General features: G+C 64.5%; 101 protein-coding genes and 3 pseudogenes (2 of these 104 cut by a window edge). 58 read left to right on the forward strand and 46 right to left on the reverse strand.

The annotated features are described in order from the left end of the window. From QTI04_RS15370 to QTI04_RS15380, 3 genes are all read right to left on the reverse strand, one after another. Positions 1–659: the 5' portion of a DUF72 domain-containing protein gene (locus tag QTI04_RS15370; RefSeq protein ID WP_286616360.1), read on the reverse strand. It extends 145 nt beyond the left edge of the window; only the first 659 of its 804 coding nucleotides appear in the window; the start codon lies at positions 657–659; its stop codon lies beyond the left edge, outside the window. 847 nt (positions 660–1,506) lie between these two features. After that, positions 1,507–1,713 (reverse strand): hypothetical protein, encoded by a 207-nt coding sequence (locus tag QTI04_RS15375; protein ID WP_286616361.1) that lies wholly within the window; start codon positions 1,711–1,713, stop codon positions 1,507–1,509. An 872-nt stretch (positions 1,714–2,585) separates the two neighbouring features. Continuing rightward, positions 2,586–3,821 carry an AI-2E family transporter gene (locus tag QTI04_RS15380; protein WP_286616362.1) on the reverse strand — a complete coding sequence of 412 codons (1,236 nt, stop codon included), beginning with the start codon at positions 3,819–3,821 and terminating at the stop codon, positions 2,586–2,588. A 329-nt stretch (positions 3,822–4,150) separates the two neighbouring features. On the opposite strand from QTI04_RS15380, the gene QTI04_RS15385 reads away from it, so the two are divergent. Further along, entirely contained in the window at positions 4,151–5,128 is a 978-nt protein-coding gene (locus QTI04_RS15385) for a hypothetical protein (RefSeq protein ID WP_286616363.1), read from the forward strand. Positions 5,129–7,042: 1,914 nt separating this feature from the next. Continuing rightward, complete coding sequence (locus QTI04_RS15390; RefSeq protein ID WP_286616364.1) at positions 7,043–7,786, forward strand: class I SAM-dependent methyltransferase; 744 nt, start codon at positions 7,043–7,045, stop codon at positions 7,784–7,786. A gap of 224 nt (positions 7,787–8,010) precedes the next feature. On the opposite strand, the gene QTI04_RS15395 is transcribed toward QTI04_RS15390, so the two are convergent. Beyond that, positions 8,011–9,720: a uracil-xanthine permease family protein gene (locus QTI04_RS15395; protein WP_286616365.1), complete on the reverse strand. Its 1,710-nt coding sequence runs from the start codon at positions 9,718–9,720 to the stop codon at positions 8,011–8,013. 203 nt (positions 9,721–9,923) lie between these two features. Next, the gene (locus QTI04_RS15400; protein WP_286616366.1) at positions 9,924–10,385 is read right to left on the reverse strand and encodes a carboxymuconolactone decarboxylase family protein; all 462 of its coding nucleotides are present in this window, start codon (positions 10,383–10,385) and stop codon (positions 9,924–9,926) included. Between the two features lie 304 nt (positions 10,386–10,689). Between QTI04_RS15400 and QTI04_RS15405 the strand changes: the two genes are divergently transcribed. Beyond that, a complete protein-coding gene (locus tag QTI04_RS15405) occupies positions 10,690–10,851 on the forward strand; it encodes a hypothetical protein (protein WP_286616367.1) in 162 nt (53 codons plus the stop codon). A 223-nt stretch (positions 10,852–11,074) separates the two neighbouring features. Here the strand turns inward: QTI04_RS15405 and QTI04_RS15410 are convergent, their stop codons facing one another. From QTI04_RS15410 to QTI04_RS15420, 3 genes are read right to left on the reverse strand one after another with little or no spacing between them, the layout of a single operon-like run. Continuing rightward, positions 11,075–11,677 (reverse strand): SCO family protein, encoded by a 603-nt coding sequence (locus QTI04_RS15410; RefSeq protein WP_286616368.1) that lies wholly within the window; start codon positions 11,675–11,677, stop codon positions 11,075–11,077. After that, positions 11,674–12,108 (reverse strand): hypothetical protein, encoded by a 435-nt coding sequence (locus QTI04_RS15415; protein WP_286605780.1) that lies wholly within the window; start codon positions 12,106–12,108, stop codon positions 11,674–11,676. Before QTI04_RS15415 ends, QTI04_RS15410 begins: the two co-directional genes overlap by 4 nt. A gap of 32 nt (positions 12,109–12,140) precedes the next feature. Beyond that, positions 12,141–14,123 (reverse strand): galactose oxidase-like domain-containing protein, encoded by a 1,983-nt coding sequence (locus QTI04_RS15420; RefSeq protein ID WP_286616369.1) that lies wholly within the window; start codon positions 14,121–14,123, stop codon positions 12,141–12,143. A 464-nt stretch (positions 14,124–14,587) separates the two neighbouring features. On the opposite strand from QTI04_RS15420, the gene QTI04_RS15425 reads away from it, so the two are divergent. From QTI04_RS15425 to QTI04_RS15440, 4 genes are all read left to right on the forward strand, one after another. Beyond that, a complete protein-coding gene (locus tag QTI04_RS15425) occupies positions 14,588–14,746 on the forward strand; it encodes a hypothetical protein (RefSeq protein ID WP_286616370.1) in 159 nt (52 codons plus the stop codon). A 108-nt stretch (positions 14,747–14,854) separates the two neighbouring features. After that, on the forward strand, positions 14,855–15,607 hold the full coding sequence (locus QTI04_RS15430; protein WP_286616371.1) for an SGNH/GDSL hydrolase family protein: 753 nt from the start codon (positions 14,855–14,857) through the stop codon (positions 15,605–15,607). A gap of 286 nt (positions 15,608–15,893) precedes the next feature. Next, positions 15,894–16,640, forward strand: coding sequence for a hypothetical protein (locus tag QTI04_RS15435; RefSeq protein ID WP_286616372.1), 747 nt, complete (start codon positions 15,894–15,896; stop codon positions 16,638–16,640). Positions 16,641–16,717: 77 nt separating this feature from the next. Continuing rightward, positions 16,718–16,963, forward strand: a complete 246-nt coding sequence (locus QTI04_RS15440) for a hypothetical protein (protein ID WP_286616373.1) — start codon at positions 16,718–16,720, stop codon at positions 16,961–16,963. A gap of 585 nt (positions 16,964–17,548) precedes the next feature. Here the strand turns inward: QTI04_RS15440 and QTI04_RS15445 are convergent. Together QTI04_RS15445 and QTI04_RS15450 are read right to left on the reverse strand one after the other, a co-directional pair. After that, positions 17,549–18,550: a DUF5666 domain-containing protein gene (locus QTI04_RS15445; RefSeq protein WP_286616374.1), complete on the reverse strand. Its 1,002-nt coding sequence runs from the start codon at positions 18,548–18,550 to the stop codon at positions 17,549–17,551. A 1,067-nt stretch (positions 18,551–19,617) separates the two neighbouring features. Further along, positions 19,618–22,044, reverse strand: a complete 2,427-nt coding sequence (locus tag QTI04_RS15450; protein WP_286616612.1) for a catalase — start codon at positions 22,042–22,044, stop codon at positions 19,618–19,620. A gap of 292 nt (positions 22,045–22,336) precedes the next feature. On the opposite strand from QTI04_RS15450, the gene QTI04_RS15455 reads away from it, so the two are divergent. Next, entirely contained in the window at positions 22,337–22,501 is a 165-nt protein-coding gene (locus tag QTI04_RS15455; protein WP_286616375.1) for a hypothetical protein, read from the forward strand. 526 nt (positions 22,502–23,027) lie between these two features. On the opposite strand, the gene QTI04_RS15460 is transcribed toward QTI04_RS15455, so the two are convergent. After that, a complete protein-coding gene (locus tag QTI04_RS15460) occupies positions 23,028–24,002 on the reverse strand; it encodes a PA2169 family four-helix-bundle protein (RefSeq protein WP_286616376.1) in 975 nt (324 codons plus the stop codon). A gap of 564 nt (positions 24,003–24,566) precedes the next feature. Between QTI04_RS15460 and QTI04_RS15465 the strand changes: the two genes are divergently transcribed. Both QTI04_RS15465 and QTI04_RS15470 read left to right on the forward strand, forming a co-directional pair. Next, the gene (locus QTI04_RS15465) at positions 24,567–24,776 is read left to right on the forward strand and encodes a hypothetical protein (RefSeq protein WP_286616377.1); all 210 of its coding nucleotides are present in this window, start codon (positions 24,567–24,569) and stop codon (positions 24,774–24,776) included. A 205-nt stretch (positions 24,777–24,981) separates the two neighbouring features. Then, positions 24,982–25,092: pseudogene (locus QTI04_RS15470) on the forward strand (S-(hydroxymethyl)glutathione dehydrogenase); the annotation flags it as partial. A gap of 261 nt (positions 25,093–25,353) precedes the next feature. On the opposite strand, the gene QTI04_RS15475 reads toward QTI04_RS15470, so the two are convergent. After that, positions 25,354–25,776 (reverse strand): hypothetical protein, encoded by a 423-nt coding sequence (locus tag QTI04_RS15475; RefSeq protein WP_286616378.1) that lies wholly within the window; start codon positions 25,774–25,776, stop codon positions 25,354–25,356. A gap of 669 nt (positions 25,777–26,445) precedes the next feature. Between QTI04_RS15475 and QTI04_RS15480 the strand changes: the two genes are divergently transcribed. After that, positions 26,446–26,796 (forward strand): hypothetical protein, encoded by a 351-nt coding sequence (locus QTI04_RS15480; RefSeq protein WP_286616379.1) that lies wholly within the window; start codon positions 26,446–26,448, stop codon positions 26,794–26,796. A 313-nt stretch (positions 26,797–27,109) separates the two neighbouring features. Here QTI04_RS15480 and QTI04_RS15485 read toward each other — a convergent pair whose 3' ends face one another. From QTI04_RS15485 to QTI04_RS15495, 3 genes are all read right to left on the reverse strand, one after another. After that, positions 27,110–27,382: a DUF1488 family protein gene (locus QTI04_RS15485; protein WP_286605741.1), complete on the reverse strand. Its 273-nt coding sequence runs from the start codon at positions 27,380–27,382 to the stop codon at positions 27,110–27,112. Beyond that, positions 27,372–27,623 carry a hypothetical protein gene (locus tag QTI04_RS15490; RefSeq protein WP_286616380.1) on the reverse strand — a complete coding sequence of 84 codons (252 nt, stop codon included), beginning with the start codon at positions 27,621–27,623 and terminating at the stop codon, positions 27,372–27,374. The genes QTI04_RS15485 and QTI04_RS15490 overlap by 11 nt, the downstream gene beginning before the upstream one ends. 89 nt (positions 27,624–27,712) lie before the next feature. Further along, on the reverse strand, positions 27,713–28,402 hold the full coding sequence (locus tag QTI04_RS15495; RefSeq protein WP_286616381.1) for a Crp/Fnr family transcriptional regulator: 690 nt from the start codon (positions 28,400–28,402) through the stop codon (positions 27,713–27,715). 132 nt (positions 28,403–28,534) lie between these two features. Here QTI04_RS15495 and QTI04_RS15500 point away from each other — a divergent pair, with 132 nt between their 5' ends. Beyond that, positions 28,535–28,855, forward strand: a complete 321-nt coding sequence (locus tag QTI04_RS15500; protein WP_286605737.1) for a hypothetical protein — start codon at positions 28,535–28,537, stop codon at positions 28,853–28,855. 15 nt (positions 28,856–28,870) lie between these two features. Here the strand turns inward: QTI04_RS15500 and QTI04_RS15505 are convergent, their stop codons facing one another. After that, complete coding sequence (locus QTI04_RS15505) at positions 28,871–29,587, reverse strand: Crp/Fnr family transcriptional regulator (protein WP_286605736.1); 717 nt, start codon at positions 29,585–29,587, stop codon at positions 28,871–28,873. 321 nt (positions 29,588–29,908) lie between these two features. Next, positions 29,909–30,112, reverse strand: coding sequence for a hypothetical protein (locus QTI04_RS15510; protein WP_286616382.1), 204 nt, complete (start codon positions 30,110–30,112; stop codon positions 29,909–29,911). A 346-nt stretch (positions 30,113–30,458) separates the two neighbouring features. Here QTI04_RS15510 and QTI04_RS15515 point away from each other — a divergent pair. Beyond that, positions 30,459–30,602, forward strand: a pseudogene (locus tag QTI04_RS15515) (alcohol dehydrogenase); the annotation flags it as partial. A gap of 612 nt (positions 30,603–31,214) precedes the next feature. On the opposite strand, the gene QTI04_RS15520 reads toward QTI04_RS15515, so the two are convergent. Further along, a complete protein-coding gene (locus QTI04_RS15520; RefSeq protein ID WP_286616383.1) occupies positions 31,215–31,346 on the reverse strand; it encodes a hypothetical protein in 132 nt (43 codons plus the stop codon). Between the two features lie 198 nt (positions 31,347–31,544). Beyond that, positions 31,545–32,498, reverse strand: coding sequence for an alpha/beta fold hydrolase (locus QTI04_RS15525; protein ID WP_286616384.1), 954 nt, complete (start codon positions 32,496–32,498; stop codon positions 31,545–31,547). A gap of 560 nt (positions 32,499–33,058) precedes the next feature. Here QTI04_RS15525 and QTI04_RS15530 point away from each other — a divergent pair. Continuing rightward, entirely contained in the window at positions 33,059–33,457 is a 399-nt protein-coding gene (locus QTI04_RS15530; protein WP_286616385.1) for a VOC family protein, read from the forward strand. A 280-nt stretch (positions 33,458–33,737) separates the two neighbouring features. Here QTI04_RS15530 and QTI04_RS15535 read toward each other — a convergent pair whose 3' ends face one another. Together QTI04_RS15535 and QTI04_RS15540 are read right to left on the reverse strand one after the other, a co-directional pair. Next, entirely contained in the window at positions 33,738–34,109 is a 372-nt protein-coding gene (locus QTI04_RS15535; RefSeq protein ID WP_286616386.1) for a type II toxin-antitoxin system VapC family toxin, read from the reverse strand. Next, positions 34,096–34,305, reverse strand: a complete 210-nt coding sequence (locus QTI04_RS15540) for a type II toxin-antitoxin system VapB family antitoxin (RefSeq protein ID WP_286605729.1) — start codon at positions 34,303–34,305, stop codon at positions 34,096–34,098. Before QTI04_RS15540 ends, QTI04_RS15535 begins: the two co-directional genes overlap by 14 nt. Before the next feature lie 241 nt (positions 34,306–34,546). Here QTI04_RS15540 and QTI04_RS15545 point away from each other — a divergent pair, with 241 nt between their 5' ends. Then, on the forward strand, positions 34,547–34,684 hold the full coding sequence (locus QTI04_RS15545) for a hypothetical protein (RefSeq protein ID WP_286616387.1): 138 nt from the start codon (positions 34,547–34,549) through the stop codon (positions 34,682–34,684). Between the two features lie 1,073 nt (positions 34,685–35,757). On the opposite strand, the gene QTI04_RS15550 is transcribed toward QTI04_RS15545, so the two are convergent. Next, the gene (locus QTI04_RS15550) at positions 35,758–35,991 is read right to left on the reverse strand and encodes a DUF3606 domain-containing protein (RefSeq protein ID WP_286616388.1); all 234 of its coding nucleotides are present in this window, start codon (positions 35,989–35,991) and stop codon (positions 35,758–35,760) included. 337 nt (positions 35,992–36,328) lie between these two features. Between QTI04_RS15550 and QTI04_RS15555 the strand changes: the two genes are divergently transcribed. The 5 genes from QTI04_RS15555 (at position 36,329) to QTI04_RS15575 (ending at position 43,226) form a co-directional block, all read left to right on the forward strand. Beyond that, complete coding sequence (locus tag QTI04_RS15555) at positions 36,329–36,637, forward strand: hypothetical protein (protein WP_286616389.1); 309 nt, start codon at positions 36,329–36,331, stop codon at positions 36,635–36,637. A gap of 1,161 nt (positions 36,638–37,798) precedes the next feature. Beyond that, a complete protein-coding gene (gene phaP / locus QTI04_RS15560; RefSeq protein ID WP_286616390.1) occupies positions 37,799–38,383 on the forward strand; it encodes a TIGR01841 family phasin in 585 nt (194 codons plus the stop codon). Between the two features lie 66 nt (positions 38,384–38,449). Beyond that, complete coding sequence (locus QTI04_RS15565; RefSeq protein ID WP_286616391.1) at positions 38,450–40,135, forward strand: acetolactate synthase large subunit; 1,686 nt, start codon at positions 38,450–38,452, stop codon at positions 40,133–40,135. Continuing rightward, positions 40,132–41,259 carry a zinc-dependent alcohol dehydrogenase family protein gene (locus QTI04_RS15570; RefSeq protein WP_286616392.1) on the forward strand — a complete coding sequence of 376 codons (1,128 nt, stop codon included), beginning with the start codon at positions 40,132–40,134 and terminating at the stop codon, positions 41,257–41,259. The genes QTI04_RS15565 and QTI04_RS15570 overlap by 4 nt, the downstream gene beginning before the upstream one ends. 8 nt (positions 41,260–41,267) lie before the next feature. Continuing rightward, a complete protein-coding gene (locus tag QTI04_RS15575; RefSeq protein WP_286616393.1) occupies positions 41,268–43,226 on the forward strand; it encodes an acyl CoA:acetate/3-ketoacid CoA transferase in 1,959 nt (652 codons plus the stop codon). A gap of 196 nt (positions 43,227–43,422) precedes the next feature. Here QTI04_RS15575 and QTI04_RS15580 read toward each other — a convergent pair whose 3' ends face one another. The 6 genes from QTI04_RS15580 to paoA all read right to left on the reverse strand — a co-directional run bounded on the left by QTI04_RS15580 (position 43,423) and on the right by paoA (position 49,674). Continuing rightward, a complete protein-coding gene (locus QTI04_RS15580; RefSeq protein WP_286616395.1) occupies positions 43,423–44,256 on the reverse strand; it encodes a formylglycine-generating enzyme family protein in 834 nt (277 codons plus the stop codon). Further along, positions 44,253–44,723: a cupin domain-containing protein gene (locus tag QTI04_RS15585; protein ID WP_286616396.1), complete on the reverse strand. Its 471-nt coding sequence runs from the start codon at positions 44,721–44,723 to the stop codon at positions 44,253–44,255. The genes QTI04_RS15580 and QTI04_RS15585 overlap by 4 nt, the downstream gene beginning before the upstream one ends. Before the next feature lie 20 nt (positions 44,724–44,743). Further along, a complete protein-coding gene (locus tag QTI04_RS15590) occupies positions 44,744–45,802 on the reverse strand; it encodes an NAD(P)-dependent alcohol dehydrogenase (protein ID WP_286616398.1) in 1,059 nt (352 codons plus the stop codon). 78 nt (positions 45,803–45,880) lie between these two features. Continuing rightward, a complete protein-coding gene (paoC, locus tag QTI04_RS15595; protein WP_286616400.1) occupies positions 45,881–48,079 on the reverse strand; it encodes an aldehyde oxidoreductase molybdenum-binding subunit PaoC in 2,199 nt (732 codons plus the stop codon). Between the two features lie 3 nt (positions 48,080–48,082). Next, positions 48,083–49,033, reverse strand: coding sequence for a xanthine dehydrogenase family protein subunit M (locus QTI04_RS15600; protein ID WP_286616401.1), 951 nt, complete (start codon positions 49,031–49,033; stop codon positions 48,083–48,085). Then, positions 49,030–49,674 (reverse strand): aldehyde dehydrogenase iron-sulfur subunit PaoA, encoded by a 645-nt coding sequence (gene paoA, locus QTI04_RS15605; RefSeq protein ID WP_286616402.1) that lies wholly within the window; start codon positions 49,672–49,674, stop codon positions 49,030–49,032. The genes QTI04_RS15600 and paoA overlap by 4 nt, the downstream gene beginning before the upstream one ends. A gap of 195 nt (positions 49,675–49,869) precedes the next feature. On the opposite strand from paoA, the gene QTI04_RS15610 reads away from it, so the two are divergent. Beyond that, the gene (locus QTI04_RS15610; protein ID WP_286616403.1) at positions 49,870–50,829 is read left to right on the forward strand and encodes a LysR family transcriptional regulator; all 960 of its coding nucleotides are present in this window, start codon (positions 49,870–49,872) and stop codon (positions 50,827–50,829) included. A 124-nt stretch (positions 50,830–50,953) separates the two neighbouring features. Here QTI04_RS15610 and QTI04_RS15615 read toward each other — a convergent pair whose 3' ends face one another. Continuing rightward, complete coding sequence (locus tag QTI04_RS15615) at positions 50,954–51,886, reverse strand: LysR family transcriptional regulator (protein WP_286616405.1); 933 nt, start codon at positions 51,884–51,886, stop codon at positions 50,954–50,956. Between the two features lie 102 nt (positions 51,887–51,988). Here QTI04_RS15615 and QTI04_RS15620 point away from each other — a divergent pair, with 102 nt between their 5' ends. The 6 genes from QTI04_RS15620 (at position 51,989) to QTI04_RS15645 (ending at position 56,509) form a co-directional block, all read left to right on the forward strand. Continuing rightward, the gene (locus QTI04_RS15620; protein ID WP_286616406.1) at positions 51,989–52,981 is read left to right on the forward strand and encodes an aldo/keto reductase; all 993 of its coding nucleotides are present in this window, start codon (positions 51,989–51,991) and stop codon (positions 52,979–52,981) included. A 10-nt stretch (positions 52,982–52,991) separates the two neighbouring features. Beyond that, a complete protein-coding gene (locus QTI04_RS15625; RefSeq protein WP_286616407.1) occupies positions 52,992–53,573 on the forward strand; it encodes an NAD(P)H-binding protein in 582 nt (193 codons plus the stop codon). Between the two features lie 28 nt (positions 53,574–53,601). After that, a complete protein-coding gene (locus QTI04_RS15630) occupies positions 53,602–54,585 on the forward strand; it encodes an aldo/keto reductase (RefSeq protein WP_286616408.1) in 984 nt (327 codons plus the stop codon). 61 nt (positions 54,586–54,646) lie between these two features. Beyond that, a complete protein-coding gene (locus QTI04_RS15635) occupies positions 54,647–55,483 on the forward strand; it encodes an SDR family oxidoreductase (protein ID WP_286616410.1) in 837 nt (278 codons plus the stop codon). A gap of 11 nt (positions 55,484–55,494) precedes the next feature. Then, on the forward strand, positions 55,495–55,899 hold the full coding sequence (locus QTI04_RS15640; protein WP_286616411.1) for a cupin domain-containing protein: 405 nt from the start codon (positions 55,495–55,497) through the stop codon (positions 55,897–55,899). Between the two features lie 19 nt (positions 55,900–55,918). Continuing rightward, the gene (locus QTI04_RS15645; protein WP_286616412.1) at positions 55,919–56,509 is read left to right on the forward strand and encodes a flavodoxin; all 591 of its coding nucleotides are present in this window, start codon (positions 55,919–55,921) and stop codon (positions 56,507–56,509) included. A gap of 277 nt (positions 56,510–56,786) precedes the next feature. Here QTI04_RS15645 and QTI04_RS15650 read toward each other — a convergent pair whose 3' ends face one another. From QTI04_RS15650 to QTI04_RS15670, 5 genes are all read right to left on the reverse strand, one after another. After that, positions 56,787–57,899: a potassium channel family protein gene (locus tag QTI04_RS15650; protein WP_286616413.1), complete on the reverse strand. Its 1,113-nt coding sequence runs from the start codon at positions 57,897–57,899 to the stop codon at positions 56,787–56,789. 1,962 nt (positions 57,900–59,861) lie between these two features. Further along, the gene (locus tag QTI04_RS15655; protein WP_286616414.1) at positions 59,862–61,178 is read right to left on the reverse strand and encodes a pitrilysin family protein; all 1,317 of its coding nucleotides are present in this window, start codon (positions 61,176–61,178) and stop codon (positions 59,862–59,864) included. Between the two features lie 3 nt (positions 61,179–61,181). Next, a complete protein-coding gene (locus QTI04_RS15660) occupies positions 61,182–61,439 on the reverse strand; it encodes a helix-turn-helix transcriptional regulator (protein ID WP_286616415.1) in 258 nt (85 codons plus the stop codon). Positions 61,440–61,567: 128 nt separating this feature from the next. Continuing rightward, positions 61,568–61,897, reverse strand: a complete 330-nt coding sequence (locus QTI04_RS15665) for a hypothetical protein (protein WP_286616416.1) — start codon at positions 61,895–61,897, stop codon at positions 61,568–61,570. A 592-nt stretch (positions 61,898–62,489) separates the two neighbouring features. After that, the gene (locus QTI04_RS15670; RefSeq protein ID WP_286616417.1) at positions 62,490–65,672 is read right to left on the reverse strand and encodes an error-prone DNA polymerase; all 3,183 of its coding nucleotides are present in this window, start codon (positions 65,670–65,672) and stop codon (positions 62,490–62,492) included. A 70-nt stretch (positions 65,673–65,742) separates the two neighbouring features. Here QTI04_RS15670 and QTI04_RS15675 point away from each other — a divergent pair, with 70 nt between their 5' ends. From QTI04_RS15675 to QTI04_RS15690, 4 genes are all read left to right on the forward strand, one after another. Then, a complete protein-coding gene (locus tag QTI04_RS15675) occupies positions 65,743–65,949 on the forward strand; it encodes a hypothetical protein (RefSeq protein WP_286616418.1) in 207 nt (68 codons plus the stop codon). A gap of 60 nt (positions 65,950–66,009) precedes the next feature. Next, complete coding sequence (locus QTI04_RS15680; RefSeq protein WP_286616419.1) at positions 66,010–66,705, forward strand: SOS response-associated peptidase; 696 nt, start codon at positions 66,010–66,012, stop codon at positions 66,703–66,705. A 430-nt stretch (positions 66,706–67,135) separates the two neighbouring features. After that, a complete protein-coding gene (locus QTI04_RS15685; protein WP_286616420.1) occupies positions 67,136–67,444 on the forward strand; it encodes a hypothetical protein in 309 nt (102 codons plus the stop codon). Between the two features lie 12 nt (positions 67,445–67,456). Further along, complete coding sequence (locus tag QTI04_RS15690) at positions 67,457–68,017, forward strand: YSC84-related protein (RefSeq protein ID WP_286616421.1); 561 nt, start codon at positions 67,457–67,459, stop codon at positions 68,015–68,017. A gap of 1,020 nt (positions 68,018–69,037) precedes the next feature. On the opposite strand, the gene QTI04_RS15695 is transcribed toward QTI04_RS15690, so the two are convergent. Then, a complete protein-coding gene (locus tag QTI04_RS15695; RefSeq protein WP_286616422.1) occupies positions 69,038–70,252 on the reverse strand; it encodes an alkane 1-monooxygenase in 1,215 nt (404 codons plus the stop codon). An 828-nt stretch (positions 70,253–71,080) separates the two neighbouring features. Here QTI04_RS15695 and QTI04_RS15700 point away from each other — a divergent pair. The 4 genes from QTI04_RS15700 to QTI04_RS15715 are packed head-to-tail and all read left to right on the forward strand — an operon-like array spanning position 71,081 to position 77,894. Continuing rightward, positions 71,081–72,916, forward strand: a complete 1,836-nt coding sequence (locus tag QTI04_RS15700; protein ID WP_286616423.1) for a DUF1302 domain-containing protein — start codon at positions 71,081–71,083, stop codon at positions 72,914–72,916. 33 nt (positions 72,917–72,949) lie between these two features. After that, positions 72,950–74,326 (forward strand): DUF1329 domain-containing protein, encoded by a 1,377-nt coding sequence (locus QTI04_RS15705; protein ID WP_286616424.1) that lies wholly within the window; start codon positions 72,950–72,952, stop codon positions 74,324–74,326. Positions 74,327–74,337: 11 nt separating this feature from the next. Beyond that, positions 74,338–75,408, forward strand: a complete 1,071-nt coding sequence (locus QTI04_RS15710; RefSeq protein ID WP_286616425.1) for a YCF48-related protein — start codon at positions 74,338–74,340, stop codon at positions 75,406–75,408. Further along, positions 75,408–77,894 carry an RND family transporter gene (locus QTI04_RS15715; protein WP_286616426.1) on the forward strand — a complete coding sequence of 829 codons (2,487 nt, stop codon included), beginning with the start codon at positions 75,408–75,410 and terminating at the stop codon, positions 77,892–77,894. The genes QTI04_RS15710 and QTI04_RS15715 overlap by 1 nt, the downstream gene beginning before the upstream one ends. On the opposite strand, the gene QTI04_RS15720 is transcribed toward QTI04_RS15715, so the two are convergent. After that, positions 77,850–78,893: an AraC family transcriptional regulator gene (locus QTI04_RS15720; protein WP_286573221.1), complete on the reverse strand. Its 1,044-nt coding sequence runs from the start codon at positions 78,891–78,893 to the stop codon at positions 77,850–77,852. The genes QTI04_RS15715 and QTI04_RS15720 overlap by 45 nt on opposite strands. A 158-nt stretch (positions 78,894–79,051) precedes the next feature. Here QTI04_RS15720 and QTI04_RS15725 point away from each other — a divergent pair, with 158 nt between their 5' ends. The 11 genes from QTI04_RS15725 (at position 79,052) to QTI04_RS15775 (ending at position 92,726) form a co-directional block, all read left to right on the forward strand. Continuing rightward, positions 79,052–81,415 (forward strand): arylsulfatase, encoded by a 2,364-nt coding sequence (locus QTI04_RS15725; protein ID WP_286616427.1) that lies wholly within the window; start codon positions 79,052–79,054, stop codon positions 81,413–81,415. Continuing rightward, a complete protein-coding gene (locus QTI04_RS15730) occupies positions 81,412–83,136 on the forward strand; it encodes a GMC family oxidoreductase (protein WP_286616428.1) in 1,725 nt (574 codons plus the stop codon). The genes QTI04_RS15725 and QTI04_RS15730 overlap by 4 nt, the downstream gene beginning before the upstream one ends. After that, the gene (locus QTI04_RS15735; protein WP_286616429.1) at positions 83,133–83,399 is read left to right on the forward strand and encodes a hypothetical protein; all 267 of its coding nucleotides are present in this window, start codon (positions 83,133–83,135) and stop codon (positions 83,397–83,399) included. Before QTI04_RS15730 ends, QTI04_RS15735 begins: the two co-directional genes overlap by 4 nt. A 45-nt stretch (positions 83,400–83,444) precedes the next feature. Next, entirely contained in the window at positions 83,445–84,911 is a 1,467-nt protein-coding gene (locus QTI04_RS15740) for a coniferyl aldehyde dehydrogenase (RefSeq protein ID WP_286616431.1), read from the forward strand. Then, the gene (locus QTI04_RS15745; RefSeq protein ID WP_286616432.1) at positions 84,908–86,278 is read left to right on the forward strand and encodes an MFS transporter; all 1,371 of its coding nucleotides are present in this window, start codon (positions 84,908–84,910) and stop codon (positions 86,276–86,278) included. The genes QTI04_RS15740 and QTI04_RS15745 overlap by 4 nt, the downstream gene beginning before the upstream one ends. A gap of 103 nt (positions 86,279–86,381) precedes the next feature. Beyond that, on the forward strand, positions 86,382–87,167 hold the full coding sequence (locus QTI04_RS15750; protein WP_286573229.1) for an enoyl-CoA hydratase/isomerase family protein: 786 nt from the start codon (positions 86,382–86,384) through the stop codon (positions 87,165–87,167). Between the two features lie 28 nt (positions 87,168–87,195). Next, positions 87,196–88,437, forward strand: coding sequence for a thiolase family protein (locus QTI04_RS15755; protein WP_286616433.1), 1,242 nt, complete (start codon positions 87,196–87,198; stop codon positions 88,435–88,437). A gap of 27 nt (positions 88,438–88,464) precedes the next feature. Then, positions 88,465–89,622: an acyl-CoA dehydrogenase family protein gene (locus QTI04_RS15760; RefSeq protein WP_286616434.1), complete on the forward strand. Its 1,158-nt coding sequence runs from the start codon at positions 88,465–88,467 to the stop codon at positions 89,620–89,622. Positions 89,623–89,640: 18 nt separating this feature from the next. Further along, complete coding sequence (locus QTI04_RS15765; RefSeq protein WP_286616435.1) at positions 89,641–90,417, forward strand: SDR family NAD(P)-dependent oxidoreductase; 777 nt, start codon at positions 89,641–89,643, stop codon at positions 90,415–90,417. Positions 90,418–90,474: 57 nt separating this feature from the next. Further along, entirely contained in the window at positions 90,475–92,028 is a 1,554-nt protein-coding gene (locus QTI04_RS15770) for a class I adenylate-forming enzyme family protein (RefSeq protein WP_286616436.1), read from the forward strand. A gap of 44 nt (positions 92,029–92,072) precedes the next feature. Next, the gene (locus QTI04_RS15775) at positions 92,073–92,726 is read left to right on the forward strand and encodes a nitroreductase (protein WP_286573238.1); all 654 of its coding nucleotides are present in this window, start codon (positions 92,073–92,075) and stop codon (positions 92,724–92,726) included. Between the two features lie 11 nt (positions 92,727–92,737). Here the strand turns inward: QTI04_RS15775 and QTI04_RS15780 are convergent, their stop codons facing one another. Beyond that, a complete protein-coding gene (locus tag QTI04_RS15780) occupies positions 92,738–93,289 on the reverse strand; it encodes an OmpA family protein (protein ID WP_286616437.1) in 552 nt (183 codons plus the stop codon). A 322-nt stretch (positions 93,290–93,611) separates the two neighbouring features. On the opposite strand from QTI04_RS15780, the gene QTI04_RS15785 reads away from it, so the two are divergent. The 11 genes from QTI04_RS15785 to QTI04_RS15835 all read left to right on the forward strand — a co-directional run bounded on the left by QTI04_RS15785 (position 93,612) and on the right by QTI04_RS15835 (position 103,590). Continuing rightward, positions 93,612–95,438 carry an ATP-binding protein gene (locus QTI04_RS15785; RefSeq protein WP_286616438.1) on the forward strand — a complete coding sequence of 609 codons (1,827 nt, stop codon included), beginning with the start codon at positions 93,612–93,614 and terminating at the stop codon, positions 95,436–95,438. Further along, complete coding sequence (locus tag QTI04_RS15790) at positions 95,435–96,085, forward strand: response regulator transcription factor (protein WP_286616439.1); 651 nt, start codon at positions 95,435–95,437, stop codon at positions 96,083–96,085. Before QTI04_RS15785 ends, QTI04_RS15790 begins: the two co-directional genes overlap by 4 nt. A 255-nt stretch (positions 96,086–96,340) precedes the next feature. Further along, positions 96,341–97,135 carry a DUF3313 domain-containing protein gene (locus QTI04_RS15795; protein ID WP_286616440.1) on the forward strand — a complete coding sequence of 265 codons (795 nt, stop codon included), beginning with the start codon at positions 96,341–96,343 and terminating at the stop codon, positions 97,133–97,135. Next, positions 97,132–97,881 (forward strand): hypothetical protein, encoded by a 750-nt coding sequence (locus tag QTI04_RS15800; protein ID WP_286616441.1) that lies wholly within the window; start codon positions 97,132–97,134, stop codon positions 97,879–97,881. Before QTI04_RS15795 ends, QTI04_RS15800 begins: the two co-directional genes overlap by 4 nt. An 8-nt stretch (positions 97,882–97,889) precedes the next feature. Beyond that, complete coding sequence (locus tag QTI04_RS15805; RefSeq protein ID WP_286616442.1) at positions 97,890–98,282, forward strand: hypothetical protein; 393 nt, start codon at positions 97,890–97,892, stop codon at positions 98,280–98,282. A 232-nt stretch (positions 98,283–98,514) separates the two neighbouring features. After that, positions 98,515–98,901, forward strand: coding sequence for a response regulator transcription factor (locus QTI04_RS15810; protein WP_286616443.1), 387 nt, complete (start codon positions 98,515–98,517; stop codon positions 98,899–98,901). A 64-nt stretch (positions 98,902–98,965) separates the two neighbouring features. Further along, positions 98,966–101,437, forward strand: a complete 2,472-nt coding sequence (locus tag QTI04_RS15815) for an arylsulfatase (protein ID WP_286616444.1) — start codon at positions 98,966–98,968, stop codon at positions 101,435–101,437. Further along, positions 101,437–101,877, forward strand: coding sequence for a hypothetical protein (locus QTI04_RS15820; RefSeq protein WP_286616446.1), 441 nt, complete (start codon positions 101,437–101,439; stop codon positions 101,875–101,877). The genes QTI04_RS15815 and QTI04_RS15820 overlap by 1 nt, the downstream gene beginning before the upstream one ends. 63 nt (positions 101,878–101,940) lie before the next feature. Next, complete coding sequence (locus tag QTI04_RS15825) at positions 101,941–102,747, forward strand: DUF2092 domain-containing protein (RefSeq protein WP_286616447.1); 807 nt, start codon at positions 101,941–101,943, stop codon at positions 102,745–102,747. 20 nt (positions 102,748–102,767) lie between these two features. Further along, positions 102,768–103,226 (forward strand): hypothetical protein, encoded by a 459-nt coding sequence (locus QTI04_RS15830; protein WP_286616448.1) that lies wholly within the window; start codon positions 102,768–102,770, stop codon positions 103,224–103,226. Positions 103,227–103,359: 133 nt separating this feature from the next. After that, positions 103,360–103,590, forward strand: coding sequence for a hypothetical protein (locus QTI04_RS15835; protein ID WP_286616449.1), 231 nt, complete (start codon positions 103,360–103,362; stop codon positions 103,588–103,590). A gap of 3 nt (positions 103,591–103,593) precedes the next feature. Here QTI04_RS15835 and QTI04_RS15840 read toward each other — a convergent pair whose 3' ends face one another. The 6 genes from QTI04_RS15840 to QTI04_RS15865 all read right to left on the reverse strand — a co-directional run bounded on the left by QTI04_RS15840 (position 103,594) and on the right by QTI04_RS15865 (position 110,602). Then, complete coding sequence (locus QTI04_RS15840; protein ID WP_286616450.1) at positions 103,594–104,151, reverse strand: hypothetical protein; 558 nt, start codon at positions 104,149–104,151, stop codon at positions 103,594–103,596. 19 nt (positions 104,152–104,170) lie between these two features. Beyond that, positions 104,171–105,712: an arylsulfatase gene (locus QTI04_RS15845; protein ID WP_286616451.1), complete on the reverse strand. Its 1,542-nt coding sequence runs from the start codon at positions 105,710–105,712 to the stop codon at positions 104,171–104,173. A gap of 535 nt (positions 105,713–106,247) precedes the next feature. Continuing rightward, entirely contained in the window at positions 106,248–106,649 is a 402-nt protein-coding gene (locus QTI04_RS15850; RefSeq protein WP_286616452.1) for a hypothetical protein, read from the reverse strand. A gap of 12 nt (positions 106,650–106,661) precedes the next feature. Further along, positions 106,662–107,609 carry a DMT family transporter gene (locus QTI04_RS15855; protein ID WP_286616453.1) on the reverse strand — a complete coding sequence of 316 codons (948 nt, stop codon included), beginning with the start codon at positions 107,607–107,609 and terminating at the stop codon, positions 106,662–106,664. Between the two features lie 365 nt (positions 107,610–107,974). After that, the gene (locus QTI04_RS15860) at positions 107,975–109,804 is read right to left on the reverse strand and encodes a sensor histidine kinase (protein WP_286616454.1); all 1,830 of its coding nucleotides are present in this window, start codon (positions 109,802–109,804) and stop codon (positions 107,975–107,977) included. A gap of 111 nt (positions 109,805–109,915) precedes the next feature. Next, a complete protein-coding gene (locus QTI04_RS15865) occupies positions 109,916–110,602 on the reverse strand; it encodes a response regulator transcription factor (protein WP_286616455.1) in 687 nt (228 codons plus the stop codon). A gap of 609 nt (positions 110,603–111,211) precedes the next feature. Between QTI04_RS15865 and QTI04_RS15870 the strand changes: the two genes are divergently transcribed. After that, complete coding sequence (locus tag QTI04_RS15870; protein ID WP_286616456.1) at positions 111,212–111,679, forward strand: amidohydrolase family protein; 468 nt, start codon at positions 111,212–111,214, stop codon at positions 111,677–111,679. A 36-nt stretch (positions 111,680–111,715) separates the two neighbouring features. On the opposite strand, the gene QTI04_RS15875 is transcribed toward QTI04_RS15870, so the two are convergent. From QTI04_RS15875 to QTI04_RS15885, 3 genes and pseudogenes are all read right to left on the reverse strand, one after another. Then, positions 111,716–112,285: a MarR family winged helix-turn-helix transcriptional regulator gene (locus tag QTI04_RS15875; RefSeq protein ID WP_286616457.1), complete on the reverse strand. Its 570-nt coding sequence runs from the start codon at positions 112,283–112,285 to the stop codon at positions 111,716–111,718. A 103-nt stretch (positions 112,286–112,388) separates the two neighbouring features. After that, positions 112,389–113,143 (reverse strand): annotated as a pseudogene (locus QTI04_RS15880) (alcohol dehydrogenase catalytic domain-containing protein). A gap of 25 nt (positions 113,144–113,168) precedes the next feature. Continuing rightward, positions 113,169–113,549, reverse strand: the end of a protein-coding gene (locus QTI04_RS15885) for an aromatic ring-hydroxylating dioxygenase subunit alpha (RefSeq protein WP_286616458.1). The gene runs 717 nt beyond the window's last position; 381 of the gene's 1,098 nt are visible here — the last part of the coding sequence; its start codon lies off the right edge, out of view; the stop codon is at positions 113,169–113,171.

Genomic DNA, 113,549 nt, shown 5'->3' on the forward strand with positions numbered 1-113,549 from the left:
GGCGCGAGCAAGCTGAGTAGGCTGTCCTCGTAACGTGACCAGTACATGCGCGGCGACCCGTGCAGCCGCAGGTAGACGGTCTGCGGCCATCCACCCGGTGCCGTTCCCGCCTCATGTCGCACCGGGTCCGCCAGCACGCGGCCGAAGCGCCAGCTCGCGAGCAGCGCATCGACTTCCGGCGTGAACCAGCTGACATGACGCGGCTCAATTGCCACCGGTCCTGCGTAGCGCCGGCGCAGCGCTGCGCCGAAGCGGCCCGCCACACGCGAGTCGAAGGCCAAGCTGGGTGGGAGCTGAACCAGCAGGCAGCGCAGTCGCTCGCCGAGGCCCTGGACCTGATCCCAGAACACATCGAATGCCGGCATTGCGCGAACCAGGCGCAGCTCGTGTGTGATGGCCTGCGGGAGTTTGACGCTGAAGGCAAAGTCGGGTGGCGTGCTCCCTGCCCAGCGCTCGTAGGTCTGCCAGCGATGCGACCGGTAGAACGAACTGTTGATCTCTACGGCATGGAAGCGGCTGGCATATCGGGCAAGGTGCGAGGGCCCCGCGTCGAACGCGGACGCGAAGGCGGGCGGCATGTTCCATCCCGCGCAACCAAGATGGAGCCGGCGACCACGCGACGCAGCAGGGCCGGCGCCGCGCGTTGCGTGAGCGCTCATGGATCCATCTCGTGGATTGTTCATCTAACCTTTCGTCGACCGACGGCCGCCGATCGACTGTGGCGTGCGCGGCCGACGCCTGCGCGAAGCGCCAGCCTCGACTTCGGGTCGCCTATGTCCTACGCCTTCGCGTCCTTCGACATTTGCATGCATGTCTACCGCGCCGTCGCTCGCCTCCCTGGCGTAGGCATGACGTCGCGCGCCCAAAACCGGCAGAGGAGGAAGAGAGGAAAGGCAGAGAAAAGGAGGGCTTGCGGAAATGTCGAACATGCAGCGCACGTGATCGCTAAGCGATCGACCTACAACTCTTCGAACGTGTTGTCGCGCTGCGTTTCGCTCGACCATTCATCGATGAAGTTGCAGGCCCTCGAATCGAGGGCCCAGCCAATGCAGGCCGGATCCATGCCTTCGCTCGGGATCGCGATGCATAGCCTGCACGTGCCTCGGTAATGCAGATCGGCATGCGCCGGACTCCTGCTCGAGCCAGTGGCTTCGACATGAACGGACCAGCCGCGGTATTCGAAGTCCGCGCCTCTGTCGGAGTGTGTCGTTTCGGGTGCCTCCTTGCGTGCAGGATGCTTCGTTCGGCTTCTCGGCCCGGCCACGCCTTCCCGTCCCCACGCCGGCACAGTGATGGACGCGTTGCGAGGCGATTCTGTGGACCACAGTGAATTCTTCGGGGGATGCGTCTGCGGAACCGCCCGTTGCGGTCTCACACACTACGTTGCCTTGAAAAGAGGGGGGCCCGTTGCACGCGTTGGATGGGTGCCCGGACGAACGTGATTCCCACGGATGAGGAAACCGCCAAGGTTCTTCTTGAAATGAGCCTTGTTGTTGACGCTGACCGCTAGTCTCTGGTGAGGAGGCTCGCGCGTATCTGGTCGCCCGCCGTCTCATCTTCGCTGCCGTAGCCATCGCCGAGCACCGCGCATTCAGCGACCACGCTTTCAGCGAAAATCTGAACAGCGGCCGGAATTGCGTCGCCGGCTTTGAGAAGGCCAGACATCACAGCCAGATCGGCGAAAACCTCGATGCGGTCGCGATTGGTTTCCATTGGGAAATCCTACGCCTGGCACGGCCGGTGTCGCCACCGCGTGTGTAAGTCTTGTTTCACTCGCGGGGAGCTTGAGAACGGAAGCCGAGCGAGGAAGACGACGAATGTGAACGTAATACTTAGGTGCACCTCTCGGTTGAGGGTGTACGAGAGAATTCGCGGTCAACCTCGCAGCTCAGCTTGCGCGCGCCGTCCTTGATCCTCGATGTGTACGTGGTCCATGCCTACCTCGATCCGCCGAATCGCGATCTGTGTCGATGAGATCAAGGACCACGGGTACCGCTGGAACTCCCAGTGGACTGAGATCCAAGCGGCCGAGGAGGCGAAGGCGACTTACCGGGGAAGCTAAGGCGGGCGATCGGTTGAACCTTGCAAGTCATGGGCGGCGATTTGGACAAGTGGCCCTGCGAAGTCGCAGAAGCGGAGCCGCTAGGCTGTCGACAGCCGCTTTGGCTTTGGTGACCTGCCACCTAGAAGGCTTTTGCTCCTTGCAACTCGCGCTCGCGCGCCGCGCGAACTCAGATCCACGAAACACGTACCCGCTGGCCTCACCGGGCTTTGCGGTGCCTGTGCGGACAGACTCGAAGCGTTTCTCCAGCTCTGCGGACCTTGTCGACCACGAGGTCCGCGCTGGCATGCGATGCGTGTGGCCTCTATTGGATAGTTGGTGAGTTCGCCCATGTCTGTGAATGCGCGTGACGGGATGCCGCACAACACGCGAATGGCAAGCTCCATGTTCAATGCTCCAAGCGCAGCAGTGGGAGGACGCATGGGCCTGAGGTTGCGGTCCGATTGGTGGGAGTCGCGCTAAAGAAATCCGGATGGCGTTCAAGGTCTGCTCGCAGTTGTGCCTGTCGTCCCCGACACGCGGATCACCCAGCCGGAACTGGATCGACGCGGTGGAGCTTGAAGGGTTGCGACACCAATGGCATGTCAGCGGTCAAAGGTGCCTGCACCATCGCCGGCGTGCAGGGTTCTGAAGGCACTGTGAGCGCCACACCCGCCCCCCCGTCGACCCGATCGGCGTTGGACCGTCGGTCCACCACGGCCGCCTCCGTGTCTGCTTGCCTCATGTCGGCGAACAGCGACCAAGCTGTCATGAACAACGCCGCAATGACCGGGCCGAGAACGAAACCATTGATACCGAAGATTGCCATGCCCCCGATGGTGGACATCAGGACGATGTAGTCGGGCATCTGCGTTTCCTTGCCGACCAGAAGGGGGCGCAACAAGTTGTCGATCAAGCCGATCACCACAACACAGAACGCGATGAGACCAACGCCCTTGAGCACGGAACCGATGGCGAGCAGGTACAGCGCCACAGGCAGCCAGATCAGGGCTGCGCCAATGGCGGGCAACAGCGACAGGAACGCCATGAGGACTCCCCAGACGAGCGCGCCCTGCACTCCGAGGAACCAGAAGGCCAGGCCGCCAAGTCCCCCCTGCACGACCGCCACGGCGACGTTTCCCTTGATGGTGGCGCGCGTCACGGTCGTGAACTTGTTCAGCAAGTAGTGCGTGTGGGGCTTGGCGAGAGGAAAGGCATCGCGCACTGTCTTCGACAACTCCGTGCCGTCGCGCAGCATGAAGAAGAGCAGATAGAGCATCACCCCAAAGCTCACGACAAACTCGAACGTGTTCTGCCCGACGCTGAGCGCTCGGGCTGCGAGCAACTGACTGCCTTGGGCCGCCAGGCCTTCGATCCGCTGCTGGATGCCCGTCATGTTGCCGAGGCCGAAGCGGTTCATCAGATTCGTCAGCCAGCGTGGGAAGGCGGCGACGATCTGCTCGAAATAGGCGGCGAAGTTCAACTGTCCCGACTGGATCTTGTCGCTCAACACCATGATGTCCTGCACCAGGGAAGCGCCGACAGCGGCGAGGGGCAACACGACAACCACCGTACACAGCAGAAGCGTCACCAACGCCGCGAGCGACCTGCGTCGGCCCATGGCTTTGCTCAGCCTCCTGTACAACGGACTGAAAAGGATGGCCAAGGCGATCGCCCACATCACCGCGCCGAAGAACGGTTGCAGGATCCATAGGAATCCGATGGTCACTCCTGCAAGCAGGATGAAGAAGACGGTGCGCTGCACACTGGCGGTGTTCATCGAAGGAATCCAGTCGATAAGGGAGGCGGGCAGGCGACGACATGCTCGGCGACTTGCCCATCGCACGAAGATGCACCTGTGCCTACGTATCCGCTGTGGGACAGTGCGCCGACACTGGGATGGCGGTTGCAGCGGTGCCCGATTCGTTCTTCGGTACGAGGTTGGTCGGCCAGAACGGCTGAGATGCGACCGATCCCTCAGCGCGACTATCCGCTACCGTGGAGTTCGCACGAGGCCGTAGGCATGTGGACTACTTGAAAGCGCGTGACGGGACGACCATTGCCGCTGCGGAGGAGAACGACATTCCGTGCTCCACAACGAGGACTGCAATGGCGGACTACAGAGACAATTCAACACTAACGCCGCGAGATCCTCGGATCGCCGCGGCGCAATCTGAAAACCTCGCAGCAGGAAGCGCAGTGTCATGGGGAGCGATCTTCGCTGGCGCAGTGGGCGCCGCTTCGCTTTCTCTGATTCTTCTACTCCTCGGAACGGGCTTAGGTCTTTCTTCGATCAGCCCCTGGGCGAGCGAGGGCGCGACCGCGGCCACGATCGGGGTCGCAACCATTCTTTGGCTCACGTTCACGCAAATCGCCGCGTCCGGCATGGGCGGCTATTTGGCCGGCCGGCTTCGAACCAAATGGGCGGGCGTCCAGACGGATGAAGTGTATTTCCGCGACACTGCCCACGGCTTCCTGGCATGGGGTGCCGCAACGATCATCACAGCGGCCCTGTTGACGTCAGCGATCGGGTCAATCCTAGGCGCGGGTGCACAAGCTGGGGCCTCGGCTGTTACCGGGGCCGCTACGGCAGCCACCGCCGCTGGAGCGGCGAGTGCTGCGGGATCTGGCGCCGCTAGTGGCGCCGGTGGCGGGCCGATCAACTACTTCATCGACTCCCTCTTTCGAAAAGAATCAGGAAGCGCTGCGACGGCCGGCGCCGCCCCAGCAGTTGGCAGCGTGAATTCGCCTGAGCGCGGCACGGGAGCCGCTTCCTCTGAAGTGACCCGCATTTTCATGAACAGCATCCGCAGCGGCGCGTTGCCGCCTGCAGATTCCACGTATGTAGCGCAGTTGGTCTCTCAACAAACGGGGCTTAGCCCACAGGATGCGGAGAAGCGGGTTTCCGAGATCTACGCCAAGGCGCAAGCCGCCTTGAACGAAGCAGCAGCCAAAGCGAAGGCGGCGGCAGATAGCGCGCGAAAGGCCTCCGCCTATGGTTCCCTGTGGCTCTTTATCTCGTTGTTGATTGGCGCGTTTGTGGCGAGCTATGCCGCGACCTACGGCGGCCATCGTCGCGATCTCTAACTTGACGAAAAGGAATTCACATGCGCTCGCTCCTGCTTCTTTTTCTCGGCGTGCCGATTCCGATCATCATCTTGATTGCCCTTTTCTTCCGGTAGCTCTCTCATCCCGTAGATCCGCGGGGTGGGCTCCCGGGCGCATAGGGCTCAGCAGGCTTCCGCGTCCGAAGCTCGCGGAGCCTGCCTGCAGCAGAATCTCACACGAGAGAGCCCACCTGCCCGCCCGGCGATCGCCGCCTCGACGCTTCAATTTCATTTCGCCAAGGAGGGTCGATGTCCAGGATCGTGTTTGCTTACGGCGATGAGGAGTTCCTGTGTGGCGCGATCGAGGAACGGCCAGGGCTATTCCGTGCGCAACTTGAAAGGTTGCGTCCGTGGCCGGAGCCGGAGACTCTTATGCTTGCGCAGGGCTCTCAGGGGTTCCAATCTGAATGGGCGGCCCTCCGATGGGCGGAGCAGATGGCGGTGCGCTGGGTTCAACAACAACGCACCCAACGGGCCGGTGTTGGACTTCGCTCGTCGCGAGGATCAATACGCGATTAGTGGTCCATTCCCAGAGGCTGACCCTGTCCGCGGCGATTCGCCCCAAGCCGATGCACGTCGAGCACAGCACTCACCGTGGCGACAACATCGCGTCGAACCCATCCCTTCGCTGCAGCAGCCACAGCCTGAAACGCAGGCCGTCGAAGTGGCGCCGATGCCTGTGCCAGTGCCAGCCGAGCCGCAGGTCGCGGCGTCAGAAGAGCCGGCCTCCCAGGAACGACAGCCTGCCGATTGCACCTCAATCCGCAGAGCCGCCGACGCAAGCGCTGGCGGCCTCGGAGCGGAGGCACCAGCTCCTCACGGCGCGACAGGACCATGACGAGGAAAGCCGCCGCCACCCACACCGTCACAGGCGGCCGCAAGACAGCGGTCGCCGATCCGTTAGCGACCGATATCCAGCGACCGATCCGAATGGAATCATCGCGAATCGCCAGCCCAGCACCGGCGGCGCGGCCGATCGTGGCGGTTCCAAGTGGCACCGCACTTAGAGCAGGCGGCACGACACGTTGCGATCCATACAACCGCTTTGGCGAAGCGCTGTGCGTGAACGCTCCCGCGCCGGGTGCGCAGGCGGCGAATTCTTCTTCTAGTGCCTCGGTCTCCGGCGCAGCCTCGAGCCAGGCTTCGAGTGGAACTGCGGCATCCGAGGGTACGAGCCCGTCCGGTGCCCTCGCTGTCGCGAACAGTACGGCAGACCCGGGCGGCAGCTCGCCAAGCGCTGGCAATGGACCGGGTGGCGGATCCGCGGGGATGCCGCAGGCGGGGCTGCAGGCGCAGGCGCTGCCGGTACAGGCGCTGGTAGCGCAAGCGGTGCTACTGGGAGCGGAGCCAGTGGAGGTGCGGGCGGCGGTGCCGGTGGCCCCGGTGGCGGCCCCGGTGGTGGCGGCGGTGGCAACGGGCGTTGATCTGTGAGCGCCAAGGTCTCGAAGTGTTTTTTCGGCAGCGAAGGGAGTCAGTCCATGTTCGAACTGTTCCGGAAGAAAAAAAAGTGAACCATCCCTTGCCGGAAATCGACCATCCGGCCATGGGCCGCCTGACTGGCGCGTCAGGGGTTCTACTGGGAAGGATCGTCGAATCCGAGCATGGCGTCATCGTCGTTTCGATCAACCCTGACGGCCAGCCCTTCGAAAGCCTCACTCTCCCTTGCCCCGTCGCCCTTGACGCCCGCTATGCAGCCGAATGGTCCCTGCGACTTGACGCAAGTATCTCGCGCGCACCTTCTGGGTCGTCCTGATCGACTCGCCCCTGCGCACTGCCCCCGGGAGTTGTCTTACACCCAGCCGCGCCGAGTTGCCCACGCCCCTGGCGAGCGAATCCGGCCCACTGGCTGATTCAGCAATCCTCCCCGCGTCGGTAGCGACAGAAGGAAAATTTCATGGCACTCATCACGGCCGCCATCAAGCGGGTACTGCCGGACCCAGTGGTCAAGGCGATCCGTACCTATCGAGGTCGATCCAAACTCAAGGAGTTCACTGGCCTGACCAACCAGGAAGTCTTCACCAAGATCTACGAAGAGGGGGCCTGGGGGGCAGCGCATGATCCCGGACAGACATTCTTCTCCGGCAGTGGGTCGCGTGCCGATGCCGTCGTGAAGACCTATGTCGACGCAGTGGGACGGTTCCTTCGCTCCCTGGAGCGCAAGCCCGACGTCGTGGATCTTGGCTGCGGCGACTTCCATGTGGGGTCGCGCCTGCGCTCCCTGTGCTCGGGCTATGTGGCCTGCGACATCGTGGAACCCTTGGTTGCCTTCAATGCCAAGAGCTTCGAAGCGATCGGCGTGGACTTCCGGACTCTGGATTTCACGAAGGATGAACTACCTTCGGGCGAGGTCGTATTCGTCCGCCAGGTCTTCCAGCACCTGTCGAATGACGACATCGCGTCGGCCCTGCCGGGAATCCAGAGCCGATATCGCTACCTGGTTCTGACCGAGCATGTGCCCCATGCTCCGTTCACCCACAACCTAGACAAGGCCTCCGGACCGGACAATCGCCTGGACATCCACAGCGGCATCGTCCTGACAAGTCCACCCTTCAACCTCGCACCTGTAAAAAGCACGATCCTGTGTGAGGTAGAAGAATGGGGAGGGATCATCAGAACGGTCCTCTATCGGCTCCACTAGGGCCAATTGATAGGTGGAAGTTGACACGGAGCCGACGCATGGGCCGAGCACTTTCGCCATCAAAAAGCGCGTGCGGGCTCGAGTCGTCCGCAGGGACACGGACCCACCGTTGCACTCAGTTGCCGGCAGCCGCAGCACGTCGTGGCTTCATCAGCATGGGGGAGCCCGTTTCATTCGATCACCTCCTGACAGCGTGGCCAGCTGGCAGCGGCGCGCAAGCGCTGCTAGTGATCGAAGTGGAACGCGACCGACGCCCGCGGCCCCGAACGCCGCGAGGTCACGCGATCGGCAAAGCTGCGCAGCAGGAAGCCGGCCAGGCGCCGCTCGCCATCGTCCGAATCGATGAGCTCATCAACTGTCGGCCGCTGCTGCGGCAGCTCGAGGTCGAGGCCGTCGTACGACACCTGCAGGTCGAGGTTGAACTCGTCGAACGCGGCTTGGATAGCGAGCGGACCGGTGGCGACGCCACTCGACACCAGCGTTTCGATCGACTGCACCAAATTGAATTTGGCGCGGACGATGACGTCGCTGCGCGCGCCCCAGGCGGCTCCGTGCAGATCGAGGAATTGCTCGAGCGCCGCTGGGTCGACCGCGCCCGGTGTCACCGTCATCGAGACGCTGCGTCGCAGGCCAATGCGAAACAGCAGGTTCAGCCCGAGTCCCACCAGCGTGCCCAACACCAGCGAATTGCCAAACGAAGGCTGCAGCGCCGCCGGCAGAACCATCACCAGCCCGGGGAAGATCTCCACCGCCAGGCCAAACACGATGGCGAGGCCGATCACCAGTGTCTTGCGGGCGTCAAGCAGGCGCGAGGTCATGATCAGCAAGCCGTTGATGATGATGAAGGTGGACGAGAACACCAGCGCCGCACCGAGCACCGGCCGCGGGATGAGATTGAACAGCAGCCCCAGCTTCGGAACGAAGGCGAACAGCAGCAGGATCAACGCGACCGACCAGCCGATGCGCCGGCTGACGACGCCGGTAGCGGTCGCAAGGCCGACCGCGCCGGTGGACGAGTTGATGCCCGGCGCCCCCAACGCCCCGGCCGCCACCGAGCCAAGTCCATCGGCCAGTACGCCGCGGCTGATGGAACGCATGTCGGCGCGCACCCAGCCGGGCTGGCTGGCCTTCTGCGCGGTCGTGACATTGCCGATCACCTTCAGCACCGCGGCCACCGAGGCGATCAGGAAGGGGAGCACTAGCGTGGTGTCGAAGGACCAGCCAACCGGCCCCCAGGCCGGAACGGCCAGCACGGGCGCCGCCGCCACCCGCGCAATGTCGTGGGCGTCGAGCCGGCCGAGCGCCCCGCCGAGCAGGCAGCCGGTGCCCAAGCCGATCAGCACGCTGAACACGCGCAGCCAGCCGCGGCCCCAGACGTTGAGGGCGACCATCAGAGCAAGCGTGCCGAGGCCCAGCAACAGGTCGATCTGCGCCGGCTGCATGTTGGCCTGCGAGCCACCCAGCGCGGTGCGCAGGCCAACCACGCCGACCGAGATCCCGGCCAGCAACACCACCAGGCCGGTTATTTCTGGCGTGAACAGTGGACGCAGGCGCGGCAACAGGCGCGCCAGGGCCATCTCGAAGAGGCCCGCAAGGATCGTCATGCCGAACACCGCGGACAGCTCCCCGCTGCGCGCGGCGATCAGCGAGGGAACGATGTAGACCACGCTTGGCGAAGGCTGGCACAGATAGCCGGAGCCGATCGGCCCGACGGTGATCACCTGCAGCACGGTGCCGACGGCCATCGCGATCAGCGTCGCGCTGACCATGGCCGCCGCCACCTCGGCGGTGCTGCCTGCCGCCTGCGCGATCAGCACAGGGTAGACCAGGAAGATCGACATCAACCCGACATGCTGCAGGCCGCTGAGGACGTTGACCCCGAGCGGCGGCGTCTCGTCGACCCCATAGATCAACCCCACGGGCTTGTGCGCCATCGGCTTGCGTTCCTTTTGGTTGAGGCGCGTGCGGGCGAGGAAACCGCCGTGCGATCGCTTGGCCGCGCGGATCATAGCCCGGCGGGAAGCAGAAGCGGTCTGAATCGAACGGGGTGAAAGAACGCGTTCGCGTTGGAGCGCGAATAGCGAAGCGAGAGTCTCTTTGCGAAGGTGACCCTGTCCAACCGCACAGGCCGCGCGGATCAGTCGACGGTGTAGGGCGTTTCGGGCACCTGCGTGTGGAAGCTGGCATTGAGCATGTTCCACGATCGGATCGCGCAGACGGCGAACGAGAGGTCCGCGATCTGCGCATCGCTGAGGTGCCGCTTCACGGCGTCGAAGTCAGCATCGCTGGGCGTACGCTCCGGAACCGCGTTGACGGCCTCCGCCCAGTTGAGCGCCGCGCGCTCGGCTTCGCTGAAGAAGCGCTGCGCCTCGCGCCAGGCGGCGACAGCGTTGACATGTCGAGGGTCCATGCCCTGCTTGAGCAGGGTGGCCCAGTGCATGTCGATGCAGAAAGCGCAGCCGTTAATCTGACTGATGCGCAAGTTCACCAATTCCCGCAGCCGCTTGTCCAGCGTACTGCCAGCGGCGTGGGAAAACTGGGCGCCGGCGCGCGCGGCCGTGGGGGCGAGGGCGTGATAGTCGAGTCGGGGTGCGGACATCGTGAGCTCCTAGTCGTTTGAGGTTTGGGGGAACACCTCTTAGACGGCCGGGCACATCGCTTTGTGACAGGCGGCGGTGCGGTACGCGCAAATGTTGGTCAGATTGTCCGGTTTGCGGACCAGTTATATGGACACGATGCGCGTGCCATGCGTCACGACGGCCTGCGGCGATTCGAGCTGCGTTGCGCAAGAATTGCCGATAGGTCGATCGCTTCGTAGGCCACCTTGCTGTAGGAAGCGCGAAGTTCGGGCAGCAGCGTGGTCACAGCAAGCTGATGCGAAAGGTGATGTGGACCGCGGGAAGGTGAGCATCGGTGAGCGCGACGGTACATGGGCATCGACATACGACATCAGGGCGGCACAGCTCGAAGTCACTGTCGAATGGCAGCGGCGCGACCCGACGGAGATGGGCTTCGGCGGGGCGAAGATCATCTGGTGCGTATTCCTGATGTGGCCGATCCAGTGAAGGCCCCGTGGCCAGCGCTGAGTTGTATCGAGTTCGGCCTTGGACCTTGTCTGCGCCATTCAGATCAATGTTGTGCCTTGCCGGCGCGCGGATTTCGGATCTCCTGCTGCAAGGTGCTTTGAATGCAACTCGCTCCATGCGAGGGACTTCCTCGACCTGGGTGAGGTTGCTGCGCGATCCGCCGCTGGCGGCTTCCGGCGCCTCAACCGCGGCTTTGCGCCGGCTATGCAGCGCGCCGAAGCGCGGACATGACCTCCGCCGTCGGCGGCAGCTCTGTGGTGCGCCAGACCAGCCTGGCCTCGCGGTCGAACACGTGGACCTGACCGGTATGGCGGTCGCCAGCGGCCGCTGCGCCCTTGAACAGGGAGAGCATGCCCTCGAGCGCCTCGTGGGTGGGTGCGGCCGCGCTCCAAGCGGGACCTGCGCCGAAGCGTCGCAACCAAGCGCTGAGCGCAGCCGGGTCGTCCGCCAGCGGATCGATGCTGAGCGACAGCAGGCGAAGCCTCGTACCGTGCTCGGCCTCCATGACAGCCTGCAGCGCAGCGAACAACGCGCCCTGAATCGGGCAGACGGTGCTGCAGCCGGTGAACATCAACTGGACGGCGGTGACGGCTCCGCGCAACTGCGCCGCCAGCGTGCGCGGCGCGCCGTCGTGGCGTCGCAACGGCAACGGCGGGGCCGCCACGGCCGGTACCACCGGACCCACGCCGACCGCGGCGCGGCCCGTCGCGGGCATCCCCAACAAGGCCAACGCGCCGACCGTCAGCAAGCGCCGCCGACCCAGCAGCGCCGGCCAATGCCGGGCCTGAACCGGGCGCGCGTTCACCTGCGGACCTCCTGCGTCAGGTAGTCCCACAGGGCCGCGCACTGGTCATCGTCGACCTCAAAGCGCGGCATCGCGCGCGGCAGCACGACATGGGCCGGATCGACGCCGGTGCGCAAGGTGCGGCAGAAGGTAGCCGGTTCGTAGGCCACGGGCGGACCACCCCGGCGCGGCCGGGCTTCGCGCAGTTCGCGCCGGTCGAGTGGAGGTGCGAAAGAGGAGCCTGGTGAATCGCGCGCGTCTGGGCCGGCATGGCACTGGCTGCAACGCGTGGCCGCGGCAGGCAAGGGCGCCCTGTGGCCTGACAGCGTGCCGGCGAGCGGCTCGGTACCGTTGAACAGGCGCGCACCGCGCGAGACTGAGGGCGGCTCGGCCGGCTCTTGCCATCCGAGCCCGGCGCGCCCCGCCAGTGCCATTGCGAACGCCAGCGTCATTGGTAGTCCCGGCTTCGGAGCGTGGCGGGTCATCACTGGATGTTGAGTGTGCGCGCCGCACTTGGCACGCCTTTGGCGTCCATTGCGAACAGCATGTAGTTGCCCGGCAGCACGACCCCGCGATCGACCGGAATGCTCACCTGGTAGGTGCCCCCCGCGCCGCTGAAGGAGAGCGGAATGCGACGTTGATCGGTGTTCACTGAATGGGTGACAGAACTCATGCGCACGAGCGCGAGGTGTTCTACGGCCACGTCGGTCTGCACGGTGATCTGGCTGCCCCACGTGGCGGTGCCCGGTGCGGCCACGATGACCGGGCGTGGAGCGGGCGAACCGTCTGGCGCCAGCAGATAAGGCGGCGTGTAGATCTCTGCATCCGGGTGGTCGCCGCTGCACGCGCAGAGGCCGCCGCCGCCCGACAGCACACGGCCGTCCATCAGCAACAAGGCCACGCTGTGATAGTTGCGCGCCCTTTGCATCGGCGGCAGGGTGACGAAGCTCTCGGTCGCCGGGCTCCAGAGCTCAGCTGCGAGCACGCTGTACGCATCGGAAAAAATCAGGGGCTGCGTCTGGCCACCGATCACGACGACCTCGCCGTTGGGCAGCACCACGCTGTTGACGAAGGTGCGCCCGTATGCCATCGGCGCCACCTTTCGCACAGCGGGCGCATTCGGCGGGCCGGAAAGGATGTCGATGATGTAGGCCGAGTTGAAGGCGACGCCGCTGTCGTGGTTGGGCGCGCCGCCGAGCTTGAGGATCTTGCCTATGTCGTACATCACGGCGCTGGCGGTCATGGCGTAGGGGTCGTCGCCGCGCGGGCCGGCCTGCAGGATGGCTCCGTTGCCGCGCGTGTCGATCCAGTGCATCGCGGCGGCGGGCCCCGCATGAAACACCCAGCCGTCGGCCACGCCGAACAGCCACATGTGGTTGTCGCCGCGGTACACCCCGGCCGCATCGGGGCCGTTCAGCGGGGGGGCAGAGGCATTGGCCGCGCTCGGCATTTCCGACGGCACACCGGCCAGTGTGCGCCAGGTCCGGGAGGTGGCGGACCATAGCTCGCCGGACTTGCCGCCTTGTCCGCCGTCGAACGAACCGCCGACCGTAAACACGGAGCCATCGGACAAGATCGTGCTGGCGTTGTAGGCGCGCGCAATCCCGAGCTGGGCGCCAACCGTCCAGCGTCCCAGCGCCGGGCTGTACAGCGATGTTCTCGTCGCGTTACTGCCACCACTGACCAGGACGCTGCCGTCGGCCAGCATGCTGAGCCCGGGACAGAACATCTGGTGAGCGGTGGCCGTGACCGAGAGGCCGCCGGTCGCCTGCGTCGTCGGATCGAACACAGAGGTAAAGGTCCATGCGTGCCAGCTGCTCTTGGAGAAATCGTAAGGCGAACGCCCTGCCCACATCAGCAGCCTGCCGTCCGGCAGATGGGCAGCCGAGGCGGGCACCAGCGGCAAGGGAATGATGTCGGACCAAGGCTTGCTTGCGGCTGTCGACTGCGCCGCGGTATAGCCAGGCGCCGTGAAGTCGTACACATTGGCAGGCAGCCATTCTCCGTCGACGCGGGACCTGAGCCGCACCACGATTGTTGCGCCGTCGGCCGGCAGGCCGCCCACACTCAACGACGTAGTGGTCGTCACGATGTCCTGAAGGGGTGGGGCCCCAGGGGGCGACTCGATCGTGACGCCGTATTCACTGGCGCCCCGATCGGACCAGACAAAGGTCACCGTGCGGCCGGACAGCTTGCTGCCCGGCGTTGGACTGATCAGAGCCGCGCCCGGTTCCGTGGATGCGTCCGGCTTGGCTGCAGAAGCCGTTGCCCCTCGTACCTTGCCTGCAGGAGTGGCAATGCCCTCCTTGGCTGTAGGAGCTACAGCGCTGCCCTCCTTGCCTGGAGGGGCGGCAGCGCTGCCCAGCGCGCCGCTGCCGTCGCCGCTGCCACCGCCGCACGCAACCAGGAGTGCGAGCGACACGGAGCCGAGCCCACAAAAGGCTTGCATGGATGGAACGTTTCTCATCGCTCATCCTTTCAGTGGTCTTGCCGGTGAGAAGCATAGACCTCGGACGTGCGCGTGCCCACTTCCTGTTTGGTGGAATGTCAAAAGACACATTCGCCGAGCCACGCGCTCTCGGGGGCGATCTCGGTATGGCCAGCAGCGCCGGGCCGAGATTCTGCGCCCGTCGGCGGCGCCCGGGAGCAAAGCGCCACAAAAGTACGAAAACCGAGATCACCCCGTTCTGCGCAAGCGCGCCTAGATGGCTGCCGCCAGGGCGCTCAAAGAGGCTGAGCGCCTCGAATGCGAACTTCGCGAGAGACTGGGACCCACGTCCTCGCCGCCGGGTCTCTGCAGTACCGAAGCGAGCGGCATCGACATCGGCAGCCATAGAGCACCGACGACGTCCGCGCGATCCACGCGGCGATGGCCGCTATGCCGTCTTGCTGTGGCGCCGCCAGCCCCTCACCGGGCAGCAACAGCTCCATTTGGCGAAGTCGCTCGGGCGGCTGGACCTCGGGCTCAAGAAAGTCTTCAAGAGACCGGAGCGTCTCGAGGATGAACGACTGATCGATATCTCCAACGTCGACGCCCTCGGCAACGTGGCGCGGCGTGATTCCCGGCTCGTCGGCCCTGTAGCGGGATGACCATTTCGACGGTGCCGTTGACTTGGAACCCTCGCCATTCCGACCAAACGATGTCAATGTTCTGCGGGCCACGCAGGGAGCGGTCTTACCGAGTTGAGGAGATGAACCATGATGCCTGTTCTTGTTGCCGTGCTACTGGCAGGATTCCTTGCCGGTTGTGGAGGGGGGGGCGATGGGGGTTCGGGGAGCACCGTACTCGCCACCATCGGCAAGTCCGTCGCAGTGCCTGATGCCAGTCCCGCGAAGGGGCAAGAGGATGCGACCCTCAACAAGCCTGCCGAAGATTCATCACTCTGCACGGTCGAGATCTATGGCGACTCGATCATGGCCTTCAACGGGACCGCGACAACTCCCGTGATGATGCTGCAGCTCGTCAGACCCAACCTGCTGGTGGTCGCCGATCATTCGGTCCTGGGCATGAGTCTTGGCGACCTAGCGGCGCCCTTTCCTTACTTCACCCGCAGCGCGCACTTCGTGATCATCGAGAACGGTGTCATCGATGCGTGGGCAGGGAGAAACATCAACACAGTGATTTCTGAGTACTACGCCATCATCCAGAAGGTGCGGGATGAGGGCCGCGTGCCGGTGCTGACGGGCTTTTCGCGCCAGGCCAGGGGTGGGCCACTTCACAGCGTGTCACTCCAGCTCCGGGACTTTTATGACGCAGTCATTCAAGCGATTGCCACGAACAACGGCGTACCCTTTGCCGACTGGGGATCGGTGCCGTTCTATGGCGCATGGGACCTTATCGACTTCGTGCATCCCAACAAGAACTACAGTGACAGGCTCGTTGGACGACTCGCGATGACACTCGACCCGCTCACCACGAACTGCACGAACATTCTGGCTCCTGCGGGCTGATGGGGCGCCGGTGGCTGACCCGATTCCCTGGGCGTGAACGCAGCCTACCTCCATCGGCTGTTACGTTGCCGCAGATTCGAACGCGCACTTATGAAGTAGGAAGACTCCGACATACATGCCCAACCCTTGATGTAAGTTAAAGGTCAATACACAGTCAAGGCGCAATCCTATGTCTACCGTCTGTGAACGGTGTGGGCAAAGCAACCGTGCAACCGCGATGTTCTGTATCGGGTGCACTGGGAAGCTGCCCGGCTTCGCCCCATCGGGCCCTTCCGCGCTTGAGACGATGAAGGCGTTGTCGACTCAATCGCGCGGTGCTGAGTCCATTGGCGGGGCATTTTCAAGCCACGCCCCCGACCCCTTGCTGCCGTCCGAGACGAAGGCGTTTTGGCTGCAACTCGGAGCGCTCGGCGTGGTCATGGCGATCGGCTTCGTGGGCTGGTTCCAGCACGTCGTGGAAAAGCCCTCCGCCCCCGCGCGGGGCACGCTGGTGCAGACGCCCGAAGCCCCCGCGCCATCCAAAGAGGTTGCATCGTCAATTCCGCCTCCGCCTCCGGTCGTTCCACGACGCGCATCGCCGCCTCCCGTTTCGGCGTATGTCCCCACGCCGGAGCCCAGGGGTGCCGTCGCTTCGCTGCCCGGTGCTCCGGTCCCTGACGTCCGCGAGCAGGTCGTCAAACCCCCTGCAGCGGACACCGTCGTTTCGCCGCGAGAGTTGAGCCGCGATCCCGAGATTCAGGCCGTGGAGAGCTTCTATCGCGCGCTGTCCGCGGCGGACGGAATGACGGCGGCAGCGTTCGTCATCCCGGAAAAGCGTGGTCTCGGCCCATTCAACGCAGCCAATATCTCAAGGTTCTATGGGTCGTTTGATCGGCCGCTCCTCATTCGGTCGATCCGCTCGATCAATGCCAGCCTGGTCGAGGCGAAATACAGCTATCGAGTTTCCAGGACAACGTGCGAAGGAACCGCGATCGTCGAAACCGAGCGGGTCGGCCAGGAAACGCTGATACGGCGCATTCACGCCAACTGCTAATAGCAGCGCGGACGATTGCCCGATGTCGCACAGCTCACCCGTCGATCTGCACGCGTAACCTGAGAAGGAGCAACGAGATGTCCGAACAGTACCGTCGCTTAGCCGTCTTTGTTGACAACCCCGGCGAGGGAAATTTCGTTTGGGTCGTGCTCGAGAGCACTGGCGATCCGGCAGTCTGGCTCGATCTGGAAACGGGCTATGACTCCTGTCCCACTTGGATCGAGGCCTTTGAAGCAGGCAACGCGGCATTACTTGCCTACGTCGACGACGAAAACATAGGACCGGTTGTCGAAGCGCTAGCAGAAGGCGAAGATGGTGACTAGCGGGGACTCGTCCCACCGTGGGGCGGCCAGACAGCACATGAGGCGGTCTCCGCCTGAAGTTGCGACCGGTCGGGCAACCTCGTTGAATCTCTGCTGCGACTGCATTCAGGCAACTTGATCGGCTGCTGCCACATTCCGAAGCTATGGCCACGGCTGTAGAAAGGATGGGGGCGTAGAAACCATAGATTGCCAGAAACTCCTTGCACCCACAGGCACATATTTCGGCGCTGCGCATGAAATGGCAAGGCACCGCGAGGTTCGAGGTGAACTCGTCGATCAGCCGAGTGGGGGGCAAAGCTAACTGTGTCGCGGGTAGGCAGACGTCATAGGCTGAGTCCATCTCTCTTTCGGTCGCGGCCGAGCGATTCGGTCGAGCTGCGCACCTCGTGAGGCCCCACGAACGCGAAGCGCTTGCGGTCCTGGCACCGATCTTCATTGGGTGTCGGACGGAAGGGTCTCTAAGTTGCACGCGGCCCAAGGCGAGCCAGCGTCCAGGGTATTCGATCCATTGGTGTCACGATCTTATGCAGAAACTTTGCGCCAACTCCTGACAGCCGACGGCGCGGACCGACCTGCTCAGACCCCTCAGTCGAAGACGACGCGCGACGCCATCAGGACATTGTTGACGATTCGATTCCCTGTGATCGTGACCTTCGTACCGTTGCTCAGGTTCGCTTCGGTCCCATTGGTGAACTCTGCCTGAGTTGCGTCCACGGCCTGTCCCTTCACCTTGAAGTCCGAAGACGACTTGAATGCGCCAATGGAACCGATCACCTGGAACGCGTCGCTGTTGCCGCCGCTCCCCGGTGCCTTCTTGACCTTGATCTTGGTGACCAGCAGGATTCCGTTGGAAACGGTCCCCGCAACGTCAACCTCCACACCATTGCCAAGCGAGGACAACGGTCCACCCGAGACCTTGGCCGAAGAAGCATCCACCGGAATGCCGAGGACACGGAAGAAGTTTGCCCCCGCATAGTCCGTCACCACCCCGCCGAGTTGCCGTCGCGCGCCGTTGGTGAGCGACAACGGGTACCAAACCTCAACCGACTTGGCTTTTAGCAGCCCAGACGAAGGCTGCGCGTCGGCGCGAACTCGCACATTGACACCCGAGGTCAGAGCGCCCGCTTCGGTTGTCGCTGCCCTGGTGTCGATGGTCAGTCCCCCGATCGTGAATCTCCCGGGCGCCACGTTTTGCACCGTGCCGGAAAGGATTGGCGTTTCGAGGGAGTGTTGCTCCACGCGTGTCGCACGCAGCACACCCAGCCCTGCTGGCAGACCCCAGACCTTCACAGCGACACCCGGCGCCAGCGCGGACGGCGCGGAGATGTTGCCCCACACCGTGCTGGTGTCCGTGATGACGTTGGTACCGAGGATCACAAAGCTGCCGCCCGCCAGATCCCGGGAGGTGATGACGCCACGCAGATCCACCGCGGATTCCACCTGAGTCGCCACGCCCTCGGTGAAGTCCGGATTCGTCGGCCCGTTCACCTTGGCCGTCATCCCCAGCTGCAAGGACGGCGCATCTCTCAGTTTCAAGATCGCCGTGCTGGTGTCATAGCGCACACCGTTGATGATGATGCTGCCCACACCCCCCACACCGCCAACGCCCGCGTCGGCGCTGTCGCCTGCCGATGCCGTGGCCCCGGTGCCGCCTGAACCAACGCCAGAATTGTCGCCTCCGGACGCAGTGGCCCCAGTGCCGCCAGACCCCACACCGGAACTGTCGCCGGCTGAAGCCGTGCTGGTTGCTGTAGGCCCGCCGCTCGAGCCGGCCGCTCCGTCGCCCGCGCCGCCGCCCGCATCGACGCCCTTGAAGCCGAACTCGATCGGCGAGCTCGTGTCCGGGCTTTGCGCAACGAGGGGACCGGGGCCGCTTGCTCCGACGAACGCTGCACCACCGATTCCTCCGCCCCCGCCCCCGCCGCCGCAGGAAAGGAGCAAGCCCAGGGACAGGGCGAGAAGACCGCCAGGCAAAACTTTCTTCATCACTTCATTGTCAGCGTCAATCTTGCTAGCTGACGTCCGAACGTGTCCCCTCTGTCTTCGATGTGTACAAATCCCCACTCCATACGCTCGGTTGCGTCTGTTGCAGACGGACTGATTGCGCTACTCATTTGATGGATATTCGCGCGCAAGGTACCTCGGGGCGCGCGGGCAAGCTGCTGCTTCTTCGCAGACTTGGAGGGCCAGGTCCTACGACGATGGACCGTTCGAGAGCGGGTCCCAATCCGCAGGAATGTTCAAGTGATCCCGCATGCGACGTCGCGTTCGGGCTTCGGCATGCCCGTGCCTCGCCTTGTTATCCGGTGTCGCCGAAGGCCACCTGCTCATCACCAGCAGCAGTGCTCCGCCGACGTTGATGTGCGCTTGCATCCCGAAGCACCACGGAAGAGCTCGGGCAAGCTGCGCGAAGCCGGCGGTGGAGGCACTATCGGAAGCTCGCATCGCACGCCTGGAGGGCGACGGCAAGTTGAGCGTTTTCAAGGTCGATTCGCCGAGCGCCAGCCGACCTCGCCGCGAGAGGACGCGCCCCCTCTTGCATCACCCGCATCCGATCCATGGCGCGACCGGTCACTAGTTCATGCATAGAGGGTTAAGCTAAAAAAGAGGCCGCAAGCCATGCTTGCGGCCAAAGTTCCGTTCGCTCACTAAGGTCAAGCTACTGGCGGATCATTCTCGCGTCCGAAATGCCGGTGCTTGCCCATGGCCCCAATGAAATCGGCGATGGCCTCGTCTGCAGCAGACGCGTCGGCAAGGATCAGTCCAGGGTCCGCAGAACCATCGGGCATGGTCATCGGAATCTGAGCTTCGGCGAGCAGTGCTTGCGATGAACCGAGGGCCAGGATGGTCTTGCAGTGCCAGTATTGAACGCGCAGAAACTCGAGCGTGTGCGCGTCGGCGTCCAGGCTCGCCACTGCATCTTCTCCGTCCGGAAGCACCAGGGCGTCGAATAGGAAGCCCGGCGAGTTCTCCATGGTTGCGTCGGCGGCGAACTTCTCGCCGCCGATGCCCACGTAGGTTCCGAGCCGCGGCGCGACGAGTCGCGGCACTGCACCTGCCGCCACCAGAGACGAAACGAGTTTGCCAAGCGACTTGCCTTCAACGCCGTTGGCGACAAGCACCGCGATCTTGCGCGTGCGGATGCCGCCATCACCTGGCCGCGCCAACAACGACAAGGCCGGTGAGTTCTCGACCTCGGGTGTCGCGGGGTTCTCGAGCGCCTTGGGCAGAGGTGCCGGCAGGTCCATCCCCAGGTCTTGCGCGAGGCGCGCCGCTAGATCGGGCGAAGCGTTCAGCAGGCTCGCGACGACGCGCTCGCGGATCGCCGGCACGGTGACCTTCGACAACTCGAAGCGGAACGCGTTGCCGATGTGAGCTTTTTCCACTTCCGACTGGCTCTCGAAAAACAGCCGCGCCTGGGTGTAGTGATCCGCGAACTTCTCGGGCTTGATGCGGACCTTGTCCGCGCTCTCTTTTGCATCGATGCGCCGTGCCACGCTGGTGAAGCCCTGGGCCGCTCCGGCTTGGAAGGGGCATCCGCCAGCGAGCGAGTTGGGCTCGTAGGCCACCCGCCCACGGTTGATCGCCTGACGATGCATGCCGTCGCGCTGATTGTTGTGCACTTGAGCAATCGGCGCATTGATCGGAAGCTCGTGAAAGTTCGGCCCGCCCAGGCGGCTGATTTGCGTGTCAACGTAGGAATGGATCCGGCCTGCCAGCAGCGGATCGTTCGTGAAGTCCAGGCCCGGCACGATGTGGGCGGTGCAGAAGGCCACCTGCTCGGTTTCGGCGAAGAAATTGTCGGGGTTCCGATTTAGGACCATACGCCCAACGATCTGGACCGGAACCAGTTCCTCGGGGATGATCTTGGTCGCGTCCAGGATGTCGAAGCTGAACTGTTCGGCCTGCTCTTCGGTGAAGATCTGCAAGCCCAGTTCCCACTCCGGATACTCGCCGGCCTCGATCGCCTCCCACAGGTCCCGCCTATGGAAGTCTGGATCGGCACCGGAGATCTTCACGGCTTCTTCCCAGACCTGCGAGTGCGTACCAAGCTTCGGCTGCCAGTGAAACTTGACGAGCACCGATTCTCCCGCGTCATTGACGAGCCGGAAGGTGTGGACGCCGAACCCCTGCATCATCCGATAGCTGCGTGGAATCGCGCGGTCCGACATCAGCCACATCAACATGTGCGTGGACTCCGGCATCAGCGAGACGAAGTCCCAGAACGTATCGTGTGCGCTGGCGGCCTGCGGCATTTGGTGGTGCGGCTCCGGCTTCACCGCATGCACCAGGTCGGGAAACTTGATCGCATCCTGGATGAAAAAGACCGGCATGTTGTTGCCGACCAGATCCCAGTTGCCCTCATCGGTGTAGAACTTCACCGCGAATCCCCGCACATCACGGGCAGTGTCCTTGGAGCCGCGCTCGCCCGCGACGGTCGAGAAGCGTACAAAGACTGGCGTGATTTTGCCGGCCGCCTTGAATGGGGCAGCCTTGGTGTATTGGGTCAGGGGTTCATAGCACTCGAAGAAGCCGTGCGCAGCCGACCCACGCGCATGGACGATGCGCTCGGGAATGCGCTCATGGTCGAAGTGGGTGATCTTCTCGCGCAGGATGAAGTCTTCGAGCAACGCCGGACCGCGCGCGCCTGCCTTGAGCGAGTTCTGGTTGTCGCCGATGGCTACGCCTTGGTTGGTGGTCAGCACCTGCCCGCTGGAGTCCACGCGGACGCGATCAAGCGTGTCGATCGTGGCATTGACACCTTCAAGTGCCACGGTGCCGGTCTTGCCGGAGAAGTTCTGTTCGGAGAGCGTGCTCCCAGTGGGCAACCTCGAAGGAGGACTCACGTTGGCGCCGACCGGCGGTGTCGGCGCGTTCGCCTCTCCGTATTCCATGGGCTTGTTCGCGTTGGCAAGCATGCCGCGAGCAAGCTCCTGGGTGTCGATCGCCTTTTGGGCGGGCGGGTCACCTTTGCCCGCGGCGGGCGGGGCGGGTGAGGCGGGACCGCTGTCGGTGTTTCGTGCCGCGGCGCGTGCCGCATCGAGTTCGGCTGGTGGGGTGGAGGGTTTTTTGGTGGCCATGGCGGTCTCGTTCAAAGGGAGCGCGAGCGTAGGCGTCACTCACCCCGACCTATGTAGGAAATCGTCTCGCTTCAAGTGGTCCTTATTCGACTCCGACGGCTTCGATATCGCTGGGTCGACCGCTACGGCTCGGCCTTCCGGGCGCTGGCCTTCCTGTTTGCGCGTCTGTGCCCTGGCTGCCTGATATTCGCCGGCGGCCGGCGGCCGGCGACCGTGCCCGGCGATGTGACGGCTTCGTCTTACAGGGAAGTCGGAATGTGTCAGCCACGCTGTTTAGACACAAGGAGACCCGATGACCCAGCCCAAGAACCCCGAACCCACCGAAGAAGAAGCCGAGGCCCTGATCGAGAAGGCTCGAACCGAAGCGCAGCTGCGCGTGGCCGATGTCCATGTCGAAGAGGGCACGGTGAAGTCCGAGAAGGCGCAGAACTCTCCGCATTCGGACGACCACGACTAACGCGTTCACGGGTCGGCAAGGAGCATTCGCCGGCCAGGCCACAACGCTCCAGATCCGGCGAAACCGGAAATGAGCGGTAGCGCTCGGCGGCTGACGCCGTTCTCTCTAACGCATCGCCGACCTCGAAGGCACGACCACCACAAGACCTTGGCCGCCGCCCAATCACCTGGATCGGCCATGTCGGCCGGTCCGTAGAGAGCATGTGCCTGCTTCGAGCGTGAGTTCGAACAGCTGATCGGGCTCAGCCGAGGCAGCTAGTCGACTTCCACCTGCAGCGTCTGGCTCGGGGGTCACCAGCCCCCGCGCCAACTATCTGCCTTGGTCCAGAACCGCAGCGCCTTGTCGCTCGGCACCGTCAGACTGCTCGGCGGAATCAGGCTTAAGGGCTATCCGCTGTTCGACCAGTCTCCCACGCGGAAATCTGCGATCGGCCCCATGCCTTCAGACAGACTCGACGCCGAAGTCAACGGAGCGGAAGACTCATCGACGCGCGCCCTTAGCGACTCGGTCATTTATCAATGCACGATCAGCGTCGTTCGCGTGCCGCATTGCGAAGCTCGCGAATCTGATCGTGATTCTTCTGAGCTCCTTCAGCCTGCTTTCGGATCACTTCGCGGACATCGACCGGCAGATTCTTCTTGAGAGCCTTGCGATAGCGCCCAAGACCGGTGTCCTCACCGCGCTCGCAGGACTCCAAAATGGACAGCTCGTCGTCGGCGCCGACGCTACCCTTCACATGAACCCAACCACGATGCATTGCGCCGGCGGCCGTGCCGCCTGACGCTGGTTCGCCGCCGTAGCTGCGGATTAGTTCGATCAGTTGGATGCCGGCCTGGCGGCACCCATCGGCGCGACTCGCAAAGAGCTGCTTCGCGTTTGCGTTTGCGACCTCCTCGGCGCAGGCACGGAAGCCGTATTCGCCGTCGCGAGCGTTTTCAAGCAAATCATTCAGGATGTCGACGAGATCGTCATTGGAGAGGTCTTCCTGCGGAGACTCGCGCTCGGCGAACTCTCCGGCGTAGTAGGTTTCGCTGGCCCGGTCCCATGCGGCGCGGGTGGCCGGGCGAGCCTGCGACCAGTCGAGGCGCGAGGCCCCCCGACGGCTTTCCCATTCAGTGGCTAGCGCGGGTTCAACCGATTCGAAATCGGCCCCGCGCCGATCCCGGCCTGTCCAACCCAGTTCGTAAGCCGGACCGTAGTCGTCGTAGGGGCGTCCAGCATCGACATACGTTTCCTTGGCGTAGTTCTCGCGCCAGTAGGCATCCTCCATGGTGGGATTGACGCCTTCGGCCGCGGCCTTGCCGCCGAGGCCGCCTGCCACCGCGCCCGCGACGAGCCCGACCACTGAGCCCACGGGACCCCCAAGGGAGCCTGCCGCCGCGCCGGCCAATGCGCCTGCAGCGGCGCCAAGGCCAGTGCCGACAGGGTGCGCCCCAGGGGCGCCGGTGATGGGGTCGCGGTTCGGTTCGCCGTTGCCAAGTTTGCCGTCATCTGTTGCCATACGCGTCTCCTGAATTCACGTAAAAAGGGGTTTGTTCGCCTTCCTCTCATCAGAGGGCTCCTCACTTTGACGACGGCAGTGAGCCCACGTGTCGTCGCAATGTTCTCGCCTCCGTAGGTCGGAATCCCGCAAGGAGGATGCGAAGCGAGCATGCACGGCGCATTTGCCGCGCCGGTCCGTCGAGGGGGAATCATGCGTAACAAATGCGGCGTGCGCGTCCTCGGGCGTTGAGCCCTCGATGAACAGACCCCACACATCACGGGCCGTTCGAAACGAAGCCCAACTGTGATCTCCATCACGGCCATGCGATGACGCAGTACGGGCGTACGCGCGTCCCTCGGACAATGATGCTGGGTCCGCTGTCCCCCATGACCAGCTCGGGGGCCGGACGCTCGGGTGCAAGCGCTTTGGCGCCAGCTCTACGTGCCTCTCGTCCGGATAGATCCGGCCATGCCGATATTTGTCCTACGAGCCAAGCTGGTGCAAGACTACCGGTACGCGCTGCATGAGTGCCTACTTTGACCAGCGGAGCGCCAGTGCTCCGATGACTTAAGAGGCATTCATATGGCAAATCAATCAGGTCAAAGCAATCCCAACCAGACAGGCAATCAGCCCGCCAATCCTGGCCAGCAGCAGCAGCAGGATCCGGGAAAGCAACAACCGGGGCAAGGCAGTCCAAGTAATCCGGGGCAACAACAGCAAGACCCGGGTAAGCAGCAGACCGGGCAACAACCTGGTCAAGGCACGCAACAGCAACCTGGCCAGAAGCGTTGAGGACGTTTCTGCCCGGCTCGTCCCGGGCGATCGCTCGTTGGTAGATCAAAGTACCTACCTGGCTCGTGCCCCCGCTGCTGGGGGCCGCGACAGTCCAACCAGAACGACTTCAGCGTCCGGGCTTGCTTTCGCCTCGCTGAGCGGCGCGGTCATTTTGCTGACTATCATCAACCTGGCGCGCCGCGGTCGCGTCCGCTGAGGGAGCGGCAACACGCTTTTGACGCGCCAGGCGCTGGAATGCACATACAAGGGCTGGGGCTGAAGCATCATCATCGGCGTGGCTGAGGCGGGCGCCCAGCTCGTGACCGGCCGCAAGTGAGAAGGCGTGGCCTTGGCGCGCACGCGGGCGCGCCGACGTCGAAACATTGTCGACTGGTGCTTCTGAAAACGTCGTCGTTGCGCGTCCCCGGAGCAATGGGAATGGTACCAAGATCAGTTTGGAGATGGGCGGTGCAGATCTTGAAGACCTGCTTATCACCATCCCCTTCACTTTTGAATGAGACTGATTGAAGGCGGCAGGAACACGTTGTGAAGCGAAGGAATGCTTGGGTCCCCTCGATCGTTGTTGCATCAGCGTTCAGACGCCACCACGTCCTGGTCCAGACTTCGTAACTACGTCGTCGCGGAACTTCGGGTTGTTTTGCATGGTGCGGTAAGAGAGCGCCCAGGCGCATGCCAGGACCAGCGGAAACACGAAGAAGGCTCTTGCCAGGTAGTGAGCGAAGGATCCCAGAATCCCTTGTTCGACGCTGTCATAGTCCCAAGCGGCGAGGGTGAATGCGAGACAAGCGGTGATGAACAATGCGACCGCTATTGCGTATGCCAGGGACCTCCAGATCAGCGCGAGCACCTTTTGGCCCTTCGTCGCTGAGGCAGCATGGAGAACATCACTCTTGTCTCTGCGCTCCAGAGTCTTGGGGCGTCCCTCCAGATCCTTCTCGACCTTTGCCCTCTCGAGAAGCCGCGTACGCTCCTCAATTTCTTGGATCGCATCTGACATCGAATTCTCCTTGACGACGGCCGTCTAACGAGCGTGGGAAACCTCGGAGGGCCTCGGAGGCGAGCCCGCGGATCTTCAGGATTGCTCCAGCGCGCCACGAGCGTTTACAGCAGGGGAGCGGCGTTTGGCGTACTCCCAACAAGCGCAGGCCTTATCGCAGATGCTGCCACGCCGGATGGCGTCGCGCGCATCACCGTGGCTGCCCCGAATAGGTATTCGCCCCCGCCGATGCGAAACCGGACGAATGGGCATGGCCGTTCCTTTCCCTTGCCCAATCGCGGCGCCAACAGAACTGAGCACTTTGCGCGTGCACTGACCGGAGAAATATGCGCCGCCTTGGTGGTGCCGGTCTGTGCGTTACCGTACATCGGGACGAACGGCTCCCTGGGAGGTGTCGAAGAGTTCGTTCGCGGTCTCCATCGCGCAGAGGAAGTCGCACCCGTTGGTCGCTGGCCACGAGGGTTGGCACCTCCGAAAGGATGGCTCGCAGGTCTTCATGCGTGGCATCGAGGATGCTGCGCATTGCCGCTCGCGACGGATGCGCCGACGACGATGGCGACAAGCTGTTGACGATGTTGCTGCGCCAGCATCGCGGCGAGCGTGTGTGGTCGGTGGTGCATGAGCCCACGGCCGAGGACGAAGACGCACGCCCACCGCGAGCTCGCTCGGGTGACGAAGGAGCGAACCTCACACACGAACCGCATCGGCTCGCTGCTGGTGCTGCACAACCTGCGCCCGCACGTCATCATTGGCGGACGCGACTGGGCGCGCTGGTGGGGCAATTGCGAGCAGGTTCCGCCTGTGTTGCGCGCCGAGATCGAGCGCGAGAGCGTACGGCTTGCTTCAAAAATGTCGCGAAATGGCGGTCAGCGCTTACTGGCGACTGAAAGGAACTCGCCACGAACGACAGCAACGCAGCGAAACAAATTTCACTGGATGATTCCGTCTGCGCATCAGCACCGCCTTCGAAATCGCAATGCCGAGCGCAGTTTCAAGGCTTTGGGTTGTCACATCGAGTGATGTAGATGCACGGAAATGCTGATCAATAGGTCGTGGTGGGCACGCCCGTGCATGCGTGAACACACCGCACTTCACAGCGCCCCGGGATGAACCAACGCAGCTTTGCCAGCGCCGAGGACGCGATGAAGCGCTGCCGAATGCCCGCGTCGTCCATTGCCTGCCCCACTGGGTTAGAGAGCAGCATCGCAGACCTCAACAGGCAGCGGCGCCATACGTGCGTACGACGACCGCTCATCTTGGTCCCGCTGGTTCGCAAAGCGCCATCGCAGCCCGCGCTGCGCCGCTGTAGGCGCCGGGACCTTGCCCCGCGGGCCTATTCGATGCCCTTGCCGACCGCCGGGTGCAGATCGTAGTCGCGCAGCATCACGGGCTCGACGGAGCCGCCCGCAACGCGTCGGCGCACGGCCGCATCGATCTCCTGTGCGTGAAGCTGGTAGGTCTCCAGCGGCTGGTCGTCAATGGCGGTCGACCGATAGCAGTAGTGCAGCGTTTCCTTGCCGATGCTGGCCCCGACCAGCGTGCCATCGACAGGAACCCAGAAATGGACGGCACCCGAGCCCTCATGAAAGAAGGGATCATTCGACATGATCGGTCCTGGAATTGTTTTCGCGGTCATCGATCCAGAGCGAGGCCTTGGTTTCAATGGCGTGGATGGCATCGACGCCGTTGACGAATTGCCTGCACGAGATGATGTGGCACCGGCATGCCTCTTCGAAGTACAGCATCGCCCCGGCCGCCACGGTGCCGTCGAAGGAAACGCCGGTGAGGTGGCTGCGTATCTCCCAACCGTGATAGGAGAGGCGCGTGGAATCGCAGTCGTAGTCCATGGTGTCTTGCTCGAACAGGGGCTGAGCCCAATGTTCCCTTGTACAGCGCCCACCGCCGCTTGTCGGTTCGGCAGCGCACAGACGGTGGGTCAAAGCAATCCCGCATAGCTTTTCTCGTCCGCGGCATAGCAGGCGCAGGCCGTCGCTTCGAGCCCTGGACGATCGAGCACCTTGAGGGTGCCGCGGTTGTACTCGATCAACCCGCTGCGCTGCAGGCCACCGGCGGCCAGCGTGATGCCCACGCGGCGCACGCCCAGCATGTAGGCCAGAAACTCATGCGTGACGTGGAAGCTGTCGGCATGCGCGCGGTCCTGGCTCATCAGGAGCCAGCGTGCGAGGCGTGGTCCGATCTGGTGAAACCGCAGGCACGCCGCCGATGCGGCCAACTGCGACATCGAAACCTGGATGTACCGGTCCAGCACCCGCTGCAGTGGCGCGTTGCGTGCCAGTTCGCGCTGGAAGTCGGCGGTGGTGATGCGCCAGGCCGCGCCAGCGCCTTGCACCAGCGCGCGCAGCGGTGCGATCTCCACGCCGAGTGCGAGGTTGGACCCCAGCATCCCCTCCCGACCCACCATGCCGACTTCCAGCCCAGGATGGTCGCCAATCCGTGCAATCAGCGAAATGAAGCCGTCGACGGGAAAGTAGGCATGCCGGGTGGCAACCCCCGGCTCGTGGATCACTTCGGCCAGTACCAGTTGGACCGGTTCGCAGATGTCCAACAGGCGCCGGCGGTCGTTGCGTGGGAGCAATTCGATGAGGTGGTTCTCGATGGCGGCCAAGCATGCTCCGTGTGAGGCGGGAGGACCCACTCTGCGCGCTATTGGCCGGTGCGACTGTCTGCCACCGCACAGACGGCAGTCCGAGGGCGCCCTACAAGTGAGCTTTGATCCTCACCCGCCGGAAAGGTCTCCATGCAAAACCTCACTCAGCCCTTCGTCAAGCTTTCCACCGCGAATGCGGAACTCATCACGCGCTTTGCGCAGTCCCAGGAAATGGTCGACCTGGTCAACACCAGCGCTCAAAAGTACATGGAGCTGGCACAGAAGACCTTCGGAGGGGAAGCCGCCTCCGGGGCCCAGGCCGACCTGATCCGCAGTCTCACTGACAACTATTCGACCTTCGCGCGAGAGCACGCCGAGAGCCTCATGGGGATGGCTGCCGAAGCACAGGCCCGCATGTCCCAGCAGGTCGCGGATGTCACGAAGATGGTGAACCCGGCAGGTTCCAGCTGAGCTTCGGCGCAGGGCCTAGATTGCCAGCCTGGCCGGAAGGAGCCTGTCGTATTCCTTCTTGACCACCGCATAGCACTCGCAGGAGCGCTGCTCCAGCCCTTGTCGGTCCAGCACCGAGATATGACCTCGCGCATAACTGATCAGCCCGGCCCTTTGCAGCTTGAGCGCACCTTCGGTCACGCCTTCGCGGCGCACGCCGAGCATGTTGCCGATCAGTTCCTGCGTCATCACGAGTTCATTGCCCTGTAGCCGGTCCAGGCTCAGCAGCAGCCAGCGGCACAGTTGCTGATCCAGCGAGTGGTGCCGGTTGCAAACCGCGGTTTGCGCCATCTGCGTGATCAGCGCCTGGGTGTATCGCAGCAGGAGATGCAGGACCGGGGCTCGATTGAATTCCTCCTTGATCACCTCTGCCTTGAGCCGGAAGCCATGGCCTGCGCTTTGCACCACGGCACGGCTGGGCGTGGACTCTCCACCCATGAACAGCGAGATGCCCACGATGCCTTCGTTGCCGACCACGGCAATCTCTGCGGAAGCGCCGTTCTCCATGACGTACAGCAGGGAGACGATGGAGGTTGTCGGAAAGTAAACGTGGCTCAGCGTGGTGCCCGACTCATAGAGCACGTGGCCCAGCGGCATCTCGACCGCTTCCAGTTGCGGTAGCCAGCGCTGCCATTCGGCATCGGGCAGGGCCCCAAGCAGGTGGTTCTTTCTTGGTTCGGGCCGAATGGCCATCGCTTCCTCCGGAATGCTGGCTTCGGGATGACCTTGGAGCGCTCGTGAGCACAGCCATGGGTAGTATAGGCACCTGAGCGATTCGATGTTCGCTATCGCACAAGGGCTGCAGGCACTGCGTGCGGCGGCGCACAGACACGCATCCTGAATCGCCTCACGATGCAAGGACGGTCATCCGGCGCTGGTAGAGGTTGCTTCGGCGCTCTCCCGTCATGGGAGGTTCCTCGATGCCGGTGACTGTCCCGGATTCTGGCGGGCCTCACGAGAGCCAGTGAAAGACCGAACTCCGAGCAGAGTGATCTGCACGCCCCAATAGCCACTCTACGGCCCGTCGAGCGTCTTGATCGCCGCGATGGCTTCGTGCCTTGCCTCGATCAGCGCCGATTCCTCCGACCGCGCGCCGGTTTGGACGTTCTCGACCGGCAACCTGTCATCGATCTGGAACGACCATGCCCAACGGGATTCCGCCTGCCAGGCCTTGATTTCGACCTGATGCCCGTGGTGCTCAAAGCTCGTATCGCTCATGTCGTGCCTCCGACAATTGGGGTGAGAGCCCGTCATTGTTGCGGCGTTCGTCAGCGACTGCCAGTCGCCGGCTCCCGACGCGCATAGAACTTCGCAACGCTGTCGAGTTCCTCCGCGCGCAGCCGCGCCCGTAGTGATCGCGCGGCTCGACGCTGGCGATCACCGGCGACCCGAGCAAGCAGCTGCCCGCCTGCATCACCTGCCACGGCGCGGGACTCACCGGGATGGCCAGGTATTCCGGGACTGCCCGGCCTGCTCGTGTGCGGTGGCGTACAGACCCATTGCGCGCGATTCTCTACAAGGGGTTTCGTCGCTATAGCGCAGACGGATCCCCCGACCCATTGGGATGAAAGCCCCCATGCAAGTCGTGTACAACGGCCCTGGCAAGAAGAATCTGGAGGACCGCCCCAAGCCGCCCCTTCAGATGAGCACCGACGCGGTGATCCGCATCACGCGCGCGACGGTCTGCGGCACGGATCTGCACATCCTATTTGAGGCACTGGGCCGCACCATCGCCAGCGTCGGTGTGCATGGCAGCAAGGTCCATCTGAAGAGGCTGTGGTTCACTCGTCCGCTGCCCAGCAGCACCCTTTTGCGAGACCGTGAGCCCCAGCGCCCTTGGCGGCCTGCAAGTTGACGACCATATAGCTTGGCCACTTGATCGAACGCAATATTGCCCAACTTCGTGCCTTTGAAATTCGACAACGGCGGCCCCATCAGATTCAAGACGCTATATGGCGAAGAAAATCCAACTCAACAATGACCAGTGGAACAGGCTGCAGAGGCTGGCAAACGAGAATGGCAAAAGCGCTCCGAATGACCCGACTGTGGTATCGCACCGGCTCAGGTCTAACGGCTTGGTGGCATCCGATCAAAAAGGCCGCGAATACCTGACAGATCAAGGGGCGCGTCGGTTGAGTCAGGGTCGATAGAGAAGGCAGCGCACTCGCTCGGCTCATCCACAGGCCTGCCGGTTGCCATCGACTGCCGTATGTCCGCAATGCGAACGGGAGCGGTGTTTCCGTCGGCGTCCATGCTTCCCCGGTTCGCACCGAAGCAACATTTGGCGGGTGTGTCGTGTCCCGCGACGACGCCGTCACTTCTAGATGCACTCCGTCGGGATGCCGGGAACGGTCACCGGCGACGGATCGCGCGCCGCCCGCTTGAAGATCGACGGCGATAGGAAGACCGCCAGTTCCTCCATCTCTTCGTTCAGACATCGAATCTCGTGCATGTGGGTCTCTCCATCAAGCCGATCGATGAGCCCCGATGCCCGCGGCGCGACGCCGAGTGGCCTTTCGCCGAACTGCTGCTTGTACCACCGAGAGAAAGCGCTGAGCGCCGAGAAGTCCAGCGAACTTCTGGCTCGCAATGGGCGTCAACAACGACGATGGCACCGGTCAGGGCATTCCCGGCTCTGTTCCGCCGACCGTCAGGACGCGTGCGCGCTCATAAACTTGATGACGCGCTGCTGAGCGGCATCGGAGTCGGCGTTCGTGTACAGCGCCAGGTGGGTCCCTTCTTCGAGCTTGAGCAATTCGGCGCCCGGGATCGTCTCTGCCGCGAAATAGCTCTGCTCAGGCGGGAGGTCCGAGTCGACGGTGCCCTGGACGATCAGCGTGGGCACCGTGATCCGCTCGAGTTCGAGTGACTCGATCCGTCCGAACTGCTCCAAGTCGTTGTTGTAGCCGCTTCGCCGGTCCTTGCCCTGCTCGGCGGTCGGGCCGAGGTCGAGAATGAACTGGCGCTTGGTGTCATCGGCGAAGACCGCGGCGACCTGCTCCGCCAACTGCTCCCTGGTCAAATCTCCTTCGCTGCTCAGGGCGCCGGCGATGTACTGCTTGGGCTGATGTGCCGCGAGCACCCGCATGAGCCAGCGTCCGGCCGAAGTTGTGAGCATCAACCGGGTGACGGCAGTCAGGTTCGTGTCGTGGTACGCCTGGCTGACCGCGGCGAAGGCGACCAGCGACATGACCTTGTCGGGATGCTTGACGGCCAGTCGGTACCCGGCAGGCCCACCACCGGACCACGTGTAGACCGCCGCCCTCTCGATGCCGAGTTCATCCAGCAGCGCCGCGACAAGGTCGGCCTGCTGGTCGATAGTGAGCCGATCGCCAAGCGGGGTGCGGAGGTAGCCGGGCCGCGAGGCCAGGATCGCCCTGAACTGCTTCTTCGGCAAGAAGCGGGCCATTAGCTCGGCTGCGTCGATGCCGCCCGGGCTGCCATGAATCACGAGCACCGGAATGCCGTCACCGACGACGGCGTACTCGATCGGGCCGAGCGGCGTCTGGGCAACGCCGGTGGTCGATTTGGTGGTCTGCCTCCTGGTCGTCTTCTCGCGCGTCTCTGCGCAACATTGCTCATTGATCGTGCCGGGGCCTGCCATGGACGCCCCAAAAAGATTCTGTGACAAAGAAGGATGCCCGGAAGGTCCGGTTGTGGCCGGAACGGCGCGATGATCGCTGCCCTGGACCATCCATCAGATAGCACATTCCGTGAGGCTTGAAGCCGAACTCATCTGGTAGCAGACCGGATGAATCAATGCGGGGGTCGGTTTGTCGTGTCGCCTGACTGCGGGCGTACCGATCGGAGTGGAAGAGCACTCCGCCCAGATGCTGCGGCGCGCAAGCGCAGGCGGCTTAGATCAACAACCTGAGACAACAAACCTTTAGGAGTGGATGCCGCAAAGAGTGCGTGAGTCGAGTCTATGAAGTGATGGTGAAGCGGTCGGACCGCGGGTCGGGTAAAGCTGAATGGTTGCCTGGGCAAGCCTCGTGCGAAGCCCGCAAACGGAGATGAGCACCGACCCCGCGCATGACCATCAAGGCCAGCGGCGGCTTCGGTGCGATCTGCACAAACAGGCCGGATATAGGACCGCAGTCATTACCGCCGAGTCAGAGCTTCATGAACTCGCTTGCCACACGAGAGGCGTCCATATAGGCAACCATGAAGATTGCTAGCCTGGATCACATCGTTCTCTGTGTTGCGCGCGTGGACCGGACGATTGAGTTCTACCAGCGCCTGCTCGGGATGGAGGCGCGGGAAGAACGGCCCGGCAAATGGTCACTTCATTTCGGATCGAACAAGATCAGCTTGCAAGAAGCTGGCTCAGTCCCCGACATTGCGCGCTCAACGGTACCAGGCAGCGGAAACTTTTGCGTATTGACGCGCGACCCTGTCGTGCAATTTTCGGAGGAACTCCGATCGCTGGGGATCGAGATTGTCGCCGGCCCCGGCGAGCGCGAGGGAGCCACAGGCAAGCTTCTATCCGTCTACTTCCGAGACCCGGATGGCAACCTAGTCGAGGTCAGCAATCCATTGCCGGACTCTGCAGCGGAAACTTGAAGAGATATTTCGGAACTCCCCTTCACGGCAAAAGTCGCGCGGCCGATGTCGGTGTGGCGAGTGTCAAGTTCTGAGTGCTTGGCCGCCCCTCGTCCATCCTGCTCGAATGGCTCAGATCAGTCTAAAGTTCGCCGTGCCGACGGGTCGGTTGACTAGGACCTGCTCGCAAGCGCCAGGTGCATGGCAACGTTCAAAGCGCCGGTCTTGGTCGGACAGCGAACCTCTTCAATTTGAAAGCGAAAACACAATCGACCCCGATTCGGCCGCGTCGTTCGCGGCCTCAATGCGCAGCGAACGCCGCCAGATCCAACTTGAGCGCCGCTTGGAGCAGGCGCCGGTCGCGCGTCCAGAGCCTCGTCCCGACGGCGAGGCGGGTCGCAGCAAGCAGGTGAAGATCCACATAGCCGATCCCGATGCCGAACAGCCGCTCGTTGTTGAGAAAGGCCATCACCTCGACATGTCGAGCCAGAGGTACCTCGGGAAGGGCCTGCATCGCGCCGACAGTCTCATCTCGCCGATTCAGACTGCCCAGCGCGATCTCCGCGACGATATATGGGTGCATGAGGACTTCACCTTCTTCGAGGAGCGCTTGGAGTCCTGAGTCGCCTCGGGCAAGGTGGTCAATCCACACCGACGTGTCAACCAGGATCATCGGCGATCTCTCCCTGCCGTCGCGGCGCTGCTTTGAGGTTCGGTGCGCTGCCCCCCAAGCGTGCCAGCCGTAGCGCGGCTTCCCTCTGGACGAGGGTTCTGAGCGCTTCTTGGATCAGTGCGGAGTTTTCTCGGATGCCCGTAAAGGTTCGGGCTTGTGAAAGCAGCTCATCGTCAAGGGTCACAGTGGTGCGCATCGTACCCTCTCTTGCATCATAAAGTGCATCGTATGATGCCACATTTGATGATACTTGTGGTCTGGCGGCACGGATATGAGCATTCCGCGTTCAAGTTGGGTTTGCTGGACGCATGCAGCAGATCAGATCGCGCTGACGGAGTATCAACTCGCGGTGCACGGGGCAGAATTTGAAGAAGGCGTGTCAAGCCCTGCGATCACCATCGCAGCGGGGGCACTGGGCAGTGAAGGCTCTCGCAGCTATGCCGAGCAACACGCGCGAATTGGTGAAGTCGAAGATTCACGCGCTGGCCGCTTACCCGAGCAAGCGAGACGCGTCGACTGGCACGCTGAAGAAGTTGGCCTCGGCGCTGGGCGTTCCTCTGGATGCCTCGACCTGAGGCTACGGGCCGAAACTTGGGCTTCAGCCACTCCAGCTCCTCCGAGGTGTAGGGCCGCGCGCTGATGTCGTCCAGGCGTTGTCGCGGTCCTCGGGGCTCATGCGCGCCAGCTCCTCGATCTGTCGGCGGCGGCTTGTCCCATCCGATCGCGAGGTACTGCTCGATCTCCTCGGCGTCGGGTTTCCCGTCAAGCAACACGAGGGTCGCGAGCGCCTGCTGCACGCTGTCGATCTTCGTGGCGGCGCAGGTTGAGGAGCCGGTTCGCGTCCTGCGAGCTCGTGTTGAGCTTTCGGGCGAGATCCGCCGGACGCAGGTGCTGCCGCAGCATCTCGTTGAGCGCAGCACTTTGGCCGGCAGGCTGGCGGGCAGCTTGACAACATCGCGGTCGCGGGCCACCTTTCCAGGCGCCGGGACCATGCGCATGTCCTCGAAGTAGAAGTCCATCGCGGTGACGAGCGCATCCCGTGCCATCGCGAGCGCCTCCGCGTGCGCGCCCACGTAGTTGCCTTTTGCGCCACTGGCATGCGCACACTTGAAAAAGCCATCTCGCGACCCGACCGCAGCGAACGCGGTTGCTCCGCGGCTGCTGAAAGGGTACGACTCTTCCTACGTGAATCGCGGGCGGCGCCGACAGCCCCCGGAAAGAAAGGGCGTAGCGTGCAACTCTAGGTCGCTCGAATAGGAGACCGGCATGAGCAAAGCCAGAGCACGTCGGAACACAGAAGCCCCCGTCGCGACAGCGCCGGTTCGGGATTCAACATGAACGCCGCCACCCGAAAGTCGACGCGTCGGGGCGTGACCTCTCCGGGATCCCCGGATCGGCTGGACGATCCGCAACATAAGCCGGCCACGAACCCGGACGGTTCGACACCGGCCGAGTTGCCGACGCAGAAACCGTCGCGACCTCCGTCTCCACCGAAGCCCTCGCCTTAGCACGCGCGCAGCGCGCCGCGGCTTGCCTGCCCGATGTGCGTTTGCACCAAGGCCGGCGGCTTATCGCCCGCGGCCGATCACGGTCCAATTACCAGTTCAACTTGACGACTTTTGGGGCCGACCTGCGAGCAGGCCCTTTGTCAACGAATCGTGCCGCTCGCCTTTTCGACCTGCTCTTCATTGGTGGTGCTGCGTGACCCCTTCAGGTGCAGTTCGACGTCGGTGGGACGATCGCCCACGGACGCGATGGCCTCTGTCAGCTGAGCTTCAGTCACATCGAGTTTCCGCGTCCATTCTGCGATCGACCCTTCCGATTGCAAATCGATGCGCTCGGGGTCGGAAGAGTTTGGGGCGCGGCTGGGGTCGTTTGGCATAGGGGGCTCCGGGTGGGGAAGGGCGAGGGGGATGGGACGCAAGCTAGCGCGATCGAGGTCGATGTTGTGTAGGTTCACGCAGACATCGAAGGTCGGCCATCCCGAGGAGCCGCAAGCAACTCGCCGTCCTGCGATGACCATCGCAGCAGGGCACTGGACTAGAGAGAACTATTGAACGGAACGCGCTTGCCTTTGCGACCCTGAGGAGGGCACGCAAGAGTGCCAGCGTCAGAACGGAGGTAGGCGCAAGCCCACATTGAGCGGGGATAACGGCGCGCAGTCGTTGCACTCCGAAAGGCGCCGAGTGGTGATCTCATATTCGATTCAAGGAGACATCATGACGATAGTGACATCAACGATGCTCGCTGCCTGCTTGGCGTTCGGATCTGTTTCTGTGTTCGCGCAGACCGCAGCCCCGCCAACAAGCGGCGGTTCGACCGGACCCACCGCGCCGAACCCCCAAGACCCGTCAGTCAGTTCCAAGGATGCCAAGCCTATGGGAGATCACCCGGCCGTGGGCAAGGACGAGAAGCAAAAGGGCACGGCCGCAATGACACCCGACCCCACGGGCAAAGATTCAATGGCAAAGGACAACAAGCCCAAGCATCCAGCAGCAGACGGCAAGAAAACGCCAGACCCCAAATAATGGAGCGACGCAGTCAGCCGTTTCGCCCGAAGAAGTGACGGCCTAGTGACCGCGCGACCGAACCGCCCGCATGCAGAATCCGGCAGCTCGATACGTCCTGGCGCAAGCAACAGGCCCGATCTTTTCGGCGCGAAAATGGTCGAGTCCGCGACGAAACGGCTCACTGTCTCTTGCGAATTGGGTTCTCTGCAGCGGACGCTCGTTGCCGATCGCTTGTGGGCCGACCTGAGTCACAAGGCGGTTCGCTGCGAACGACAGCCTCGGCGCTGCTCAACTGCCTTTGAGCGGAGCAGGGCGGGAGGAGCTGACGAAAAGAAGTCACCTGTCTGGTCAAGGTCGTCGGCGACCAATGCATGTGCTTGTGCGGCCGTTTCACCAATCTGGTCTGCAGCAGCGCACATCATGGCAGGCGCGCGATAACGCGCTGCTTCCCGGCCCAACGCGTGCAGCACAGATCGAGCGGACTGTCTTGGAAAGACTGGTGACTGCCAGTCATGCACATAGCGCGAATGTAGGCACGGGCGATTCGGACGATCGTCGTTGCCCTCGAGGAACTGCTCGTCCCATGGATCCTGCAGCCCACGGGCAGCGCCCGATGCGCGACGTGATCGAGCGGGAGTTTCGCGACCACCACGCGCAATTGCCCAAGGGGCTGGTGGAAACCGGCTCCATCCTGCCGTAGATCAACCTGATCCGGCAGTCGCACCTGGTGGTGGTCATCCGGGAGCGGTGGCGCGACGCGATGCCGAGCATGGCGTGGTGCGCATCGTCGCCTACAGGTGAAGCAGACGCTGAAGACCTATGGCAGCCTGGTTCCGAAGGACCGGCCTTTGAGCAAGCCCGCCGAGCACTTTCTCGCGCTGTTGCACGCGAATCGCAAGACTGTGCGCTAGCTCCTTCCGCTCGAAACTCTGCGCATGGCCCTTCGCGCGGTGTTTCTCGACGGAACCCGGACAACGACTTCCACTCGCATCTTGTCAAGGGCTGTTGCGACCTCTGTGGCGGCCGACGCAACCAGGAAAGACCCAGCAGCAAGGCTACGACCGGAGGATTGCGCATTGGGGCGATGCCGGTCTTTGAGGGCGTTCCTCTAATGCGGCGCTTGGACCTGTATTTCGCTTGTGTCGTCTAGCGCCCGCCCCCACACTTGCTAATGCTGCAGTGCAACAAGCACCGCGGCTTGATTCCAAACCTCACAGAAAGCCCATCATGACTCCACACGCCACCAGCACCAACGCTTCCGTTGGCACGATCTTAGGTCTGGCCGGCAAGGCTGTCGAAGGGGCGGAAACGCTCGCCGCGCTCAATCTGCAGACACTCAAGACCTTGATGGCCGAAAGCCAGGAGAACAGCCGAATCGCCAGTACCACGAGAGATCCGGCAGAACTGATCAAGCTCCAGGCTGCCGCCCTGCAAGCCGCGCCGCTGAAGGCGTTGGCATATGGCCGCCAGGTGCAGGAGGTCTTCGCTTCTTTCGGCGCCGCGCGCCGGGTCGCCTACAAAGACGGCATTGCCGGTGCGCAAGCCAAGTTCCTCGAGGCCGTCAGCACTTTCTTCAACAACGCCCCCGGCTCCGAGAGGATCGTGGCGCTGGCGCAATCTGCTGTGGACGCTTCGAACAAGGCCTACGAAGGCATGAACACGGCGTCGAAGCAGCTGTCGGATACCTTGGCCGCCAACACCACCAAAGTCGGCGAGACCGTCGCGCAAGGCTCATCCAACGCATCGGCAAAGATTGAAGTCTGATCTGGCGAAGCTGGCATTGCCCATGACTTGCGCTCCAAGGACCTGTCCTCGGATTCGGAGATCGCAATGAAAGCATCCGACCTGTTCGTCAAGGCGCTGGAGAACGAGGGCGTCAAGCGCATCTTCGCCGTGCCCGGCGAAGAAAATCTTGATCTCGTCGAATCCTTGCGACGATCCAGCATCGAACTCGTGCTCACGCGGCATGAGCAATCTGCCGCCTTCATGGCGGCGACCCACGGCCGCCTGACCGGACAGCCTGGTGTGTGCATGGCCACACTCGGGCCGGGTGCGCTCAATCTGGTCACGGGCGCGGCCTATGCACACCTCGGCGCCATGCCGATGGTGCTGATCACCGGTCAGAAGGCCATCATGACGGCGCGACAGGCGCGCTTCCAGATCGTCGACATCGTCGCGACGATGAAGCCGCTGACAAAGGCTTCGCGGCAGATCGTCAGTGCCGCCAGCATCCCAACCGTCGTACGCGACGCGTTCAGGGTCGCCGCTGAAGAGCGGCCCGGGCCGGTGCACCTCGAATTGCCGGAAGACGTCGCCGCCGAACAAGTCGCCGACGAGGTGGATGTCCTGCCCGTTCACCCGATCGATCTGCCGGTGGCGCATGAAGCGGCGATCGCACGGGCCGCCGAGTTGCTGATCCAGGCGGAGCGACCGCTCGTCATGTTCGGCGCTGCGAGCAATCGCCCTCGGCTGCAAGGCCAACTGGCCGATTTCGTGCGCCGCGTCGGTATTCCTTTCTTCAACACGCAGATGGGCAAGGGAACGGTGGCCGGCGGCGGGATCGCCGAAGGCAGGACCGGGTTCTGGATGGGCACGGCCGCGCTCACGGAACGCGACTACGTGCACGAAGCGATCGACCGGGCCGACCTGATTCTCGCCATCGGCCACGACACCATCGAGAAGCCGCCGTTCATCATGGGTCCCGACGGCCCGCTGGTGATCCACGTCGGCTACATGCCGGCCACCGTGGAGCAGGTGTACTTCCCACATGCCGAGGTGGTGGGCGACGTGGGTCCGAGCCTGACGCTGTTGGCCGATCGCGTCGAGGGCCGCCTCCCCAACGCCGGGGCTTTGCTGCCGCAGCGGGAGGGCATTCTCGCGCGCACCATGAGCCGTTCCACCGAGTCGCGTTTTCCGCTGACGCCGCAACGCATCGTCCACGACGTGCGCCAGGTCATGCCCGACGACGGCATCGTCGCGCTCGACAACGGCATGTACAAGATCTGGTTCGCGCGCTGCTACCCCACGCGAACCGCCAACGCATTGCTCCTCGACAACGCGCTCGCGACGATGGGCGCCGGCCTGCCGTCGGCCATGATGGCCGCGCTGCTCTACCCGCGACGCCGGGTGTTGGCAGTGTGCGGTGACGGCGGCTTCATGATGAATTCGCAGGAGCTCGAGACGGCCATTCGCCTCAAGCTCGATCTCGTGGTGTTGATCATCGAGGACAACGCCTACGGAATGATCCGCTGGAAGCAGTCGGTCGACCAGTTCACCGACTGGGGCATGACCTTCGGGAATCCCGATTTCGTGAAGTACGCCGACGCGTACGGTGCGAAGGGGCGCCGGGTCGAAACCGCGGAAGGACTGGCGCCGGCGATCGAAGCGGCCTTCGCCGAAGGCGGCGTGCAGATCATCGCAGTGCCGATCGACTATTCGGAAAACACCCGGGTGCTCGTCGACGAATTGCGCAACCGCGTCGCGGCCACAGTCGCCCAACCCGGAGCATTCACATGAAGATCAAGGCCGCGGTACTTCGGCAGATGGGCGTCGCGCCGCCCTATGCATCGTCCAGGCCGCTCTCGATCGAGACGGTCGACCTGGCGCCGCCCGGGCCGGGTGAGGTGCTGATCAAGGTGAGCGCCGCGGGCCTGTGCCATTCGGACCTTTCGGTCATCAATGGCGACCGACCGCGGCCGATGCCGATGGCGCTGGGCCACGAAGCCGCCGGCATCGTTGAAAGCCTGGGCGACGGCGTCACCGATCTGAAAGCAGGCGACCACGTGGTCGTGGTGTTCGTGCCCAGTTGCGGTCATTGCGCGCCCTGCGCCGAAGGGCGGCCGGCCTTGTGCGAGCCCGGTGCGGCTGCCAATGGCGCTGGCACGCTGCTGTCCGGCGCACGGCGCATCTCGCAGGTTGGACAGACCCTCCATCATCATCTCGGCTGCTCGGTATTTGCCGAGTACGCTACTGTCTCCCGTCATTCGCTCGTGAAGATCGACGACGCGGTTCCCCTGGACGAGGCCGCGCTGTTCGGCTGCGCCGTTCTGACGGGTGTGGGCGCGATCGTCAACACTGCAAAGGTGCCGTTGGGCGCTTCCGTCGCGGTGGTCGGCCTGGGCGGCGTCGGGCTCGCCGCGTTGATAGGTGCGCAGGCCGCCGGCGCGCGGCAGATCATCGCCATCGACCTGTCGGACGACAAGCTGGTGCAGGCACGCGGACTGGGCGCCACGCACACGGTGAATGCCGGGCAACCTGACGCGCTCGAACAGATCCGGGAATTCAGCGCGGGCGGCGTTGAGTACGCTTTCGAATTCGCCGGTTCGATCCCGGCGCTCGATCTGGCTTATCGGATCACGCGTCGCGGCGGCATCACCGTGACCGCTGGCCTGCCTCCATCGATCGCGACCTTGCCGCTGGCCGCTGTCAATCTCGTGGCGGAAGAGCGCACGCTCAAGGGCAGCTACATCGGAACCTGCGTTCCTTCGCGCGACGTCCCTCGCTACATAGCGCTCTACCGGCAGGGGCGCCTGCCGGTGGACAAGCTCCTCACCGGCCGGCTCGCGCTCGAAGAAATTAACCATGGTTTCGACCTCCTGCACGAAGGAAAGGCCACACGGCAAGTCGTCGTCTTCGACTGAAGGACCTCATGAACCGAAACAAGGTCGTCACCGCCGATGAAGCCATCGCGCTCATCCGCGATGGCGACAGCGTGAGCTGCTCCGGCTTCGTCGGCATCGGAACGCCGGAGGAACTGATCGTCGCGCTGGAGAGGCGTTTCGTGACAACGCAGAGCCCGCGTGACCTGACGCTGGTCTTCGCAGCCGCGCCGGGCGACGGCAAGTTGCGCGGCGTAAACCGGCTGGCCTACGAGGGCCTCATCAAGCGCGCCATCGGTGGCCACTGGGCACTGGTGCCGCGACTCGCCCAACTGGCTACCGACAACCTGATCGAGGCCTACAACCTGCCGCTGGGCACCATTTCGCACCTGTACCGCGATGCCGCTGCGCACCGCGCCGGCACCCTCAGCAAGGTCGGACTTGGCACCTTCGTGGATCCTCGCCAGAGCGGTGGGCGCGTCAACCAGCGGACGCAGGAGGAGCTCGTGCGGGTGATGGAAATCGACGGCGAGGAATGGCTCTTCTACAAAGCCTTTGCGGTCAACGTGGCGTTGATCCGCGGCACGACCGCAGACTCGGCCGGCAACATCACGATGGAGCACGAGGCGCTGTTGCTTGACGCGCAGGCGGCCGCCATGGCGGCGCGCAATGCCAACGGGCTGGTCATCGCGCAAGTCGAACGCATCGCTGCCGCAGGAACGCTCGACCCGCGCAGCGTGGTGGTGCCGGGTGTGCTGGTCGACTGCGTCGTGGTGGCGTCGCCGGAGCTTCATCATCAGACCTACGGCACCGCCTACAACGCTGCCTTCTCCGGCGAGTTGCGTGTACCGGCCAACAGGATCGCTGTCGCGGCGCTGGACGAACGCAAGCTCATTGCGCGCCGCTGTGCCTTCGAACTGCCGCTGGGAGGCGTCATCAACCTGGGCATCGGCATGCCGGAGGTTCTGGGCGCCGTGGCGGCCGAGGAACGCGTGCTCGACCACCTGACGCTGACAGCGGAGCCCGGAGTCATCGGAGGAATGCCCAAAGGCGGTCTGGACTTCGGCGCCGCAGTCAACACGCAGGCCCTGCTGCACCAGAACCAACAGTTCGACTTCTACGACGGCGGCGGCCTCGATCTGGCCTGCCTCGGCATGGCCCAGATCGATCGCGCGGGCAATGTCAATGTGAGCCGCTTCGGGACGCGGTTGGCCGGCGCCGGTGGCTTCATCAACATCAGTCAGAACGCGCGTCGGGTGGTCTTCGCGGGCACCTTCACGGCGGGCGGCCTCGAAGTCTGCATCGACGACGATGGAAAGCTGCGCATCGTGACCGAAGGTCGTGCGCCAAAGTTTGTCGCAGCCGTTGAACAGATCACTTTCAGCGGGCCTCAAGCCATGAGCAAGCGGCAGTCGGTGCACTACGTGACCGAGCGCTGCGTCTTCACGCTGCAGCCGGGCGGACTGCGGTTGACCGAGGTGGCACCGGGCATCGACATCGAACGGGACATCCTGGCGCACATGGATTTCCGGCCGTTGATCGAGAAAGTCAAATGCATGGATGCGCGGCTGTACCGCGCAGGCCCGATGGGGCTGTCGGCCGCGCTCCTGGACCTCCAGTTGACCGAGCGCCTGAGCTATGACGGCGAGCGGAACATCCTGTTCGTCAACTTCCAGGGGTACTCCATTCATGACATGGATGATGTCGACAGCGTGCGCCGGGTGTTCGCCGCCCAGTACCAGCAAGCCGGTCGGAAGGTGGCACTGGTTGCCAACTACGATGGATTCCGGATCGAGGAATCCGTGAGCGACTCGTACTTCGCGATGGTCGAGGAATTGCATGCGCAGTACTACAGCACCGCGACACGCTACACGACCAGTGCCTTCATGCGAATGAAGCTCGGCTCGTCGCTGTCCTCGCGCCAGGGGGCCGCACATCTGTTTGAAACGCAGGCCGAAGCGATTGAGTTTCTGCGTAGGCGACCGCTCATTTCGCCAGCCCAGCGCTGACACACCCGTTTGTGGCCTGATCTGGCTCATCACAGCCGCTGGGGTTGCGGCTATCGCGTTGATAGGTTGCGGCGGAGTGGCGCGGAAAACGCTCCTGCCAGCGCCACGGCCAAACCGGCCAGCGAACCTGCAACTGTCTTCTTCATGATGCTTTTCCCGTGCATCGGCGCCTGCCGAAAGATGTGGATCGATGGTCCTACTCGGAATCGAGTGCTAGTCGGATACCAATGCTGATGCCGCGGTAGTCCGGCGCATAGTCGCGCCGCGAAGCCGACCGCCACCCATCACCAGTGCTGTGCCAACTGCCGCCGCGCACAACCCGCTTGCTGCCGGTGGCGGAGCCTTTCGGGTCGGCGGCAGGACTGCTTGCGTAGTAGCTCGGGTCGTACGCATCCTGGACCCATTCCCACACGTTGCCGTGGATGTCGTGCAGTCCCCAGGCGTTGGCTGGTTTCTGTCCGACCGGATGCGTGCCACCGGTGGCAAAGCTTTCGCCGTGCCAGGCGTAGCGACCGAGTTGCGTTGCGTCATCGCCGAAAGAGTAGGTGGTGCCCGTTCCTGCGCGGGCGGCATATTCCCATTCCGCCTCGGTGGGCAGGCGATAGCGTTCGTGGCCCTCCTTCTGGTTCAGCCGCCGGATGAACGCCTGCGCATCGTCCCAGGACACGGTTGCCGGATGGGTCGGCCGGGTGATTCGTGCCGCCATGCCAGGCAGGTCGTAGTAAGGATTCGAGCGCGACTGGGCAAAGGAGCTTCCGCCCATCACCGCTTCCCATTGCGCCTGTGTCAATTCCATCGCGGCCAGGTAGAAGGGCCTGCTGATCGTCACGCGATGGCGGGGCTTTTCGTTGTCGCGTGCTTCGCCGTCTTCCGGGGTGGAGCCCATCATGAAAGTGCCTGCGGGGATTCGCGCGAAGGGAATGCCGATGGAATTGATGTACGCCGGACCCGCGGCGCTGGCTGTCGACACGACCAGCGCGATGGCGAAGGTGGCCAGCGAAGATGTCGTCATCGTTTTCGCGTTGCTCATGGCGCGACTTGGTATTGCGAGTCGCTGACCTTTTCCATCCAGTCCACGGCCTTGCCGTCTGACAGTTCGGTGATGGCGATGTGCGTCATGGCGGTGGTGGGCGCCGCGCCGTGCCAGTGCTTCTGCCCCGGTGGAATCCATACGACGTCGCCCGGCCGGATCTCTTGCACCGCGTCGCCCCAGCGCTGCACGCGGCCTGCGCCGGCGGTGACAACCAATGTCTGCCCGACTGGGTGCGTGTGCCACGCGGTGCGCGCACCGGGCTCGAAGGTCACGTAAGAACCCGTGGCGCGCGTCGGGCCGTTGGGCTTCGGGAACAGCGGGTCGACGCGAACACTGCCTGTAAAGAAGTCGGCCGGTCCCTTGGCTGACGGCTGTGTGCCGGCGCGCGCAATCTGCAGGCCGTCCTGCGCGAAGGCCGATGCGGCCATGGAAAGGGAGATCGCAGTCATTGCCATGGATTTCATGGGGAGTGTCCTTTCAGACGTCATGCCGCCGGCATCGAAGCCGTGTCGATGACAAAGCGGTACTTCACGTCGCTCTTGAGCATCCGTTCGAAGGACGCGTTGATGTCTTGCATGCGGATCACCTCGACATCGGAGGTGATGCCGTGCACGGCGCAGAAGTCCAGCATCTCCTGTGTCTCGGCGATGCCGCCGATGACCGAGCCCGCCACCGTCTTGCGGCCCATGACCAGGGGGGCGCTGTTGAGCATTGGGTCCAGCGGCCCGAGATAGCCGACCAGTACCAGCGTGCCGCTGATGGCCAGCGTGGCAACGTACGGGTTTACGTCGTGAACATAGGGCACGGTATCGATGATGAGGTCGAACTCGCCGTTGACGGCGGCCATCTGTGCCGCGTCGGTGGACAGCACCATGCGGTCGGCTCCCAGCCGGCGTGCATCGTCCCCCTTGCCCGCGGAGCGGGTGAACAGCGTGACATCGGCGCCCATCGCCTTGGACAGCTTGAGCGCCATGTGGCCGAGTCCGCCCAAGCCGACCACCGCGACCTTGCTGCTCTGCCCGACCTTCCAATGGCGCAGCGGCGACCACGTCGTGATGCCGGCGCACAGCAGCGGCGCAGCACCGGACAGTTCCAGGCCGTCGGGCACTTTCACCACGAACTTGTCCGAGACGACGATTCGCTCCGAATAGCCACCGAAGGTCGGCATGCGGTCATGGGGGTCGGTGCCGTTGTAAGTCGGCGTGAAGCCGTTCTCGCAATACTGCTCGAGCCCGCGTGCGCAAGTTCTGCAGTGCTGGCAGGAGTCGACCAGACAGCCAACGCCGACTGCATCGCCGGCCTTGAAGCCGGTCACACCGGCGCCGACTTCGCGCACGCGCCCGACGATCTCGTGGCCCGGCACCATCGGATACCTGGAACCGTCCCAGTCGTTGCGGGCGTTGTGAATGTCAGAGTGGCAGACCCCGCAGTAGAGGATGTCGATCACTACGTCGGTGGCGCGTGCATCGCGCCGCACGAAGTTGAAGAGGCCGAGCGGCGATGTCGGTGAGTGCGTCGCATAGCCGCGAACATTCATGACCATGGGGTCTTTCCTTTTTAGAGACAGCGGGACGCGCGCCGGCGTCCTGGAGCCGGTCTCGCATATTGGTAGACGAGACAATCAGATAGCCTGTGAAGGCATCTTCGATAGCAGCTTGTCCAGCGTGACCGGGTAGTCGCGCACCCGAATGCCGATGGCGTTGTAGACGGCATTGGCTACGGCCGCACCCACGCCGCAGATGCCGAGTTCGCCCACACCTTTGGCCTTCATCGGCGAGGAGATGGGGTCTGTCTCGTCCAGGAAGATCACCTCCTGGTGCGGGATGTCGGCATGAACCGGCACCTCGTAGCTGGCCAGGTCGTGGTTGACGAAAAAGCCCAGACGCTTGTCGATGGCGAGTTCTTCCATCAATGCCGCACCGACGCCCATCGTCATGGCGCCGATGACCTGACTGCGCGCCGACTTGGGGTTGAGAATGCGACCTGACGCGCACACGGCCAGCATGCGCCGCACCCGCACCTCGGCGGTGTAGGCGTCGACGGCCACCTCGATAAAGTGTGCGCCGAAAGTGGACTGCTGGTATTGCTTGTTCAACTCGGCGAACTCGATGGTGTCCTCGACCACGATCGGGTTGTCACCTGCTACCCCTGCGAGGGGCACACTGCGATCACCGGCGCGCACCATCCCGTCTGAAAAGTTCGCGATCGTCGCATCGAGGCCCGCGCGCTGCGCCACGGCCTCGCGCAGCTTCATGCAGGCGGCGTACACGCCGGCGGTGGAACAGTTGCCACCCCATTGCCCGCCAGAGCCTGAGGAAACCGGGAAGGACGAATCGCCGAGGAGCACCGTCACGCGCTCGAGCGGCATGCCCATCATCTCCGCGGCGGTCTGGGCGATGATGGTGTAGCTGCCCGTTCCGATGTCGGTCATGTCGGTTTCCACCGTCACCATCCCACGGTTGTCGAGCCGCACGCGCGCGCCCGACTTCGTGACCTGGTTATTTCTGAAAGCCGCCGCCATGCCGGTGCCGATCCACCAGCGGCCTTCACGCCGTTGCGCGGGCCGGACGCTGCGCTGTGCCCAGCCGAAGTGTTCGGCGCCTGTGCGCATGCACTCGATCAGGCGGCGCTGCGAGAACTTGCGTTCCGGCTTCGCGGGGTCCACCTGCGTGTCGTTGAGCACGCGCAGGTCGATCGGGTCCATGTTCAACTTCTCGGCCAATTCATCGATGGCGATCTCCAGCGCCATCAGGCCCGGGGCCTCGCCGGGTGCGCGCATCGCGTTGCCTTCAGGCAGGTCGAGCGTGGCCAGGCGGGTTCCTGTCAGACGGTTCTCGCCCGCATAGAGCCACAAGGTCTGCTGCACCGCATTCTCGGGCTTGCCGCCGCTCAGGTTGCCCGACCAGCTTTCGTGTCCGATGGCGGTGAGCTTGCCTTGCTTTGTCGCGCCCAGGCGGATGCGCTGGATGGTCGCGGGCCGGTGCGTGCTGTTGTTGGCCATCAGCGGCCGTTGCATCGCCACCTTCACCGGACGCCGCGCGACGCGCGCGCCGAGCGCCGCCAGCAATGCATCGGCACGCAGGAAGAGCTTGGCGCCGAAGCCGCCGCCGATGTAGGGTGAGATCACATGGACCTTGTCCCTGCCGATGCCCAGCGTCGTCGCCAGCTCGGTCGCGTTCCAGTTGATCATCTGGTTCGACGTCCACACCGTGACCTTGTCTCCGTTCCAGGCCGCTGTCGTGGCAAACGGCTCCATCATGGCGTGGGAATGGTCGGGCGTGGTGTAGGTTGCGTCGAGTTGCACCTCGGCCTTGGCAAAGGCTCCGGCAAAGTCGCCGATGGTGCTGTTGCGGTCGGTGGTCTTGTGCTCGGTCGATGCCCGGGCGTCGGCCAGGTCGAAGGTTCCGTCTGCTCGGGCGTATTCCACCTGGATCAACTGAGCCGCGGCGCGCGCCTGCTCGAAGGTCTCGGCCACCACGAGCGCAATGGCCTGGTGGTAATGCTCGACGATCGGGCCGCCAAGCAGCTTCGCGGTGTTGTAGTTGCCCTTGCCCAGCTTGCCGGCGTTCTCCGCCGTGACGATGGCGATCACACCCGGCGCGGCCTTGGCGCGGGCGTGGTCGATGGAGGTGATGCGGCCCTTCGCCACTGAGGCACCGACGATGTAGCCGTAAGCTGTATTGGGCGCGACGTCATGCCGCTCGTAGGCATAGCGGGCGGTGCCGGTGGTCTTGAGCGGTCCGTCGATGCGGTCTGTCGCTTTGCCGACGACCTTGAGTTGGTCGATGGGGTTGGTGGTCGCAGGTGTGTTGAATCTCATCGCTCAGCTCCTCGCTTCGGTCAACACAGCGTCGAGCGTGCGCTCGACGAGGGTCAATTTGAATTCGTTCTGTCCGGTGGGCTTGGCGCCGGCGAGCAGGGCGGCTGCCACGGCGGCAGCGCCACGCGGCATTTGCGCTTCGGCCGATTCGAGTCGCCATGGTTTCGGCGCGACGCCGCCCAGCGCCACGCGGCCAGTGCCATCGCGCTGCACGATGGCCGCGACGGACACCAACGCGAACGCATAGGAGGCTCGGTCGCGCACCTTCTGGTAGACGTGCTTGCCGCCGACCGGTGGCGGCAGCGTGACCGAGGTGATCAGCTCGCCGGGCAGCAAGGCGTTCTCCGCATGAGGGGTGCTTCCGGGCAGCTTATGGAAGTCCGCGATCGGAATGGTGCGGCGCACGCCACCGGGCCGAACGGTCTCGACGGTCGCGTCGAGCGCGCGCATCGCCACTGCCATGTCGCTCGGATGTGTGGCGATGCAGGCCTCGCTGGCGCCCACCACCGCCAGTTGACGGCTCACGCCGGCGATGGCCGAACAACCGCTGCCCGGCTTGCGCTTGTTGCACGCCTGGGCGGTGTCGTAGAAGTAGGGGCAGCGCGTGCGTTGCAGCAGGTTGCCGGCCGTGGTCGCCTTGTTGCGCAACTGCGCCGACGCGCCGGCGAGCAGCGCGCGCGAGAGCAGGCCGTAGTCGCGCCGCACGCGGGTGTCCGCGGCCAGGTCGGTGTTGCGCACCAGTGCGCCGATCCGCAGGCCGCCTTGCGGCGTCGCCTCGACTTTGTCGAAACCAAGGCCATTGACGTCGATGAGGTGTTGCGGCGTCTCGATCTCCAGTTTCATCAGGTCGAGCAGGTTGGTGCCGCCCGCGATGAAGCGCGCGTTGGGTGCGCGTGCAGCGGCCGCCACGGCCTGCGCGGGCGAGGTAGCGCGCTCGTAGGTAAAGGCTTTCATGCTTTCACTCCCGCCACTTCGCCGATCGCCTCGGCGATGTTGCTGTAGGCGCCACAGCGGCAGATGTTGCCGCTCATGCGCTCGCGGAACTCGACGGTGCTCAATTGCGGCGCCGCATTGAGGTCGGCCGTGACGTGGCTCGGCACGCCTTGCGCCATCTCGGCGAGCATGCCCACGGCCGAGCAGATCTGGCCCGGCGTGCAGTAGCCACACTGGAAGCCGTCATGCTTCACGAAGGCGGCCTGCATAGGGTGAAGATTGCCGGGCTGGCCCAGGCCTTCGATGGTCGTGACCTTGGCGCCGTGGTGCATGACGGCGAGGGTCAGGCAGGAGTTGATGCGCCGGCCTTCGACCATCACCGTGCAGGCGCCGCATTGTCCGTGGTCGCAGCCCTTCTTGGTGCCGGTAAGGTGTAGGTGCTCGCGCAAGGTGTCGAGCAGGGTCGTGCGGGTGTCGAGCATCAGGCGGTGCGTGCTCCCATTGACCGTCAGGGTCACGGGCATGGGCGCGGGCTCGCCGGCTGTGGGGGCCGGTGCGGCTTCGGCGGGCAGCGCGCCCGCCATCGCCGGCACCGATGCGCTCGCAGCGCCAGCCTTCAGCAGGCCACGGCGCGAAATGGTGAACTCATCGGGGTGGGTCATGTCGTGTTCCTTCATCCAGTTGCGTGGTGAGCAACCGCTCGGATTGCACCGCAGGCCACGGTAGCTCCGCCGGCGGACCGGCATAGCAGCCGACCTCGAAATGGACTGTAGGTGGGCGCCCGCGCGCCGACTAGACCGTACGACCTTGAAGGACCGACAAGCTGCTGTTGATAATGGGCTCGGAAAGAATCATCTATGCCCATCAACGAGCTACGGTCAATTGCGACTTTCGCCAAGGCTGCTGAGCTTGGCAGCCTGCGTCAGGCGGCGGCCGCGCAGGGCATGACGCCGCAGGCGGCTAGCCAGGCCTTGGCCCAGCTGGAGCGACATTTGGGCGTACGGCTGTTCCACCGCACGACACGCAGCTTGTCGCTCACGGACGAGGGCCGACAGTTCCTGGAAGGTGCGCAGCCCGCGCTGGTCGCTATGCAGAGGGCTCTTCTCATGGCGCGGCAGTCGAAGGATGAGATCGCGGGACCGCTGCGCATCGTCGGGCCTCATTCGGTGTTCGCGCCGGTGCTGTGGCCCGTGCTCGACGAGTTCTGCCGCTTGCACCCGGAAGTCCAACCCGACGTGCAATTGGATGATCGCATCGGCAACTGGGTCGAGGACCGTGTTGATGTGGGCTTTCGCGTCGGTCCTTCGCCGGCTGAGGGTGTGATCGCGCGCAAGCTGTTTCCGCTTCAACTCATCATTTGCGCCGCACCGTCGTACCTTGCCGCTCATGGTGCGCCAGACAGCCTGCACGCCCTCGCGGCTCACCGCTGCAGCGTGTTTCGTCATCCAAGCACCGGCAAGATCCTTCCCTGGTTCCTCAAGGTGCAGGATGGCATCGTGCAGCACGAAGTCATTCCTGCGCTGTGCGTCAACGATGAAATCCTAGAGACAGAAGCAGTTCTGGCCGGCCACGTGCTTGGGCTGCTCACAGGCGTCACGGCCGCCCCGCACATCCGCGCAGGGCGCCTGGTGCCCGTACTCACCGAACATGTGGCCGATCAGTCCAGTGCCTTCGTGTACTACGGCAGCCGCACCGATCAACCGAGGCGCGTCAGGGCTTTCATCGACCTGGCAGTCCAGCGCCTGACCAACAACCCTGCGTATGTCCTCACCGCGAAGGAGTTGCGTAGCGCACAAGCGAAGGGGCGCAGGGCTTAGGAGTCTGAACGGCAAACGGCTTGTAGCCGCGGATTCGGGTGTGCGGTCGACCGGTTGGCCGTTTGACCGTCGTGCGTATGCAGAGTTGCCGATGGTCAATTGCTTCGCGTTCAGTCGCACTCGATCACGCTTTGCGCGATGGAGTCCTGGCGAAAGCGCGTGGCTCCGGCGCCGGGGTACTCTCGCGGAGCGCCGCGATGACAAGGTTGAGTGCAGGTGACGCGCGGCGGCTGGCGTAGTAAAGATGATACCCAGGATAGGTGATCCTCCAGTCATCCAGACAGGTCTCAAGTTGTCCGGCGTCGATGAATGGCCGCACGAGATCCTCGGGAAGCCAGGCCAGCCCGTGGCCCGCCAGCGCAGCCGAGACCAGCAGGTCGTTGTTGTTGAACACGAGGCGCCCGCTGACATGGCTGACGACCGTGCGGTTGCCCTGTGAAAACTCCCAGTTCAACAGCCCTCCGTGGGTCGGAAGGCGCATCGTGATGCAGTCGTGTGTGTCTAGCTCAGGCGGCGTTGCGGGCCGTCCGTGCTCCGAAAAGTAGTGCGGCGCTCCGACAACGGCCAGTCGAAGATCGGGCGAGATCCGTACCGCGATCATGTCCCTGGCAACGTCTCCCCCGAGCCGCACACCGATGTCGAAGCGCTCCGCGACGATGTCGGTAAAGCGGTTGTCGGCACTGACCTCGATCTTGATGTCAGGGTATTGCGTCAGCCATGGCAGCAGCCGCGGCCAGACCAGCGTTTTGACCGCGTGTTCTGTCGCCGTGATGCGGACGAGACCCGCCGGCTTGCCGCGCAGTTCGCCAAGAACGGCGAGTTCAGCCTCGATATCGGCCAGCCGCGGCGCGACTGTCTGATAGAGGCGCTCGCCGGCCTCGGTGGGCGAGACGCTGCGCGTCGTCCTGTTGAGCAGCTTTAAGTCGAGTCGGCTTTCCAGGTTGCGGATCGTCTGGCTAAGGGAAGACTGGGTGATCCCGAGCTGCGCCGCCGCGCGGGTAAAGCTCCCTGCCCGCACCACCGCGGCAAAAGCCCCAAGATCGTTTAGGCGTCCCATTCATCGTTTCCTCTACTAAGTGAATGTCCGTTTAGCAGTCTAGTCAATTAATGGGCTCGCGCCTAAATTCAGTCCATCGCAACGAAAGCCATGGAGAACCTTATGAAGACACGACAGCTCGGAACCAACGGACCTGTTGTTTCCGCCCTCGGCCTCGGCTGTATGGGGCTCAGTTTTGGTCTCGGCCCGGCCGCCGATCGCCAGGAAGGTATTACGATGATCCGTGAGGCGGCGGCCCGCGGTGTCACGCTGTTCGACACGGCAGAGGGCTACGGCCCCTTCACCAATGAATTGCTCGTCGGCGAAGCCCTGGAGCCGATCCGCGATCAGGTGACGATTGCGAGCAAATTCGGGTTCAAGCTCGACGAGAACGGCGCGATCGTTGGCCTCGACAGTCGGCCTACGCATATCCGCGACGTGGTCGAGGCGTCGCTCAAGCGCCTTCGCACCGATCGCATTGATCTGCTGTACCAGCACCGGGTCGATCCGGCCGTGCCGATCGAAGACGTAGCAGGAACCGTCAAGGACCTGATCGCCGAAGGCAAGGTCAAGCATTTTGGGCTGTCGGAGGCTGGCGCCGCGACGGTCCGCCGCGCGCACGCCATCCAGCCGGTGGCCGCTATCCAGAACCATTACTCACTCTGGATGCGCGAGCCCGAAGCGGCTCTCCTTGATCTTTGCGATGAGCTTGGGATTGGCTTCGTCGCATGGGGTCCTCTGGGCCAGGGCTTCCTGACCGGGCAGATCACGCCGGACACGAAGTTCGATGACGCGAATGATCTGCGCGCCACGTTTCCGCGCTTCACGCCGGAAGCGTTGAAGGCCAACTTTGCCGTCGTGGATTTTTTACGCGACCTCGGCGTACGCAAAGGCTGCACGCCGGCCCAGATTGCGCTCGCATGGCTTCTGGCGCAACGTCCGTACCTCGTTCCGATACCGGGCGCCACCAAACCGGCGCATCTGGATGACAACCTGGCAGCAGCAGACCTCGTCCTGACGCCGGCTGACCTCGAAGAGATCGACACGGCCTTTGCCACGATCGATGTCAAAGGCGAACCGCTTTCCGAGGGTCTCAGCGCAATGGAAGACAAGTGAGAAACGGAAGATGACAAACATACTGATCGTCGGGGCTAACGGGCAGCTTGCCCGTCATACGACGGCCCGCTTTCTGGCCGAAACCGATGCACGCCTGACGCTGTTTTTGCGCCGCGCTGCGCGGCTGCCCAACCCGCACCCGGACCGCGTCACCATCATCGAAGGCGATGCCACCGACCAGATAGCGCTCATCGCTGCCATGGAGGGCCAGGACGTTGTCTACGCCAATCTGGCGGGTGAGATGGAACACCAGGCGCGCGCCATTGTTGATGCAATGCACGCAGCTGGACTGAAACGCCTGATCTTCATCAGCTCGATGGGAATTTATGGCGAGGTGCCGGGGGAGCGCTACCGCAGCATTCTTGATCCTTATCGCGACTCTGCGGCCGTGATCGAAGCCTCAGACTTGGACTACACGATCCTGCGGCCCGGCTGGTTCACGCGCGCTCCGTCCATCGACTTCACTGTCACTCAGAAGGGTGAGCCGTTCAAAGGTCATGACGTGTCCATGAACAGGCTGGCCTATCTCATCACCAAGCTTTGCCTGTCACCGTCGCTGCATGTGCGCTGCAGCCTTGGCGTCGGCAACTAGTCCGAAGCACCAACAGAAGAAATTCCTCATGCAACAGCGTCAACTCGGCAAAGGCGGTCTCTCCGTTTCCATTCTCGGTCTTGGCTGCATGGGCCTCAGCTACGGCTACGGCCCGGCCACCGACACATCCGAGGCCGTCAAGCTGATCCGCGCAGCCTTTGATCGCGGCGTCTCGTTCTTTGATAGCGCAGAAGCTTACGGCCCTTTCATCAACGAAAGCGTCGTTGGTGAAGCGCTCGAACCCATGCGTGACCAGGTCGTGATCGCTACGAAATTCGGCTTTAAAGAGGGCGACACGCACAAGGGCCTCGACTCACGCCCCGAGCGCATCCGGCAGGTCGCAGAAGAAGCATTGAAGCGCCTGCGCACCGACCGCATCGATCTCTTCTACCAGCACCGCACCGACCCCAATGTGCCGATCGAGGATGTCGCGGGAACGGTCAAGCAGTTGATTCAGGAAGGCAAGGTCAAGCATTTCGGTCTCTCCGAAGCCGGACCCGACAGCATCCGCTGTGCGCATGCGGTCCAGCCGGTCACGGCCCTTCAAAGCGAATATTCGCTGTGGTGGCGTGAGCCGGAGAAAGAAATCCTTCCGCTGCTGGAAGAGCTCGGTATCGGCTTTGTGCCATTCAGCCCGCTGGGCAAGGGTTTCCTTACCGGCGCTATTGATGAGAACACAGCCTTCGGCGCCACGGATTTCCGCAACAGCGTTCCGCGCTTTGCGCCCGAGGCACGTCAGGCCAATCGCGCGCTCGTCGACAGTCTCACCCGCATTGCGTCGCGCAAGGGCGTGACGCCCGCTCAGCTGGCGCTGGCGTGGCTGCTGGCCCAGAAGCCCTGGATCGTGCCGATCCCCGGCACGACCAAGCTTCCTCGCCTGGAAGAGAACCTTGGCGCGGCAGACGTCTCACTCAGCGCGGCAGATCTCGCAGACATCGAGGCGGCGGTCAGGCAAACGCCGGTACAGGGCGAGCGCTATTCCGCCGATCGCCAGAAGCTCGTTGGCCGCTGAATGAACGATCCGGCACGGATTGCCCACGCCGGTCATCACACGACCAAGAAAAGGAAGAGCCATGAAAGAAGTTGTTGTACTGATCGGCGCCGGATCTATCGGCCAGGCGGTTGCGCGGCGTGTGAGCGCCGCCCGCAAAATCCTGCTTGCTGACCTCAAGCAGGAAAACGCGAACCGAGCGGCCGAGGTGTTACTCGATGCCGGCTTCGAGGTCGTAACCGGCACGGTCGATGTCTCCAAGCGCGAGTCCGTTCATCATCTCGCTGAGCAGGCCGCCGCGCTCGGGTCCGTTACCCGCGTCATCCACGCAGCCGGCGTCTCGCCGTCGCAGGCATCGCCGGACACCATCCTGCATGTCGACCTCTATGGCACAGCGCTTGTGCTTGAGGAATTTGGAAACCTGATTGCAGCCGGAGGGTCAGGCGTTGTCATTGCATCGCAGTCCGGACACCGTCTCGGCGCCCTCAGTGAAGAGCAAAACCGGGCTCTGGCACTGACACCTGCTGACGATCTTCTGAACCTGGCCTTCTTGCAGGCCGGTGAGGTCAAGGACTCTTTGCATGCGTATCAGCTTTCGAAGCGCGGCAACGCGCTGAGAGTCATGGCCGAAGCGGTGCGCTGGGGCAAGCGCGGCGCGCGTATCAACACGATCAGCCCGGGCATCATCTTCACGCCGCTTGCGCGTGATGAGCTGACAGGGCCGCGCGGTGAAGGTTATCGCCGGATGCTCGAACTCAGCCCTGCAGGCCGCGGCGGCACGCCGGATGAAGTCGGTGCCATTGCTGCGCTTTTGATGGGGCCGGAAGGCACCTTCTTTACCGGCAGCGACATCTTGATGGATGGCGGTGTGACCGCCTCCTACTTCTACGGCGATCTTGCTCCCGCACCAATGTCATAAGGAGAACTTCCATGCTGCTCAAACGCGCCGGTTCGCAGGCTTCGCAAAAAGGTCCCGAAGAATATTTCACCGGGACCGTTCGTATCGATCCGCTCCATAGCGCCGGCGAACCCGCGCGCGTGTCGTGCGCCAACGTGACGTTCGAGCCGGGCGCCCGCTCGGCGTGGCACACCCATCCGCTCGGCCAGATCCTCGTCGTGACGGCCGGCTGCGGCTGGACCCAATGTGAGGGCGAGCCCATCGTGGAGATCAGGGCGGGAGACGTGATCTGGTGCCCGCCTGGCCACAAGCATTGGCATGGCGCCACACCCACCGCCGCCATGACGCACATGGCGATCCAGGAATCGCTCGATGGCAAGGCCGTGAACTGGCTTGAAAAGGTGACTGACGAGGAATACCGTGCCGGTCCGACCTGAGAAAAGGAGCATCGCAGCAATGGCCGATGTCCCTGACCGGACGCGACGCGAAGTGCTGACTGCCGTGGCCGGCATTTCACTGGGGAGCACGATGCCCGCTTCTGCTTTGGCGCGGGGCATTGCGCGACCGGATGGGCCTTTCCTGGTCGCATATTTCTCTCGGTCGGGAAACACGCGCGTTGTCGCCGGCTTGATCCAGCGCGCCTTCGGCGCGGACATCTTCGAAATCCTTCCGGCAAACCCCTACCCGGACGAATACCTGGCAACCGTTGAACAGGCACGTCAGGAACGCGACAGGAACATCGAGCCTCCCCTGAAAACGAAGGTGCCCGAAATTGCCCACTTTGCAACGGTCTTTCTCGGGATGCCCATCTGGGGCGAGACGGCGCCACCGATCATTCGCAGCTTTCTGTCATCGCACGACTTGTCTGGCAAAACGCTCATCCCGTTCATCACGCATGGCGGCTACGGCCTTGGCAGCAGCGAGCGCGTCATCGCTCGCTATGCATCCCGCGCCCAGCTACGACCTGGGTTCACGATGCAGGCCGACCAGGAACGCCAAACCATGGACCGCGTCCATGCCTGGCTAGGCAGCCGGCCGGCTCAATAGTTCGTCATCAGGCAGGCCCGACCCCCGGGCAGGAAGCGTGGGGCATGGCTGGCGGCGCTTAAAAAGTTCTGAGATGGGTTTCATGGGCACTCCATGGAAGTGATGGGGGTCACTTGCAAGAGCCGCGCCGTTCGATGGGCGAGCTCAGCAAACGAGCCGTTGCCGCGCTTGATTTCCAGAGGATCTCGGTGTTCATGCGCGAAGGGTCCTCGAAGGCACTTGATTCCAGAGGATCGCTACCTCAGCGTAAAACGGGATCGAATGTCGAAGCCGCTTCTCAATCCGGGTGATGGTCCGTGAGCTGTCGGACGACCGCGTCGCGACCGAAGCGCTCGCCAGCCGCTTCTTCTGGATTGATCCACTCTGGCAGCTGCAGTAACAAATACGCGGCCAGACCCTCTAATCGTGGCTCATAGGTCCGTCGCAAACGTCGGATGGCCTCCAGGGCGGGCTCGTCGTCGCGCCAGTCCGGCAATATCCGGCGAATGGTGGGGGTGACAAGGCGCAGCGCCTCCGGATCCAAGAGGCGGGTCGACACTTGCCGGGCCGGCGCCACCCGCAGAGACTCACTCGCTTCATCGAGAACGCGTCTGAGCGCGCAGAAAGTGGCGGTGGCCTGAAGGCGTCGCACGTCGTCGGCGCCAGCAATCAACAGCGTGCACACGTCTAGCACCACCGCCAGCGAACCTAGCCATGAATGGCCCTCGTGCTGCGACCGGTAAAACGCCAACATCGGGTAGACGGCCTGACTCTCGACAAGGTCGCTGGCCCAAATCTCCCAGTCCCTCAGCCAGCGTTCGAGTGCCGCCGAAGTGCCATGCATATGCCAACCGAGCAGAGCCGCAGCGGTTGGCGGCGTACCCGCGCGCGCGGAAAACTCGATCAACTGAAGATCTCGGCGCGTGAAGTGCTGATAGAGCACTGGCAGATATCCGATGGTCAGCGCGATGAAACCGAATCCGGTGCCCGCCTCCACTATCACCAGCAGGCGCGCGAGCGAATGGTGTGGCACGTTGTCGCCGTAGCCGAGCGTGAAGAATGCATCCCCACTGACAATGATCTGATCGACCAGCCCAACGGAGCCGGAGTCCGGGACGAGACCTTGCAGCCCCCATTGCATCAATCCAAAGCCGACGATGAGGCTGGCCGCCCACAGGGCGAAGAGCATGACCATCGACAGCGGTCCGAAGACCCCGATGAAGTCCTCGCGCCGTCTGCCGCTGGGCCAAAGATCGGCGCACCAGACCCAAGCCGCCCAAGTGCACTTGAAGAAGTAACGGTTGAGACGCAGCCGGCGGCGTACGGGGCGCGGTAGCAGAACCACTTCGAAGGCATCGATCAAGGTCGCCAGCGCCAGGACGACGCCGACAAGTATGGCGATCAGGGTCATCAAGGGTCGTCCCAGGAAGAAAGATTCATCATGCCTTGTTCGGATTCAGCCTAGCCAGCCTTTCGGCGAGTTCATCGATGAAAGGCGGTCCGCTCGAGCCGTTGTTCGATGACCGGCGTCCGATTTTTCGTGGCGGTCCCCGCTGCGCTCCTCGGGCGTATGCGGTTGACCCCTGTCTTGCTCATCCAGGAGGCAATTTAGCGCGCGTTTTGCATCGATCACCGTCGGACGACGCGGCATGGAGCGCCACCGGGCACAGACCGGCTTGTGGGCCCACGCACCGGGCGGCATGGGGTAAGGGCATGGGGCAGATCCTGCTGTCGATGCCGGTCAGCGTTCCGCGCGCGCTTCTCGAACCTGAACAGGAAAGGTCAATGCCATGACTTCTGGACCCCATAGCACCGTGGTGCATTGCGTTCGCAAAGGGCGTGCGCAGTGAATCACGATCCGGCGGGAAGAACGACGCAATATCGCTCGCTGGGTTCCGCGCAGGCGTTGTCGCCGCCGCCGACGGATTTGCGCGCCATCGTGATTACGGGCGCGGGCGAAAGGCGTTCTGCGCAGGCGCGGACCTTAGCCGTGGAACCGGGATATTCTCATACGCCTCGACGCTGGCCTGGTTCGCCCGATGCGCATCGTTCCCCAATCAGGTTCCACCGAAACGAGTGCGGCCTTCGCGTAGCGCCTCGCTCGGGCGATTACCGCATGCTGGGCTCGCAGGCAGCGGACCGATTTGCAAAGAACGTACTTCTACCCCAGTGAACGAAGCAAGTCAGAAATACAGGCCAACGACCTCGCAGACCTCACCATCGCCAACGACCGGAAGGGCAAGTAACGAGCGCAGCCCGGCGGCTTGTGCTTCGTCTGCGGTGAGCGCCGCATGAACGGCGCCTCCACTGGCGGCCTGTGCCGCACCGCTTCGCCAGGCCAGTCCGATCGGACCCAGCGCGTCGATCGGCCAGGCCTGCGAGCCGCCGCACGGTAGCGGACCATTGATCTCGCAACGACCGACGGCACGCTGCAGTTGGAGGCCCTCTGCGTCTGGACGCCAGATTTCGGTTCGAAGGGATTGGCATGCTTCTCGCCTTCTGATCCGCAAACCTCAAGCTGGCGCAGCGCGGCCGCCGTCGAAGCATGGCTCTCGAAGCTGGGCGATCTCACGCTCCGACTGCTCCTGTTGACGCTGGAGCTGCGAGGTGAGGTCGGTGGCTCACTGTTCAGCGCCGGCGGGCTCGCTCGCGTAGGGTGGCCGGTTCGACCTGAGCCTCTTGATGCTGTCGCGACCACGCGGCGGCCGCGTCGCGGTGCACCTCAATCAAATCAATGAGTTGCGAGATGCTCTGGCGTTTGGCGGGACGTTGGTTTTCGTGCATTTTGTGGCGATGCCGAAATCGTGAGCCCGGTGGCCGCCTCCGACGCCGTCACTGCCACGATGAAACGGCGGGCTATTCGCGCGCGGCCTGTCGAGCAGCCGGTCCTTGCCTGATCAGCGCCTTCGCGTACCGCTGCACTGCGAAGTGAACGTGCCGCGGAAATTGATGTACTCGAAATGCACCGGTCCAAGCCGACGCAGCCATTCGTCCTCAACGTCCATGCCTTCCTTTCGCCAACGGTCGACCGAGGCAACTCCAGAGTGCTACGACACCATGCTCTAAACGTCGCATATGCCGCCAACAGCAGTCGTTGGTCCGTACGCCGCAGTTGGGCATGGGGACGGGAAACGGAGCGCGCGCAATGCGTTGTCCCTGTCGTCATGCTCTGCCGACAGCCGACGGCGCCCGCGGAGCGGGCCGAGCCCGCTTCCATTCAATCGGCCTTGATGCCGCGTTGGCCCGTCTACACGGCGACTGGTGATGCCTACGCCGAGATCGGAGCCACGCCAGTTGCGAAGTCCGGACTGGCGACCGCGTTCGGACAATAGTGAGGCATGGGTGGGGCGGGCTCGCTTCCCACCCGACGGAGTCAGGCAGCCAGGCGCGCTGCCAGCTGCCGCGCGGTTCGCGCGCTGGCGCCCTTGCCGGTAATCGCCAGCGCCGGGGGGCTGGCCAGCATCCGCTCGAAGACCGCCCGCACTTCTTCCGCCCCGATGTCGTCGATCATCGCAATCGCTTCGGCCATCGGCGTCACGGTCCCGCTGGCGAAGAGCTCTTCGACGGCCTGCTCCATCGTTGCGTAGGTCCGCTCCTCTGCGCGCACGCGGGACACGGTCAGCTGGTTCTTCGCCCGCTCCAGGTGCACCGGATCGATGGCGGTGGCCTGCGCACGCAACAGGCCTCCCATCGCCGTCACCAGCGCGTCTAATTTGTCCGGGGTAGTGACCGCATGCACCACGAAGTTGGCCCAGACGTCTCCGCTGTCGATTGTGGAATGCGCCGTGTAGGCCAGGCCGAGCTGCTCCCGGACTGTGTCAACCAGGGGCGCCGACATCCCGCCTCCAAACAGGTTGGCCGCCAGCGCAGCCGCAAGGCGCCAGCGCTGGTGCGACATCTCCTGTTGCAGCGCGGGCGCCAGCGGATAGGCAATGTTCAGGAACACCTGCGACACCTGCGTAAAGCGCCGGGCCATGGCATGACCGATGTACTTCGCGGGCGCCCGCTGTCGCGTCACGGGTAGGTCGGCCGACGGGGGCATCGCTGCAAAGAGTTCCCCGGCGAGCGCCACCCAGGCTTCGACGTCGAGGTTCCCGGCCCCAGCGACGACGGTCTTTTCCGCGACGTAGTAGGACTGCACGTGCCGGACCAGGTCGTGCCGGGTAAAGCCTTCAATGTTGCCGACGGTGCCGATCACGGGCATGCCCATCGGGTCGTCGCCCCAGATCGCGCGGTCGAGCAATTCGCTGGAGTAGTCCTGTGGGTCCTCCTCGTACTCGATGGCCTCCTGGCGAATCACTTCCAGCTCGCGCTGCAGTTCACTGTCGGGAAATGTGCTGTTCAAGACGATGTCGGCTGTCATGCGCAGCAACTGCTCAGCGTGCCGGCCCAGGCCGGTCATGAAGTAGCCGGTGGTGTCCTTGCCAGTGAACGCGTTGACATCCGCTCCGAGCCGCTCCGCGTCCAGGTTGATGGCCTGAACCGAGCGGGTGGTGGTCCCCTTGAACGCCATGTGCTCCAGGACATGGCCGATGCCGTTGGTGACCGGCGTCTCGTCCCGGGAGCCGACACGCAGGAACACGCCCACACTGGCGCTCTGCGAATGGGGAATGTGAATGGCGAGCAGCCTCACCCCGTTTGGTAGCGTGTGGAGGACCGTGGAGGTGCGCTCCGCCTGCAGTCGGACCATGGCTCAGCGGCCTTCCGGCTGCTGCAGCCTGACGCCGATGCCATAGAGCGCGAGCAGGCCCAGCACGTGCCCCATGGCCATACCGGCCCCCCCCGCTTCAATGCGGCCGATGGTTTGGACATGCACGCCAATGCGCGCGGCCGCGGCGGTTTGGCCCTCGCCGGCCGCCGATCGGGCCAACCTTGCAGCTGCCCCAAAATCTCGGATTGCCTGCATGGCGTCGCCGCCGATGTCTGCCGAGATGCGCTTTCCTTGAGTCATGGGTGCATTGTCGCTGCGCGCGCGACCTGATCGATTCCGTGTTTCGGTAGCCCGTCGCCGCCGGGGGCCGAAAGCGGAAGTTCGCCGTTCGAGTTGCGCCAGGGAACTCTGGCGCGGGGCACACAGACTCACACGCCGAGCATGTGCGGCAAGGGCACCAGCTCACTAGCCATAAGACCCTGCAGATAGCGGCGGGCATGTGCCTTGCCCACAGCGTGCACGATGAATGACATCTGCGCATGGAGACTGGTATCGTTCGGGCGGGCGGACTTGCTGCACACATCGGCAGTCGGCACTCCGAGGCCCGCGGCACCGGTCGCGTCAAAGTCCGACCTGCGCGCCAAGCCGGCGGCGACGTCAAAGATCGCCCGACGCGCGTCATGCATACTCATGGATAGCTTGAGGAGCTGGATCAAGCTCGCGATCACGGCCTCTTCGCTGCAGGCGTTGTCGAGCACTTGTGCAGCAACAAGAAGACAGCCGCGGTCCACCCGAGTCTGGCCACAACATTGTTTGCGCGATAGCCGGGGAGTTCCGGTGTCCCAAGCCAGGCGTCCGTGAGCAACGGATCGGGCGGGACGTGGGGCAACGTCGATTCGTTGGTCATGTGCTTTCTCCTGCGGCTCAGTCTTTGCCTACCTTGTCTGCGAGTCGGACAAAGCCTACGTGGTGGACCTCATGTACCGCGGGCTCTGCAGGACAGGGCGCGCCCACTCGCGCCTCGGTACCCGCGGGACGGCGCCCATTCAAAGGAAGTTAGGTCGCCTGCCACACAGCCGGCGTCGAAGGCGTCGCCCCAGCTTGTACACGGCTCATCCGCTGCGGCCAGCGCTTCCCAGACACTCGCGTCCTCTTTCGACTCGAGGAGCAGCCAGTAGAAATGCCCTGGGTCGGGCTCGTCGACCGTAATCGCGATCTTGCGCAGGTAGGTGGTCATCGAGTCGGGGGGACTGTTCGGAAAGGATATACCCGCTCCGAAGGACAAACTTGCGTGAAACTGGACGGGCGCATGGAGATCTCCTCCGGGTCGGTCCGACGCCGACGAGCCGGCTACCTGAAATCCCGGCTCGATACACGAATCTCGCCCAGCAGAGGCGTGTGGTTCCAGAGGTTCGTCGCGACGAGCGAGTTCACCCCCTTCGCGCTCTGCCAGGTCCCCTGCACAGTAAGCAGGCGCGACTGGCGCAGCACCGACCGCTGGGCTTCCGCGAGCTTCGGCCAGACGATGATGTTCACCGTCCCGGTCTCGTCCTCGAGCGTCGCGAAGATCACCCCCTTGGATGTGCTCGGCTGCTGGCGGTGCGTGACGATGCCGCTGGCCGTGACCTGGTCGCGATCGTGGGCCTGCGTGCGCAGATCCTCTGCCGTGCGGACGCCCAGGTCGGCGAGGCGGTGCCGGATCAGCGCAAGCGGATGCCGCCGCAGGCTCAGGCCCATCGACGAATAGTCGTCGGCAACCTCTGAGCCTTCGGAGGGCTCTCCGAATGCAAACGGCTCCTCGGTCGTGCGCGCCTTGCGCAGCATCTCGGTCGGCCGGGTGTCAACGCCCGCGGCTTCCCAGACGGCACCCGGTCGCCGCCCCGACAAGGTCAGCAGCGCGTCGGCGCCCGACAGGCACCGGAGGTCGTGCGCATCGAGCGCCGCGCGCTTGACCAGGTCCTCGACGCTCGCGAAGGGTCCGTCCTGGCGTACCGCCACGATTCTTTCTGCGGCCTGCTCGCGCATCCCGACGATGCGCGACATCCCGAGGCGCACCGCACGCAGCGGCGTCGCGTAGCTCGCATCCCAGCGGGGCAGAGCGCTGGCTTGCGTCACCTCCTCGAGCGTGCTGGCCCAGTCGCTGACCGTGACGTCCACCGGCCGCACGACCACGCCATGGTCCCGTGCGTCGCGCACGAGCTGCGCGGGTGCGTAGAAGCCCATCGGCTGGCTGTTGAGCAGGGCCGCGAGGAAGGCATCGGGATGGTGCCGCTTGAGGTAGCAGGACACGTAGACCAGCAGCGCAAAGCTCGCGGCGTGGCTCTCGGGAAAGCCATAGGAGCTGAAGCCCTCGACCTGCTTCGCAATCTGGCCCGCGAATTCGGCCGTGTAGCCCTTTTGCAGCATGCGCTCCACGAGGCGGCGCTGATGCACCGCGAGTCCGCCGCGCTTGCGCCAGGCGCCCATCGCGCGGCGCAGCTGGTCGGCCTCGCCGGCCGTGAAGTCCGCCGCGAGCATCGCGATCTGCATCACCTGCTCCTGGAAGATCGGCACGCCGAGGGTGCGCTCGGTCGCCTTCTTGATCTCGTCGCTCGGGTAGGTCACGGCTTCCTCGCCCGCGCGGCGCCTCAGGTACGGATGCACCATGCCGCCCTGGATTGGCCCGGGCCGCACGATCGCCACCTGGATCACGAGGTCGTAGAAGCAGCGCGGGCGCATGCGCGGCAGCATCGTCATCTGCGCGCGGCTCTCGATCTGGAACACCCCGACCGTGTCCGCCTTGCAGATCATGTCGTAGGTCGCCGGATCCTCGGCCGGCACTTCCTGCATGCCGAAGGGCACACTCAGCTTCATCGCCACCAGGTCGAGCGCGCGGTGGATGGCCGTGAGCATGCCGAGCGCGAGCACGTCGACCTTGATCAGCCCCAGCGCATCGAGGTCGTTCTTGTCCCACTGGACGACGCTGCGGTTCTCCATCGATGCGTTCTCGACCGGCACGAGGCGGCTGAGCTTGTCGCGTGCGATCACGAAGCCGCCCGGATGCTGGCTCAGGTGCCGCGGGAAGTCGCGGATTTCATTGGCCAGGTGCAGCCACTGCTTCACCCGGCGGTCGGTGGGGTCGAGCTCGTTCTCGAGCAGGCAGGCGTCGCTGACCCACTGCTCGTCGGTGCCGTAGGCGGTCTTCGCGAGCCGGTCGACGACCTCCAGCGCAAAGCCGAACGCCTTGCCGACATCGCGGATCGCGGACTTGCTGCGGTACGCGATCACGACACCCGTCAGCGCCGCACGGTCGCGCCCGTACTTGCGATAGATGTACTGAATCACTTCCTCGCGGCGCTGGTGTTCGAAGTCGATGTCGATGTCCGGTGGCTCCTTGCGCTCGACGCTGATGAAGCGCTCGAACAGCACGTTCATGCGCTCCGGGTCGACCTCGGTCACGTAGAGGCAATAGCAGATCGCCGAGTTGGCCGCGGAGCCCCGGCCCTGGCACAGAATGCCGCGATCGCGCGCCCAGCGTACGATGTCCTCCACCGTCAGGAAGTACGCCTCGTAGTCGAGCTGGCGGATGACTGCCAATTCATGCTCGATCTGGCCGCGCACCTTGTCGGGAAGCTTCGAGGGAAAGCGCTTCTGCGCGCCGGCGTAGGCGAGCTTGCGCAGGTAGGAGGGCGGCGTCTCGCCCGGCGGCACGAGCTCCTCGGGGTATTCATAGCGCAGTTCCTCGAGGCTGAAGGTGCACCGGCGCGCGACCTCGACGGTTTCGCGCATCCACGCGTCCGGGAAGGCCTGTCGCAGGTACGCGCGCCCGCGCAGGTAGGCCTCGCCGTTGGGCTGGAGCTCATAGCCGCACTGGCTCACCGGCCGGCCCACTCGCACGGCCGTGACCACGTCCTGCAGGGGCTTGCGCAGCCGTGTGTGCATCACGGGGCTCGCCGTCGCGACGATGCGCAACTGCGTGAGCTCGGCCACCTGCTCGATGATCCAGCAGCGCAACTCGTCATCGAGTCCCATCGGTCTTGGCTCGAGCAGCCAAGCGCGACCGTCGAACCAGGTCTTGAGCCACATCGCCTTGGCGAACAAGGTCTCGACCGTCTCGTCGGGATCGGGCAACAGCAGCGCGATGCAGCCCGGCAGGCCCGCGAGGTGCGGCGCCTTGGCGGTCTTGCCCTCGAAATCGGCGACCTGCGCAAGGTACTGCCCCTTCCCGGCGCGGCGGCGCGCCAAGGTGATCGCCTCGCTGAGGTTGCCGTAGCCCCGCCGGTCCTGCGCGAGGAACACAACCCGCGCGTGCGGATGGCCGCCCGCGGTGGTGAGCAGGATCTCGCTGCCGACGATGAAGTGGATGCCGCACTCGCGGGCCGCGAGGTGCGCGCGCACAACGCCCGAGACCGAACATTCGTCGGTGAGCGCCATCGCGGTGTAGAGCTTGGAGGCGGCGCGCTCGACGAGTTCCTCGGGCTCGGAGGCGCCGACCAGGAAGCTGCAGTTGGAGCGGCAATAGAGTTCTGCGTAGGGTGGTGGGGCGGGTGGCATACTGTACAAAGATACAGTATTTAACGGCGCACTCTGTGCAAAATGACTGGATGCATATACAGTCTCATAGATGGATCCCGTCACCACCGACATCTGGATCGCCGCTTGCGCACATGAGCTGCACCGGCGCTGGCGCACGGTCGATCCTGATCAGCTCGACGAGGTCGCGGCCGACCTCTGGAACGACGAGCGCCTGCGCGCGATGTCGCCCGTGCGGGCCGCGGCCGTTTGGCTCGCGCCGGTGGCGCACGACCCCGGTCCCCGCACAATGCGCTGATGTGCAGTCACTATCAGGCCGAGAAGCCGCAGGCAGATCGAGAAACACTTCGGCATCCGGTTGCCGCCCGAGTGGGAGCCGCCGCCCGGGGGCCTGCACATCTACCCGACGCAGATGGCGCCGTTCATCCGCAGGCCGCCCGAGCGCGAGTCGGGCGATGACGTGGTGCCCGCGTTCGAACTCGTCGAGGGGCACTTTGGGCTGCTGCCGGGCTTCGCCAAGGAGGTCCGGTACGGCGTCAACACGTACAACGCGCGCACCGAGACCGTCCGCGAGCTCGCGAGCTTCAAGAACGCCTGCGCCAAGCCGCGGCATTGCATCGTGCTGTGCGAGGCGATCTACGAGCCGGACTGGCGCAGCGGCCAGTTAGTGCCGACACGGTTCACGGCGGCCAACGACGAGACACTCGGCGTGGCCGGTCACTGGTCGCCGTGGAGGAATCCGGCAACTGCCGAGTGGGAGCTGAGTTTCGCGATGCTCACGATCAACGCCGACACGCATCCTCTCTTCAGGCTCATGCACCGGCCCGATCCGAAGCGCCCGCCGGAGATGCAGGACAAGCGCATGGTCGTGATCTTGCCGCAGGCGCAGTACGGCGAGTGGCTCGACGCGCCGCCCGAGCGCTCGATGGAGTTCATGCGGCAGTTCCCGGCTGAGCGGCTGGCCATGGTGGCCGAGCCTTTGGCGCCGAAGGAGCCCAAGGCGAAACCGGCTCGGGCCATGAAAGCGCCGCCGGAAGAGCCTTCGCTTTTCTGATTGTTGCGTTGCCTCGGACGCCTTGGCCACAGCGTCGCTCCTGATGCCCGATACGCCCGACCACATCTGCTCAACGACTGGTTGCTGTCATTCACGCGCAAAGATTGAACGGCAACGAAGGGCCCCAGAGCCTACGGTCAGGGCCCAGCAAGGCCAGATAGGCGACACGACAACCTGGCCCCAGCCTCGGCTGGGGCCGTTTTGTCGTTTCTGGGGGGCGTCGCGCCCGTTAACGGATCTCGCACTTCCACTTCTGCAAGACCCAGGCGAATTCGACCTCCTCCAGGCCGACGATGGTCAGCTCGTTCCCGGCGATGGCCTTGATCTTCGGGTCGTAGCGGGCCGCCGTTATGACAAAGCATTGATAGTCAAACTATCACGTACTAAAGTTCTATGGAGGGCGCGGGGGAGTGACCTGGAGGTACTTGCGATGGCTAACACTTCAGTGCATCGGTTCCAGTACGAGGGATGGGACGTGAAGGTGGAGCTGGACCGTTCGACTCTCGACGGTGTCATCTCCGGGCACGCGGACTTGACTTGGAAGAAGGATGATCGCGCGTGCCGCATAGCTCTGGCCGGCAAGCATAAAGACGGAGCGAGCGCGATCTCTTCATTGAGCACAAAGGCGCGGGCGTACATCGATGAGTGGCACTCCAAAACGTGCATCGGCGAATCCACTTTCGTCGACCTCGCGGGGCCTGGGCGCGTTAGCCAAAAGGCGGATCTGCATGACACGTGAAAGGAGAACGCAATGAAACGTCGCAAGCTACTCATCATCGGTGCATCGCTGGCATCGTTGCTGGCCGGCGGTGCTTACGCGCAGGACAAGGCCGCCAAGCAAGCCGAGGTCAGGGCAAAGACCAAGCAGGCGCTCGAGGACTTCTACAAGGCCGATCCCGACATCAAGAACGCGGTTAGCAAGGCGCCCGGTTACGCCGTGTTCACGACCTACGGATTGAGCTTCGGCCTTGGCGCAGCGGGCGGGAAGGGCATAGCGCACGATAGCAAGTCCAAAAAGGACACTTACATGGAGATCGCTCAGGCGAGCGCAGGGCTGCAGATCGGGGCCTCCGACACGCGCTATCTCTTCGTGTTCAAGGATGCCAAGTCGATGGCCGACTTCATCGACAACGGCTGGGATGCCTCGGCTGGCGCTGCCGCGGGCGCAGGCACCGGCAAGGGCGATGCCAATGTCAAGGCGGGCGCTGTCGCCTTCACGGGCGGCACCGCTTACGTGCTGACCAAGGCCGGTCTACAGGCGGGGGTGTCCCTTGGAGGCTCGAAGGTCTGGAAAGACAAGGACCTGAACTAGAGTTCAGTCGTGAATCGCGCCGTGCGCTCGACCGCGCCGAAGGCCTGGGTGCGAGAAGGGCGACGTCGACCAGTGGCTGGCCGGCACGGTGGAGGAGGCCATGCAGCTGCTGCGCGTGGCGCCGGCCGAGGTCTTCGACGCTGGCCCGACCTGAGTCAGCGCTTCCCCTTCATGGCGGTGAGCACAGCTTCGTGCTGGGCCCGTGAACGAGCCGTCCATTCGCACGTAGCCCTGCTGGAAATCGACGCGATTGCGCGCGCCAAAGGGATCTGCCGGAGGTGCTTTCGCGGCGGCCGGTACATCGTCGATCTCGGGAAGCACATCCGCACCTTGGTCTGCCTTTGCCGAATGGCCCGGCCCCGACGAGTATGTGCTCGAAGAATCCCTCGTGAGCAGCAAGCCGCGCCGGAAGAACCGGAAGCGGTCGCCGGCGGCCAAGTCGCTGAATTTCATACCGCAATGCTACGGGCTTAGCCCCCTCTGTCCCTCCGGCGCCCGATCGCGCGATCGAGCGCGGCGACGTGGATCTCTGGCTGGCCGGCACGAAAGAGGAGGCCAAGCAACTGCCTACCGCGAGAGCCGTTTCGTTCTTCGAGCAATTTCGGCAGCCACGTTATCCGACTGCTCAAGTGCCTTTGAGCGGAGGAGGGCGCGAGCAGCTGACGAAGCGAATCCAGCTGGCTGGCCAAGGTCAGCTCGGCGACCAAAGCATATGCTTGATGCGGCCGTTTCACGAATCTGTCTGCAGCGGCGCAAAAAAGGGCAGACGGGCGATAACGCGCTGCTTATCGAAGTCCCGCTTGGCCGCTGCGCAATTGCTGCTGCCGGTCAGCAAAGTGCCGCAATGGGATTGCGAGTTTGCTGTGGCTCCCATCCTCGCATTCGAAGCTTGGGGGAGCGCGGCTCGGCTGTTCCGACATCTCGTGCAGTTGCCGTCTTCGCAAGCGTCCTGTTGCGGCCGACGCCTACCCAGGGAGCCCAAGGGGTGGTCGAAGTCGACTCATCCGCCGACTCCACGACTCAAGCCTGCAAACTCCCGCTCGCTTCCCCACCCCTGGCGTACCTGGCAACAAGCCTCGCGCGGCGTTCAGGATCCTGGTCGATGTTGACGCGCTCCAGGTTGCCATTCACATGTGGCAGTGCCAGCAAGCGCGGGTCCATGACGCGGAACCATAGCGCGGGAACATACGAGAGCGGGAACATGCCGAAGTAGCCGCTCGGCAGTTGCGGAAGATCCTCGAAGTGCCGCAGAGACTGGTAGCGGCGCAACGGGTACGCATGGTGGTCCGAGTGCCGCTGCAGGTGGAACAACGCAAGGTTGGTGACCAGGTGGTTGGTGTTCCACGAGTGGTGCGGTTGCGGCGTTTCATACTTGCCATTCGGCAGTCGATCGCGCAGCAGGCCATAGTGCTCGACATAGTTCGCCGATGTGAGCTGCCACCACGCCACCATGTTGTGCACGATCAGGAAGGGCACCATCACCCATCCGAATGCGATGATCAACGAGACCTGCAACACGGCTGTCACGGCATAGCTCTGGAGCATGGTGTTGTGCACGCTCCAGACCGACCTCCGCTGCTGGGCGAGGCGCTCGGCTTCCAATGACCATGCGCGGCGGATGCCACCCGGCAGCTCCCGACACGCGAAGCGATAGATGCTCTCACCCATGCGCGCACTCGCGTGGTCCTCGGGCGTCGATACCGAGCGATGGTGCCCGCGCCCGTGCTCGACGGTGAAGTGCCCGTAGGCGGGGACCGCCAGCACGAGGCGCGCCAGCCATTGTTCGACCGCGGTGTTCTTGTGTCCCAGTTCGTGCCCGGTGTTGATGCCCAACCCCGAATCGGTACCGGCCACGTAAGCGAGCGTCAGCACCGCCCACCACGACAGGTCGTGCGTTCCCACCCACCAGGCGCAACCGACGAGCGCGACGAAGTGAAGCGGTACTGTGAGCCACGTGAGCCAGCGGTAGTAGCGCTCCTGCTCGAGCTGCGGCACGGCAGCCTCCGGTGGATTGTTCTGGTCCTCCCCGATCAGCAAGTCCAGCAGCGGCATCAGGCCGTAGCTGATCAGCAACGGCAGACCCAGGGCGATCTCGTGGCCGGTGGCGGCGTGCAATGCGATGCCGGTGAACGGCAACAGCGGGTAGACCACGGACAGCAGCCACCACCAGCGCTTCCTGTCGCGGTACTCGACGCGCTGGTCGTCGGGACCGACGGAAAGATATAGTTTTGTCATGCCGAGGCACCTCGGAGGAACCTCGATATTCTCGCCCAAGCGTCCCGCATGGCAATCCTTCGCCTTGGCGAGACCTTCAGCTCGCCGAAGCCTCGTCCACTGGCATCACCGGCACCCGGGCCCCGGCTCGCCCACTCGCGATCGACCAGGCGAGGATGCCCATGCGGCCCGTTGCCAGTAGCGGCACACAACGTTGGCAATGGTGTGGGTTTTTTGGTGGTAGGCCGCCAAACGAGGGACCGCCTGGATCACCCCGGGTGCGCGATAAGGCGCGCTTACCGATCCCAATGCTTCGGCCGATTTGCCAATGGCCTAGGCCGGGGTGTATGGCGCGAACGGGAGGGTGCCCGCGCACGGCAGACCGGGGCGAATGGCTCTTTCAGATTGATTGCCGCCGTTCACGTTCGAAGCCCGGATGGCAGGGGAGGGCCCGATCCCGTCCTTCGATCTAGTGCGTTGTACTTCCGCTTCCGCCTGAAGCGGCCTTTGAGCGCGATCTGTGCGGAACTCCCTGCAGATTCTCGTCGCGCGTATGCGCACTTCCGAAGCGAAACAGGAACGCTAGTCGACGAGGCGGCCGTTCCAACTCCGTGTTGTGCTTTCCGGCTCGTGCGTCGGCGGGACCAGCGATTTGATTTCAAAGACCGGCGACTTGACCGAACGCTCAACAGAATGAGCCATCAGGTTTCCGAAGGGTCAACTCGTGCTGCGTCTGCACATGGCGGGGCCTCTGGCGGCCTGATTGCAAAAAAGATCCGGGCCGCTCCCGATCCCCTTGGAGCGGGGCGAATCCCGATGTCGAAAAAAACCTTCTGAAGAGACATTCCTTTGCTCAATCCTCCTTCGATCAGTTCCGTCGCCACGTTCCGTCGCACCGCTGTCGCCATTGCTGCCTTTGCCTTGTTCGCCATCGTCCCGGCTTCCCACGCCATGGAGATCGACACCGGCAACCCCGACGTCGTCCTGCGCTGGGACAACACGCTGCGCTACAACCTCGGCCAGCGCACGCAAAGCCAGGACAAGGCGATCCTGGGCAACCCGAACTTCGATGACGGCGACCGCAACTTCGACAACCACTCGCTGATCGCGAACCGTCTGGACCTGCTCAGCGAGATGGACCTGGTGGTCGACAAGAAGTACGGCTTCCGCGTGAGCGGCACGGCCTGGGCCGACCCGGCCTACAACAACCTCGACAACCGCAACAACGCCACTGCCAACACCTTGTCCTTCGGCGTGCCGACGGCCGGCATCCTGTCGCCCTACACCAGCCGCTACGCGAAGGGCCCCTCGGGCGAGCTGCTCGATGCCTTCGTCTTCGGCAACACCGACATCGGCGACACCAACGTGGGTCTGCGCCTTGGCAAGCACACGGTGTACTGGGGCGAGAGCCTGCTGGGTGGCGGTGCCGTCAACGGCATCTCCTACGGCCAGTATTCGCTGGACCTGTGGAAGGCGCTCGCCACGCCCGGCATCGAGGCAAAGGAACTCTACCGGCCGCGCAACTCCGCCACCTTGCAGGTGCAGCCCACGGCCGAACTGTCGCTGTCCGCGCAGACCTTCTTCGACTGGGAGAGCGCGCGCTACCCGGAGTCGGGCAGCTACCTGACGGTGAACGATGCCCTGCTGCACGGCGGCGAATCGCTCATCGCCGGACCCGGCCAGCGCCTGCTGCAAGCCACCAATTCCGAGCCCAACAAGACCGGCGACTTCGGTCTGGCGGCACGCTGGAGTCCGGAGTGGCTGGACGGCACGGCCGGCCTCTATGGCCGCCGCACCGCAGACATCCAGCCGCAGTTGGCCCTGCTGCCCGCAGTGGCCGCCGGTGTGCCCGCCGCCGCCTGCTCGCGCGCCGGACTGCGCCCGGTCGGGCCCAGCACCTGCTACATCAATCCGGGCGCGGCCACGCTGCCGATGATCCAGGCCGGCTACGTCGGCCAGTACCAGGCCTTCTACGGGCGCGACATCGACATCTACGGCGTGAGCCTCGCGAAGAACGTCGCGGGCCTGAGCCTCGGGGCCGAACTGAGCTACCGCCGCAACATGCCGCTGCAGAGCGTGCCGGTGCAGGTGCTGCCCGCGCCGCTGGTCAATCCGGCCACGGGGGCGATCTCGCTGGCACAACTCAGCCAGCTCGGCGGCGACACGCCCGGCGCACGCGGCGACACGATGCACGGCGTGTTCAACCTGCTGGGCACCGTCGCCAAGACGCCGCTGTTCGACAGCGCGACCTGGAACGCCGAACTGGTGTGGAGCCACTGGCTCAGCGTCTCGCAGAACCCCGGCGCCTTCAAGGGCAGCGACGCCTACCGCGCCAACCCGGCCAACGTCGATGCGGTCAGCAAGGACTACTTCGGTTTGGGACTGAACTTCACGCCGACCTGGTACCAGGTGTACCCGGGCGTGGACCTGTCGATGCCGCTGAGCTGGTCGGGTGGGATCTCGGGCAACTCGGCCGTGCTGACCGGCGGCAACAAGAACGCCGGCTCCTACGGCATCGGCATCGCCGCCGACGTCCAGTCCAAATACAACTTCGCGCTGCGCTACGTGGGCTTCTACGGCGACTACAGCACGACGCCGGCCGGGGCCATGAACGTCCCGAACGGCACCTACGCCAGCCTGGCGGACCGCGGCCATGTGCTGCTCACCTTCAAGACGACCTTCTGAGTCGTCCCCATCCCAACCTCACGGAGACATCCCATGAAGACAACCCGCCCCAAGACCGGCCCCCTGTGGGCCGGCGCGCTGCTCGCGCTCGCCGCCCATTCCGCCCTCGCCGCAGTTGCGGCCGATGAAGCCAAGAAGCTCGGCACCACCCTCACGCAGACCGGCGCAGAACGCGCAGGCAACGCCGACAAGAGCATCCCCGAGTACACCGGCGGCCTCACCACGCCTCCGGCGGGCTACGAGAAGGGCTCGGGCATCCGCCCCGACCCCTACGCGGCCGACAAGCCGCTCTACGCCATCACCGCGCAGAACATGGCGCAGTACGAAGGCAAGCTGACCGCCGGCACCAAGGAGCTGCTGAAGAAGTACCCGACCATGCGCGTGGACGTCTACCCCTCGCACCGCTCGATGGCGTTCCCGAAGTACGTGCTGGACAACACGGTGAAGAACGCCACCGCCGTGAAGACCACCGACGACGGCCTGGGCCTCGAAGGCACTTTCGCGGGCATCCCGTTCCCGATCCCCAAGACCGGCAACGAGGTGATGTGGAACCACCTGCTGCGCTACACGGGCCAGAGCTACTACACGCAGTACGACTCCATCAACGTCGACTCGTCGGGCAAGGCGGTGCTGGCCACCACGGGCCAGATCTACATGGACTACCCGTACTACGACCCGAAGCGCAGCGGCGCATCGGCGGACAACGACATCTACTTCCGCACCAAGATCGCCTACACGGCGCCGGCACGCCGTGCCGGCGAAGCACTGCTCGCGCAGGACTACATCAACCCGATGAAGAACGGCCGTCGCGCCTGGCAGTACCTGCCCGGCCAGCGCCGCGTGAAGCTCGCACCGGACATCGCCTATGACACCCCGAACCCCGGCGCAGCGGGTGCATCGACCTATGACGACGCCTGGGTCTTCAACGGCGCGATGGACCGCTACGACTTCAAGCTCGTGGGCAAGCAGGAGATGCTGATCCCCTACAACACCTTCAAGCTGGTGTACGCGAAGGACCCGTACGCGGTGACGACGCCCAACCACCTGAACCCGGACTACGTGCGCTGGGAAGCCCACCGCGTGTGGGTGGTGGAGGCGACGCTGAAGGCCGACAAGCGCCACATCTACGCCAAGCGCACCTTCTACGTGGACGAGGACAGCTGGATCGCCGTGGCGTCGGACCAGTACGACGCGCGCGAACAGCTCTATCGCGCGGGCTTCGTCTACACGAACCCTTCGTATGAAGTGCCGGCGCCGGCGAGCATGGGGCAGTCGTTCCATGACTTCACCACCGGCGGCTACAACATGACGGGCCTGATGGGCGCGTACAGCGTGGGATTGAAGTACACCGATCCGATGTCGGCCACCGCCTGGTCGGCCGATGCGTTGGCCGGCTCCGGCGTGCGTTGACCGGAGTCGACGTGCAACGCAGAAGCATGCTGCTGGCGGCGCTCGGCTCGCTGGCGGCTTCCGGCACGGCGACGGCGGCCAGCGAAGTGCTGGACCGTCCGGCGGGCATGAGCCCGTTGGCCGCCCAGCGGCTCATCACGGGCATCGCGCGGGCCGGCGAGCGCCTGGTCGCCGGCGGCCAGCGCGGCCACATCGTGCATTCCGAAGACGGCGGTCGCGTGTGGGTGCAAGCCCTGGTGCCCGTGAGCTCGGACCTCACGGCCGTGAGCTTCGTCGATGCGAAGGTGGGCTATGCGACCGGCCACGACGGCGTCGTGCTCGGCACGCGCGATGGCGGCCACGGCTGGACACGGCTGATCGAGGGGCGCCAAGTCAACACGCTCGTCCTCGAACACATGCAGCGCCGCGCCGCCGCCTCGGATGCGAGCGAACAGGACAGGAAGCTGCTGGCCGAGGCCCAGCGCAACGCCGAGGCGGGCCCCGACAAGCCCTTCCTCGACCTGTGCTTCACCAGCGCCAACGAAGGCTTCGTGGTGGGTGCCTACGGCCTGATCCTGTGCACCGCCGATGGCGGCAGGACCTGGGAGCCTTGGTTCGATCGCGCCGACAACCCGGGCTTGCTCAACCTCTATGCGATCCGCGTCCATCGCGGCTCGATCTACATCGCGGGCGAAGGAGGGCTATTGCTCAAGCTCGACCGCGACATGCAGCGATTCCGGGAACTGACCTCGCCCTACAAGGGCAGCTACTTCGGGCTGGCAGCGACCAAGGCGGGCGTGCTGGCTTTCGGGATGCGGGGCAACGCCTTCATCAGCACCGACGAAGGTGCCGCCTGGAAAGCGGTCCACACCGGTCTGGACGCCAGCATCGTCGGCGGCGCCGTCGCAACCAATGGCACCGTGGCGCTGGTCGACCAGAGCGGCGGCATCGCCCTCAGCATCGACGGCGGGCTCAGCTTCACACGGTCGTCCTTGCGCTCGCAAGTGCCGCTGGCCGCAGTCGCCTTCGCCAGCACTTCGTCTCTCGTGCTCGGCGGCCCGCGCGGCCTGCGCACGATCGACCTGACCTCCAAGGACAAGTAATGGCCATCTCTTCCGGTCTCGGCCGCATGCCGGTCGTGCGCGAGCTTGCCGACTTCCCGCGTGACTCGGGCAACTGGCTCGAGCGCGCGGTCTTCAACCATCGCCTGGCGGTCACGCTGGCCTGCCTGGTCGCCACCCTGGTGCTCGGCTTCTTCGCCACGCGCGTCTCGCTCAATGCCAGCTTCGAGAAGATGATCCCCGTGGGTCATCCCTACATCCAGAACTACCTCCAGAACCGCAGCGAGCTGCGCGGCATGGGCAACACCCTGCGCGTGGTGGTGGGGAACGAGAACGGCGACATCTTCGACGCCCGCTACCTCGAAGCGCTCAAGCACATCAACGACGACCTGTTCCTCACGCAGGGCGTGGACCGCGCCTGGGTCAAGTCGCTGTGGACCCCGGCCACGCGCTGGACCGAGGTGACGGAGGAGGGCTTCCAGGGCGGGCCCGTCATGCCCGACAACTTCGACGGCAAGAGCGCCAGTGTCGAGAAGTTGCGCACGAACGTGGCGCGCGCGGGCCTGGTCGGCAGCATCGTGGCCAACGACTTCAAGTCCAGCGCCATCGTCGCGCCGCTGCTCGACGGCGGCAAGGACGGGCGCCTCGACTACTGGCGCCTGTCGCGCCAGATCGAGACCCAGATCCGCGACAAGTACGAGCGCGGCCTCGCCCCCGACGGCAAGCCCTGGGGCGTGAAGGTGCACGTGATCGGCTTCGCCAAGATCATCGGTGACCTGCTCGATGGGCTCTTGCAGGTGATGATGTATTTCGGCGGCGCCACGGTCATCGCCGGGCTGCTGCTGTACGGCTACACGCGCTGCGTGCGCAGCACGGCGATGGTGCTCGCTTGCTCGCTGGTCGCGGTGCTGTGGCAGGTGGGCCTCGTCAAGCTGGTTGGTCTGGAGCTGGACCCGTACTCGATGCTCGTTCCCTTCCTGGTCTTCGCCATCGGCGTGAGCCATGGGGCGCAGAAGATGAACGGGATCATGCAGGACATCGGCCGCGGCACGCACCGGCTGGTGGCTGCGCGCTACACCTTCCGGCGGCTCTTCCTGGCCGGGGTCACCGCGCTCATGGCCGATGCGGTCGGTTTTGCGGTGCTGATGCTGATCCCGATCCCGGTGATCCGTGAACTTGCGCTCACCGCGAGCATCGGTGTGGCGGTGCTGATCTTCACGAACCTGCTGTTGTTGCCGGTGCTGCTGTCGTACGTGGGCGTGAGTCCCGAGGCGGCTGCACGCAGCCTGAAGGTGGAGCAGGATCAGGCCGCAGGTCGGGCAGGGCGCTTCTGGAGCTTGCTCGACAACTTCGCGGCCAAGCGCAACTGGGCGCTCGCTGCGGTGCTGGGTTCGCTGGCGCTCGCCGTCGGTGGTTTTGTAGTGAGCCTGAAGCTGCAGGTCGGTGACCTCGACCCCGGCGCACCGGAGCTTCGGCCCGACTCGCGCTACAACCGCGACAACGCCTTCGTCACGAAGAACTATTCGCTGTCCAGCGATCTCTTCGCCGTGATTGTGAAGACACCGAAGGAAGGCTGCCTCAAGTACGACACTCTGGCGCATGTCGACCGGCTCGCGTGGGAATTGCAGCAGTTGCCCGAGGTGCGTGCGACGCAGGGCCTGCAGGACGTGGTGCGCCAGATCACCGCCGGTTCCTTCGAGGGCAACCCCAAGTGGCTGACCATCAGCCGCAACCAGGACGTGCTGAACTACGGCGCGCAGCAGGCCACCGTGAACAACCCGGAACTCTTTAACACCGAGTGCTCGGTGATGCCGCTGGTGGCCTACCTGTCGGACCACAAGGCCGAGACGCTGCAGAAGGTGCTCGCGGTGGTGGAGAACTTCGTCAAGGACCATCCGACCGATCCAGCCGTGGTGCAGATCCTGCCGGCTGCAGGCTCGGCGGGCATCGAGGCGGCGACCAACATCGTGGTGCATCAGGCCAATCGCACGATGCTGCTGTACGTCTACGCCGCTGTGATCGCGCTGTGCTTCCTGACTTTTCGCTCGTGGCGCGCGGTGCTGGTGGCGGTGATCCCGCTGGTGGTCACCTCCATCCTCTGTGAAGCGCTGATGGTGTGGCTGGGCATCGGCGTGAAGGTCGCCACGCTGCCGGTGATCGCGCTCGGGGTGGGCATCGGCGTGGACTATGCGCTGTACCTGCTGTCCGTGCAGCTCGCGGGGCAGCGGCGAGGCCTGACCCTGGCCCGCGCCTACGGCGACGCGGTGATGTTCACCGGCCGCGTCGTCGCGCTCGTCGGCGTCACGCTGGCCGCCGGGGTCATCACCTGGGCCTTCTCGCCCATCAAGTTCCAGGCCGACATGGGCATCCTGCTGACCTTCATGTTCGTCTGGAACATGGTCGGCGCGCTCGTGCTCATCCCGGCGCTTTCGCACTTCCTGTTGAACGACAGGCACTTTCAGCGTGCGGCGATCGCCGAGTCTTCAGGCGCTGACCGCTTTCTCGCCGTCGCGGAACGAGGTGGGTGAGACACCCTGCCAGCGCTTGAACGCGCGCGTGAAGTTGCTCGTGTCGCTGAAGCCCAGCAGGAAGGTGATCTCGGTGATCGACAGCGAAGACTGCTGTACGTAGCCCGAAGCCAGCTCCTTGCGCGTCGCATCCAGCAACTCGTGGAAGCTGGTGCCGCGTTCCGACAGCTTGAACTGCAGCGTGGTCGGGCTGATCGCCAGGGCACTGGCCACCTTGTCGCGGGTGCAACTGCCGTTGGGGAGGAACTCGATGATCTTCTGCCGCACGCGGGTCACGACGTCGTCCTTCTCGAGCCGGGCCAGGTAGGTGTTCGAAAGGTTGTCGTTGAGCTGCGCCAGTTCGGCGCAGGCACCGATGAGGGGGTTGTGAATATCGGCACGAGGCAGCACCAGCATCGGGTCCGACTGCCCGAAGCTGACCGGCGCGCGGAAGAGCGCTTCATACGGCGCGATGTCTTCGCGCGGCGGTGGATGCGAGAGCGCCACGCGCAGCGGATTGAACTCGGGCTTGTAGAGTTGGCGCATCGCGAGTACGACGAAGCCGAGGAAGGCGTCCTCCGTTTCGGCGGACACGTCGACCAGCAGCCTGATGCGAAGTTCGAGCTCGTCCTTTGACTCGACCACCTTGATCTCGCAGGTCTGGGAGGCGAGCCTGAAGTAGCGTTCGAGCCGTTGGCAGAACTCCATCAGGTTGGCACTGGCCGCCAGCGCGTAGCCCAGCGCATGCAGGTTCGAGATGTGAATGAAGCGCGCCACCGTCAGCCCGAAGTACGGATTGCCCGTGACATCGGTGCAGGCGCGAAAGAGCCGGGTGAGCGTGCTGACGGGCAGCCGGCTCATCGGGTCGTTGGTCATCGTCAATGGAATGCCGACCGCCTTCAGCACCCGGGTGCTGTCGACCCCGCTGGCCTGGAGCGCCTTGGAGATGGCCAGCACGTAGCCACCGATCGTCGTGGGTTCTTGCAGTGGCGGGCCTGGCGCACGCTGGGGGACGTTCATGCCCCTATGGTCGCCGCCCGTGCGTCTTTTGACAATGACGTTTGCCCGGGTTTCGGCGCCGCAGGGACCACCGATTTGACGTCAAAGACCGGCGTCGTGCAGCACCCATTCCTAGACTGGACCCCCAGCATCGCAGCCAAGAAAACCGGAGACCTCGGATGACTCAAGATTCCCGCGACGACGCGGACAAGGCGAACGAATCGCCAAAGGGCGCATCGCCCGACGCACCCCTGCCACAACACCTTCCTCTCGCTCAGACGCCGACAGCCAGCGTGGCTGGTCGCACGCTTGCGCAGTCGACGCATCAGTGGCGCACCAGGTCGTCGCCTGTGCGTGCCGATGCGCCCAATGTGCTGATCATCATGCTCGACGACGTCGGATTCGCCCATGCCGACACGGTCGGCGGCGCGATCCACACGCCCACGCTGAGCCGCATCGCCGACACCGGGCTGCGCTACAACGCGTTCCACACCACAGCGATCTGCTCGGCCACCCGCGCATCGCTGCTGACCGGGCGTAACCACCACCGGGTCGAGTCCGGCACGATCACCGAGTTCGCGAGTGACTTCGACGGCTACACCGGCGAGATACCGAAGAGCTCGGCCACCATCGCCGAGGTGCTCAAGCACTACGGCTACAGCACCGCCGCGTTCGGCAAGTGGCACAACACGCCCGCCCTCCAGACTTCCGCGGCCGGGCCCTTCGACCGCTGGCCCACTGGCTGTGGCTTCGATCATTTCTATGGTTTCATCGCCGCGGAAACCTCGCAGTACCAGCCCAGCCTATATCGCAAAACCACGCCGATCGAAGCACCGAGCGACCCCACCTACCACCTCAGCGAAGACCTTGCCGCACAGGCCCAAAGGTGGCTGCGCGAACAGCATGCGCTCACGCCCGACAAACCCTTCTTCATGTACTGGGCGCCAGGTGCGGTTCATGGTCCGCATCAGGTCTTCAGCGAATGGTCAGACAAGTACAAGGGCAAGTTCGATGGGGGCTGGGACGCCTACCGCGAGCAGGCATTCCGGCGCCAGGTCGAGATGGGCTGGATCCCGGCGGACAGCCAGCTGACGCCGCGCCCGGACACGCTCGCCGCATGGGAGAGCCTGCCCGAGGCTGAGCGCAAGTACCAGGCGCGGCTGATGGAGGTCTACGCCGGCTTCCTGGAGCACGCTGACGTGCAGGCAGGCAAGGTCATCGACGAACTCGAACGCCTGGGCCTGCGCGACAACACGCTGGTCTTCTACGTGCTGTCCGACAACGGCGCATCGGCCGAAGGAGCGGGCGGCACCATCAACGAGATCCTGTCGATCAGCGGCGTGCCCGTGCCGTTCGCACAGCAGATGAAGATCCTCGAAGAGGAATACGGCGGCCTGCAGGCATTGGGTGGCCCGAAGGTCGCGAACATGTACCACGCCGGCTGGGCCTGGGCGGGCGAGAGCCCGTTCCAGGGTACGAAGCTGGTCGCCGGCTACTTCGGCGGCACGCGCGTTCCGATGGCGGTGTCGTGGCCCAAGGGCATTGCGGCCGACGCGGCAGTGCGCGGCCAGTTCCACCATGTCAACGACATCGCGCCCACGATCTACGAACTCGTCGGCATCGCGCCGCCCGCGACGGTCAACGGCGTGACGCAGGATCCGCTGGACGGCCTCAGCCTCGCCTACAGCTTCGCGGATGCGTCGGCACCGACGCGCAAGGCGCAGCAGTACTTCGAGATCTTCGGCAGCCGCGGCATCTACGCCGATGGATGGATGGCGTCGGTCTTCGGGCCGCGCCTGCCGTGGCTCTCGGCCACTGCCGCGGCGTACGCGAACTGGAATCCCGACGAGGACGTCTGGAAGTTGTACCGGCTCGGCAGCGACTATTCGCAAGCGACGGACGTGGCGGGTCAGCATCCCGAGAAGCTGGCCGAATTGCAGCGCAAGTTCGACGAAGAGGCTCGCGCCAATCACGTCTACCCGATTGGCGCCGGCCTTGGCCCGCTGTTGAATCCCTCGGCACGCATCGGAACGACGCAGACTGAATGGCACTTCAATCCGGAAGTCACGCGATTGCCTGAGTTCTGCGCGCCCAATCTGCGCGCGCGCAGCAACAAGGTGTCGCTCGACGTGGAGGTTCCTGCGATGGGCGAAGGCGTGCTGTACGCGCTCGGCGGCGTGGCCGGTGGCCTCGTGCTCTACATGGACGCCGGACACCTGCACTACGAATACAACAGCCTGAGCGTGATGCGTACAAAGCTTCGGAGCGCAGGGCCCATCGCGGCCGGACCGCATCGGTTCGAGCTGCAGACCCTTCTCGCCGGCCCCGCGCCCGGTGCACCCGCCACCCTCGTCATGCGCGTCGACGGCATTGAAGTGGCCCGCGGCACGGTCCCGTTCACCGCACCCCTGTGCTTCACGGCCAGTGAAACGCTTGACATCGGCACCAACCTCGGCTCGCCGGTCTCGCTGGACTACTACGACCGCGCGCCGTTCCGCTTCAACGGATGCATCGGCGACGTGCACATCGTCTACACCCCATGACAAAACGACCAGGAACTTTCAAGCCGGTGCAGCTCGACCCGGAGGCGGCCGACTACATCGTCATCGGCGGCGGCTCCGCCGGCTGCGTTCTCGCGGCCCGGCTCAGCGAGGACCCGGCGGTGACGGTGTGCCTGCTCGAGGCCGGCGCGGCGGACACCAGCGCGCTGATCCAGTGCCCCTCGGGCCTGCCGATCGTGCTGCCGTACCCGATCTTCAACTGGGCGTTCAAGACGCTGCCCAACAAAGGCCTGAATGGACGCATCGGCTACCAGCCGCGCGGCAAGGCACTGGGCGGATCGAGCTCGATCAACGGGATGATGTACATCCGCGGCGACCGCAGTGACTACGACCGCTGGGCCGCGGCCGGCAATACCGGCTGGAGCTACGCCGACGTGTTGCCGTACTTCAGGAAGTCCGAGAACAACGAGTTCTGGGGCGCTTCCGAATACCACGGCGCCAGAGGTCCGCTGAACGTGGCGGACGTGATGGAGCCCAGCATGTATGCGCGGGCCTTCGTCGAGGCCGCCGTTCAGGCGGGGCATCCGCGCAATCCGGACTTCAACGGCGCACATCTGCTGGGTGTGGGTCTGACGCAGCTCACGCAGAAGAACGGCGAGCGCTGCAGCGCGGCGAAAGGCTTCCTGACGCCGAACCTTGCGCGGCCGAACCTGCGGGTCGTCACGAAGGCTCGAACCACGCGCATCGTGATCGAAGACAAGCGCGCGGTGGGCGTTGAATACCGGGACGCCAACGGTGCCGTCCGATTGCTCGCGGCGCGGCGCGAGGTCTTGCTGTGCGCGGGTGCCTTGCAGTCGCCGCAGGTGTTGATGCTGTCGGGCATCGGCCCGGCCGCGACCCTGAAGCGCCACGGCATCCCGGTCGTCCACGACGCGCCGGGCGTCGGGCAGAACCTGCAGGACCACATCGACGTGGTTCACAGCTATGAAGCCGGCGTATCTCGCGGGCTGCTCGGGCTTTCGTTCAGCGGTGCGTGGGCGGTGCTTAAAGGCCTGTTCGACTGGCGCCGCTACCGGCGTGGCGTGCTGACCTCCAACTTCGCAGAAGGCAACGGCTTCATGAAGACACGGCCCGAAGAGACTGTGCCGGACCTGCAGTTGGTCTTCGTGGTCGCCAAGATCATGGACCACGGTCGCAAGATCCTGTTCGGCAACGGCTACTCGCTGCATGCCTGCATGCTGCGTCCGAAATCCCGCGGCAGCGTGTCGCTGGCGAGTGCGGACCCGATGGCGCCGCCGCTGATCGACACCAACTTCCTGTCCGAACAAAGCGATGTCGATTGCCTCGTGCGTGGCTTCAAGCGCCTGCGCGTCATCACGCGCCAGGCCGCCTTGGCCCGCTTCGGCGGCAGAGAGTCGAAGAACTCGGCGTGGGCGCAGACCGACGCGCAGATCGAGAAGTTCGTGCGCGACCATGCCGACTGCGCCTACCACCCCGTCGGCACATGCCGCATGGGCAGCGGGCCTGACGACGTGGTCGATGCGCAATTGCGCGTGAAGGGCGTGGAGGGCCTGCGCGTGGTCGACGCGTCGATCATGCCGGACCTGGTCTCGGGCAACACCAACGCGCCGACCATCATGATTGCCGAGAAAGCGGCCGACATGATCAAGGCCACCGCACGCCGGATGCATACCGGCGCACCGGCTGCACCGGTGCAGGCGACCACGGTGACCACGGCGAGTCTGTCCGCCGTGGCGGCGTGAGCCTCGACGCCGTGGTGACGGCCTTCCTGAAGACGGTATGCCTCGTGGTCTATGCCGTCGCTCTGGCCGGCCTCGCCGGATGGCTGCGAGACGCGTTGGCCAGCGCGATGCAACTGATCGCGCTCGTCTTCCTGTCCTTTCATGCGCTGGAACTTCCGTTCGTCTTCGGGTACGTGCGCCGGTACCCGGGCCCCTTGGCCGTCAGTGTCGTGTTGACGCTCTTGTTCGGACTGCTGCACTGGATGCCGCTGACGAGGAAGTAGGCGCGTCGACGCGCGGCTTCAATTCAAAAAGACATCGGAGACACCATGAGAACCAACGACACCATCGAGGCATTGAACGCCACGCTGGCGAAGCAGCGCAAGGCCGCTCTGGCAGCGCCTTACCCCGAGGTCGGCCACCGCACCCGTGATCTCAAGGCGCTGCGCCTCGCCCTGCAGCGCTACCAGGACGAACTCTCCCGCGCGATGAGCGACGACTTCGGCCGCCGCTCGGAGTTCGAATGCAAGATGCTGGACGTACTGGGCCCGGCCGTGCAGATCGACCACGCGCTGTCGCATCTGAAACGCTGGATGAAGCCGCAGCGTCGTGCTGTCGACTGGATGTTCCTCACCAACAGGGCCAAGGTTGTCTACCAGCCCAAGGGCGTCGTCGGGGTGATCGCTGCGTGGAACTTCCCCGTGATCGAATCCATCGGGCCGCTGGTGACGGCGCTCGCCGCGGGCAACCGGGTGATGATCAAGATGTCGGAGTTCTCGCCGCGCAGCACGGCGGTCCTGCGGCGGATGCTGGCGGAGATTTTTCCCGAGGACCAGGTTGCGGTCTTCGGCGGGGGCGTCGAGATCGGTCAGGCTTTCGCGAGCCTGCCGCTGGACCACATCGTCTTCACAGGCTCGCCGGAGATCGGCCGGCACATCATGCGCGCCGCATCCGCAAACCTGACGCCGGTCACGCTGGAGCTCGGCGGCAAGTCTCCCGCGATCGTCGGGCGTTCCGCCTCGATGGCCGTGGTCGCGCGGTCGATTGCGCACGGAAAGGCCTTCAACAGCGGACAGGCCTGCGTGGCCCCTGATTACGCGCTGGTGCCGCGCGAGCGCATCGATGAATTCGTCGCCGCCACGGCGCGCGCGTTCGAGCGCATGTACGCCGATCCGGTCTCGGACCCGAACTACACCAGCATGGCGTCGGACCGCCATGCGGACCGCACCCGGGAACTGCTGGCCGATGCCGTGGCCAAGGGTGCCACTGTGACTTCGTGCGGCGCGGGCGACGGCGCACGCATCATCCCGCTGCAGATCGTGACCGGTGTGACGCCTGACATGCGCATCATGCAGGAGGAGCTCTTCAACCCGATCCTCCCCGTGGTCGCGTGCGATTCGATGGAGCAGGCGGTCTCGTTCGTCGCCTCGCGGCCGCGTCCGCTGGCGCTCTACTACTTCGGCACCGAACCCGCCGAGCTGCAGCGATTGACGCGCGACGTGCATGCAGGCGGCATGACAGTCAATGACTGGGCGTGGCATGTCTTCCAATGCGACCTGCCCTTCGGCGGCACCGGCAATTCCGGTATCGGGAGCTGGCGCGGCCCCGAGGGATTCCGCTCGCTCTCGCATGCAAAGTCCGTCTTCACGGTGCATCGGTTCTTTCCGATTCATCTGTTCCATCCGCCTTACGGGTCATGGGTGCAACGGCTGACCCTGAAGCTGTTTCTCGGCAAGCGAGAGAGCGGCTCGATCTCCGCCGAGGGCACCCCGACTGCGGGGAGTGCCACGACATGATCGAGCCAGGCAACAGTGCGGCGGCCTCCGGCGAGGCGACACCGCCGGCCGGCGCCTATGCGTGGACCGTCTTCGCGCTGACCTTCGGGCTGATGCTGTCGGACTATCTCTCGCGCCAGGTCATCGGTGCCGTGTTCCCGTTCCTGAAATCGGACTGGGGCGTGTCGGACTCCCAACTCGGTGCGCTGGTCAGCGTCGTCTCGGTGGTGGTCGGCGTCCTGACCATCCCGATGTCGATGATGGCCGATCGGTGGGGCAGGGTGAAGAGCATCACGCTCATGGCCTTCGTATGGTGCCTGGCGACCATCGCTTGCGGGCTGGCCACCAGCTATACGCAATTGCTGGTCGCTCGCGCCCTGGTCGGCGTCGGCGAGGCTGCGTATGCGGCAGCGGGCGCTGCGCTTCTCGCGCACACTTTTCCGATCGGCAGGCGCGCCGCGATCCAAGGCGCATTCCAATCGGCGGGCCTGTTCGGATCGGTCCTCGGTGTGGTGATCGGAGGCGCCGTCGCGAGCCAGTTCGGCTGGCGGACCGCGTTCTTCGTGGTCGGAGCACCGGGCCTGCTGCTGGCGCTGGCGTACCCCTTCGTGGTGCGCGACTACCAACCACCCAAGCTCATGGCTGGCGATCGCGGCAACGCGGCAGTGCCGCTCGGCCAACTCGTGCGGCAGGTGTTCGTCGCTCGCTCGGGCAACCTGACCTTCCTGGCATTCGGCCTGCAGATGGCGATCCCATCTATTCTGATCGCGTGGATGCCGACCTTCCTCATTCGGTCCTATGCGTTCGAACCGCGCAAGGCGGCGCTCATGGCGGCAGTGGTCGTGCTCGTCGCGGGCGTCGGCGTGCTCTTCGGCGGCGGCATTGCGGATTGGTTGAGCAAAGGCCGCCCGCGCTACCGAGCCATCGTCCCGGCCGCCTACACGCTGATTTGCGGCGTGATGCTGACCTCGGGCTTCTCCATGTCACCGGGTCCGGTAGCGTTGGGGCTGATCGTGGTGGGCGCGGTGTTCGCCGTTGCGCATGGCGGGTGTGCGGTGGCGATCGTCATGGACGTCACGCATCCGGCGGTGCGTGCCACGGTGACCGCGACCGCGGTGCTGGGCGCGAGCCTGCTGGGCTTGGCGCCTGGCCCGTTCGTCGTGGGCCTGATCTCCGACATGAGTGATCTGAAGACGGCGCTCACGATCGCTCCGCTGATCTCCCTGGTTGCGACCGGGCTGTTTCTTCTCGCGTCGCGTGCCTACGAAGGCGATGCCGCGCGGTTTCGCAACGTTGCGCCGCCCGAGCCAGATCGACTGCTTCGTCCGTCGCCCCTGCCGCGACTTGGCCCCGTTCCATCGTCCGGACAGGCGAATCCTCTGCAATGACCTGTGGCCGAGAGGCGCCACTTTTAGCATCCCTCCATCGACTTCAGAACCACATTGCAGTGTGTTTCTGACCCCTGCTGGAAGTGGAAAAAAGAGAGACATCATGAATGACGACATCCTGCTGTTCGAAGCGCTTGGCCCGGTTGCACGCATCACGCTGAACCGCCCCAGGGCCATGAACGCCCTGAACCTGGCGACCCTCGCCGAACTGGAGCGCGGCCTCGCCGACATCGCAAGAAACGACGAGATCCGCGTGCTGGTGATTACCGGTAACGGTCCCGCGTTCTGCGCCGGAGCCGATCTGAAGGAAGTGCTTGCGGGTGCGGATCTCGCCCCCGGTGAAGCCGACTTCCTGGACCGCGCCAACGTCGTGTTCGGCGCGCTGCGCGCCTTCCCCAAGCCTGTCATCGCGGCGCTCAACGGCGTGACGATGGCCGGCGGGCTCGAACTCGCGATGTGCGCCGACATCGTGGTGGCTGCGGAGAGCGCCACCATCGCCGACGCGCACGCCAACTTCGGCGTTTTCCCAGGTGCCGGCGGTGCCGCCATCCTTCCGCGGCTGATTCCGCTGAACATGGCGATGTACCTGCTCATGACCGGCAAGTCGCTCTCGGCGGCCGAGATGAAGGCCTGCGGCCTGGTGTGCGAAGTCCACCCCGACGCCAGCCTCGCGGAAGCCACGCTCGTGCTGGCCCGCCACATCGCGCAGAAAAGCCCGATCGCCCTGCGTCGCATGAAGCAAGTGGCGCGTGCATCGGCCGACAAGACAGGCACCGACGCGCTGCTGCACGAGCAGGTGATGCTGCGCCAGCACATGCGAACCGCCGACTTCCACGAAGGCCTGACGGCCTTTGCCGAGAAGCGCGCACCGAATTTCCCGGGCCGCTGAGCGGCTCGATCACACAAGGACTGAATCAATGAACGACATCTACGTGGTCGGCGTGGGCATGACGCCCTTTGGCCGCCTCCTGGACCGCACGGTCTACGACATGGTGGAAGAGGCCGTATTGCTGGCCGTAACGGATGCAGGGTGCACGGTCAAGGACATCGGCTCGGCCTTCTACGCCACGCTGACCAACGGCCAGTTCCAGGGCCAGACCGCCATCCCCGGACCGATCGCCATGCGTCGGCTGGGACTGGAGGGCGTTCCCGTGTTCAGCGTCGAGAACGCCTGCGCTTCGGGTTCGTCTGCCTTCAATCTCGCGACCATGGCCTTGCGCTCGGGCAGCTGCGACATCGCACTGGCCGTCGGTGCCGAGAAGATGAACATTCCCGACAAGGCCAAGATGTTCAGCGCCTTCGACGGCGGTTGGGATGTCTCGACGGTGGACCAGAACAAGGCGACGCTGCTCGCGATGGGGCATCGCGTGGTGCCTCCGGCCGGCACGATGTCCGAGAAGCCCTACAGCGTCTTCATGGATGTCTACGCCGCGCTGTGCCGGCAGCACATGCAGACCTACGGCACCACACAGCGCCAGATTGCCGCCGTCGCGGCCAAGAACCACCAGCACTCTGTGCATAACCCGCTCGCGCAATACCGCGAGGCTTGCAGCATCGAGCAGGTGCTGGCGGCACCCCCGATCACCTATCCGCTGACGCTTCCGATGTGCTCGCCGATCAGCGACGGCGCCGCAGCGGTCATCCTGTGCAACGCCGAAGGGCTGAAGCGCATCAACGGGGCCGCCGGCCGAGCGGTGCGCGTACTGGCCAGCGTGGTGCAGACCGGCAGCTCGCGCGGCATCGACGAGCCGCACAAGATCGTGGCGCACCTCGGCGCGAAGAAGGCCTACGAGCAGGCCGGCGTGTCGCCCGAGGACGTCGACGTGGCGGAAGTGCACGACGCGACGGCCATGGGCGAGATCCTGAATGCGGAGTCGCTGATGCTGGCCGGCTTCGGCGAAGGCGGCCCGGCTGCCGAGCGCGGCGACTTCACGATCGGCGGACGCATTCCGATCAACCCGTCGGGTGGCCTGGAGTCCAAGGGCCATCCGATCGGCGCCACCGGCCTGGGCCAACTGCACGAGCTGGTCATGCAATTGCGCGGCGAGGCCGGCAAGCGCCAGGTCAGAGATGCCCGCATCGCCATCCAGGAGAACGGCGGCGGCCTCTATGGCATCGAGGAAGCCGTGGTGGCGATCACGATCCTGGCCAGGCAATAACCCGACTAGACAGATACGGAGCAATCAATGGGACATGTCATCAGAACCGAAGAGCAACAGGCAGCGATCGACGGCCTGAAGCGCTTTCTCGACGCCGAGATCGAGCCGATCTTCAGCAAGGAGTACCGCGACAAGTTCGTGCCGAAGGAACAGATGGGCGCGATCATGCGCCAGCTTTCCCGCTTCGGCCTGATCTCGGGCACGGTCGACGAAGCCCACGGCGGCATGGGCCTCGACTGGCTGACGATGATCATGCTGTTCGAGGAAGTCGCCACCACCTCTGCCGACCTGTCGGTGCCGGTGCTGATCAATTCCTTTGGCGCCTACATGGTCCAGCAGCTCGCCCCGGCGCACCTGCGCGAGCGCTACCTGCCGGGCCTGGTCAGCGGCGAGCTCTTCTGCAGCATTGGCATCTCGGAGCCGGATGTCGGCTCCAACGTGCTCGAGATCAAGACTCGTGCACGCCGGGATGGCGACCACTTCATCCTCAACGGCGAGAAGACCTGGATCAGCAATGGCTCGTACTCCGACTTCCTGATCTGCACCTGCCGCACCGGCGACGATCCGCGCCGGGGCCTGACGCACTTCCTGCTGGACCGCAAGGAGCATCCCTATGAGGTGCGAGACATCCACAAGATCGCCTGGAACAGCCAGTCGACCGCGCAGATCTTCCTGAACGACGTGCGCGTGCCGGCGTCGAACATGATCGGCAACGAAGGCGAGGCACTGAAGAACACGCTGTCGATGTTCGAGCGCTCGCGCGTGTTTGTGGCGGCGCAGGGGCTGGGCATCGGCCGGCGCGCGCTCGAAGAGTCGGTGCGCTACGCCACTGACCGCAAGCAGCATGGCAAGGTCATCGCCGGCCATCAGCTGATTGCCGCAATGCTGGCCGAGATGGCGACCCAGGTCGATGCGTCGCGTCTGCTGGTCTATCGCGCCGCTTCGATGATCGAAGCCGGCGTGCCCGCCGAGATGGAAGCCGCGATGGCCAAGTATTTCGCTTGCGAGGCCGCCGTCACCATCGCCCGCCAGGCCGTGCAGATCCACGGCGGCAACGGCGTGACTCGGGAATTCCTGGTCGAGAAGCTGGCCCGCGAGGCCATCGTCGCGCCGATCCCCGAGGGCACGACGCAGATCCAGCAACTCCTCATTGCGCGCGCGCTCACCGGCGTCAACGCTTTCTAAGCCTTCCAAGGACACATCATGCGAATCAAGGACAAAGTCATCGTCATCACCGGCGGTGCATCGGGCCTCGGCCTGGCCACGGCGACCTACATGGTCAAGGAAAAGGGCGCACGCGTCGCCATCTTCGATGTGAACGTCGAAGCGGGCGAGTCGGCCGTGGCGGACCTCGGCGCCGACAGCGCAATGTTCGTGCAGACCGATGTCAGCGACGAGGCATCGGTGCAGAGGGCCGTCGACGCGGTGATGGACCGCTACGGCGCCATCCAAGTCTGCATCAATGGCGCTGCCATTCCAACCGGCTTCAAGGTACTGGGCAAGGATGGCAAGGCGGCGCCACTGGCCCGCTTCGCGCAGATCACCGCGGTCAACATCAACGGCGTCTTCAACGTGATGTCCAAATGCGCGGAGCAGATGGCGAAGAACGAGGCGGAAGTCGGCGAAGAGCGCGGCGTCGTCATCAACGTGTCGTCCGGCGCCGCCTACGAGGGCCAGATCGGGCAGGCCGCCTATGCCGCTTCCAAAGCCGCGATCATCGGCATGAACATGCCAGCGGCCCGCGAGCTCGGTGCCATCGGCGTGCGCGTCAACGCCATCGCTCCCGGGCTCTTCCTGACCACGATGGTGGCCGGCCTCGACGAGAAGGTGCTCACCTCGCTCAAGGAGCAGATGGAAGCCCCCCGGCGCCTGGGCGACATGCGCGAGTTCGCGCATTGCTGCGCCTTCATCGTCGAGAACGCCTACGTCAACGCCGAAACGATCCGCCTGGACGGCGCGGCCCGCCTGCGGTCGAAGTAGAGCGCGCCTCGGTCCGACGACGGCAGTCCCATCCATCAACAAAGAGAGACATACACCATGAGAATCGCTGACTATTTCGACGGCGCCGCTGCGCAGTACCCCGACAACCTGGCCTTCGTCGATGGCGAGATGCGGATGGACTTCGCGCAGGCGCAGAAGATTGCGCATGCCATCGCGAACGCGCTGACCCGCGAGAAGCAGGCCGGCGCGGGTCCGCACGTGGCGATCTACAGCCCTAACGACTACCGCGTCACCCTGCTGCACCTGGGCATCAACCTCGCGGACATGGCGTGGCTGTCGGTGCACATCAGGAACGCGGTGGAGACTAACGCGGAAGTGCTGGACTACTTCGATGCGGACATCGTCTTCTTCCACAGCCATTTCGAAAGCAGCGTGCCGCTGCTGAAGGCCAGGTTGTCGAAGGCCAGGCTCTACATCTGCATCGACCGTCCCTCCGAGCATGGCCGCTCGATGGACGAATGGATGGCGGATTGCTGGCATCCGTTCCGCAACGAGCAGGAAGATGCCGAGACGGTGGCCTTCCTCCAGCCCACCGGCGGCACGACCGGCCCCTCGAAGGGCGCGGTGCACACGCATCGCACGCTCGAGATGATGGGCCTGGCGGTGTCGACGGAGTTCGAAGTGGATGCCGAGTCGCGGCACCTGGTGATCGCTCCGCTGACGCATGCCGCCGGGTTGATCGTGCTCGGGCTGGCCGTCAGGGGCTGCGCGACCATCATCCTTCCGGGATTCGACCCCGAGGCCGTTCTGAGCCGGATCGAGAAGGAGCGGGTCACGCACCTGTTCCTGCCGCCCACCGCCGTCTATGCGCTGATGGCCCATCCCAGGTCGAAGACGACGGATTTTTCCTCGCTGAAGTGCTTCATCGTGGGTGCGGCGCCCATTGCGCCCGAGAAGTTCAAGGAGGCCGTGCGCATGTTCGGCCCGGTCATGTACGAAGGCTTCGGCCAGACCGAAACCCTGATCCCCATCCTTGTGAAGCGTCCTTCGGACTACCTCCGCAGCGACGGCAGCTTCGACGAAGACGCAGTGCGCGCGGCGGGCAAGCCGGTCCGCGTCGTGCGCGTCGGCATCATGGATGCAGAAGGCAAGCTCCTGCCCGCCGGCGAACGCGGCGAGATCGTGGTGCGTTCGTCGATGACCATGCAGGGTTACTACAAGAAGCCCGAGGACACCGCGGCGGCTTCCACCTTCGGCTGGCACCATACGAGCGACGTGGGCGTCGTCGACGAGCGGGGCTTCGTCACCATCGTCGATCGAATGAAGGACATGATCGTCTCTGGCGGCTTCAATATCTTCCCCGTCGAGATCGAGAAGTTGATCCAGGGCCACCCTGCGGTGCTCGACTGCATCGTCGTCGGCGTGCCCGACGAGAAGTGGGGCGAGGCGGTCAAGGCGGTCGTGCAACTCAAGCCCGAGCAAACGCTCGACGAGGCCGAGCTGATCGCACTCTGCAAGGATCAACTGGGCAGCGTCAAGGCGCCGAAGACGGTGGAGTTCTGGGACACGTTGCCGCGCAGCGCGGTCGGCAAGCTGCTCAAGAAGGACGTGCGGGCCAAATTCTGGGGTGACCAGTGGCGAGCGGTCTGATGCAGGATTGCGCCGTGAGTGCGGTCGATGCAGTCGACGGGGCCATGCGAGGGCGTCGATCGGTTCGCGCCTTCGCGGCGACACCGGTTTCGCAGCGGACGGTGACCGAGATCCTGGACGTCGCGGCTTCCGCACCCAGCGGCACCAATACCCAGCCGTGGCACGTCATCGCGCTGGCGGGTGCCGCCAGGCACGCACTCTGCGAGCGCGTGCTGCACGCGTTCCACCACGAGCCGGGCCAGCACGAGCCAGAGTACGACATCTATCCGCCCGAGTTCGTCGAGCCCTACCTCGGCAGGCGTCGCAGGAACGGTTTCGAGCTCTATGCACTGCTTGGCATTGCCAAGGGCGACAAGGCCGCGATGCAACGACAGCACGCCCGCAACTTCAGCTTCTTCGATGCACCGGTCGGCCTCATCTTCACGGTCGATCGGCGGATGGCCCGCAGCAGCTGGGTCGACTACGGAATGTTCCTGCAGAACGTCATGCTCGCGGCTCGTGCCCGCGGCCTCGACACCTGTCCCCAGATGGCGTGGGCCATGTATCCCCGCATCGTCGGCGAAGTCCTGGAATTGCCGGAGCACCAAATGGTGGTGTGCGGAATGGCGCTCGGCCATGCCGACACGGGCGCTGCGGAGAACCGGCTGCGTGCTGAGCGGGAACCAGTGGAGAACTTCAGCCGCTTCAGCGGGTTCTAGACGGGCGACAGCTACGGCCGGTTGGCTGCCGAGATGACGATCTCGACGCGGCGGTTCTTCGCCTTGCCCTGCGGCGTGGTGTTGCTCGCCACGGGGCGCGCGTCGCCGAAGCCCTGCGCAGAGATCGAGTTCTGCGGCACGCCCTTCGAGGTGAGGAAGCGCGCGACGTTGTCCGCGCGCGCCGACGAGAGTTCGAGATTGGACGGGAACCGGCCCCGCAGGGCCGGCCCGATGGGCTCGTTGTCGGTGAAGCCCTGGACGATGATCTGCTGGCCCGGCAGGTTGGACAGCGTCGGTGCGATCTTGGCGAGCGTCGCTTCACCCTTGGGGCTGAGTGTCCAGCCGCCTTCGGAGAACAGGATCTCGTTGACCATCGTCACCTTGAGTTCGTTCTGCAACTGCGTGATCTGTGCCTGGTCGCTGCTCAGCTCGCTCGACAGCGTCTGGTTGAGCGCGGCGTAGGTATTGGCCTTCTGCACTTCGGTGTTGTAGGTCTTGTCGGTCACGCAACCTGCGGCCATCAAGGCGGCGCAGAGCACCAGGCTGAGCTTGAATGATTTCATGCTTTCTCTCCACGGTGGTTGAACAAACACGATGCGGCACTGTCTTGCGCTCGGTATCGTCATCACGATCTTCACCCGACCGGAGGCCACTGAGAATGGGGTCCGGGGGCAATGCGCTTGCCCGAAAGGGAAGGTGCCCACGCGATTCTTTCTGCATTCGCACCGTTCCGGTGCGAGCCTTTGGGAAAGGCGATTGCCCTAAAGGGCAAGTGGACTTGCGGGTGCGTAGCGTGGATCATCCATGTCCCGACACTTGCAATGTGATCGAACGATGGGTATTCACGGTGGACGCTGGCCTGGGTGGCTCGTCGCGATCTGCTGCATGCTGCTCGCCCCGGCGGGCATGGCCGCCGACGCCCGGAACGTGCTGGTGCTCTATTCCAATGGCCGCCTCGTGCCTGCCAACGTCGACGTCGAGCGCGGCTTGAGGGGCTCGATCCGGGACACCGCCGCCAGACCGGTGGATGTCTTCACCGAGTTCCTCGACTATCCCGAGTTCGTCGGCGAGGACTACGAAGACACCGTTGCGACCTATCTGCAGCGCAAGTACGCCGGAAGGCCGCCCGATGTCATCATCGCCGTGGCAAGGCAATCGCTCGACTTTCTTCTGCGCCAGCGCGCGCACCTGTTCCCAGGGGCTCCCATCGTCCACACGGCCGCGTTCAGGGCGTACCCCCAGCCATTCCCCACGCTCCCTGCCGACGTGGTGGGCGTACCGGTCGAGTACGACCCCGCCGGCACCATCGAGCAGGCGCGGCACTGGCATCCGAAGGCGCGCCATCTCCTTGTCGTGACCGGCGCGAGCCCTCGCGACCGCGAATGGGAGGCGCTGTTGCGTGACACCTTCGCGCAGTTCGAAGGACGGCTGGCGATCGACTTCCTGGCCGGGGCGTCGACCGACAAGGTCCAGGAGCGCCTGCGTGGGCTGGACGATGGCTGGATCGTGTTCACGCCGGGCTTCTACCAGGGCAGCGATGCCCTCAAGTACACGGCGCGCGAGTCGGTCCAGATGATCGCCAAGGCCGCCAACGCCCCTGTCTACGGAACGTTCAGCAGCTTCGTCGGCACCGGGGCCGTGGGCGGCCGCGTCCCGAGCTTCGAGGCCACGGGCCGCCAGGCAGGGCAGATCGTCAACAGCCTGTTCGACGGCGTGGCGCCCGCGGCGCTGAACCTGCCCAAGGCCATGCCCAACGAGTTGAACGTCGACCTGCGGCAGACACGCCGATGGGGCATCGCCGACAAGGACATTCCGTCCGATGCGGTGGTGCAGTTCAAGGAGCCCTCGTTCTGGGAGGCGTACCGGACGGTGGCGATCGTCGGCGGCACCGTGATCCTGCTGCAGGCCGGGCTCATCGCCTCGCTCATGATCGAGCACCACCGTCGCCGAAAGGCCGAGATGGCGCTCGTTCAGCGCGGGGGAGAACTCGCCCACGCCTCGCGCCTCGCGATCGCCGGGGAACTCACGGCTTCGATTGCGCACGAGATCAACCAACCGCTGGCGGCCATCCTGACCAATGCCGATGCAGCCGAGATGATTCTCCAGTCCGGGGCCGACCGCCGCGGGGACCTGCGCATGATCCTGGCGGACATTCGGCGGGACGACATGCGGGCCAGCGATGTCATTCGCCGCCTGCGCACGCTTCTGTCCAACAAGCAGATCGAGCGCCAGGCCTTTGACCTCGCCGAGGTTGTGAGCGACGCCTGTGCCATCCTTCAGGCCGAAGCGCGGCGCAGGGAGGTGAATCTCGTCGTACGAAACGCTGCCACGTCCGGGCGCGTCTTCGGTGATCCGGTCCAGATCCAGCAAGTACTCATCAACCTGGTGCTCAATGCGATGGATGCCGTCGAGGGCATGCCTGGCGACCGGCGGACTGTTGTGGCATCGGTCGAGGCGGAAGCGGACGGGCTTGCCATGAGCGTGCGTGACCGCGGCCCGGGCATTGCGCCCGAGCATCTGCCCAAGCTCTTCGATTCGTTCTTCAGTACCAAGCGCCGAGGCATGGGGCTGGGCCTTGGGATCGCGCGAACCATCGTCGAAGCGCACGGAGGCCGCATCCGGGTGGAGAGCGAACCCGGCCATGGCACCGTCTTCCACGTTTCGCTGCCCGTACACGGTCAAAGCAGCGTCCATGCCGCCGCCTTCGCATGAACGCTTCTCCACTCATTCATGTGGTGGACGACGATGAGCCGCTGCGGAGCGCGCTGCTCAGGCTGCTCGACATGGCAGGCTTCGAGGCCCGTGGGTATGCCTCGGCGGGCGAGTTCCTGCTCCATCCGCCGCCCGATCGGCCGAGCTGCCTGTTGCTCGATATCCGCATGCCCGGTCCTTCGGGCCTGGACCTTCAGGGCGCGTTGGAAGAAAACGGTATCCCGCTGCCAATCGTCTTCTTGACGGGACATGCGGACGTCCCTTCCTCGGTGCAGGCCTTGAAGGGTGGGGCGGTGGACTTCCTGGAGAAGCCGGTCCAGCGCAACGCCTTGCTCGCGGCACTCGGGCGGGCGCTTGCTCGCGACGCTGCCCAGCGGGAAGTCCGTGTGGAGGCCATGCGGCTTCGCGCGCTGTTCGCCACGCTGTCGACGCGCGAAAGAGAGGTCTTCGATCGCATCGTCGCAGGCAAGCTCAACAAGCAGATTGCCGACGAACTCGGCAGCAGCGAACGCACCATCAAGACGCAGCGGGCACACCTGATGGTCAAGCTGGGTGTGGACTCGGCGGCCGAGCTCGGGGCCCTTGCCGAGAAACTGAGCCAAAGCACTCCAGGGGCCGCGCAGCGGCCTGCAGACGTGGGCGGCTAGTGAGAGTGCTGTGTGCCGCCGGCCGGATCAGGCGAGCTCGTTGATTCTGCTTGGAGCGGCGCACGGCTCCGACAGCCGTTCCATGCGGTTCGGCGCCCCCTAGGCCCAGCGCGCCTTGCAGGTCCCCCTGCGCGCGAAGGGCCCGCCTGCCCTTTCGGGCAAGTGAATTGCCCTTCCACCTGATGGTTCTTCATCGGGTCCACGGCGACGATCGCGAGAGCGCGTCGGCCCCATCGCCCGCGACGAAGGATCTCGATGACATCGCACTTCCGCCGAATCCCGCTCAGCGCCTGCATCGCAGGGGCGGTTGCCCTTCTCCTCACGGGCTGTGCGACGCCGGGATCGGGCAACGCCGGCATCACCGCGTCCGACCATTTGGCCAAGGTCTCCAACGTCGGCTTTCTGACGGAGCCCGGCAAGCTGAAGGTCCAGGCCGCCAACGGCGGGTTCCTGTGCTGGCGGCAGGCCGGAGTCAATTGGAAGAGCTATGACAAGGTGATGTTCGAGCGCATCCAGGTCTACCTCGCGCCGGCCACGGAGCAGAGCCCGATCGATCCCAGCGACCTAAAGACCCTGCTCGACTACTTCCACAACGCGCTGGTCAAGAGCCTGTCGCCCGACGTGCAGGTCGTCAATGTCGCCGGTCCGGGCGTGCTGCGGGTCAAGCTCGCCCTGACCTCGCTGGTGCCGACGAACACCCTCGCGAGCATGGCCGGTACGGCCGTGCCCTACGGGTTCGTGGCCGAAATGGGCTCGGGCGCAGCCACCGGCCGCCCGGTGGGTTCCACACCCTACCTGGGCAGGACCGGCCTCGAGGCGCAGTTCCGCGACGGCGCGTCGGGCGCGGTGTTGGCCGAATGCGCGGACACCCAGATCGGGCTCAAGTACGCCGCCGAACTCAACAAGGGGGCCACGACCGCGGCCGAGGCCTGGATGAACGGCTACGTGAGTTCCTTCACCAGTTGGAGCTATGCGCAGGACGCCTTCAACAAATGGTCGGCCGCATTCGCCCATCGATTCGCCGAGCTGCGGGCCCAGTCGCCTCAATGAAAGCGCTGTCCGCCTTCTGCAGCCTTGCCGCCGTGACGGGCTGCCTGTCCGCATCGGCGCAGACGACCCTGCCTGCCGCCAACGAGTGGCAGTTCGAATTCGTTCCGTACCTGTGGTTGGCAGGCATCCGTTCGGACCTCAAGCTGGGGCCCTTGCCAGGGAACACGCTGACGGTGAACTCCAAGGGCATCCTGGAGGCGCTGGACTTCGGGGCCATGGGCACCCTCGAAGCTCGCAAGGGCCCATGGGGCGGGTGGCTCGACGTGCAATACGTGAAGCTGGGCGTGTCGAACCAGGTGGCCGGCGGTCTGCTCGGCGGCTACAACGTGAAGTTCGAGCAGACCATTGCCACGCTGGCCGGCTTCTACCGCGTGGTCGAAGGCCCGGTGGCAGTCGACGTGCTCGGCGGCGTGCGCTATGTCGATGCCGACACCCGGGTCGACATCTCGCCCAGCCTGCGCGGCCTCGGGGGCCAACTCCAGGAGAAGGCCGGCTCGACCAACGGCATCGTCGGCGTGCGCGCGATCGTGCCGGTCGGCGACAAATGGTCGTTGCTGGGCTACCTCGACGTCGGGGAGGGCGGCTCGACCTCGACCTGGCAGGCGATCGCCGGTGCCAGCTATCAATATTCCCCGGTCACCTCGTTCAAGTTGGGCTATCGCTACCTGGACTACAAGCGCGACGATGCGCTGCTCAACAAGGCCGCCATGGGCGGCCTTTACTTCGGCGCCGGATTCAAGTTCTGAACCCGACCATGGCGAACGACGCAGTGCCAGCCAGACTCGGGCGGATCCTCGCATTTGCCGCGGTCGTCGAGGGTGTCACCGGCCTGGCCTCGCTCATGGTGCCGGCCCTCGTCATCCGGGGGATGTTCGGCGTCGGGGTCGAGGGCGCGTCGCTGGCGCTCGGCCGCGTCTGCGGCATTGCGCTGATGGCCCTCGGCTGGGCCTGCTGGCCGGGCGGGCGCGGGCTGCAGGGCACCATGAAGCCATCTCGCGCCATGCTGGCCTACAACGCATCGATCGCGCTGTACCTCGCCTGGGTCGGCATGGCCCATCCACCCGCAGGCCTTCTCCTGTGGCCGGCGGTTGTCCTGCATGCGATCGTGGCGGCGCTCCTGGTCCATGCAGCGCGCACCGACACGTGAAGAGAAGCGTTCTGCTTCCCTTTCGGGCAATGGATCTGCCCTTCGACCCAGTTACCTTTCGCACGCCGACGCGCAATGATGAACCCAGACTGAACGCAGCCTTGCCGATCGGGCGATCCGGCAACGCAAGCTTCGGCACTCACATCCACCGGAGAGAAGGAGTCGCGCGCATGAACATGCTCCCATCGCACTTCTCGCGACGGCGTGGTCACCGGCGCGATGCCTCCTCGAAATGACATCGATCCCGACCCGCGTGGTACTTGTGGTGGACGACGACGACAGCATGCGCCAGGCCATCGAGCGGTTGCTGATGGCCGCCGGACTGAAGACCGCGACCTATGCCTCGGCGGAAGCGTTGCTGGCGAGCGGCCCGATGGTGGGTGCGGACTGCATCGTGAGCGACTTCCATCTGCCCGGCATGTCCGGCCTGGACTTGCTGAGCGAGTTGCGCAGGCGCGGAAACTGGCCGCCGGTCATCGTGATCACCGCGCATGACGCCCCGCAGTTGCGCGACGAGGCGATGCGACGCGGCGCCTCGGGCTATCTCGCGAAGCCGTTCCACAGCAAGGACCTGCTGGCTGCGATCGAGGTCGCGGTGCAGGCCGGCGCGATGCCCTGAGCCGGGGCATCGGCAAACGAATCCGTGTTTCCTCAGCTCAACTTCAAACAAGGATGGAGGTCGAATGAAAAGAGATCGAATGTTCCTGGTGGGCGGCGTGCAAGCCGCCGCCGCCGTGCTGGCCGCGACGCTGGTCGCAGTGCCTGCGGGCGGGCAGGTCATCACGGGAGAACTGGGCGCACCGAGCGCAACCACCACGGTGCCCGCCACCCAGCTGCCGGCGCAACCGCCGAAATTCGGCGGCGTGATCAAGGAGACCCTGGAGGGCTCCAAGGTCTGGTGGGCGCCGCGCGTGGTGCCGCCCAAGGGCGCTCCGAACGTGCTGCTCATCATGACGGACGATCAGGGCTATGGCGTCAGCGGCACCTTCGGCGGCGTCGTTCCGACACCCGCACTCGATCGCGTGGCCAAGTCCGGTCTGCGCTACACCCAGTTCAATTCGACGGCGCTCTGCTCGCCCACGCGGGCCGCGCTGCTGACCGGCCGCAATCACCACTCGGTCGGCTTCGGCGTCATCACCGAGCTGTCGACCGGCTTCCCGGGCTACGACTCCATCATCGGCCCCGACAACGCAACGATCGGCGCCATGCTCAAGGGCAACGGCTATGCCACTTCGTGGTTCGGCAAGAACCACAACACACCGGACTTCCAGTACAGCATGGCCGGCCCCTTCGACCAGTGGCCGTCCGGCATGGGCTTCGACTATTTCTACGGCTTCCAGGGCGGAGAGACCGACCAGTGGACGCCTTACCTGTTCCAGAACAACCGGCAGATATTTCCGTGGATCGGCAAGCAGGGCTACAACCTGATCACCGATATGGCCGACGAGGCGATCAACTACATGCAGGGGGTCAAGGCCCAGGCACCCGACTCGCCGTGGTTCGTCTACTACGCGCCGGGCGGCACGCATTCGCCGCACAACCCCAAGCCCGAATTCGTCGAGCCCTTCAAGGGCAAGTTCGACAAGGGCTGGAACGCGCTTCGCGAAGAGATCTTCGCCAACCAGAAGCGGTTGGGCGTGATTCCTGCGGACGCCAAGCTGACCGACTGGCCCGACAGCCTGCCCAAGTGGGAGACGCTCAGCGCCGACCAGAAGAAGCTGTTCGCCCGCCAGGCCGAGGTGTTCGCGGGCTACGCGGCCTACACGGACTTCGAGATCGGGCGCGTGATCCAAAAGGTCGAGGACATGGGTCAGCTCGACAACACGCTGATCATCTACATCGTCGGGGACAACGGCACCAGCCCCGAGGGCACGCTGAGCGGCACGCCGAACCAGTGGACCTCGTACAACGGCATCCTGGACTTCCCCGTCGCGGAGCAGCTCAAGTTCTACGACACCTGGGGCTCGGCAGCGAGCTATCCGCACATGGCGGTGGCGTGGACCTGGGCGTTCGATACGCCCTTCAAGTGGACCAAGCAGGTGGCGTCGCACTTCGGCGGCACGCGCCAGGGCCTAGCGATTTCCTGGCCCAACCGCATCAAGGATGCCGGCGGCATTCGCACGCAGTTCCATCACGTGATCGACATCGTTCCGACCATCCTGGAAGCCACCGGCATCAAGGCGCCGGAGATGGTCGACGGCATCAAGCAAAAGCCGATCGAAGGCGTGAGCATGGCCTACACCTTCGACAAGGCCAACGCCAATGCGGCCTCGACCCGCACGACGCAGTACTTCGAGATGGTCGCCAACCGCGGGATCTACCACGACGGCTGGTACGCCAACACGACACCGCCGCACGGGCCGTGGATCCTGAATGCGCCGCTGCCCCCGATCGCCGACTACAAGTGGGAGCTGTACAACATCAAGGAAGACTATTCGCAAGCCAACGACCTCGCGGCGAAGATGCCCGAGAAGCTGAAGGAGATGCAGGCACTGTTCGTCCAGGAGGCCGCGAAGTACCAGGTGCTGCCGCTCGACAATCGCTCGTTCGCGCGGGCCGTCGAGCCGCGACCAAGCACGACCGCGGGCCGCTCGGAGTTCACCTACACCGGCGTGAATCCCGGCATCCCGGTGGCCAACGCACCGAACATCCTCGGGAAGTCGTACACCATCACCGCGGATGTCGACGTTCCGCAGGGCGGCGGCAACGGGATGCTGGCCACCATCGGCGGACGCTGGGGCGGATGGGGCCTGTACCTCGTGAATGGCAAACCCGTCTTCGACTACAACATGCTCATCCTGGCGCACTACCGCTGGGTCGGCCAGGAGGCGTTGACCCCGGGCAAGCACACCATCGTGTTCGACTACACCTACGACGGGCCCGGCATCGCCAAAGGCGGCAGCGGCGTGCTGAAGGTGGACGGCAAGGTGGTTGCGACCGGCAAGCAGCCCAACTCGATCGCCTTCCTCCAGGTGGCCGACGAGACCTTCGATGTCGGCGTCGACCTGCGCACCGAGATCAACGCGAAGGACTACCAGGTGCCCTTCGCCTTCAACGGCAAGATCGACAAGCTGGTCATCAAGCTGGGCAAGTCGCAACTCACTGCAGCGCAGCAGCGCCAGGTAGACACCATGGTCGCCAGGGCGCGCGATTGATGGACCCCCTATGCAACCGCGTCGGGCTCGGGCTGCTGCTGGCGTTGACGCTGGTGGCGGCGCGCCCGGCCCTCCCGCAACAATCGGCGGCACCGGTCGCGGTGGCGGGCAAGGCCGATTCCGCGGCGCTGAAAGGTGCATGGAAGCGGCCCGACGGCAACTACATCATCCTGGTACGCGAGATCGGCGCCGCCGGCGACCTCACGGCGATGTACTTCAACCCGAATCCGTTGCCCTTTGCCAAGGCCCAGGCGTCGGAGGAGGCCGGCGTGCTGCACGCCTCCTTCGAGCTGCAGGCCGGCGGCTACAGCGGGTCGACCTACGAGCTGCGCTACGACCCGGCGAGCGACCAACTTGTCGGGGTCTATTACCAGGCGGTGGCGAAGCAGAAGTTCGAGGTCCACTTCGTTCGCCAGCGCGTCGCCGCTGCCACGCGCTGACCGATGCGCCCCGTGCGCGTCATTAGCCCGAGTTCCATTGATCTCTACTACCGGAGCACAACGATGACTCTCACTCTCCCTCGAATCAGCCGTCGGCTCGGCCTCGCCCTGCTCACGGCAGCGGCGCTGCTGGGCGCTGAACGCGCTGCCCTCGCGCAGGACACCAAGCCGGCGCAGGCGGCGGTGCCCGCCAGGGACTTCAAGGACGAGCGCGCGCTCGCGCTGCTCAAGGGCATGAGCGACACGCTCGCCCGCGCGAAGACCCTGAACTTCAAGGTGCGCGGCATCGTGCCGGTACCCTCGCCGACAGGGCAGTTTGTGAGCCTCCTGGCATCGTCGCGCGTAGTGATGCAGCGACCTGACAAGCTCTTCGTGGAGGCGCGGGGCGACCTGTTCCCGAGCGACAGCTTCTACGACGGCAAGTCGGTCACCGTGATCACCGCCGATCGCAGGTTCTATGCACAGCGCGATGCGGCCGGCGGCGCGATCGAGGCGCTAATGCAGAGCATGCAGCCGGGTTCCGACGCCACGGCACCTTTCCTCGACCTGCTGGTCGCGGACCCGTACGCCTTCCTGACGAAAGATCTCGCCAGCGCCTTCTGGGTCGGCCAGACGACCATCGGCGGCGTCAAGACCGAGCACTTGGCCTTCACCGCGCCGGGGCTGGACTGGGAGCTCTGGATCGGCGCTGCGGACAAGCTGCCGCGCTTGATGGTCGTCTCCTACCGTTCGGGCGAGCGACAACCGACCTTCACGGTCGAGCTCTCCGAATGGAAGCTCGATGCGCCCGTTTCGGCGAAGACCTTCAGCGCGACGATCCCGCCGGGTGCCGCGAAGCTCGAGTTCAAGCAGATGGGCCCCGCCAAGTGACCTTGCCAAGGAGCAATGCAATGAAGCAGATCAAGACACTCATCCTCGGCGCCGCTGTCGTGGCCGGCGCCCTCGTTCCCTTGTCCGGCGCGAATGCTTGGGTCGCGGCGGCGGGCGGCTGGCGTGGCGGCGCGGTGGCGGTCGGCGGCTACCACCCCTACCACCCGTACTATCGTCCTCCGGGCTGCTACGGGTGTGGCGCCGCCGTCGGTGCGGTCGCGGGCATGGCCGTGGGCGCGGCGATCGCCGATGCGAGTCGCCCCGCCACGGTGGTGGTCCAGCCGCCGGCGGTGGTCGTGCAGCCGCCAGCCTACGTGGTGCAGGGCAACGTGCCGCTCGGAACACAGGTTGCAGCGTTGCCCGGCGGCGCTCGCAGCATGGTGGTGAATGGCGCCAACTACTACCAGGAAGGTGCCACCTGGTACAAGCCGTACTTCGGCTCCAGTGGCGTGTACTACGAGGTCGTGCCGGCGCCGTGACCGGCCGCACCCAGGGGCCTTCACCTTCGGGCAACCGCCTTGCCCGTCGCCCCGATTCCCAGCGGCACCTTATCGCGCGATGATGCGACTCACGCCAGCCGTCACCTCGTCGGCATCAGCCAAGGAGATCGCCATGGAGCGCTACATATTCGCCGCGACAGCCGCGTTAGGCATTCTCGGGCTCGTTCCGTCCGCGTCCTGGGCGGTCACTTGCACCGCTGGGGTCTACCGTGCCGGCTGCGCCGGCCCCAACGGCGCCGCGGTGGTCAAGAAGCCGCCGCCGGCGCAAGTCACGTGCGCCAAGGGCGTGTATCGCGAAGGTTGCGCCGGGCCCAACGGCGCAGTGGTTCGCAGGCGCTACTAGCGGCTAGCGGTCGCGGTCCGTCGCGGGCGGTCTGTTTTCGCCCGCATGACGGTCCCACAGGAACATGGCGACCAGCCTGCGTTCGCCTAGCGCCTCGGCGAGCACCTGGAACGCGAAATAGGGAATGAGCACCAGCAACAGGATGAGCGTCCCGGCCAGCACTTCGGGCAAGCGCGCGCCGAACAGTTCGCCCAGCGACTCGCCCATGGAGCGCCGGTGAAACCAGCCGACCAGGACCTCCTCGACGACCGTCAGGAAGAACAGCAGCAGGACGAAGACGAAGGCCTTTCGCAGCGTCGGCCAGATGAGCGGGCTTTCAGGGTTGTGCTGTCCGATCTTCAGTGCCTTGCCCACCGCCATGAACTTGGCGAGCAACAGGGCCTTCACGATGGCAACGCCCCAATACGCCAGGTGGATGCCATGCTCTTGAAGTACGGCCGCCTTCATCAGGTTCACCGCGCCGATGGTGACGAAGAGGTAGGCAGTGAGGATCGCGAGTTCGAAGAACTCGTCGAGCACCCGCTGCCTCACGGACGCCTTGGGCCTGGTCTCGGATCCCATGGCGGACTTCCGGCCTGTCTCAGGTGCCGCTTCCGCGGCTTCCGGCCTGCAGCATCTGGAGTGCCTTTTCGACGCTGAGCGAGCCTGACACCTGGCTCGGCGGGTATTCCTTGAAGGTGCCCAGGAACTGCCCCACGATGCCCACCGCTGGAACCATCGTCCAGAGCTTCTCGCCCCACCAGCGGCCATACAACAGGCTCTCGTCCTGGTAACGCTCCCACGGGTCCTGCCGAAGATTGGTCACCAGCGGCACGTTCGTCGTTTCGGGCTTGCCGTTGAAGAGGTTGCCCTCGATTGTCTTGAAGCTGACCTTCCAGGCGTTGTAGCGCACTGCCATCAGGTCGGCGTTGTCGCTGAAGTAGAAGAATTCGTGCCGTGGAGCAGGGATCTCGCCCTTGAAATAGGGCATGAAGTTGTAGCCGTCGAGGTGGTTCTTGAAGGTCTTCTCGCCCGCCTTGTAGCCGGCCAGGAGCTTTTCCTTGACTTGTGGTTCGCCGGCGGCGGCCACCAGCGTGGGCAGCCAGTCCTCCGCTGCCATGATGTCGTTGACGATGATGCCCGGCTTGATCACGCCGGGCCACTTGGCCAGCATCGGGACGCGGAATCCGCCTTCGAAGACCGTGCCTTTCTCGCCGCGGAAAGGGTGGTTGCCGCCATCGGGCCAGCTGAAGATCTCCGCGCCGTTGTCGCTCGTGAACATTACGATGGTGTTGTCCGCGATGCCTTCATCGTCGAGCTTCTTGAGGATCTCGCCGACGATCCAGTCCAGTTCCATCATTGCGTCGGCATAAATGCCGAAGCCGCTCTTGTCCTTCCACTTGGGCGACAAATGCGTCCAGACGTGGCAGCGCGTCGAGTTATGCCAGAGGAAGAAGGGCTTGCCAGCCTTCACCGAACGATCGATGAAGTCGACCGAGCGACGCACGAGTTCGGCATCGACATCTTCCATGCTGAACTTCGCTGCAGGGTCCATGCCCGGTCCCGGAGGCAGCGGGCCCGCGTCGATGATCTTCTGCTTGCCCACGCGCCCCCAGCGCGGGTGCTCCGTCGGGTCGTCAACGTCGGTCGCGAATGATTCGATGATGTTGCGCGGGCCAAACTGGTCGTGAAATCCCGGAACCTTCGGGTACTCGCCGTCGTAGGGCTCCTCCATCGCATTCAGGTGGTAGAGGATGCCGTAGAACTCGTCGAAGCCATGGACGGTCGGCAGGTATTCGTTGCGGTCGCCAAGATGGTTCTTGCCAATCTGTGCCGTGGAGTAGCCAAGGGGCTTGAGCAGTTCGGCGATCGTCGGGTCCTTGTCCTGCAAACCCTGCTTGGCAGCAGGCATGCCGACCTTCAGGAGGCCGGTCCGGAACGGTGTCTGGCCCAGGACGAAGGCGGCCCGGCCTGCGGTGCAGGATTGCTGACCGTAGTAGTCAGTGAAAAGCGCTCCTTCCTTCGCAAGGCGGTCGATGTTCGGCGTGCTGCCCCCCATCATGCCGCGGTGGTAGGCGCTTAGGTTCCAGATGCCGACGTCGTCGGCCATGATCATGACGATGTTTGGAGCTTTGGCGGCCATCGTATCTCCAGTTGGTTCATGCTTCGCGATCCTGACAGCCACGGTGGGAACTGCAAATAGGGCCAACGGGCAACTGCCTTGCCCCAAAGGGCAAGCGATCCGATTTTCTCGATGCGGCGGATTGGCCTCCTGCCCAAATGCGAAGCGCGCGGATGCGACTGCCTATTCGATCTGCGTACGGCGGTATCTGAGAGCGCGTCCAGCCGACGACCGCTTGCAGCCGCGAAGCGGTCATGTCGGCTTTGAGCGCGAGTGACCGAAAATGGCCGGGACTGTGCCTCCGAAGCTGTGCCCGGAAGCGGTCTCCCGGCTTGTTCAGATTTCAGTTTGTTCGGACATCTCCAGCGCGTCGTCCACCTCGATTTCCATCAATGTGCGAAGGACGCCACGATTTGCTCTTGTCAGTCCCCGTGCCACGCCACGTGCTGCCGTAAGAAAGCCAGTGCGATTGGCTGCTACGCCGGCATCCGCATCGACTTGGGAGCCGGAGAGGCCCGGGAGGGTCAATCGCGCTGCACGGGCGAACTTGTAGCCGTCATTCGCCCGGCATGCAGAGCCAGTGCCAACGTAGCACCGGGTGCCCGCAATGATTTGCAGCGACACGCTGTGCCGATTCGGCGTTTCCGGATGCATCCCAACGCCAGTCGATCCAGAGCATCGCTTCGTAGAGATCGTCCGGGTCTGCGGTCAATTCGTACCGGTCCAGTAGTGCGGTGGTGAGTTCCTGGTTGGAACTGTCATCGCCAATTGCCGCTTCGTCTCGCAGAACGTCAAGCCTGGACCGCCCGTGATCGAACGGGACTGCGTTGGCAACTGTTGCAAGCTTGCGTGTCGCTGGAGCATTCACGGGTGATGGACCGTTCAGGCCAAAGGCCACGACCGCGGAGACGAGCGCACCCAGCATGAAGGCGCCAAGAAGTTGAATTCTCAGCTTCATTTGCTTCGCGCCCTACGGCTTGCGCAGTCCCAGGAGCATCACCACGCCAACCACCGCAAGAGCACCCAGCACCTGCTGCGAGTTGACTTGTTGTCCCAGGACCCATGCGGCCAGCATCATCGCCATCACGGGCTCGATGCTCATGATCGGCGAATTGCCCGCGACCCCCAGCCTCGGCAGCACGGTGAAAAGCATCGTAATCGCACTGCCGTAGAGCACCGTCAAGCCGGCAAGACCCCACCAGCCCGAAGTCGAGCCCGGCCACGTGGCCTCGCCACCGATCCCGATCGCGGAGAGCGCCACCGCACTGACGACGAGCAAGGTAGACGCACTGCGAAAGCGGCCGTCCAGCTCGAAGACCTCGTGTTGCGTCAATGTCAGCGCCATTGCATACAGCGCCGCGGCCACCAGCGCCAGCAGCACGCCCAATTTCTGCCGGGCCCATGCATCGGACTCACCGAGCGCGGCCGTACCGGCTGGCACGTCCAGGGCCAGTGCCAACCCGATCAGGATCACAGGCATCGCCAACAAGATCTTGCGGCCCGGCCGCTGGCGATACAGGAACCAGGACGCCAAGCCAATCCACAACGGGTAGGTGTTGAAGGTCAGCACCGCCAGTCCCACTGACAACAGTTGCACCGCCGAGTACAGGCAAATGCCCTGCAGGCCCAGCATCAGTCCGATCACGCCGAGCATCAGGCCTTGCCGCCCGCTCGGCGTGGCACGCACATGGCTCGATCGGCAAAGCATGAGCAGCACGCACGCGGTGACCGCACTGCGCACGGCAAGCGCCGTGTAGATGCTCGTGCCGCTGTCAAACGCCATCCGAGCGGCAACAACGCTGCCGGCCAACATGCCCGCCAGCAGCAACAACGTGATGAAGGAGCGAGGCGCCAGTGCGAGCGTCTTGACAGACGGCGCTTCGCACAAAGCCTTCGCCGCCATGCGGCCGGAGCTCACTGCAGGCCGCTCATTACCCGAGCCGCAAGGCAAGGGCAGTCGAAGCGATTTGAACGTTGTCCATCGTCAGCGCCGCTGGCTGCCCATTGGAAGGGTGGCCACCGTCGGCCACCAAAGCGGCAAGCACACCAGCCAGGCACAGCAACCACTCCAATCAGGACGACTGTCCAGGCATGGCGCGAGGCAGATCGATCTCCTGAGAGATTGCCCATGGAAAACGTCGAATGCGAGGAATGCATGGTGCCCTCCGGGATTGAGACACGACTGGACTCGTGCCTCGAAATCGTAGGGATCGACACGGCGCAGGTCATACCGCGATCAGGGTATTTGACGGACGAAATCGCGGGCTCGCCTGCAGGGGCTCGCTACCAGCCCGTCGAAGCTTCGGCGCTTGTGATCGTGGTCGGCAGGCTCAGCGAAACCCGGGTCCCGCCATCGGCACCCGGTCCGACGCTCAGCGTTCCCCCGAGCCGGTCGGCGCGCTTGCGCATCCCGGCAAGACCGCGGCCGCGCCCGCTGCCGCTGGGCACGTTCGCATCGAGGCCCGCCCCGTTGTCAGCGACCTCAACGAGCACCTGCCGGCCGACTGGGGCCGCCGAGATCGTGATCGCACTGGCGCTGGCATGGCGCACCGCGTTGTTGAGCGCTTCCTGCACGACGCGCAAGACGGCCAGCGCGCCTTGCGGCGTCAACCCGTCGATGGGCGGGATCGGCTCGACCCTCCAATGAAGCTGGATTTGCAGGGCGTCCATTCGCGGTGTCAGGCGCGCGCGAAGGTTGCCCAGCAGCACCAGCAAGTCATTGCCGGCCACGTCCAGCGAATCGACGATGGAGCGAAGGTCCTGCAAGGCATCCTCGATGTTGTGCACGAGCACCTGGCGATCGCCATCGCGCCTTTGCGCCAGGCGCAGCGCCGTGGTCAATTGAGCGCCCAGCCCATCGTGCATGTCGATGAGAAGGCGTTCGCGCTCCTCGCCGATGGCCGCTTGCTTCTCCCTGGCCGCCTGCTCGCGGTCTTGAACGAATCGCTCCACGAAAAAGAAGAGCAGCACACAGAACATCGGCAACGAATCGCTGGGTGTCAGCATGAAGGGATCCCTGGGCAGAATGCCCGCGACCAATCCAAGGAACTGGACAAAGCCCAGGAACCAGATAAGTTCGGCACCGGCCAGCGCAAACGCGCGCCAGCTTCGTTCCTTCAATGCCCATTGCCAAAGCATCGCGGTCGCCACCAGGCGCAGCACCACGAACGGCAGCGATATGACACTCAGGGCGACGATGTACCCGGGAACGAGCGCGACCATCAGGAGACCCGCAAGCGTCAGCAAGGCCGTCGCGCGGAGCACGCGTGGAAACCAGCGCCATGTGCTGCGGCTGACACGCCAAAGCAGGTCCAGCAGCGCCCAGGTGAAGCTATTGATCAGGAAGGAGAGCAAGAGCAGATAACCGCATTCAGTCAGCGGCATTTCGGGAAAGAGGTAGACGACCAGCAGCGCCGTCCATAGCGCCGTGACGAGCACGAATCGCCAGTTCTCGAATCGCCTTTGACGCCAGGAAATGATGAACGCAAAGACGAGCGTCGCCAGCATCAAGGTCAAGAGCGCTTGCGGTATCACCCGCTGCGGTATCTCGCGAACGAGCCAAGCGTTGTGCAACTCCGCGTAAGGCCCCATGCGGATCACCGACAGCCGCCCGCCCGCGACGGGATTTCCCTGCACGCGCACGAGCAGCTCGTTCTCGCCCGTGCGAAACAGCCCCAGTGGCAGCGGCATGAGGTGCGACTGGTTGGTCATCTGGCTGCCGATAGGGCCGCCCGGCTGGAGGAACCGGGCCTGCGGGTTGAGGACCGAGCCGTTGAAGATGAACTGCCCGGTGACGGCCACCGTCGGGACAAACAGCGCGGTGGCCTGAGCAGGAAGCTCGTCGAGCACGAAGCGAATCCGATACCAGACGGTGCCGTCCAGCTTGGGATGCGAGCGATGCCAAACATCGGGAAGAATCGTTGGCTGCCATCCGTCTGCAGGCGGTTCCCTGGCATCGCTGACAACGGAATCGGCACGGTCGAAACGCAGTTCAGGCGCGCTCAGACCTGGCACGGTTGCGCGGGCAGGTTGCACGGGAAGCACGCTTGCGACAACGAAGGCCCACGCGATCACGTAGGCATGCAACGCGCGCCAAGCTGCCGGGATTCCCATCGCGCTGCCCCTCTCTCCAGAGTGCAATGCCGTGGAGCGTGCCAGCCCGTCCTGCGCTCGTCAACGGCCAGCCAATCTCGGCGGCGACAGTTCACGCGTCCATGTTTGCGGTCAGCGCAATTGGCCCGTGGCCCTCGCGCGATTCACGGCCTGCGTCCTGTTGTTCACCGCCAGCTTCTCGTAGATGTTCTTGACGTGCGTACTCACGGTGTGCCGCGACAACGACAGCAGGTCCGCCGTTTCAGGAACCGAGTGGCCGTTGGCGATGCATGAAAGGATTTCGATCTCGCGCCTGGAGAGCGCGTCGAGGGCCGGGATGGGCGGCATGCCCTTGCCCGGCTGAGCGGACGTCGACGGCGACGAAGGGACAAGTCGCCTGAGCAGGTGCCGTGCAATGGCGGCGGAAAGAGGGGACTCGCCCGCGTGCACCTGCCTTATGGCTTTCTCGAATTCCTGCTGCGAGCATTCCTTCAGCAGATAGCCTCTGGCGCCCGCCTCCAGCGCCTGCATGAGATGGTCCTCGTCGCAAAAAACGGTGATGACCAGCACGGCGACCTGCGGCGACATGGCGACCAGGTCGCGGATGGTTTCGGTGCCGCTGCCATCGGGCAAGCCCAGGTCGATCACCGCCACGTCCGGTGGGTTGCCCTTCGCCATCCAGGCACGGGCAGTCGCCACGCTGTTGGCCGAACCCGCCAGGCTCAGTCCCTCGGTGGCGAGCACCATGTCGACGAATTCAGCAAGCAGAAATTCGTCGTCGTCGACAACCAGAACGGAGATGGGCTGGGTCTCTGTCATGCGGCGAAGGGGGGGAGGTAAGCGCAAAGTCTAGTGCTGCGCGCCCAGTTGTGCACGAGCAGCGACGAGGGTCTCGCGGTGGGCGAGGGAGTGATTCAGAACTGTGCAAGCGACAACTTGGCGATTCAGGCCGATGGCCGCTTCGCCGTCCCCGGCACCGAGTGCCAGCTAAGCTTCTACTAGGGCACGAAGCCAAAATGCGCTCTGCACGACCGCTTTCGCGATGACGCTTGGCCCGCTTAGGGCCCCGAACACCATTTCGAGGCAATTCGAAGCGGCTATTGGCGCGCTTAGAGTCCTTGGCCGTCCTTTGCCGCCCGCGATCGGAGTGCTGTCCTCGACTCCGCTTTCTTCGCCATGTCGGCGAAGGTCAAGTTCCAAAGCACACCAGTAATTCGCGAGGAAAAGCATCGAAGTCAGCTTTCGATGGTCGCTGTCGTTCGGCCGACAAATTCGAAGGACAGCGGACAGTCTGAACCGGTAGTAGCCTCTGCGCATTCGACAAGCTGGACCCGGCCACGAGCGGACGGTCGACCACAGCTTTCGAAGGGCCGCTTGATTGGTAAAAGGGCGGCCCTAGAGGGGCTCATCGCCGCCCTCTCTTGATGCATGGGTCGCAGGCAGCGGGTTCGGGCGCAATGGCTCGCTCCGGAACTTTTCTCGCGATGGAACGAGGAGGACAATTGCGCCGCGATCGCGCTGTCGCGCCTCATTTTCAGCGGGCTGCTGGATCGGCATCCGGGCCTGCACCTTCTGGCGGCGCACGGCGGCGGCTACTTGCCGACATACCTGGGACGCTCGCAGCATGCGAACGCGGCACGGCCGGAGGCACAGACCATGGCGCGCAAGCCGTCCGAGTATCTGCGCGAGATGTACTTCGACACCCTCGTCTACGACAGCGTTGCTCTGCGCCACCTCATCGACGTCGTCGGCGTGTCGCAGGTGCTGCTGGGCACCGACTATCCCTTCGACATGGGCCACTACACGCCGCACGAACTAGTGGCGCCCGCGTGGAGCACCACGGAACGCGTCGCCGTTCTGAGCGGCAACGCGCGCCGACTGTTCGACCTGCCCTGAAGTGCCCTGAGGGGTCGCCGAGGTTCACAGGGCGATTCAGGAATCCGACTCCTTGGACACCCGTCGCTGCAACGCATGGGGATGGTGCTGACCAAGATGTTCGCGAGTGGCGGCTTCGACCGCCGGCAGGTTCTCATGCAAGCGGCGCAGCAGGTTCAGCAGCATCTTTCGCTCGGCCGCGCTCAGCACTGACATGAAGGCGCGCTCGCGCTCCATCGCAATGTCCCGGATCTGATCGTGCACGGCGCGGCCGGCCGGCGTCAGCGTCGCTATGCGGGCGCGGCCGTCCTGGGGGTCCAGGGCAAGTTCGATGAAGCCGCGAGCTTGCATGCTCTTGAAACAGCGACTCATGGAGGCCTTGTCCATGCCGATGATGCCGCATGCCTTCTGGGCCGAGATCGATCCTTCGATGGCGAGCAGCACCAGCACGCGCCAGCTTTCGATGCCTACGTCGAAGGCGGCGAGATAAGCCTGCGAAGCGCCGCTCGACAGCTTGTTGGCGATCCAAGTGAGGTACGCAGGCGCGTAGTTTTCGAGGTTGATCACGTCACCCGGGGCCGCTTTCGTGGCGGTCTTGCGCGCGGGGAGAGACTTGGGACGAGGCATCGGGAAAGAATTGGAGTTGCTGGCGCCACTGTAGCTTCCCCCGCGGCCAACCCCGATGCAGCGCGTTCGCGCATCCACATGCGCGAGCGCAGGCTCCAACGGCTCAGCGCTTGAGCTGCCCGTGAGGGTCGATGACGAACTTGGTCGGCGCGCCGGCATCGAACTGCGCATAACCCGCAGGCGCCTCGTCCAGCGAGATGACTTTGACGCCCACCACGTTGGCGATGTCGATGCGGTTCCAGAGGATGGCCTGCATCAACGCGCGGTTGTACTGCATGACCGGCGTCTGTCCGGTCATGAAGCTGTGGGACTTAGCCCAGCCCAGCCCCAGTAGCCCGTGGGCAGGATGTCCGAGAGGCAGGTGAGATCGCGGATCTTTTCGATCGCCTGCTCACGGTCTGGGAACTTCAACAGGTTGAAGTCCGCATAGGGCACCATCACGTACTCGGCCTGTCCGCCGACCCAGCCCCCCATATCGACGTAGTCATAAGCACCGCCTGGACGCGATTCGTTGACGGTCAGGCACACGCCGGTCTGGCGCTCCTTGCACAGGCGGCAGCGTCCGCAGGCGACGTTGAAGGGCACCGAGACGATGTCGCCCACGGCGAGCGTTTCGACGTCCTTGCCCGCCTCGATCACCTCGCCGGTGATCTCATGGCCGAGCACCAGGCCGGCCGGTGCGGTGGTGCGTCCGCGCACCATGTGCTGGTCGGAGCCGCAGATGTTGGTGGTCAGCACCTTGAGGATCACGCCGTGATTGGCGGTACGACCTTGCGGGTTCAGCAGCTTGGGGTGGTCGATGGCGCGCACCTCGACCTTGCCCTGCGATACGTAGACGACGCCTCTGTTCGTGGCCATTTACTGTCTCCTTGTGGTCTGGAATCTAGGAATCGCCGAGTTCCGCAGGCGCCTGCTTCTTGAGCAGATCGGCCACGATGCGCCTGGCGCGGTTCGCGCCGGCATCGACGTGGATGTCGATCCAGTTCGCCTTGTCGCCGAACTGCAGCATGTTCCGGTATTGCGCCTCGATGATGGTGCGGTCCTCGTCGAACGTAAACGCGGTCTGCTGGATCACGGCGTCGATGTTGTCGGGCATGTCGGGATGCTTGGTGCTCGACATGCTCCAGAAGTAGTGACACGTTTCCTCGGTCTCGGGCGTGATGCCGTGAAAGCCGCGCATGTGGAAGCCGCCGCGATCGGGGTCGTCGATTGCGTCCGTACCGGGCTCCACCGCGCCGGTCCAGATCCGCAGGTGGGTCAGGTC

This window comes from Variovorax sp. J22R115, from assembly GCF_030317005.1.
GTDB lineage: Bacteria > Pseudomonadota > Gammaproteobacteria > Burkholderiales > Burkholderiaceae_C > Variovorax.

What these genes read in the sequence shown, in the direction of transcription:
- QTI04_RS15455 (WP_286616375.1), top strand. Translation starts at nt 22,337, where the DNA reads ATGACCCAGCCCAAGAACCCCGAACCCACCGAAGAAGAAGCCGAGGCC.
- QTI04_RS15745 (WP_286616432.1), top strand. Translation starts at nt 84,908, where the DNA reads ATGATCGAGCCAGGCAACAGTGCGGCGGCCTCCGGCGAGGCGACACCG.
- QTI04_RS15625 (WP_286616407.1), top strand. Translation starts at nt 52,992, where the DNA reads ATGACAAACATACTGATCGTCGGGGCTAACGGGCAGCTTGCCCGTCAT.
- QTI04_RS15615 (WP_286616405.1), bottom strand. Translation starts at nt 51,886, where the DNA reads ATGGGACGCCTAAACGATCTTGGGGCTTTTGCCGCGGTGGTGCGGGCA.
- QTI04_RS15775 (WP_286573238.1), top strand. Translation starts at nt 92,073, where the DNA reads ATGCGAGGGCGTCGATCGGTTCGCGCCTTCGCGGCGACACCGGTTTCG.
- QTI04_RS15620 (WP_286616406.1), top strand. Translation starts at nt 51,989, where the DNA reads ATGAAGACACGACAGCTCGGAACCAACGGACCTGTTGTTTCCGCCCTC.
- QTI04_RS15660 (WP_286616415.1), bottom strand. Translation starts at nt 61,439, where the DNA reads ATGACTCAAGGAAAGCGCATCTCGGCAGACATCGGCGGCGACGCCATG.
- QTI04_RS15840 (WP_286616450.1), bottom strand. Translation starts at nt 104,151, where the DNA reads ATGGGATCCGAGACCAGGCCCAAGGCGTCCGTGAGGCAGCGGGTGCTC.
- QTI04_RS15530 (WP_286616385.1), top strand. Translation starts at nt 33,059, where the DNA reads ATGAAGATTGCTAGCCTGGATCACATCGTTCTCTGTGTTGCGCGCGTG.
- QTI04_RS15485 (WP_286605741.1), bottom strand. Translation starts at nt 27,382, where the DNA reads ATGTCGAATGATCCCTTCTTTCATGAGGGCTCGGGTGCCGTCCATTTC.
- QTI04_RS15835 (WP_286616449.1), top strand. Translation starts at nt 103,360, where the DNA reads ATGGAGCGCTACATATTCGCCGCGACAGCCGCGTTAGGCATTCTCGGG.
- QTI04_RS15525 (WP_286616384.1), bottom strand. Translation starts at nt 32,498, where the DNA reads ATGGCAGGCCCCGGCACGATCAATGAGCAATGTTGCGCAGAGACGCGC.
- QTI04_RS15690 (WP_286616421.1), top strand. Translation starts at nt 67,457, where the DNA reads ATGAAACGTCGCAAGCTACTCATCATCGGTGCATCGCTGGCATCGTTG.
- QTI04_RS15715 (WP_286616426.1), top strand. Translation starts at nt 75,408, where the DNA reads ATGGCCATCTCTTCCGGTCTCGGCCGCATGCCGGTCGTGCGCGAGCTT.
- QTI04_RS15820 (WP_286616446.1), top strand. Translation starts at nt 101,437, where the DNA reads ATGGACCCCCTATGCAACCGCGTCGGGCTCGGGCTGCTGCTGGCGTTG.
- QTI04_RS15420 (WP_286616369.1), bottom strand. Translation starts at nt 14,123, where the DNA reads ATGAGAAACGTTCCATCCATGCAAGCCTTTTGTGGGCTCGGCTCCGTG.
- QTI04_RS15630 (WP_286616408.1), top strand. Translation starts at nt 53,602, where the DNA reads ATGCAACAGCGTCAACTCGGCAAAGGCGGTCTCTCCGTTTCCATTCTC.
- QTI04_RS15440 (WP_286616373.1), top strand. Translation starts at nt 16,718, where the DNA reads ATGTCCGAACAGTACCGTCGCTTAGCCGTCTTTGTTGACAACCCCGGC.
- QTI04_RS15535 (WP_286616386.1), bottom strand. Translation starts at nt 34,109, where the DNA reads ATGATCCTGGTTGACACGTCGGTGTGGATTGACCACCTTGCCCGAGGC.
- QTI04_RS15760 (WP_286616434.1), top strand. Translation starts at nt 88,465, where the DNA reads ATGGGACATGTCATCAGAACCGAAGAGCAACAGGCAGCGATCGACGGC.
- QTI04_RS15785 (WP_286616438.1), top strand. Translation starts at nt 93,612, where the DNA reads ATGCTGCTCGCCCCGGCGGGCATGGCCGCCGACGCCCGGAACGTGCTG.
- QTI04_RS15815 (WP_286616444.1), top strand. Translation starts at nt 98,966, where the DNA reads ATGAAAAGAGATCGAATGTTCCTGGTGGGCGGCGTGCAAGCCGCCGCC.
- QTI04_RS15725 (WP_286616427.1), top strand. Translation starts at nt 79,052, where the DNA reads ATGACTCAAGATTCCCGCGACGACGCGGACAAGGCGAACGAATCGCCA.
- QTI04_RS15400 (WP_286616366.1), bottom strand. Translation starts at nt 10,385, where the DNA reads ATGTCCGCACCCCGACTCGACTATCACGCCCTCGCCCCCACGGCCGCG.
- QTI04_RS15810 (WP_286616443.1), top strand. Translation starts at nt 98,515, where the DNA reads ATGACATCGATCCCGACCCGCGTGGTACTTGTGGTGGACGACGACGAC.
- QTI04_RS15740 (WP_286616431.1), top strand. Translation starts at nt 83,445, where the DNA reads ATGAGAACCAACGACACCATCGAGGCATTGAACGCCACGCTGGCGAAG.
- QTI04_RS15795 (WP_286616440.1), top strand. Translation starts at nt 96,341, where the DNA reads ATGACATCGCACTTCCGCCGAATCCCGCTCAGCGCCTGCATCGCAGGG.
- QTI04_RS15520 (WP_286616383.1), bottom strand. Translation starts at nt 31,346, where the DNA reads ATGCACGAGATTCGATGTCTGAACGAAGAGATGGAGGAACTGGCGGTC.
- QTI04_RS15545 (WP_286616387.1), top strand. Translation starts at nt 34,547, where the DNA reads ATGCCGAGCAACACGCGCGAATTGGTGAAGTCGAAGATTCACGCGCTG.
- QTI04_RS15635 (WP_286616410.1), top strand. Translation starts at nt 54,647, where the DNA reads ATGAAAGAAGTTGTTGTACTGATCGGCGCCGGATCTATCGGCCAGGCG.
- QTI04_RS15850 (WP_286616452.1), bottom strand. Translation starts at nt 106,649, where the DNA reads ATGAAGCTGAGAATTCAACTTCTTGGCGCCTTCATGCTGGGTGCGCTC.
- QTI04_RS15390 (WP_286616364.1), top strand. Translation starts at nt 7,043, where the DNA reads ATGGCACTCATCACGGCCGCCATCAAGCGGGTACTGCCGGACCCAGTG.
- QTI04_RS15720 (WP_286573221.1), bottom strand. Translation starts at nt 78,893, where the DNA reads ATGAACGTCCCCCAGCGTGCGCCAGGCCCGCCACTGCAAGAACCCACG.
- QTI04_RS15385 (WP_286616363.1), top strand. Translation starts at nt 4,151, where the DNA reads ATGGCGGACTACAGAGACAATTCAACACTAACGCCGCGAGATCCTCGG.
- QTI04_RS15580 (WP_286616395.1), bottom strand. Translation starts at nt 44,256, where the DNA reads ATGAGCAACGCGAAAACGATGACGACATCTTCGCTGGCCACCTTCGCC.
- QTI04_RS15590 (WP_286616398.1), bottom strand. Translation starts at nt 45,802, where the DNA reads ATGGTCATGAATGTTCGCGGCTATGCGACGCACTCACCGACATCGCCG.
- QTI04_RS15730 (WP_286616428.1), top strand. Translation starts at nt 81,412, where the DNA reads ATGACAAAACGACCAGGAACTTTCAAGCCGGTGCAGCTCGACCCGGAG.
- QTI04_RS15435 (WP_286616372.1), top strand. Translation starts at nt 15,894, where the DNA reads ATGAAGGCGTTGTCGACTCAATCGCGCGGTGCTGAGTCCATTGGCGGG.
- QTI04_RS15870 (WP_286616456.1), top strand. Translation starts at nt 111,212, where the DNA reads ATGGGTCGCAGGCAGCGGGTTCGGGCGCAATGGCTCGCTCCGGAACTT.
- QTI04_RS15555 (WP_286616389.1), top strand. Translation starts at nt 36,329, where the DNA reads ATGACGATAGTGACATCAACGATGCTCGCTGCCTGCTTGGCGTTCGGA.
- QTI04_RS15430 (WP_286616371.1), top strand. Translation starts at nt 14,855, where the DNA reads ATGATGCCTGTTCTTGTTGCCGTGCTACTGGCAGGATTCCTTGCCGGT.
- QTI04_RS15675 (WP_286616418.1), top strand. Translation starts at nt 65,743, where the DNA reads ATGGATCCCGTCACCACCGACATCTGGATCGCCGCTTGCGCACATGAG.
- QTI04_RS15695 (WP_286616422.1), bottom strand. Translation starts at nt 70,252, where the DNA reads ATGACAAAACTATATCTTTCCGTCGGTCCCGACGACCAGCGCGTCGAG.
- QTI04_RS15450 (WP_286616612.1), bottom strand. Translation starts at nt 22,044, where the DNA reads ATGGCCACCAAAAAACCCTCCACCCCACCAGCCGAACTCGATGCGGCA.
- QTI04_RS15685 (WP_286616420.1), top strand. Translation starts at nt 67,136, where the DNA reads ATGGCTAACACTTCAGTGCATCGGTTCCAGTACGAGGGATGGGACGTG.
- QTI04_RS15830 (WP_286616448.1), top strand. Translation starts at nt 102,768, where the DNA reads ATGAAGCAGATCAAGACACTCATCCTCGGCGCCGCTGTCGTGGCCGGC.
- QTI04_RS15650 (WP_286616413.1), bottom strand. Translation starts at nt 57,899, where the DNA reads ATGACCCTGATCGCCATACTTGTCGGCGTCGTCCTGGCGCTGGCGACC.
- QTI04_RS15790 (WP_286616439.1), top strand. Translation starts at nt 95,435, where the DNA reads ATGAACGCTTCTCCACTCATTCATGTGGTGGACGACGATGAGCCGCTG.
- QTI04_RS15510 (WP_286616382.1), bottom strand. Translation starts at nt 30,112, where the DNA reads ATGAGCGATACGAGCTTTGAGCACCACGGGCATCAGGTCGAAATCAAG.
- QTI04_RS15395 (WP_286616365.1), bottom strand. Translation starts at nt 9,720, where the DNA reads ATGGCGCACAAGCCCGTGGGGTTGATCTATGGGGTCGACGAGACGCCG.
- paoA (WP_286616402.1), bottom strand. Translation starts at nt 49,674, where the DNA reads ATGACCCACCCCGATGAGTTCACCATTTCGCGCCGTGGCCTGCTGAAG.
- QTI04_RS15640 (WP_286616411.1), top strand. Translation starts at nt 55,495, where the DNA reads ATGCTGCTCAAACGCGCCGGTTCGCAGGCTTCGCAAAAAGGTCCCGAA.
- QTI04_RS15875 (WP_286616457.1), bottom strand. Translation starts at nt 112,285, where the DNA reads ATGCCTCGTCCCAAGTCTCTCCCCGCGCGCAAGACCGCCACGAAAGCG.
- paoC (WP_286616400.1), bottom strand. Translation starts at nt 48,079, where the DNA reads ATGAGATTCAACACACCTGCGACCACCAACCCCATCGACCAACTCAAG.
- QTI04_RS15415 (WP_286605780.1), bottom strand. Translation starts at nt 12,108, where the DNA reads ATGACGCTGGCGTTCGCAATGGCACTGGCGGGGCGCGCCGGGCTCGGA.
- QTI04_RS15800 (WP_286616441.1), top strand. Translation starts at nt 97,132, where the DNA reads ATGAAAGCGCTGTCCGCCTTCTGCAGCCTTGCCGCCGTGACGGGCTGC.
- QTI04_RS15755 (WP_286616433.1), top strand. Translation starts at nt 87,196, where the DNA reads ATGAACGACATCTACGTGGTCGGCGTGGGCATGACGCCCTTTGGCCGC.
- QTI04_RS15585 (WP_286616396.1), bottom strand. Translation starts at nt 44,723, where the DNA reads ATGAAATCCATGGCAATGACTGCGATCTCCCTTTCCATGGCCGCATCG.
- QTI04_RS15490 (WP_286616380.1), bottom strand. Translation starts at nt 27,623, where the DNA reads ATGGACTACGACTGCGATTCCACGCGCCTCTCCTATCACGGTTGGGAG.
- QTI04_RS15550 (WP_286616388.1), bottom strand. Translation starts at nt 35,991, where the DNA reads ATGCCAAACGACCCCAGCCGCGCCCCAAACTCTTCCGACCCCGAGCGC.
- QTI04_RS15565 (WP_286616391.1), top strand. Translation starts at nt 38,450, where the DNA reads ATGAAAGCATCCGACCTGTTCGTCAAGGCGCTGGAGAACGAGGGCGTC.
- QTI04_RS15465 (WP_286616377.1), top strand. Translation starts at nt 24,567, where the DNA reads ATGGCAAATCAATCAGGTCAAAGCAATCCCAACCAGACAGGCAATCAG.
- QTI04_RS15375 (WP_286616361.1), bottom strand. Translation starts at nt 1,713, where the DNA reads ATGGAAACCAATCGCGACCGCATCGAGGTTTTCGCCGATCTGGCTGTG.
- QTI04_RS15575 (WP_286616393.1), top strand. Translation starts at nt 41,268, where the DNA reads ATGAACCGAAACAAGGTCGTCACCGCCGATGAAGCCATCGCGCTCATC.
- QTI04_RS15500 (WP_286605737.1), top strand. Translation starts at nt 28,535, where the DNA reads ATGCAAAACCTCACTCAGCCCTTCGTCAAGCTTTCCACCGCGAATGCG.
- QTI04_RS15860 (WP_286616454.1), bottom strand. Translation starts at nt 109,804, where the DNA reads ATGGGAATCCCGGCAGCTTGGCGCGCGTTGCATGCCTACGTGATCGCG.
- QTI04_RS15845 (WP_286616451.1), bottom strand. Translation starts at nt 105,712, where the DNA reads ATGGCCGCCAAAGCTCCAAACATCGTCATGATCATGGCCGACGACGTC.
- QTI04_RS15600 (WP_286616401.1), bottom strand. Translation starts at nt 49,033, where the DNA reads ATGAAAGCCTTTACCTACGAGCGCGCTACCTCGCCCGCGCAGGCCGTG.
- QTI04_RS15475 (WP_286616378.1), bottom strand. Translation starts at nt 25,776, where the DNA reads ATGTCAGATGCGATCCAAGAAATTGAGGAGCGTACGCGGCTTCTCGAG.
- QTI04_RS15765 (WP_286616435.1), top strand. Translation starts at nt 89,641, where the DNA reads ATGCGAATCAAGGACAAAGTCATCGTCATCACCGGCGGTGCATCGGGC.
- QTI04_RS15750 (WP_286573229.1), top strand. Translation starts at nt 86,382, where the DNA reads ATGAATGACGACATCCTGCTGTTCGAAGCGCTTGGCCCGGTTGCACGC.
- QTI04_RS15540 (WP_286605729.1), bottom strand. Translation starts at nt 34,305, where the DNA reads ATGCGCACCACTGTGACCCTTGACGATGAGCTGCTTTCACAAGCCCGA.
- QTI04_RS15380 (WP_286616362.1), bottom strand. Translation starts at nt 3,821, where the DNA reads ATGAACACCGCCAGTGTGCAGCGCACCGTCTTCTTCATCCTGCTTGCA.
- QTI04_RS15655 (WP_286616414.1), bottom strand. Translation starts at nt 61,178, where the DNA reads ATGGTCCGACTGCAGGCGGAGCGCACCTCCACGGTCCTCCACACGCTA.
- QTI04_RS15780 (WP_286616437.1), bottom strand. Translation starts at nt 93,289, where the DNA reads ATGAAATCATTCAAGCTCAGCCTGGTGCTCTGCGCCGCCTTGATGGCC.
- QTI04_RS15865 (WP_286616455.1), bottom strand. Translation starts at nt 110,602, where the DNA reads ATGACAGAGACCCAGCCCATCTCCGTTCTGGTTGTCGACGACGACGAA.
- QTI04_RS15805 (WP_286616442.1), top strand. Translation starts at nt 97,890, where the DNA reads ATGGCGAACGACGCAGTGCCAGCCAGACTCGGGCGGATCCTCGCATTT.
- QTI04_RS15505 (WP_286605736.1), bottom strand. Translation starts at nt 29,587, where the DNA reads ATGGCCATTCGGCCCGAACCAAGAAAGAACCACCTGCTTGGGGCCCTG.
- QTI04_RS15460 (WP_286616376.1), bottom strand. Translation starts at nt 24,002, where the DNA reads ATGGCAACAGATGACGGCAAACTTGGCAACGGCGAACCGAACCGCGAC.
- QTI04_RS15570 (WP_286616392.1), top strand. Translation starts at nt 40,132, where the DNA reads ATGAAGATCAAGGCCGCGGTACTTCGGCAGATGGGCGTCGCGCCGCCC.
- QTI04_RS15670 (WP_286616417.1), bottom strand. Translation starts at nt 65,672, where the DNA reads ATGCCACCCGCCCCACCACCCTACGCAGAACTCTATTGCCGCTCCAAC.
- QTI04_RS15610 (WP_286616403.1), top strand. Translation starts at nt 49,870, where the DNA reads ATGCCCATCAACGAGCTACGGTCAATTGCGACTTTCGCCAAGGCTGCT.
- QTI04_RS15645 (WP_286616412.1), top strand. Translation starts at nt 55,919, where the DNA reads ATGGCCGATGTCCCTGACCGGACGCGACGCGAAGTGCTGACTGCCGTG.
- QTI04_RS15825 (WP_286616447.1), top strand. Translation starts at nt 101,941, where the DNA reads ATGACTCTCACTCTCCCTCGAATCAGCCGTCGGCTCGGCCTCGCCCTG.
- QTI04_RS15705 (WP_286616424.1), top strand. Translation starts at nt 72,950, where the DNA reads ATGAAGACAACCCGCCCCAAGACCGGCCCCCTGTGGGCCGGCGCGCTG.
- QTI04_RS15770 (WP_286616436.1), top strand. Translation starts at nt 90,475, where the DNA reads ATGAGAATCGCTGACTATTTCGACGGCGCCGCTGCGCAGTACCCCGAC.